This is a genomic window from Pseudoalteromonas sp. TAE56 (assembly GCF_000497955.1).
Lineage (GTDB): Bacteria > Pseudomonadota > Gammaproteobacteria > Enterobacterales > Alteromonadaceae > Pseudoalteromonas.
In genome coordinates this window covers 1-103,346 of sequence record NZ_AUTN01000144.1, presented here as the reverse complement: position 1 = coordinate 103,346, position 103,346 = coordinate 1, and the positions used below count along the sequence as shown (strand labels likewise).

Annotated in this window: 83 protein-coding genes, 1 tRNA gene and 1 pseudogene; 60 read left to right on the top strand and 25 right to left on the bottom strand. The window is 38.7% G+C overall.

All coding sequences use genetic code 11. The features are described 5' to 3' along the window. The 3 genes from L656_RS0118535 to L656_RS0118525 all read right to left on the bottom strand — a co-directional run. Nucleotides 1-1,523, bottom strand: a 1,523-nt coding sequence (locus L656_RS0118535) for a M13 family metallopeptidase (RefSeq protein WP_024600304.1), incomplete at its 3' end; no start/stop codon positions are given. Between the two features lie 240 nt (nt 1,524-1,763). Next, nucleotides 1,764-3,542 (bottom strand): ABCB family ABC transporter ATP-binding protein/permease, encoded by a 1,779-nt coding sequence (locus L656_RS0118530; protein WP_024600303.1) that lies wholly within the window; start codon nt 3,540-3,542, stop codon nt 1,764-1,766. Nucleotides 3,543-3,677: 135 nt separating this feature from the next. Next, nucleotides 3,678-5,741 (bottom strand): HAD family hydrolase, encoded by a 2,064-nt coding sequence (locus L656_RS0118525; protein ID WP_139016070.1) that lies wholly within the window; start codon nt 5,739-5,741, stop codon nt 3,678-3,680. Nucleotides 5,742-6,212: 471 nt separating this feature from the next. Between L656_RS0118525 and L656_RS0118520 the strand changes: the two genes are divergently transcribed. The 7 genes from L656_RS0118520 to L656_RS0118490 all read left to right on the top strand — a co-directional run bounded on the left by L656_RS0118520 (nt 6,213) and on the right by L656_RS0118490 (nt 11,513). Beyond that, nucleotides 6,213-6,674, top strand: a complete 462-nt coding sequence (locus L656_RS0118520) for a hypothetical protein (protein ID WP_024600301.1) — start codon at nt 6,213-6,215, stop codon at nt 6,672-6,674. Between the two features lie 108 nt (nt 6,675-6,782). Continuing rightward, nucleotides 6,783-8,624: a protein translocase subunit SecD gene (gene secD / locus L656_RS0118515; RefSeq protein ID WP_024600300.1), complete on the top strand. Its 1,842-nt coding sequence runs from the start codon at nt 6,783-6,785 to the stop codon at nt 8,622-8,624. Next, nucleotides 8,617-9,561, top strand: a complete 945-nt coding sequence (gene secF, locus L656_RS0118510) for a protein translocase subunit SecF (RefSeq protein ID WP_024600299.1) — start codon at nt 8,617-8,619, stop codon at nt 9,559-9,561. The genes secD and secF overlap by 8 nt, the downstream gene beginning before the upstream one ends. A gap of 181 nt (nt 9,562-9,742) precedes the next feature. Then, nucleotides 9,743-10,219: a GreA/GreB family elongation factor gene (locus L656_RS0118505; protein ID WP_024600298.1), complete on the top strand. Its 477-nt coding sequence runs from the start codon at nt 9,743-9,745 to the stop codon at nt 10,217-10,219. Nucleotides 10,220-10,542: 323 nt separating this feature from the next. Next, nucleotides 10,543-10,800 (top strand): type II toxin-antitoxin system Phd/YefM family antitoxin, encoded by a 258-nt coding sequence (locus L656_RS0118500; RefSeq protein WP_024600297.1) that lies wholly within the window; start codon nt 10,543-10,545, stop codon nt 10,798-10,800. Then, nucleotides 10,788-11,105, top strand: coding sequence for a type II toxin-antitoxin system RelE/ParE family toxin (locus L656_RS0118495; RefSeq protein ID WP_024600296.1), 318 nt, complete (start codon nt 10,788-10,790; stop codon nt 11,103-11,105). The genes L656_RS0118500 and L656_RS0118495 overlap by 13 nt, the downstream gene beginning before the upstream one ends. A gap of 198 nt (nt 11,106-11,303) precedes the next feature. Next, complete coding sequence (locus L656_RS0118490) at nt 11,304-11,513, top strand: zinc ribbon domain-containing protein (protein WP_024600295.1); 210 nt, start codon at nt 11,304-11,306, stop codon at nt 11,511-11,513. Nucleotides 11,514-11,785: 272 nt separating this feature from the next. On the opposite strand, the gene L656_RS0118485 is transcribed toward L656_RS0118490, so the two are convergent. Continuing rightward, nucleotides 11,786-12,124, bottom strand: a complete 339-nt coding sequence (locus L656_RS0118485; protein ID WP_024600294.1) for a zinc ribbon domain-containing protein YjdM — start codon at nt 12,122-12,124, stop codon at nt 11,786-11,788. Between the two features lie 303 nt (nt 12,125-12,427). Here L656_RS0118485 and L656_RS0118480 point away from each other — a divergent pair, with 303 nt between their 5' ends. Genes L656_RS0118480 through L656_RS0118470 form a run of 3 tightly spaced genes read left to right on the top strand, consistent with a single transcriptional unit; the run spans nt 12,428 to nt 15,460 of the window. Then, nucleotides 12,428-13,822 carry a RimK family protein gene (locus L656_RS0118480; protein ID WP_024600293.1) on the top strand — a complete coding sequence of 465 codons (1,395 nt, stop codon included), beginning with the start codon at nt 12,428-12,430 and terminating at the stop codon, nt 13,820-13,822. A 4-nt stretch (nt 13,823-13,826) separates the two neighbouring features. Further along, nucleotides 13,827-14,939 carry a GNAT family N-acetyltransferase/peptidase C39 family protein gene (locus tag L656_RS0118475; RefSeq protein ID WP_024600292.1) on the top strand — a complete coding sequence of 371 codons (1,113 nt, stop codon included), beginning with the start codon at nt 13,827-13,829 and terminating at the stop codon, nt 14,937-14,939. A gap of 8 nt (nt 14,940-14,947) precedes the next feature. Next, nucleotides 14,948-15,460, top strand: coding sequence for an MgtC/SapB family protein (locus L656_RS0118470; RefSeq protein WP_024600291.1), 513 nt, complete (start codon nt 14,948-14,950; stop codon nt 15,458-15,460). 15 nt (nt 15,461-15,475) lie between these two features. On the opposite strand, the gene L656_RS0118465 is transcribed toward L656_RS0118470, so the two are convergent. Both L656_RS0118465 and L656_RS0118460 read right to left on the bottom strand, forming a co-directional pair. Beyond that, entirely contained in the window at nt 15,476-16,702 is a 1,227-nt protein-coding gene (locus L656_RS0118465; RefSeq protein ID WP_024600290.1) for a sensor domain-containing phosphodiesterase, read from the bottom strand. Nucleotides 16,703-16,790: 88 nt separating this feature from the next. Next, a complete protein-coding gene (locus tag L656_RS0118460) occupies nt 16,791-17,801 on the bottom strand; it encodes a GlxA family transcriptional regulator (RefSeq protein ID WP_024600289.1) in 1,011 nt (336 codons plus the stop codon). Nucleotides 17,802-17,927: 126 nt separating this feature from the next. Here L656_RS0118460 and L656_RS0118455 point away from each other — a divergent pair, with 126 nt between their 5' ends. Then, complete coding sequence (locus tag L656_RS0118455; protein ID WP_024600288.1) at nt 17,928-19,835, top strand: beta-ketoacyl synthase; 1,908 nt, start codon at nt 17,928-17,930, stop codon at nt 19,833-19,835. Between the two features lie 191 nt (nt 19,836-20,026). Beyond that, a complete protein-coding gene (locus tag L656_RS0118450) occupies nt 20,027-21,052 on the top strand; it encodes an energy transducer TonB (protein ID WP_024600287.1) in 1,026 nt (341 codons plus the stop codon). Nucleotides 21,053-21,157: 105 nt separating this feature from the next. On the opposite strand, the gene L656_RS0118445 is transcribed toward L656_RS0118450, so the two are convergent. Beyond that, the gene (locus tag L656_RS0118445) at nt 21,158-21,574 is read right to left on the bottom strand and encodes an MgtC/SapB family protein (RefSeq protein ID WP_024600286.1); all 417 of its coding nucleotides are present in this window, start codon (nt 21,572-21,574) and stop codon (nt 21,158-21,160) included. 213 nt (nt 21,575-21,787) lie between these two features. On the opposite strand from L656_RS0118445, the gene L656_RS0118440 reads away from it, so the two are divergent. Both L656_RS0118440 and L656_RS0118435 read left to right on the top strand, forming a co-directional pair. Then, nucleotides 21,788-23,302 (top strand): BCCT family transporter, encoded by a 1,515-nt coding sequence (locus L656_RS0118440; RefSeq protein WP_024600285.1) that lies wholly within the window; start codon nt 21,788-21,790, stop codon nt 23,300-23,302. A gap of 75 nt (nt 23,303-23,377) precedes the next feature. After that, a complete protein-coding gene (locus L656_RS0118435; RefSeq protein ID WP_024600284.1) occupies nt 23,378-23,752 on the top strand; it encodes a hypothetical protein in 375 nt (124 codons plus the stop codon). Here L656_RS0118435 and fghA read toward each other — a convergent pair. Together fghA and L656_RS0118425 are read right to left on the bottom strand one after the other, a co-directional pair. Further along, on the bottom strand, nt 23,706-24,548 hold the full coding sequence (gene fghA, locus L656_RS0118430; protein WP_024600283.1) for an S-formylglutathione hydrolase: 843 nt from the start codon (nt 24,546-24,548) through the stop codon (nt 23,706-23,708). The two genes, L656_RS0118435 and fghA, sit on opposite strands and share 47 nt — an antisense overlap. A 66-nt stretch (nt 24,549-24,614) precedes the next feature. Beyond that, the gene (locus L656_RS0118425) at nt 24,615-25,736 is read right to left on the bottom strand and encodes an S-(hydroxymethyl)glutathione dehydrogenase/class III alcohol dehydrogenase (RefSeq protein ID WP_024600282.1); all 1,122 of its coding nucleotides are present in this window, start codon (nt 25,734-25,736) and stop codon (nt 24,615-24,617) included. Between the two features lie 133 nt (nt 25,737-25,869). Between L656_RS0118425 and L656_RS0118420 the strand changes: the two genes are divergently transcribed. The 7 genes and pseudogenes from L656_RS0118420 to hflX all read left to right on the top strand — a co-directional run bounded on the left by L656_RS0118420 (nt 25,870) and on the right by hflX (nt 33,878). After that, nucleotides 25,870-26,742 carry a LysR family transcriptional regulator gene (locus L656_RS0118420; protein WP_024600281.1) on the top strand — a complete coding sequence of 291 codons (873 nt, stop codon included), beginning with the start codon at nt 25,870-25,872 and terminating at the stop codon, nt 26,740-26,742. Nucleotides 26,743-26,889: 147 nt separating this feature from the next. Then, nucleotides 26,890-28,109, top strand: a pseudogene (locus L656_RS01000000122430) (lipoprotein-releasing ABC transporter permease subunit). Beyond that, the gene (gene lolD, locus L656_RS0118410) at nt 28,102-28,800 is read left to right on the top strand and encodes a lipoprotein-releasing ABC transporter ATP-binding protein LolD (protein ID WP_024600280.1); all 699 of its coding nucleotides are present in this window, start codon (nt 28,102-28,104) and stop codon (nt 28,798-28,800) included. Before L656_RS01000000122430 ends, lolD begins: the two are co-directional and overlap by 8 nt. Beyond that, a complete protein-coding gene (locus tag L656_RS0118405; RefSeq protein WP_024600279.1) occupies nt 28,790-30,034 on the top strand; it encodes a lipoprotein-releasing ABC transporter permease subunit in 1,245 nt (414 codons plus the stop codon). Before lolD ends, L656_RS0118405 begins: the two co-directional genes overlap by 11 nt. 117 nt (nt 30,035-30,151) lie before the next feature. Next, nucleotides 30,152-30,625: a DUF1456 family protein gene (locus L656_RS0118400; protein ID WP_024600278.1), complete on the top strand. Its 474-nt coding sequence runs from the start codon at nt 30,152-30,154 to the stop codon at nt 30,623-30,625. A 372-nt stretch (nt 30,626-30,997) separates the two neighbouring features. After that, nucleotides 30,998-32,350, top strand: coding sequence for an NADP-specific glutamate dehydrogenase (gene gdhA, locus L656_RS0118395; RefSeq protein WP_024600277.1), 1,353 nt, complete (start codon nt 30,998-31,000; stop codon nt 32,348-32,350). Between the two features lie 175 nt (nt 32,351-32,525). Continuing rightward, nucleotides 32,526-33,878, top strand: a complete 1,353-nt coding sequence (hflX, locus tag L656_RS0118390) for a GTPase HflX (protein ID WP_024600276.1) — start codon at nt 32,526-32,528, stop codon at nt 33,876-33,878. Between the two features lie 101 nt (nt 33,879-33,979). Here hflX and L656_RS0118385 read toward each other — a convergent pair whose 3' ends face one another. Together L656_RS0118385 and L656_RS0118380 are read right to left on the bottom strand one after the other, a co-directional pair. Then, nucleotides 33,980-35,746 carry an AMP-binding protein gene (locus L656_RS0118385; RefSeq protein WP_446727584.1) on the bottom strand — a complete coding sequence of 589 codons (1,767 nt, stop codon included), beginning with the start codon at nt 35,744-35,746 and terminating at the stop codon, nt 33,980-33,982. Nucleotides 35,747-35,900: 154 nt separating this feature from the next. Next, nucleotides 35,901-36,347: a DUF3010 family protein gene (locus L656_RS0118380; RefSeq protein ID WP_007582681.1), complete on the bottom strand. Its 447-nt coding sequence runs from the start codon at nt 36,345-36,347 to the stop codon at nt 35,901-35,903. A gap of 355 nt (nt 36,348-36,702) precedes the next feature. Here L656_RS0118380 and thrS point away from each other — a divergent pair, with 355 nt between their 5' ends. The 10 genes from thrS to L656_RS0118330 all read left to right on the top strand — a co-directional run bounded on the left by thrS (nt 36,703) and on the right by L656_RS0118330 (nt 47,405). Continuing rightward, nucleotides 36,703-38,613: a threonine--tRNA ligase gene (gene thrS, locus L656_RS0118375; RefSeq protein WP_007582683.1), complete on the top strand. Its 1,911-nt coding sequence runs from the start codon at nt 36,703-36,705 to the stop codon at nt 38,611-38,613. Nucleotides 38,614-38,672: 59 nt separating this feature from the next. Further along, complete coding sequence (gene infC, locus L656_RS0118370; protein ID WP_002960714.1) at nt 38,673-39,233, top strand: translation initiation factor IF-3; 561 nt, start codon at nt 38,673-38,675, stop codon at nt 39,231-39,233. 212 nt (nt 39,234-39,445) lie between these two features. Next, a complete protein-coding gene (gene rpmI, locus L656_RS0118365) occupies nt 39,446-39,646 on the top strand; it encodes a 50S ribosomal protein L35 (protein WP_002960713.1) in 201 nt (66 codons plus the stop codon). A 15-nt stretch (nt 39,647-39,661) separates the two neighbouring features. Further along, entirely contained in the window at nt 39,662-40,021 is a 360-nt protein-coding gene (gene rplT / locus L656_RS0118360; protein ID WP_002960711.1) for a 50S ribosomal protein L20, read from the top strand. Between the two features lie 528 nt (nt 40,022-40,549). Next, the gene (locus L656_RS0118355) at nt 40,550-42,367 is read left to right on the top strand and encodes a M14 family metallopeptidase (RefSeq protein ID WP_024600274.1); all 1,818 of its coding nucleotides are present in this window, start codon (nt 40,550-40,552) and stop codon (nt 42,365-42,367) included. Between the two features lies 1 nt (nt 42,368). Beyond that, nucleotides 42,369-43,010 carry an MBL fold metallo-hydrolase gene (locus L656_RS0118350; protein WP_024600273.1) on the top strand — a complete coding sequence of 214 codons (642 nt, stop codon included), beginning with the start codon at nt 42,369-42,371 and terminating at the stop codon, nt 43,008-43,010. A gap of 107 nt (nt 43,011-43,117) precedes the next feature. Then, entirely contained in the window at nt 43,118-43,576 is a 459-nt protein-coding gene (locus L656_RS0118345) for an Lrp/AsnC family transcriptional regulator (protein WP_007375323.1), read from the top strand. Nucleotides 43,577-43,703: 127 nt separating this feature from the next. Next, nucleotides 43,704-45,260 carry a SulP family inorganic anion transporter gene (locus L656_RS0118340; protein WP_008169027.1) on the top strand — a complete coding sequence of 519 codons (1,557 nt, stop codon included), beginning with the start codon at nt 43,704-43,706 and terminating at the stop codon, nt 45,258-45,260. Between the two features lie 251 nt (nt 45,261-45,511). Then, nucleotides 45,512-46,588 (top strand): sensor histidine kinase, encoded by a 1,077-nt coding sequence (locus L656_RS0118335; RefSeq protein ID WP_007582687.1) that lies wholly within the window; start codon nt 45,512-45,514, stop codon nt 46,586-46,588. Further along, nucleotides 46,581-47,405, top strand: a complete 825-nt coding sequence (locus L656_RS0118330; protein WP_024600272.1) for a LytR/AlgR family response regulator transcription factor — start codon at nt 46,581-46,583, stop codon at nt 47,403-47,405. Before L656_RS0118335 ends, L656_RS0118330 begins: the two co-directional genes overlap by 8 nt. Before the next feature lie 236 nt (nt 47,406-47,641). On the opposite strand, the gene pyk is transcribed toward L656_RS0118330, so the two are convergent. Continuing rightward, nucleotides 47,642-49,078 (bottom strand): pyruvate kinase, encoded by a 1,437-nt coding sequence (pyk, locus tag L656_RS0118325; RefSeq protein ID WP_007582689.1) that lies wholly within the window; start codon nt 49,076-49,078, stop codon nt 47,642-47,644. 377 nt (nt 49,079-49,455) lie between these two features. On the opposite strand from pyk, the gene gndA reads away from it, so the two are divergent. Continuing rightward, a complete protein-coding gene (gndA, locus tag L656_RS0118320; protein ID WP_010554474.1) occupies nt 49,456-50,829 on the top strand; it encodes an NADP-dependent phosphogluconate dehydrogenase in 1,374 nt (457 codons plus the stop codon). Between the two features lie 68 nt (nt 50,830-50,897). On the opposite strand, the gene ansA is transcribed toward gndA, so the two are convergent. Both ansA and sppA read right to left on the bottom strand, forming a co-directional pair. Further along, a complete protein-coding gene (ansA, locus tag L656_RS0118315) occupies nt 50,898-51,908 on the bottom strand; it encodes an asparaginase (RefSeq protein WP_024600271.1) in 1,011 nt (336 codons plus the stop codon). An 82-nt stretch (nt 51,909-51,990) separates the two neighbouring features. Beyond that, on the bottom strand, nt 51,991-53,856 hold the full coding sequence (sppA, locus tag L656_RS0118310; protein WP_024600270.1) for a signal peptide peptidase SppA: 1,866 nt from the start codon (nt 53,854-53,856) through the stop codon (nt 51,991-51,993). A 219-nt stretch (nt 53,857-54,075) separates the two neighbouring features. Here sppA and L656_RS0118305 point away from each other — a divergent pair, with 219 nt between their 5' ends. From L656_RS0118305 to L656_RS0118275, 7 genes are all read left to right on the top strand, one after another. Next, a complete protein-coding gene (locus L656_RS0118305) occupies nt 54,076-56,037 on the top strand; it encodes an oxidoreductase (protein WP_024600269.1) in 1,962 nt (653 codons plus the stop codon). A gap of 93 nt (nt 56,038-56,130) precedes the next feature. Further along, nucleotides 56,131-56,814 carry an HvfX family Cu-binding RiPP maturation protein gene (locus L656_RS0118300; RefSeq protein WP_024600268.1) on the top strand — a complete coding sequence of 228 codons (684 nt, stop codon included), beginning with the start codon at nt 56,131-56,133 and terminating at the stop codon, nt 56,812-56,814. Between the two features lie 126 nt (nt 56,815-56,940). Continuing rightward, nucleotides 56,941-57,489, top strand: a complete 549-nt coding sequence (locus L656_RS0118295; protein ID WP_024600267.1) for an NAD(P)H nitroreductase — start codon at nt 56,941-56,943, stop codon at nt 57,487-57,489. Between the two features lie 203 nt (nt 57,490-57,692). Continuing rightward, nucleotides 57,693-58,070, top strand: coding sequence for a hypothetical protein (locus L656_RS0118290; RefSeq protein WP_007582705.1), 378 nt, complete (start codon nt 57,693-57,695; stop codon nt 58,068-58,070). A 158-nt stretch (nt 58,071-58,228) separates the two neighbouring features. Then, a tRNA-Ser gene (locus L656_RS0118285) sits at nt 58,229-58,319 on the top strand. Nucleotides 58,320-58,372: 53 nt separating this feature from the next. Next, nucleotides 58,373-58,759 carry a hypothetical protein gene (locus L656_RS0118280; protein ID WP_024600266.1) on the top strand — a complete coding sequence of 129 codons (387 nt, stop codon included), beginning with the start codon at nt 58,373-58,375 and terminating at the stop codon, nt 58,757-58,759. A 69-nt stretch (nt 58,760-58,828) separates the two neighbouring features. Next, a complete protein-coding gene (locus L656_RS0118275) occupies nt 58,829-59,449 on the top strand; it encodes an FKBP-type peptidyl-prolyl cis-trans isomerase (RefSeq protein ID WP_024600265.1) in 621 nt (206 codons plus the stop codon). A gap of 154 nt (nt 59,450-59,603) precedes the next feature. Here the strand turns inward: L656_RS0118275 and L656_RS0118270 are convergent, their stop codons facing one another. Beyond that, entirely contained in the window at nt 59,604-61,988 is a 2,385-nt protein-coding gene (locus L656_RS0118270) for a TonB-dependent receptor (protein WP_024600264.1), read from the bottom strand. Between the two features lie 215 nt (nt 61,989-62,203). Beyond that, nucleotides 62,204-62,593: a YkgJ family cysteine cluster protein gene (locus L656_RS0118265; protein WP_024600263.1), complete on the bottom strand. Its 390-nt coding sequence runs from the start codon at nt 62,591-62,593 to the stop codon at nt 62,204-62,206. Between the two features lie 282 nt (nt 62,594-62,875). Here L656_RS0118265 and L656_RS0118260 point away from each other — a divergent pair, with 282 nt between their 5' ends. Further along, complete coding sequence (locus L656_RS0118260) at nt 62,876-63,055, top strand: hypothetical protein (RefSeq protein ID WP_024600262.1); 180 nt, start codon at nt 62,876-62,878, stop codon at nt 63,053-63,055. A 199-nt stretch (nt 63,056-63,254) separates the two neighbouring features. After that, on the top strand, nt 63,255-63,683 hold the full coding sequence (locus tag L656_RS0118255; RefSeq protein ID WP_024600261.1) for a hypothetical protein: 429 nt from the start codon (nt 63,255-63,257) through the stop codon (nt 63,681-63,683). A gap of 136 nt (nt 63,684-63,819) precedes the next feature. On the opposite strand, the gene L656_RS0118250 is transcribed toward L656_RS0118255, so the two are convergent. Continuing rightward, complete coding sequence (locus L656_RS0118250) at nt 63,820-64,815, bottom strand: alpha/beta fold hydrolase (protein WP_024600260.1); 996 nt, start codon at nt 64,813-64,815, stop codon at nt 63,820-63,822. Between the two features lie 284 nt (nt 64,816-65,099). Between L656_RS0118250 and L656_RS0118245 the strand changes: the two genes are divergently transcribed. From L656_RS0118245 to pbpC, 4 genes are all read left to right on the top strand, one after another. Continuing rightward, on the top strand, nt 65,100-65,573 hold the full coding sequence (locus L656_RS0118245; RefSeq protein ID WP_024592381.1) for a hypothetical protein: 474 nt from the start codon (nt 65,100-65,102) through the stop codon (nt 65,571-65,573). 27 nt (nt 65,574-65,600) lie between these two features. Beyond that, on the top strand, nt 65,601-66,194 hold the full coding sequence (locus L656_RS0118240; protein WP_024600259.1) for a DUF1287 domain-containing protein: 594 nt from the start codon (nt 65,601-65,603) through the stop codon (nt 66,192-66,194). Nucleotides 66,195-66,259: 65 nt separating this feature from the next. Further along, the gene (locus tag L656_RS0118235; RefSeq protein WP_024600258.1) at nt 66,260-72,184 is read left to right on the top strand and encodes an alpha-2-macroglobulin family protein; all 5,925 of its coding nucleotides are present in this window, start codon (nt 66,260-66,262) and stop codon (nt 72,182-72,184) included. A gap of 16 nt (nt 72,185-72,200) precedes the next feature. Further along, nucleotides 72,201-74,546, top strand: a complete 2,346-nt coding sequence (gene pbpC, locus L656_RS0118230; RefSeq protein ID WP_076915781.1) for a penicillin-binding protein 1C — start codon at nt 72,201-72,203, stop codon at nt 74,544-74,546. A 79-nt stretch (nt 74,547-74,625) separates the two neighbouring features. Here the strand turns inward: pbpC and yfaE are convergent, their stop codons facing one another. From yfaE to ubiG, 5 genes are all read right to left on the bottom strand, one after another. Beyond that, the gene (yfaE, locus tag L656_RS0118225; RefSeq protein WP_007583035.1) at nt 74,626-74,898 is read right to left on the bottom strand and encodes a class I ribonucleotide reductase maintenance protein YfaE; all 273 of its coding nucleotides are present in this window, start codon (nt 74,896-74,898) and stop codon (nt 74,626-74,628) included. Further along, the gene (nrdB, locus tag L656_RS0118220) at nt 74,898-76,028 is read right to left on the bottom strand and encodes a class Ia ribonucleoside-diphosphate reductase subunit beta (protein ID WP_002961159.1); all 1,131 of its coding nucleotides are present in this window, start codon (nt 76,026-76,028) and stop codon (nt 74,898-74,900) included. Before nrdB ends, yfaE begins: the two co-directional genes overlap by 1 nt. A 65-nt stretch (nt 76,029-76,093) precedes the next feature. Next, nucleotides 76,094-78,376 (bottom strand): class 1a ribonucleoside-diphosphate reductase subunit alpha, encoded by a 2,283-nt coding sequence (gene nrdA / locus L656_RS0118215; RefSeq protein WP_024600256.1) that lies wholly within the window; start codon nt 78,374-78,376, stop codon nt 76,094-76,096. A gap of 408 nt (nt 78,377-78,784) precedes the next feature. Continuing rightward, nucleotides 78,785-79,465 (bottom strand): HAD family hydrolase, encoded by a 681-nt coding sequence (locus tag L656_RS0118210; protein WP_024600255.1) that lies wholly within the window; start codon nt 79,463-79,465, stop codon nt 78,785-78,787. Next, nucleotides 79,465-80,175, bottom strand: coding sequence for a bifunctional 2-polyprenyl-6-hydroxyphenol methylase/3-demethylubiquinol 3-O-methyltransferase UbiG (ubiG, locus tag L656_RS0118205; protein ID WP_024600254.1), 711 nt, complete (start codon nt 80,173-80,175; stop codon nt 79,465-79,467). The genes L656_RS0118210 and ubiG overlap by 1 nt, the downstream gene beginning before the upstream one ends. A 176-nt stretch (nt 80,176-80,351) precedes the next feature. Here ubiG and gyrA point away from each other — a divergent pair, with 176 nt between their 5' ends. From gyrA to L656_RS0118155, 10 genes are all read left to right on the top strand, one after another. Beyond that, nucleotides 80,352-83,051, top strand: coding sequence for a DNA topoisomerase (ATP-hydrolyzing) subunit A (gene gyrA / locus L656_RS0118200; RefSeq protein WP_024600253.1), 2,700 nt, complete (start codon nt 80,352-80,354; stop codon nt 83,049-83,051). Between the two features lie 158 nt (nt 83,052-83,209). Further along, on the top strand, nt 83,210-84,292 hold the full coding sequence (gene serC / locus L656_RS0118195; RefSeq protein WP_024600252.1) for a 3-phosphoserine/phosphohydroxythreonine transaminase: 1,083 nt from the start codon (nt 83,210-83,212) through the stop codon (nt 84,290-84,292). Then, complete coding sequence (aroA, locus tag L656_RS0118190; RefSeq protein ID WP_024600251.1) at nt 84,292-85,569, top strand: 3-phosphoshikimate 1-carboxyvinyltransferase; 1,278 nt, start codon at nt 84,292-84,294, stop codon at nt 85,567-85,569. Before serC ends, aroA begins: the two co-directional genes overlap by 1 nt. Before the next feature lie 106 nt (nt 85,570-85,675). Next, the gene (gene cmk / locus L656_RS0118185) at nt 85,676-86,386 is read left to right on the top strand and encodes a (d)CMP kinase (protein WP_024600250.1); all 711 of its coding nucleotides are present in this window, start codon (nt 85,676-85,678) and stop codon (nt 86,384-86,386) included. Nucleotides 86,387-86,482: 96 nt separating this feature from the next. Further along, entirely contained in the window at nt 86,483-88,150 is a 1,668-nt protein-coding gene (rpsA, locus tag L656_RS0118180; protein ID WP_002961176.1) for a 30S ribosomal protein S1, read from the top strand. A gap of 67 nt (nt 88,151-88,217) precedes the next feature. Continuing rightward, complete coding sequence (ihfB, locus tag L656_RS0118175; protein WP_007583054.1) at nt 88,218-88,505, top strand: integration host factor subunit beta; 288 nt, start codon at nt 88,218-88,220, stop codon at nt 88,503-88,505. Nucleotides 88,506-88,526: 21 nt separating this feature from the next. Beyond that, on the top strand, nt 88,527-88,808 hold the full coding sequence (locus L656_RS0118170) for a lipopolysaccharide assembly protein LapA domain-containing protein (protein WP_024600249.1): 282 nt from the start codon (nt 88,527-88,529) through the stop codon (nt 88,806-88,808). Between the two features lie 2 nt (nt 88,809-88,810). Next, nucleotides 88,811-89,947, top strand: coding sequence for a lipopolysaccharide assembly protein LapB (lapB, locus tag L656_RS0118165; RefSeq protein WP_024600248.1), 1,137 nt, complete (start codon nt 88,811-88,813; stop codon nt 89,945-89,947). Nucleotides 89,948-90,296: 349 nt separating this feature from the next. Continuing rightward, complete coding sequence (gene pyrF / locus L656_RS0118160) at nt 90,297-91,001, top strand: orotidine-5'-phosphate decarboxylase (RefSeq protein ID WP_024600247.1); 705 nt, start codon at nt 90,297-90,299, stop codon at nt 90,999-91,001. A gap of 95 nt (nt 91,002-91,096) precedes the next feature. Further along, nucleotides 91,097-91,471: a hypothetical protein gene (locus L656_RS0118155; protein WP_024600246.1), complete on the top strand. Its 375-nt coding sequence runs from the start codon at nt 91,097-91,099 to the stop codon at nt 91,469-91,471. 43 nt (nt 91,472-91,514) lie between these two features. On the opposite strand, the gene L656_RS0118150 is transcribed toward L656_RS0118155, so the two are convergent. Next, complete coding sequence (locus L656_RS0118150; protein ID WP_024590152.1) at nt 91,515-92,348, bottom strand: CvfB family protein; 834 nt, start codon at nt 92,346-92,348, stop codon at nt 91,515-91,517. Nucleotides 92,349-92,350: 2 nt separating this feature from the next. Continuing rightward, entirely contained in the window at nt 92,351-93,679 is a 1,329-nt protein-coding gene (locus L656_RS0118145; protein ID WP_024600245.1) for a DEAD/DEAH box helicase, read from the bottom strand. A gap of 209 nt (nt 93,680-93,888) precedes the next feature. On the opposite strand from L656_RS0118145, the gene trhO reads away from it, so the two are divergent. The 5 genes from trhO (at nt 93,889) to L656_RS0118120 (ending at nt 101,961) form a co-directional block, all read left to right on the top strand. Beyond that, nucleotides 93,889-94,896 carry an oxygen-dependent tRNA uridine(34) hydroxylase TrhO gene (gene trhO / locus L656_RS0118140; protein ID WP_024600244.1) on the top strand — a complete coding sequence of 336 codons (1,008 nt, stop codon included), beginning with the start codon at nt 93,889-93,891 and terminating at the stop codon, nt 94,894-94,896. A gap of 213 nt (nt 94,897-95,109) precedes the next feature. Then, complete coding sequence (locus tag L656_RS0118135) at nt 95,110-96,126, top strand: efflux RND transporter periplasmic adaptor subunit (RefSeq protein WP_024600243.1); 1,017 nt, start codon at nt 95,110-95,112, stop codon at nt 96,124-96,126. Between the two features lie 2 nt (nt 96,127-96,128). Continuing rightward, nucleotides 96,129-99,209 (top strand): efflux RND transporter permease subunit, encoded by a 3,081-nt coding sequence (locus tag L656_RS0118130; RefSeq protein ID WP_024600242.1) that lies wholly within the window; start codon nt 96,129-96,131, stop codon nt 99,207-99,209. 142 nt (nt 99,210-99,351) lie between these two features. Further along, on the top strand, nt 99,352-101,247 hold the full coding sequence (locus L656_RS0118125) for a DUF294 nucleotidyltransferase-like domain-containing protein (protein ID WP_024600241.1): 1,896 nt from the start codon (nt 99,352-99,354) through the stop codon (nt 101,245-101,247). Between the two features lie 3 nt (nt 101,248-101,250). Next, nucleotides 101,251-101,961, top strand: coding sequence for a 3'-5' exonuclease (locus L656_RS0118120; RefSeq protein ID WP_024600240.1), 711 nt, complete (start codon nt 101,251-101,253; stop codon nt 101,959-101,961). A gap of 239 nt (nt 101,962-102,200) precedes the next feature. Here the strand turns inward: L656_RS0118120 and L656_RS0118115 are convergent. After that, nucleotides 102,201-103,346, bottom strand: a 1,146-nt coding sequence (locus L656_RS0118115; protein ID WP_024600239.1) for a BCCT family transporter, incomplete at its 5' end; no start/stop codon positions are given.

Below are 103,346 nucleotides of genomic sequence, written 5' to 3'. Positions count from 1 at the left end.
GGTTGTAATATCGCAGCCGGAAATACAATTTCATTAAACGAGCTATTGTAGTAAGCGTTTACGCGTTGTGGCGTCATGCCCCAGCGGTTACGGTCTGTTTTTTGTAGCTCTTTTTCAACACTTTCTGCGTGGAAAAACTCACGCATGTTTTTCACATTACCAATTAAATCGTTTTTAGTAATGCTTAAACCGTCATAAGACTGCCATACATCGGGGTAACCAATTTTTGGTACAAATGCAGCCAGTTTAGCGCGCGCATTTACTTTAGTTTCATCGCCCATCCACTCTAGGTTATCAATACGTTCACCAAGGGCTGTACGAAGGTTTTCAACTAGCTCTGACATTTGTTGTTTTGATGACTCAGGGAAGTAACGCGCTACGTATATTTTACCAATAGCAAAACCAAGCGAACTTGTGCCTGACATTTCACTTATTGCACGTTTCCAACGAGGGCGAGGCTCTTGCTGTCCGTTTAGTTCTTTACCAAAAAAAGCAAAGTTAGTATTAAATACGTCTTCTGATAGTAAACCTGCGTTACCGCTAATAGCGTGATACGTTAGGTAGTCTTTCCATACTGCAATATCTTCTTGATTGATTAGCTCAATCATCGCTTTTATTGGTTCAGGCTGAGATACATTTAACTGAGGTACTTTATAACCTGTTTGCGCAAAATATAAATCCCAGTTAAAGCCAGGATAAGCAGTGCTTAAATCGGCACGTTCAACTTGGTTTAAGGTTAAATCGCGATTACGACGCTTTTCACGTGGCCAGTGACCTTGTGCAATTTTGGTTTCAAGATCAACAATTGCTTGAGCGCGCTCAGCGGTATTTTCGACTCCTGTAAACTCAAGCATGTCAGCAATGTGAGCAACGTAAGCTGCTCGGGTTTTTACAAAGCGCTCAGCGTCTTCAAGGTAGTAAGAGCGATCTGGTAAGCCTAAACCACCAGCACCTAGTGACATTTCATATTTGTTAGGGTCTAGGCGATTAAACCACATACCGCCGCCAAAAGGGGCTTTATTACCGGTTAACCAAGACTTACCAAACATTTCAGCTAAATCGTCAGTCGACGATATATCATTAATTTCACTTAACAATAGCTTAATAGGCGCTACACCTAGTTTATTAAGTGTTTCGGTATCCATATAGGCATTGTAAAAATCAGCAACGAGTTTTTCTTCTGCGTTTAAATCTTTACGTGCGGCTATTTCTTCAATAATAGCTTTAACATCGTCTTCACTGCGCTCAGCTAATCCTGAAAATGCACCGTAGCGGGTTTTATCTGCAGGCATTACGTAGTTGTCATACCACGTGCCACTGGCATACATAAAAAAATCATCGCCTGGTTTAACGGCTTCGTTGCGGGCTGTTAAATCAACACCAAAACTACCTAACTCTGCTTTCTCTGCTACTGCTGCAGTGGCTACTTTAGGTTGTTGCTCGTCTGTTTTTGTTGTTTGCGGCTCTGAACAACCGGTAATAAATGTGGCAGCTAATGCTGCGGCAATTAAACTCTTTTTCATTACTTACTCCTGAGTATCACTGATTGAATTAAAGCAGCAGTGAATCATTTTTATTGTTACGAATATTTAACTTATCGATTGTTATTGATATTAATCAGACAAACAAACCTTTTGAGGTGAATCACCACAGTGCTCGATAAAACTAATATAGAGGAAAAGAGAAAGGCTAATAGGCGCTATAAAAGCTTTATTTAGCTCGAATACTTGAAAGTATCCGAGCTAAGAGGGGTCACACACTATTTATTTTTTATGCTGAAGCTCCCACATACGGGCATATTCTCCGGCGAGTGTAAGTAACTCATCGTGCTTACCTTGCTCAATAATTCGTCCGGCTTTGAGCACAATAATGGTGTCTGCATCGGTAATAGTAGAAAGGCGATGGGCAATAACAATACTCGTATGGTTACTGGCAACTTCACGCATTGCCGCGAGTATTGCTTGCTCAGAATGAGAATCGAGGGCAGATGTTGCTTCATCAAAAATTAAAATAGGGGATTTTTTCAAAATGGCGCGCGCAATAGCAATACGCTGTTTTTCGCCGCCGGATACTTTTAAACCGCGCTCGCCAACCAGTGTTTTATCGCCTTTATCAAGTGTCGCTATAAAGTCTTTTAAATGCGCCATAGCAATGGCTTCATCAATTTCTGTATCGCTTGCTGATGGTCTACCGTAAGCGATATTTTCACGAATAGTGGTGTTAAACAACACGGTGTCTTGCGGGACTATTGCAATGGCTTTTCGTAAACTATTAAGTGTTACTGAGTTTATTGCTTGATTATCGATACTAATTTCACCAGCGCTTACATCATAAAAACGATAAAGCAGTCGCGCTAATGAACTTTTACCTGCACCACTGGCACCAACAATGGCTACTTTGCTGCCAGCTTTAACACTAAAGCTAAGGTTATTAAGGATCGGGCGGTGCGCATCGTAACTAAAACTTACATTGTTAAATGTTATTTCACCTTGGCTAATATTGAGCTCTTTAGCATTAAGTGCATCGGTTATTTGTGGCTTTTTGTTAAGTAGCCCAAGCATGTTTTCAAGATCGGTTAGGGCGCGCCTTATTTCGCGGTACACAAAACCTAAAAAATTGAGCGGTAAAAATAGCTGAATCATATAAGCATTAATCATCACAAGTTCACCAATAGAAAGCGTACCTGCAACTACCTCGGTTGAGCCCAACCACATTAACGCGGTAATAGCACAAGCAATAATAAGTGCTTGGCCTGAATTAAGGGCGAGCAGCGACATTCTATTTTTTAAACGGGCTTTTTCCCAGTTTGCTAAAAAGGTGTCGTACGTTTTTGCTTCAAACTGTTCGTTATTAAAATATTTTACAGTTTCATAATTAAGCAAGCTGTCTATTGCGCGGGTATTACTTTGATTGTCGGCAGCATTTGCTTCTCTAATAAAGCGGTTTCTCCACTGGGTAACCACCACAGTAAAGGTAATATAAATAGCGACTGCCAGTAATGTAATAAGCGCAAACCAAACAGAAAACAACGTGCCAAAAATAATCGCAACGGTCAGTATTTCAAACAAAGTAGGCACAATATTAAACATTAAAAAGCGCATTAAAAAGCTTAACCCGCTCGTACCGCGTTCTATATCGCGGCTAATGCCACCGGTTTGCCTATCTAAATGAAAAGCCAGCTCAAGTGAGTGCAAATGCTTAAATACTTTTAAACCAATATCACGCATGGCGTGCTCGGTTACACGAGAAAATACAGCATCCCTTATCTCACCTAAAAATACACTGGCAAAACGCAGTGCACCGTACATCAATAACAATAAAGCGGGAATAACCAACAGTGGGTTAATCGACTTATCTACCGAGTCTATAATTTCTTTAAGTGCCCAAGGCATTAAAAGCGTGGCACCTTTTGCGCCTATAAGCGCCATAAGTGCAATAAAAACACGGCCTTTAAATTTTGTAAGGTAGGGCCACAGTGTTTTTACACTTTGGCGTAAATTCATGGCGTCTGGTCGTTTTTCACTGCTTTGTCTGGGGCGCATTCAGTATCTCAGAATTGGTATGTGGGTAGATAAAATCACTTATAAGTTAAGTAAACGCAGTAAATTGAAACAAGGGAAGATATTTTTTAGTTTTTTTGAATATTAATTTATAAGCATTAAAATGGAGTTACCAACTTAATGCTTTCTAAAATAGCAGTATATATTTTCCGGTAGAATATATCGCATATAACGTTTTCTGAAACCAGCTTTCCATAATGATTTGCTATAGGTTTGCTTAAACTTAATCGGGTTAAGAAACATTTTTAATGGATCGGACGTTTTAGCAAAATAACTTTCATGGCTATTTGCTCCGACATACTCAGAGTGTTTTAGATTACCAAAGTTTACGGATTCGCTATAAGTAGGGGTTTTTAATAGTCGAGATATAGGTTTTATAGCTGTTTCAGGAGCGATATTTATTTTTTTATAGTCCCTCTCAATAGCCATAAAATCAGAAATAAAGTCCATAGCCCCTTTTTGAAATTCGTTTATTGTATTTAGCTTATCATTAGAAAAGTCATTAGGTTCGAATATAGCTACTATGTCATCATTTTTTTTATCGAATTTAATTACAGAGCCGTGAGGTGCCGAAAAAATAAATTCGAGCATATGCACACCTTCCGATAACACTTGAAAATTATTTTTAGGTTCTGAAAAGTTACACATATAGCCAGACATCGGAAACCCTTTTTCAGAAAACTTCATTGCAGTTTGAAATGTGCCTAGGTAATAACCATGAATATCTATTTCATTATTTTCTAATAGCATTAGCTTATTCAGTGAATTCTGGATTGTCCCTTGCCATCCAATGTCAACAATCGCGACTTTTTTGGTATCCATAAACCCAATTTGATCTAGGTAAGTTAATAGGTTCTCTCTTTCGACCGCTGCATTACTACATATATCATCAACTAATAAATGAAAGAGTTTTGCTAATTTATCCTTATCGCTATCTGTTTCTATTGTATGATTTTGATCAGAAAAGCCTACTTTTTTTATTTTTTCAATATGTTTTTCCGCTTCTATATCAACTCTATCAAGGTAGTTTGCGACGCTCAAATTAGGAACAAAATGACAAAGTACCTTTATCGAATATTCATCGATGCCATTGTATATAGTGGGGATGTTTATAGCTCGCCTTGATGCATACATATATTTACTAACAGGGGTTTTAATTCCTTGATTCATAAGGCTATACACTTTATGCATTATATAGCCGTCGCGCGCAAGGAAAAATATATGTTCTATTTCTTGATGTATTACCTGACTAGTAAGCCAGCGAGTTAAGCCAAAATATATTATTCCACAATAAACATAACCGAAGTCGTACCAAATATTTTCATTGTTATTATTTCTTTGGGTAAACGTTTTGTTGATGATAGTCGCAAAATAAATAGATTCTTCTATAGAGAGTTTTGAAGGATATAGCTCCCTTAGTCTTTTAAATGAATGATGGCTAAGTGCATATTCACTGGTTTTTTTGTAATAATAAGGTTTGATGCCTTCTTTCATCGCATTAATTACATCGGCGAAGTAATAATCGCCAATATGTAATAGCTTAGATGGTTTACAGGATAGTTCTTTAAGTATATGTGGATATAATCCACCTTTAGACTTTGATTTACGGATTACAGAAGATAAAAATAATTGATGGAATTTTGTATAACCATTATCGGAAAGAATTTTTTTTATCACGCATTCTGGTAAGTACATGTCTGAGGTGAAAATTACCTTTTTATCTTTATCAATACAGTATTGATAAAAAGAGTGCATATATTCATTTTTAACACAAAATTTTAATTCTATTTCGATTTCTAGCGCTTTCAATGTATTTATTGTTTTGCTGTCTAGATCTTGTGTTTTTTGTATGTGTGCATATATTTCATCCAAACCTATGGATTGAGTACCATTCAGCTCAGTTAGTATCTTTGTCGCTTCTGGTTCTGCTTTACTTCGGATACTTTTAAAATCTATGTCTAGCTTTTTATGTTCATCATTATATAAATTTTCAACTATTGTAAAAATATCAGCTGGTTCGAGGACTTTTCTGAGGATCACTGTATCGAAAATATCGAAAGAGACTATTTCACTGTTGTCTATTAGCTTTTTTAGGTCAGTGTCATTACTTAGGGTATTTATTAGCTTTAAGCTTTTATTGTAAAATTTTGCGACAATTTTACTAAATATGTTTTTTTTCATAATGACTTTCCCTGCCTTATTTACTATCCATAACATAATTAAGAAAATCAAAATTTAGCTATTTGTTTACATTTAATTATACTAATTTCGTATATCCGCTGCAACTTACGCATTTAATAGTACGAAGCATCATAGGTTACCTGTTATTTTACCAAAAAAAACCACTAAATGAATGTTAAATGAATAATAAAACTGCAAATATTAGATGGTGGGTAAGCCTAAATAATTACTCAATTTTCATTGGATAAGGGGAAGGTATGTTGCCGAAGTAGTAGATTTAAACGTAACATATTTTGTAAATTAGATTTTCAAAAGAAAATTTAAATAATTCGCTCGATCTCAAGTAACTTTAGCGCTCTGAGGCGAAAGTAAAGCTATGGGGAAAGTTAAACTAAATACATAGCAGGCTATTGTATTTAAAATACTAGCCCTTATATACTACGAATCCCTTATTTTAGTTTTAAAACGTGAATGTTTAAATTTAGAGTGTTTTTAACTGCCTTTTTGCTACTTGCTGCACTTTTTAGTGTGCAGAGCAATGCTATGGGCGCCTCACAAAATTTAAATATCAATATTAGTACGCAGGTTTCGCTTACTGATATTGCCGATTTAACTAAAATACAGCCTATTAGTAAGTCTGTAGATACTTCGCAGCATAAAAAAACGCATCAAACCGATTTTGACGCGCACCAACCAAGGTTAACAGCCAATAATTCATCATTGTTTTTGCACACTGTTCAAAGTGAGCCAGAATACGATGTGGTTTTTGAATTTTTTGCTCAAAATCTTGTTAGGCATATATTCTTACGACCAAGAGCGGTTAATCCTATACAGCCTTGGTATACGCTTGTAACTAATAGTAAAAAGTCGCGCTTGAGTGGCTGGAAAGACGTAAACTTACTCTACAGAGCTGTAACTACCTACCACGCTTAATTTTCCTTATTTAATTTTATTAGGTTTTAACTTTTAAAGTTTTAGCCTGCAGATTAATTGTGCTTTTAAAAAGTACGTTGCTAGCTTTGCTGGCAATAAGGATTCAACATGTTAAGTTTTAAAAAAGATAAAAAGCCGTCTACGGCTAAGTTCAAATTAAGCTATATAGCCATGCTAATAGTATTGGTTTTATTAGCTATCAGCGCATTACCAAACCTATATCCAAATAAATCGTGGTTGCACGTAAGTAGTACGCCGCACAGCGAAACGCAATCTTTACCGAGCACTAAAACGCTAGTTACTTTTTTAAATAAACAAGGGCTAGAGGTTGAGCAGGGTTTAGATAAGCAATCGACTATTAATGTACTTTTAAACGAGCCAACTAAAAGCGCTCAGGCGCAAGCGGCTATAAAAGCGCAATACCCAAACATGCAAGTTAAAATTGTTGAGCATGCAACCAGCCCAACATGGTTACAAGATTTTGGTTTATCACCAATAAAGCTGGGCCTTGATTTAAATGGCGGTGTGCTATTTGTACTAGACGTAGATTTAGATAAAGCCGTTGATGAGCAGTTAGTCAGTGCGTATCAACAAGCTAAATCAATTATTATTAAGCAAAAAGCACATGGCGTAAAAGCGCAGCAAACTCAGCAGGGGTTTGAAATAAACGCATTGCCTAATGCAACCGACAAGTTAACCCCAGTTATTGAAGAGCTACAAAGCCGATTTGCTAATTTAGCCGTTGTAACAAGCAATAACGGCAGCGTTAAAACTGCCAAATTTAGTTATTCAGAGCAAGGCCGCAGCAGCTTTGATAAAGAAGTAATGGGGCAAACACTTACAACCCTTCGTTCACGTATTGAAGAGTTAGGTATTACCGAAGCGGTAACACAGCGCCAAGGAAAGCACCGCATTCGTATAGAGCTACCAGGCGTGCAAGATCCAACCGAAGCAAAACGTATTATTGGTGCAACAGCATCGCTTGGTTTTTATCAATTAAAAGAAATTGACGGGCAAACATTTAATATGCAATCGGGCGGAACCATAAAGCTCGATCCTGTGCCAATTTTTACAGGCGATCATATTAATAATGCAAACATAGGCCGCGACGATTGGGGTAAACCACTTGTACAACTAAGCCTAGACGGCCAAGGCGGGGATGCAATGTCGGCGTTTTCAAAAGCCAATATTGGTAAGCCAATGGCGACGGTTTACTCTGAGTATTCTCAAAATGCTAAAGGCGAAGTAGTTAAAAAAAGCGAAGTTATTAACGTTGCCAATATTGCTCAGCATTTAAGTTCGCGTTTTAGTATTACCAATATGAAAAGCCAACAAGCGGCAGNAGCCGATCTGGCATTATTACTACGTGCAGGCTCGCTTACAGCGCCCGTTACAATTGTGCACGAACAAACAATAGGGCCAAGCCTCGGCAGCGAAAATATTAGTAATGGCTTAGCCGCGCTTATGTTAGGCATGGGTATTACGCTTGCATTTATGGCGCTTTGGTATCGCCGTTTAGGCCTTATTGCAAACGTAGCACTTATATTAAATTTAACGTCGCTTGTGGGCTTAATGTCATTATTACCAGGGGTTGTGTTAACGCTGCCGGGTATTGCAGGCCTGGTGCTAACCATAGGTATGGCGGTAGACACCAACGTAATAATATTTGAACGTATTAAAGAAGAACGGCGCCAAGGCCGTGCACCATACCAAGCTATTCAAGAGGGGTATAAACAAGCCGCAAATACAATATTTGATGCCAATATAACCACCATGATCACCGCACTTATTTTATACGGCATAGGCTATGGGCCAGTTAAAGGTTTTGCCATTACACTCGCACTGGGGCTTTTAACATCTGTATTTACAGGTGTGTACGTATCAAAAGTATTAAGCCAAACGTTGTATTTAAAAATGGGTAAAAAAGCAGGAGTAAAAGCACATGCTTAATTATTTTTTGAAAGGTGAAAAGGGTACACGTTTACGTTTTATGGGCATGCTTTTAAGCGCCATCTTAGTGCTGCTATCGGTATTTACGCTTACGCAAAAAGGTCTAAATTTTGGCCTAGATTTTACCGGCGGTTATTTAACTGAGTTTACAACCAGTCAAAGTGTTGAACTAAAAGAGCTTCAATCGTTTATTGCTAAAAATCACAACGGTGAGTTTGAGCTAACCGCGCAAGGTAATAGTCATTTTCAATTAAGAGAAGCGCCAAGTGCATCAACTACATCAACAACAGCTAATAGCCTTGATTGGCAAAGTGCTGTTACACAAAACGATGATATAAACGCACAGGTATTATCGTCAGCTTATATTGGCTCACAAGTGGGCGATGAGTTATTTGATCAAGGCTGTTTAGCAATGTTTGCTGCAATGATTGCGGTAATGATTTACCTTGCAGTGCGTTTTGAATGGCGATTAGCCGTTGGCTCTGTGGTAGCGCTAGTGCACGATTTAATACTCGTACTTGGATTATTTTCACTATTACAAATTGAATTTAACCTAACCGTACTGGCAAGTTTACTGGCTATTATTGGTTACTCACTTAACGACTCAATAATAGTAGGGGATAGAGTACGCGAGCTTTTACGTGTTCAATCAAACAATGTACTTAGCCCAGCGACTATTATTAATAATGCGATTAAAAGTACACTAACACGTACCTTAATAACGTCAGGTACCACACTTGCAACGGTTGCGAGTGTTTGGTTGCTTGCAGGTGCACCACTGCAAGGCTTTGCTATTGCATTATTTACCGGCATTGTAGTGGGTACGTTCTCGTCTATTTGTATAGCGGCAACCTTGCCAGAGCTATTGGGCTTAAGCGCTAAAAACTACGAAGTTAAAGTAGATGCCCACACGCAAACATTATTAGATATGCCATAAGGTTTTTAATAAAGCACAAGCAAAGAGTAGCATCAACCAACCGCTCTTTGCTTGTTTAATGCTAATTTAAGCCCCGCTAGTATTCCCACCAAACTTGCGGGGTTTAAAACAATGGTTTTAAGCCTAGCAAAAATGTTAAACTGACAGCCTTATTTTTACTGCCAGTATTGTATTAATCCCCATGAATAAAACCCACGTTATCGAACATCTTCGTTTTGCGCTAGAAGCACAGCTTACAACAGCAAAAGTAGCGGCAAAAACTGCGCACGACACCGCCACACATGAAGAAAACATAGCCGAAAACAAATACGATACCCTCGGGCTCGAAGCCGCTTATTTAGCACAAGGCCAAGCCCAGCGCGTAAACGATTGCTATAAAAGCATTGAATTGTTCGAACCTGCCTTTAACGAAAAACCAACCGACAAAATAGCTATCGGTTCGCTGGTATGTTTAGAAGATGATAACGCAGCCCAAAAATGGTTTTATTTAGGCCCTGCAGCTGGTGGTTTAACGGTAAACGTTAAACTGCACGCAATTGCTGTTGTAACACCCGGCGCACCAATGGGTAAGCAGTTATTAAATAAACAAATTGACGATGAAATTACGTTAAAAATTGCAAGTAAAGTCCACGAGTATGTGGTGGTAGAGATTTTATAAAGCTTTGGTTTTTAAGAGAAGCGTTTGCTGGCAGAGCTATACTAACGTAATAATCGCTTATTTATATTCATAAATTAATTGTCGGATGGCATGGCTCCGCCATTTATCCAACCTACAGCAATGCTTTTATAGCGTAACGTGGTGTGTACTTCAATTTGTACAAAGGCATATAATGAGAAGTACCTAATAGTTTAAAAGTGAGCAGGGTTGACGTTAGGTGCTCCCTTTTTAATTGATTTTAGTGGTTATACAGCCTCGTTAGTTGTATTTCCCAAGTTGGCTACTCGGTGCTACTATAGTGATACATTTGTTTGGGGATTATTATGAGAGTAGAACTAGTAACAACATTGAAGCGTCAAGCAACGAAGATATTATCTGAACTTCATTCCTCTAAAGAACCTGTGTTGATAACTGAACATGGACAACCATCTGCATACTTAGTAGATGTTGATGATTATGAATTTATGCAAAAGCGTATGCAAATTCTTGAGTCTCTTGCAAAAGCAGAGCAGGCAATAAGTCGTGGTGAAACCATGTCGAATGTTGAAGCTAAAGATAAAATGAATAAATGGCTGAAATAATTTGGACTAATCCAGCTTTGGATGATCTTAACGATATCGCTGAATATATCGCATTAAGCAATTTGCAGTCAGCGAAAACATTGGTTTCCAAAATATTTGAAAAAGTTGAACGTCTCGAACTCTTTCCTGAATCAGGTAAAAAACCAATTGAGTTAGCTAACCTAAATTATCTTGAACTGGTCGTGAATCCTTGTCGTATATTTTACAAAAAAGATAACGATAAAGTATATATTTTGCACGTAATGAGACAAGAACGAGACTTACGAAAATTTTTGTTGCTAACGCAATATACAGCTAACAAGTAGGTAATCCCTGAGTGAAATTAGTATGACCCCCATACTAATTATTATAAAAAGCAATTATTAAAAAGCCATCCAAACATCTATCAAAATTCCAACTTAACCAATATAAGAACTAAATTATGGTTTGTTTATTAAAAAAATTGCTACACACGTTCCTTAAGTGTTTAATATACCGTACATAAATAATATGGAGGTTGAAATATGAGACATAACAATTGGTCTTGCCCTAAGTGTAATAATAACGAATTTGATACCGGTGAAATAAGAGTTTCGGGTGGCTTTTGGTCAAGAATTTTTGATGTTCAAAATAAAAAGTACACCGCTGTGACATGCAGTCGATGTAGTTTTACTGAATTTTATAAAGGTTCATCATCAACACTTGGTAACGTATTTGATTTCTTTACTGGGTAATTAAAGCTTAAAAAGCACCTTAACTGAAATGTAAACTGATCAGTTCATGAGATACCTCCTCATTAAGGTGAGGAGGTTAAATGCTTCAACACCCCTAAGCGATAATTCGCCTTATTAAATGTAGGTGGACCTTTAGATATACACTAACTAATAGCAGTTAAACAAAATCAATTACACGCACTAATAATAGGCTTCAATAATAGACCATAAGGCTTGGATGAATTTATTTTTATGATTTTTCATCTAACATCCTATATTTTAAATATCCAATTTTAGGTAGCTTTTTTCACAAACTTCGCTGTTACCATCATTTCGCCAATACCATCTACTTTACAATCAAGTTCGTGATCTTTTTTATCAAGCACTCTTCTAATGACCGCTTTGGTGCCAATTTTAATTACTTGCGAGCTGCCTTTAATTTTTAAATCTTTAGCTACTGTCACTTTGTCGCCATCATTAAGCACAGTGCCGTTGGCATCTTTAACTAAAATGGCGGCTTCATCGTTTATATTATTTGGGTTCCACTCATGAGCGCACTCAGGGCAAATAAGCAGTTGTTGGTCTTCGTAAACATATTCACATTGGCATTTTGGGCAAGCAGGCAGCGACATTTTTAACTCTCTTAAGGTATTGTTTTGGGTATTTTAATCGGCATTAGTTGGAAAATATAGTTAATCAATATTTTTCATCTTCACGCTAAAAATATCTCGTTTGTGCGTTTTTAAAAAAGGGCATATAAAGCACATGTCGCTTAAGCAATTTAAGCGCTAACTCGTACAGTAGGTACCTGTTAAAGCACCCATCATATTAAGTGATTCGCGCAATGCCCACTTAGTACGATGGGTGTTTCTATTTATAATGCTTAGTATTTTACTAAGCATGCTTTTTATATTTTGACTTAACTAGGAAAAGTCGTGTTTAAAACCTTAATTGTGGTTGATAACAACGAGCAAACGCTTGCTCAATCGTTCGAAAATGTAATTACGTTTAATACCTACTTACGTGATTACCCAAAACAAAATGAACCAAAAACACGCATTATTAATCTGTGCGACTCAAGCCAATACTTGAGCAAAGGTTACTATTGCTCATTACTTGCAGAGGCGCGCAAGCACCAAGTTTTGCCAAGTGTAAAAACAATAAATGCACTTCGTAGTGGTCAAGCCCCTATATTAAATGTGGGCCAAATAGATGGCACACTTTACTTTGGTAATACACAAAACGATTTACAATCAAAAGCGGCAAAGTCGGTATTTAAACAATACCCAACGCCTATTTTATTTGTTGATGAACAAGGCTTATTGCAACAAGGGTCTTTATCGTCTTTAAGCGAGCAGCAGTACAGCGAATTTGTAGCCAAACTAGATAACTTTACTAAAACGCAGTGGCGTATTGGCTCAGTGCAACGTCGTTTTAGATGGGACATGGCAATACTTGTTGATCATAACGAAAAAGTACCGCCGAGTGATAAAGACGCCATTGCACGTTTTATTAAAGCAGCGGCTAAACACGGTATTAATGCACAAGCATTAAGCTTTGACGAAATTGATAACATTGCCCAGTTTGATGCGTTATTTATTCGCCAAACTACAGCGATTGACCATCCAACGTATCGCCTTGCAAGCAAAGCGCAAAGCCTTGGTTTAGTGGTTATTGACGATGCTGAGTCTATTTTACGTTGTTGTAATAAAGTGTATTTACACGATGCGTTTAATTACCAAAAAGTGCCAAGTTTAAAAACGGTTGTAGTGGCTGATCAAGCAAATGAAACGCTTGAGCAATTAGAAGAAGCGTTTACGTATCCGCTTGTTTTAAAAATGCCTGAAGGGTCCTTTTCAAAAGGTGTGTTTAAAGTTTCAAACCGTGATGAGCTTGCCGCTAAGCTTACAGAGCTGTTTGAATATAGCGCATTAGTGCTTGCACAAGAGTACATGTATACCGAATACGATTGGCGAGTGGGTGTGTTAAATGGCCGTGCAATTTATGCATGCCGCTATTTAATGGCGCGTAACCATTGGCAAATTTATAACCACGACGCTAAACGGTTTTTCTCTGGTGGCTTTGAAACCTTGCCAACCTTTGAGTTACCAAAAGCGGTATTAGATGCAGCATTAAAAGCATGTAAAACAGTGGGTAGGGGTTTATATGGCGTAGATGTTAAAGAGCATCAAGGCAAAGCATACGTGCTTGAAGTAAACGATAACCCAAGTATTGATCACAAGGTAGAAGACGGCTATTTAGGCGATGAGCTATACATGATCATTATGGATGAATTTAAACAACGCTTAGAAGCACGAGGTCGTGGGTAATAACATGAGCAACCTTGTTATTCGAAAAGCGCTTAGCAGTGATTTAAATGCACTGATTGACGTTGAAAATGCCTGCTTTAATAATGATAAATTGAGCCCGCGCAGTCTAAAACGCTGGCTTAGTGCAAAACACGGTATTTTACTCGTTGCAGAAAGTGGCGAGCAAATATGCGGCTATGGGCTAGTATGGTGCCATAAAGGGACTCGCTTAGCGCGTTTATATTCGCTTGCTGTAAAACCTACAATGCAAGGTAAAGGCATTGCAAAAGCACTGCTTACTAGTCTAGAAAAAGAAACGTGTGAGCGGGCTCGTATTTACCTTCGTTTAGAAGTGGCTGTAAATAACGAAGGTGCGATTGGGCTTTATCAAAGCTTAGGCTACAGAGTGTTTGGTCAATACAGCGATTATTACGACGACCACAGTGACGCACTACGAATGCAAAAAAACATTCGACAAACAAGTGAGTTAAAAGTGGCGTGTTTAACGCCGTGGTATCAGCAAACTACCGAGTTTACGTGCGGACCTGCTGCACTATTAATGGCAATGGGGGCACTTGAGCCAACTACTGAGCTTAGCCAATCACATGAGCTAGCACTTTGGCGTGAAGGTACCACTATTTTTATGACATCGGGTCATGGTGGTTGCCATCCGTTTGGTTTGGCACTTGCCGCTCATAAGCGTGGTTTTAAAAGCGAAGTAATGGTTAATACCACCGAGCCTTTGTTTTTAGATGGCGTACGCAACGAAAACAAAAAAGTGGTACTTGCCACCGTGCATCAACAATTTGTAGATGGTATTGCACAAGCAAATATACCGCTTACACATAAAGATGTAGAGCTTGAGCATATTGAGCAGTGGTTAAGTAAAGGCTTTAGTGTGCTGTTATTAATTAGCACATATAGTTTTGATGGTAAAAAATCACCACATTGGGTGTGTGTTACGCACCTTGATGAGCATTGCGTGTATGTTCACGATCCGTTTTGTGAGCCCGGTAACGATAAACAGCTCGCAATAGATTGCCAGTATGTACCTATTGCACGAAGTGATTTTAGTAAAATGTCAGCGTTTGGTAGCCAACGTTTAAGAACTGCGGTGGCTATAGCTAATAAAATATAAGGTTAACAGTGACTTTTTTAGATTTAATTGATGTAGCCCCGTATTCGTGGGCAGCTATTGGTACTGCGGCTTTTTGCGGTGCCATTATTGGTATAGAGCGCCAATTGCGCGGCAAACCTGTAGGTATTCGTACATCAGCCCTAATAACCTTGGGTACGTATTTGTTTTTATCCACTGCGTTTAATTTACAAGGGGATGTGATAGATCATTCTCGTGTAGTTGGGCAAATAATTACAGGTATTGGCTTTTTAGGGGCTGGTGTTATGCTCGCAAAAGATGGTGCGGTAGTTGGTGTAACCTCTGCTGCAACCATCTGGGTGCTTGCATCAATAGGCGTTATGATAGCGACTGAAAACCTTGGCGCTGCGATAAAGCTCTCGGTGCTGGTGGTCGGTATTTTATACGGTGTAGACGTACTCGAGGCTAAATTTAAAAGCTTAAGCAAAGGCGTACACACTAAAGTAAAAAACTATCAAAAACGCTATTATCGAAAAGAATTTAACGACTCAGAACGCCACTAAAAGTGGCGTTTTTTATTAAAGCCTGACTGTTTGAAATTGAATAGCGTCTTCAAGCGGGGCAGGGCGGCCTATAAAGTAGCCTTGCACGTTATCAACGCCCAGCTTTCTCAGCGTACTTAATTCTTCTTGATTTTCTATTCCCTCTGCAACTATTGAGCAATTAATTGCTTTGGCAAATCCGCATAGTGCCTTAGCTAATAAAAACTTTCTACGATCTGTATTTATATTTTGAGTAAGGCTTATGTCTAACTTAATGATATCTGCCTCTAATTCTAAAATATGCTGAAAAGATGAAAATCCAGCACCTACATCATCGATAGCGAGTTTTACACCTCGGTTTCTTAATGGTTGAAGTGCGGTTCGCATCGCTTGGTAGTCTAAAATAGGTGAATGTTCAGTCACTTCTAAAATTATTCTATTACAATCGATGCTTTGTAATACTTTGTCTATTGAGCCTGATAAAATATGCTGAGGTGAAGTGTTGATAGTGATATAAGCTTTTTCATCAAATTTATCCAAGCAATGTAATGTATTTTGTATAGCAAGTATCTCTAATGCTTCTCCTAGACCTAGCTTTTCAGCATCTTTAAACCAAATGTCAGGTGTTTTATAGGGTTCAATAAAAAAGCGTGACAGAGACTCATAACCCGAAAGTTGATTGGTTGATAAATTAAATATGGGCTGAAAATAAATCGTAATATCGTTTGTTTTTATAATATTTTCAATAAGCGACTTTGACTCATTATTTAAAATGTTAGATTGGACATTTTTTTCGATTAACTCCGTAGCTATTTCAGAAATTAACCTAAGAAATGACAAATCTTTATCGTTCAAGGTATTATCTAATATGGTTTTATAACAGCAAAAAGTGCCATAAACTTTTCCTGTAGATAACACAATAGGTACACCTATATAAGAGCCAATATTTAGCTTTTCTGTAACTGGCATGTTACGGGTTATAGGGTGCTCAAGAGTATTAGGAATTATTTGTTCTAGCTCGTTATCGGATATTTTTTTACAGTAAGTTTCGCAAATTGGATCTGAATTACCCACGGATACGCAGGTATTTGTAGTTTGGTTATCTACCACTTTAAAAACGCGATCATTATTGGTGAATTCTGAAATAAACGCGACTTCCATGCTCAAATGTTTTCGTACGAGTGAAAGTAACTTTAATAACTTTGATTCAATAGAAGCATCGCTTTGTGGATCAAAAAGGTGCTTACTAAGTTTATCTTTCATGCAGTTACCTTGGTATGGCATAAATTATATTATTGATAAGAGTATAATTTATGTATAAAAAAATGCCAATTTAGAGTGCCGTCGCTGGTTATCCAAATAACTTTCGTCTAACTACTTTTCTGTAACCACTGGGTGTTTGGCTTAATACTTTTTTAAACACGCGTGTTAAATGCCCTTGGTCGTTATATCCCACTTCTAAAGCCACTTCTTGAATTGATAAATTTGATGATGCTAATAACTCTTTCGCACCTTCTACGCGTAATTGTTGCCAATATTCAATAGGACTTTGATTAGTTGCTGCTCTAAAACGGCGGGTAAAAGTACGGTAGCTCAAGCTAAATTGGGCAGCGACTTCTTGCAGGTTTAGCTCGGTGGCTAAATTGGTTTTTAGCCAAAACTGAATTTGCGCAATTAGCTCATCGGGGTGACGGTCTACTGCACCTTCTAAATAGCGTTGATCTTCGTAGGGTTTGCGTATTTCGTGCGAAAAATTACGCTCTACATGTTGAGCGGCTGCTTTTGTATAGTACTGACTAATAATATGTACGATCACATCTGCAAGGGCATTGAGACTCGCTACGGTATACATACGCTCTGATTGGGTTATAAAAAAGTCGGGTTTTAAACGCACTAACGGATAGTCATGGCTAAATTGATTGGCGTAGTGCCAATGTGTGGTAGCAGGGTGCCCATCAAGTAAGCCAGCCTCAGCTAATAAGCAGTTGCCAGTACCTACACCAATTATATTACTGCCTGCGCTAAAGCTTTCGCTTAGCCAATCAACTACGTCTTGATTTGTACGCACTACTGGGCGCGGGTTTCGCCAAATACCCGGGACTATAATTAAATCGCTGTAGGGCGCATTAGTTGTTATGCAATCAGGAATTATCGCAAGGCCTGCGCGAGTAGCTATAGATTCTGCATTTTTAGCCACTAAATTTATAGCAAGCGGTCTAAAATTTTGCTTATTAAGGTGGCCTTTAGCAAAGGCCTCGCCGGCTCTTAGCATCTCAATAGGTAGCGTTAAACTAGTCACTAATAAATGCGGATATACCGCTATAGCAATGTTTAGTGGTGGATTAGTGTTTTTTTCAGTCATGTAAATGCTCCGACCAGTACTTTTTGGCCTTTTGTGCTGAATATTTGGCTATTAAAGCACAATGCATGGTACGTAATCCATTTAAACTGCGTGTTCATCTTATAACACGTTTTTTAAAGGTAAATTATGACTGCATTACCCGTTATAGTAGGCATGGGTGGCATTAACGCCGCTGGCCGTACTTCTTTTCATCAAGGTTATCGCCGTATCGTGTTAGATAGTTTAAACGCTAAAGATCGCAGTGAAACATTTTTAGGCCTCGCCACACTGATGAATCTAGTAAGCGTTGTAAACGGCCAATTACAAGATACACAAGGTAATAATGTTGAGCAAAGCGACATAGAAGCACGCTTTGGTGAGCAAATTATTGCCGGTACACTTATTCGTAAAATTGAAAAAGAACACTTTGATGCAGATGCCACACCGTGGCAGCAAAAAATGACGCTAAACGCATCAAGCGATAACGCAATTGTGTTTGAAACTCGCGCTCGCGACTTACCGGTACCTGTTCCAGCTAGCTGGCAAGTTGAAGAACTTGAAGGCAAAAAAGTAAAAGTAACTATTGCAGCCGATTTAGATATTAAGCATGACTCAACACGTGATAATCCAATTAAATCTGCAGGGCAATTTCCGACTGGGTTTGATCCGTCTGTTATGTATAACAGCCGCTATCAGCCTCGTGGTTTGCAAGCGACTATTTTTGCAGCTACCGATGCGATTAAATCAACAGGGCTTGATTGGCAACACATTATGAATAGCGTTGAGCCAGATAAAATTGGTACTTATTCAGCATCGGTAATTGGCCAAATGGACGACAAAGGCCTAGGCGGTTTAGTTAAAGCACGCCAACAAGGCGACCGTGTTAGCACTAAGCAGTTAGCACTGGGCTTAAATACAATGTCTACCGATTTTATTAACGCGTATGTTACGGGCAATGTGGGAACTACGTTTTCGACCTCGGGCGCCTGTGCTACGTTTTTATACAACTTACGCGCAGCAGTAAACGACATACAAGCAGGGCGTACACGCGTTGCGGTTGTCGCAAGTGTTGAGTGTGCTATTACACCCGAAGTGATTGAAGGCTTTGGTAACATGAGCGCACTTTCAAATGTTGAAGGTTTGCGCCGCTTAGATAACTTATCACATGATGAAGAACCAGATTATCGCAAAAGTAGCCGCCCGTTTGGGGATAACTGCGGCTTTACATTAGGTGAAGGCGCACAAGTTGCTATTTTAATGGACGATGCATTAGCCCTTGAATTAGGCGCTGACATAATGGGCTCTGTGCCGGATGTATTTGTAAATGCAGATGGTATAAAAAAATCAATTACGTCACCTGGTCCTGGTAACTACATTACCATGGCTAAATCGGCTGCTTTAGCAACGAGCCTTTTAGGCAAAGAAGCTTTGCAAGAACGTAGCTTTATTTTAGCGCATGGCTCAAGTACACCGTTAAACCGCGTAACAGAGTCGCTGATATATCACAAAGTGGCACAAACGTTCGCTATTGATAATTGGAAAGTGACAGCGCCTAAAGCCTATGTTGGTCATACTATAGCTCCTGCAAGTGGCGACCAATTAGCGATAGCTCTCGGTGTATTTAGTCACAACATTATGCCGGGCATTACCACAATTGATAAAGTGGCTGATGATGTTTACACCGATCACCTTGATATTCGTAACAGCCATTACGAATGCAGTGAAATGGATATAGCTTTTATAAATTCAAAAGGCTTTGGCGGTAACAATGCAACAGCAATAGTACTTTCACCAAAAGTGACAATGCAAATGCTCGCTAAGCGCCATGGCGATGACGTTATGACTAGTTACGCTCAAAAAAATGTGGCAATTAAAGCCGCTCAACAAACGTATCAAGCTCAAGCTGATTTAGGCCAATATGAGCTTATTTACCGCTTTGGCGACGGACTTATTGATGACAATGACATTGTAATAGACGAGCAAAGTATTAAGTTACCAGGCTTTGAAAAAGCAATTACGTTTAGCACAACAAATTCCTACCAAGATATGTTTTAAGCACACATACTTGTTAGCAAGGCGCTTTTTAAGCGCCTTTTTTAATGCCTAAAATATATGTAGCTATTAGATTATTTTTGTTATCCCCCAAATTTAGCTTATTAATTGAACTTATTTTTTGTGTTTATACTTGCTTTTATGTTGATCGTTTGTTTCTATTATATAAACACTATCTAGGATGGATAAAACCAATGAAAAAACTCATATTAGCGCTTTCTTTAACTTCTGCTTTTACTCAACTCCCTGCTTTTGCAGACGACTTTGTTCCTGCAGAAGTGATTAATAAAAACTACGATCAGCTCACTAATACTTCCTCACGCGCTTCGAGGTTAGAGGGGATTAACTTAAGCAGTTACGTGGTCGATAAAAGCGGGCAGGTTAGTGATATAGAAATTGTTGCTACGGTCGGGCAAAAAAAGTACCAAAGAGAAGTAATGGATTACGTATCTAAACTAAATTACAAAAGCGCAAAATTAAATGGTGAGACTATACCTGTAGCAAAAACTATTACTGTAAGCTCACAAAATTTACATGTTGGGTTTTCAAACGATAAGGCATCGCGTGGCTTTTTTAATGATTATGAGCAAGCTAGTAAATTAATCGATGAAAAGAAATACGATGAAGCTAAAAGCCTCATTGATGAACTAGAAAATGAACATACCAAAAATACGGTTGAAATTGTTTTACTTGCGTGGCTTAAAAGCCAGCACAGTTATTTTGTACAAGATTGGAAGAGCTTTGATCAGCATATCAACGAAGCGTTCTTATTTAGAGGTAACTTACCTGATCAAATTCAAAAACGTGTGATTAAAAATGCTTTACAGTGGTTTATATCAAAGCAAGATTATGTACGAGCCTATGATGCAATAGATGCACTAGGCAATATTGAATCTATAACTTTTACAGATCAAAATAAGGAACAGTTGTTAACCCAAGTGAACGATATTTATAAAAACTCGGGAGATATTGAACAACAATTTAGTTTAGCTTCAGAGCAAGCTGTAATGCCTATGATGTCGAAGTCTGAGGTTAAATTACAATCAGAATTACCACTGAGCAAAGTGCAACTTAGATGCGAAAACAAAGTCGTTGACTATGACACTAATACCATTGATAAAATTGTTATTTCGAAAAATGATTTACGTTGTGGATTATTAATAAAAAGCGCTCAAGCACAAACAATTACACTTAAGCAAAGCGGTGAAAGTTTTTTATAAAAATGTAACTCCCCACATATAAATTATGGGGAGTTATCGTATTAATAAGTATTGGCTATTCAAACAATGCATTGAAATTTTGCTGCAATACTTATTAAAAAACTATCACTTAAACTTTTTTACATACCTAAGCGTTATAAAATTAATAATGGCAAGTAAAATGGCTATTTCGTAACGGCTGTACGCAACAGCAATACCTATTAAGCCCATATTCCAAATACTGGCTGCGGTTGCAGTGCCTGAGGTCGTACGGTTATTTTTTAAAATTGCGCCACCGCCAATAAAACCAATACCAGTAATTATACCTTGCAACATTTTAGATTGAGCTTCTGCACCATCTAAAACCGACATAGCAATAAGTGCATACCCGCATGATGCTACCGCAACAAGCGGAAAGGTTCTAAGCCCTGCGCCATCATGACTACGCTCTCTGTCGTAAGCCATGGGTAGTGCAAGTAGGTAAGCAATACCTAAATGTATTAAATTATCGATGATTTCATTCCACTGTAAATCAATTTCCATTATTGAGCCTGTGCTGGTTAATTTTGTTAATAATAAGCAAACAGCAAGCCATGGTATAAATGGTTAATAATCAATGGCTTATTTTTGATATCTGCATTTAATAAGAATTATTGAAGAAACTTTTACATGTTTTTATTACTATTTTACGCAATAGTTAATTTGATCTGAGTTTTAAAGCCTCGTATTCTTTTATCCAGACTAAAAGACACCTATGTGAATCTCTTGCCTTTAAATAAAACATTAAGCACACCCACTAAGCTTGAAAAAACAGCCTTACTATTTTGCGTTGGGTTATCTGTTATTGCTTTTTTATTTCCTGAATTACTCACAGAGCACTTACAACCCGCTATTAATAAAATTTTAGGTTATTTAGGGTCGCCATTTTTTATATTGGTAAACTTGTTACTTTTTTCTGTGATAGCTATTGCTATAAGCCCATTAGGGCAACGAAAAATAGGAGGATCGCAAGCACTTGTTGAGTTTAGTACCTTTGGTTGGTTTTCTATGTTGTTTGCAGCAGGAATGGGCTCAGGACTAATATTTTGGGGAGTAGCAGAGCCTGCACTACACACGGTTAACTCGCCTTTAAAGCAAAGCTTGTATCCTAACCACCAAACAAGTGGTTTGGCGCTTACCTTAGTTAATTGGGGCGCGCATGCATGGGCGCTCTATGCAGTATTTGGCTTAGTATTAGGTGGGTTTACTCGCAATAGTGGTAAAGCGGGCGATATTAGTGCGCCTGTGATCAGTGCAACTAAGGGCGTTATTAATCGGGCTTGGCAATTACAGCTGAGCTTTAGCATTAAATTAATTGCCATACTTGCAATATTTTTTGGTGTAGTGGGCACAATTGCTAATTCAACTTTATTACTGCGTAAAGGGCTCGAGCTTGAGCTAGGGGTTGAATCGGCTTTATTTTCGGGGTTTATTATTATTTTTTTAATTGCACTACTTTACACCATTTCTGCAAAGCTGGGGCTTAAAAAAGGCATTCAAACTCTTAGTAAGTTTAATATGTTTTTAGCCTTTGCACTTATAGCATGGCTATTAATTTTTGTGCCTATACAGCCAATTATAGACATAGCGATAGGCGGAACATGGGATTACATTCAGCTTATAACCACAGGAACATGGCAGTATGAAAGCGTACTTAATGACCCCGCATGGGCAACAGGTTGGACATACAATTACTATTTTTGGTGGTTAGCTTGGGGCCCGTTTGTTGGTGTTTTTTTGGCAAAAATTAGCCAAGGACGGCCGGTTTGGCAATACATTTTAGGTGTTGTATTTGTACCAACCTTTGTGACTATTATATGGTTTAGTGTGTTTTCGGGCTCTGCAATTTCCTGGGATCAAACGCACAATGCAGGCATTTTAGCGGCTATTAAAGCTGATTATACACAAGGGCTGTTTGTATTTTTCGAGCAATTAGGGTGGCAAGGCGGTCTATTAATTTGGTCAAGTTTATTGCTTTTACTCATTTTTGTAGCCACATCAGCAGACTCTGCTGTTTTGGTAATTCGTGAATTAAGTGGTGCAAGTGAAGCTCAAACATGGAGTTTGTATGCTTGGTCGTTTGCACTAGGGTTATGCGCTTTTGTTTTGTTAGTACAAAACAATGAACCATTAAACAGAAGCGTTGCTATTATTGGCGCGCTTCCTTTTTTGATTATTTTTATTTTACAGCTGGTGGGTTTTACAAAAGAGTTTATAAATGAGTTCAGGTAATTATGCCTACATATTTTTACAGAGTTAAAATAAAAAGCGTATACAATTTAGGTAATATTTTGATTAGGATGAATGATGAGAACGTTTATTGTATTTTTGTCAGTTTTTTACCTTTGTGGCTGCACAGTTGCCGGCGCTATTATTGACGGCCAAGCACAATCTCAGGCGCGTAATGATAAAAATAGTATTAGCCCTGCGCAGTCAACACCTTATAAAAACCCACTAGAGCCAGTACCCTCAGATAAAAACGGATTTAACTTTACTGATATGGGATTAAAGATAGATTCGGCTCTTGTTAGCCTAGTAAAAGGGGAAAGCACTACAACGCAAGTATGTAGGCAGGTCACTAAAAGTCTAAAAGAGTGTGTAGAGGTAGAAAAGTCATCTCTACACACTACTGAGTCTAAGCAGTTAAAAACTGATGATGAAATAATAAGTGTTGGTCAATAAAGCTGCTAATAAAAAAGTAGCTATGATCGTAGCCGGCTTGCATTTCAAGTGTAAGCGGGTAGCCTTTTTTATCAGCAATAGCGACTAGGTTTTGTGGCTTAAGTTGCTCTTGTAAAAAGCCATCAGCATCACCTTGACTCACTAACATGGGTAAGTAATTAACTTGCTCTGCGTTTTTCATTAACTCGCAGCTGTCATATTGTGACCAAAGCGCTTTATCATTTCCTAAATAACCAGTAAATGCTTTTACACCCCAAGGGCATTCAATCGGATTTACAATAGGGCTAAAAGCCGAGGCACTTACAAACGCAGTCGGGTTTTTAAGTGCAACCATTAATGCACCATGCCCGCCCATAGAGTGACCGCTAATTGCTTTTGTGCTTGTTACCGGAAAATGTTGTTCTATAAGTGCTGGTAACTCACTAACAATATAATCGTACATATTAAAATGGGTGTTGTAAGGAGCTTGCGTAGCATTTACGTAAAAGCCAGCACCTTGAGCAAAGTCGTAGCTGTCTTCGTTGGGTACGTTTTCGCCGCGCGGGCTAGTGTCAGGCGCTACAATAGCAATACCCAGCTCGGCAGCTTTTTTAAATGCGCCGGCTTTTTGCATAAAATTTTCGTCAGTACAAGTTAAACCTGATAGCCAATAAAGTACCGGTACTTTGTTGGCTTCACTTGCGCCAGGGGGTAAAAATACGGCAAAGCGCATAGTGCAATGTGTACTTTGCGAGCTGTGAGTATATTGTTTATGCCAACCGCCAGACACTTTTACACTTGAAATATTTTCTAACATACTTAATCCTTAAAGCCGTAAACTTAGAAGTATTACGGCTCATTATTAAACGTATTTAAGCAAATATTAGTAATGAATTACTGTACGAATGCTTTTACCTTCGTGCATTAAATCAAATGCTTCGTTAATATCTTCAAGGCCCATTGTATGGGTAATAAAGTCGTTAAGAGCAAATTCTCCAGCCATATAACGCTCTACTATTTCAGGTAGTTGTGAACGACCCTTAACGCCACCAAATGCACTGCCACGCCATACACGCCCAGTTACCAGTTGAAACGGACGGGTTGATATTTCTTGGCCAGCACCGGCTACACCAATAATTACCGATTCGCCCCAACCTTTATGACAACACTCAAGCGCTGAGCGCATAACATCAACATTACCAATACATTCAAACGAGTAGTCAACGCCACCGTCAGTCATTTCAACAATAACTTCTTGAATTGGCTTGTCGAAATCTTTTGGATTAATTAAATCAGTTGCACCAAGTTTTGTTGCTAAATCGAATTTAGTGGTGTTTATATCAACACCAATAATACGACCCGCACCAGCCATTTTTGCGCCAATAATGGCTGATAAACCAATGCCGCCTAAGCCGAATATAGCAACCGTGTCGCCAGGTTTTACTTTAGCTGTGTTTGTAACTGCGCCCATTCCTGTTGTTACACCACAGCCGAGTAAGCAAATCTCTTCTAAAGAGGCTTCTTTATTTACTTTAGCGAGTGAAATTTCTGGCAATACAGTGTACTCAGAGAACGTTGATGTACCCATGTAGTGGTAAATTGGTTGGCCGTCTTTAAAAAAGCGTGTTGTGCCGTCTGGCATTAGGCCTTTACCTTGTGTTTCGCGTACAGCTGAACATAGATTAGTTTTACCTGAAGTACACATTTTACATACGCCACATTCAGCAGTGTATAGAGGAATAACATGGTCCCCAACTTCAACACTGGTTACGCCTTCGCCAACGGCATAGACAACACCAGCGCCTTCATGGCCTAAAATAGCAGGAAATATGCCTTCAGGATCTTCACCCGATAATGTAAATGCATCGGTATGACATACACCAGTAGCGATAATTTTTACCATTACTTCGCCTTTTTTAGGCATCATTACATCAACTTCCTCAACACTAAGTGGTTGATTAGGACCCCAAGCAATGGCAGCTTTTGATTTAATAAATTCAGACATGTTTTTATTTCCTTTAACTGGCTATTAAAAAATAATTGTAGACCCAATTTGCTTGGGTGATGCGCGTATTGTATTTGTTTCTCAAACAATGATAATCTCTGATTTATTAAAACACTTTTACAGTATGGTAATAATGGCGCGTTGGGATGGGATAGATGAGTTTATAGCGGTAGGTGAAGAGGGCAGCTTTACCGCAGCTGCTAAAACGCTAGGGCTTTCGGTTGCGCATATTAGCCGCCATGTAACATCGCTTGAGCAACGTTTAAATACTCAACTTTTAACCCGTACAACCCGTAAAGTTGTTTTAACTAAAGAAGGTGAAGTGTACCTACATCAAATAAAGCACTTACAACACGCTATGGACGAGGCAACTCAAGGTCTTGCTCAACAACAAAGTACACCAAAGGGTAAAATAAAACTCACCGCCCCTGTTATGTATGGGGAAACGTTCATTATGCCCATAGTGCATAATTTTATGAAGGATCATCCCGAGGTCGAAGTTATTGCCACATTAAGTAACGAGCAAGAAAACTTGTTAGAGGGCGGCTTTGATTTAGCAATAAGGTTAGGGCATCTAAAAGATTCAAGCTTAAAAGCGCGCAGGTTAAGTGCAAGGCGCTTTATTATGTGCGCGGCACCACAGTATTTAACTCGATTTGGTGAGCCGCATACTTTAGGCGAGCTAAACAGCCATGAATGTTTAATTGGTAATAGTAGCTACTGGCGCGTAAACGAAAATGGGCGTGATAAACACATTAAAATAGCGGGGCGGCTACAGTGTAATAGTGGTTGGGCGCTGGTGGATGGCGCAAAAAAGGGGCTTGGTATTGTACAGCTCCCAGACTACTACATTGGCAACGAAATTTCCTCTGGGGTACTGGTCCCTATTCTAACGGCTTATCAACCACAGCAAGAGGGTGTATGGGGCGTGTATCCACCAAGGCAGTTTGTGGCCACAAATGTACGCGTTTTACTCGATTATTTAGTTAAAGGGCTTAAAACTTAACCACGAGTTAATGGTTAAATACATATTGCTTTAAATATAGCCAAGTATCAGATTTTTAAATTATTTCTTACATTTTATGCCATACCCAAAGGCACTTTTTTCGTGCTACTATTGCTCAATACTTTTAGGATAAGTGTTAAAAATAATATGTTTCAACCGGTTAGCTTATTTATTGGGCTTAGATACAGTCGCTCCTCTAAGGGAAATGCGTTTATATCCTTTATATCGTTTTTTTCTATTGCCGGTATCGCTATTGGTTTAATGGCTTTATTTACGGTCAGCAGTGTAATGAATGGCTTTGAAAATAGCTTAAAAACGAACATGCTAGGGCTTATTCCTCACGTTGAAATAAAAGCGGAAGCACATACCGCTACACAAATGAATGACTTAAAAACCGATCTCGAACAATCTCCCTATGTTGACCATGTAAGCTTATATCGCCACGGCGAAGCTATTTTACAAACTAATAAAGATTTACACGGCGTGTTACTGCAAGGCCTTTACGACGATAACGGCTCTTTATATAAAATTACCGACAAAATAGTGCAAGGCGATTGGAAAACCGTACTTAACAAAAACTACAGTATTGCTATAAGCCGTTATTTGAGTCGTAAATTAGGCGTTAGCGTGGGTGATAAGCTACGCGTTATTATGCCTAACGCTTCAACTTATACGCCACTTGGGCGAGTACCTAGCCAGCGTTTATTTAAAGTTGCCGCAATATACGAAACCGGCTCTGAAATCGATATGGCACTTGCGTTTACCAGTGGCGCTTCGCTGCAACGCGTGCTTAAGCTCGATAAAAACACAGCCCCTAATTTAAGTATCTCGTTGCATGAACCGTTCGAACTAGATGAATTTATTGAAGCAAGCCAACGTATTTTAAAAGATCACAATTACAGTGATTGGCGCAGTACCCAAGGTACTTTATTTGCAGCCGTTGCTATGGAAAAGCGCATTATGTCTATGTTGCTTGCACTTATTGTATTGGTGGCTGTATTTAATATTGTATCGGCATTAACCATGATGGTAAGCGAAAAACAAGGCGAGNGGTAGCCATATTGCAAACGTTAGGTTTAACGCCTTCGCAAGTACAAAAAGTATTTATGGTGCAAGGCTTATATAACGGTGTAATAGGTACTGCAATAGGTGCGTTTTTAGGTGTGATATTTAGTTTGTATATAAATGAGTTACTAGCATTAGTAGGTTTAAACTTACTGGCAGGTATAGAGCTTCCGGTAAAATTTGATATTTTAAGTTTAGTAATAATAGCGTTTGCCAGTATTGCTATGAGCTTTTTAGCTACCTTGTATCCTGCGCGTAAAGCCGCAAAAGTAAAACCAGCAGAGGTATTACGTTATGAATGATTTAGTGATTAGTTGTGAAAATTTAAGTAAAATTTATCAAGACGGCAACAACCAAGTTGAAGTATTAAAAGGTGTTGATTTAGCACTTCAGCAGGGCGAAATGCTCGCGATTGTGGGTAGCTCTGGTTCTGGTAAAAGTACGCTTTTACACATACTTGGCACATTAGATACCGCAAGCTCAGGTAGCGCTAAAATCAAAAACCAAGAAGTTGCCAAGCTTTCGCGAACAGAGCAAGCCGCATTTAGAAACCAAAATTTAGGGTTTATCTATCAATTTCATCATTTATTAATGGAGTTTAGCGCGGTAGAAAACGTAGCTATACCATTATTAATTAAAGGTTTAAGTGCAAAAGAGGCCAAAGTACAAGCGCTCGATATGCTCGAAAAAGTAGGCCTTGCACATCGCAGCTCGCATAAACCGTCTGCGCTTTCTGGTGGAGAGCGCCAACGCGTGGCTATTGCCCGTGCACTGGTTACAAAACCTGCGCTTGTGCTTGCTGATGAGCCAACCGGTAATTTAGATAAACAAAATGCGATTAAAATTTACGATTTAATTAACGAGCTAAACCAAAGTTTAAACACGAGTTTTGTAGTGGTTACACACGATTTAGAGCTTGCCGATAAGCTGGGTAAAATAGCGTATTTAGATGATGGAAAACTAGCTATTAAAGAGTCGCAGTATGTTGCTTAGTGCATTTTTAAGTAAACGCTTTAGAGCTTACTCAGGCCATAAAGACGAAAAAAACGGCTTTGTTAGTTTTATCGCTAAAGCATCGACTATTGGTATTTTATTAGGTGTCGCGGTTTTAATTGTGGCGCTGTCTGTAATTAATGGCTTTGAGCAGCAACTAGTACACCGCTTACTAAGTGTTGTACCGCAGGTTGAATATGTAGCACCAAGTAGACCCATCGCGAATTGGTCGCAAAAGGTTGAGGATTTACAAACACAACCGCATGTAACAGGGGCTGCGCCATTTATTGCTGTAAATGGGATGGCGCAATATAAAAGCCAGTTAAAAGCAGTTGAAATTCGTGGTATAGAGCCATCGCTTGAGAGTAATGTATCGGCGGTAAACCAGTTTACCAGTGGTAAATTAGTGAGCCAGTTAGGCTTTGATAACGTTATCTTAGGCAAGCAAATAGTAAAACAGTTAGATGCCAAAGTAGGCGACAACATTACGTTACTTATTCCGCAAATTAGTCAAAAAGGTCAGTCGTTATTAGCGCCGAAACGCGTAACACTTAATCTTGCAGGTGTTATAGAAATGGGCGGGCCGATTGATAGTACCGCTGCGTTTATACATATTAACAAAGCGCAGCAAACATTGGGTTACGACGAGACTCAAGTCACAGGGCTGCGATTAAGTGTTGATGATGTATTTTCAGCGCATCAAATAGCGTTAAAAGTGGGCCAAACTATTGACGACTATGTGTATATTTCTAGTTGGTTCAGAACCCAAGGCAGCCTGTATCAAGATATTCAAATGGTACGTACCATTGTTTATATTGTGGTGTTTTTAATTATTGCAGTAGCTAGTTTTAATATTGTGTCTTCCTTGGTGATGGAAGTGCGCGAAAAACAAGGCAATATTGCTATTTTAAAAACCATGGGCGCGAAAGACAGCACTATTTTAGCCACCTTTGTAATGCAGGGCTTAATGCAAGCATTTGTAGGCGTGGCACTAGGAACACTAATTGGGGTGGTGTTAGCGCTTAATATAAGTGAGCTTTTTACGTGGATAAGCCAATTATTTGGAGCCAATCCGCTTGAAGGTGTTTATTTTATAGAGTTTTTACCAAGTAAATTAGTACTTGAAGACATTGGTATTACAATAATTGTTACGTTTGTGCTTGCGATACTTGCAACTATTTATCCTGCATGGCAAGCAACGCGCGTAGATCCTGCCAAGGTGCTAGGTAACTAGGTATATGAAGCTTAAATAAAAATTAATAGGGTGGTATTAGTAAACCTGTTAAACTAGGTGCTTATTTAAAATTAAGCAATAACTGCTTGGTTGCTATACCTCACTTTGGGATTTACTTTGACTAATAACGATATTTTACGCCGCATTCGCTACACTTTTAACTTAACTGATACTGCTATGGTCAATGTTTTTGCATCAGCAGAGCATGCTGTTACCAAAGAGCAAGTAATTGCATGGTTAACTAAAGAAGGTGAAGAGGCTTTTACCCCAATAAGTGATACTGAGTTTGCTAGCTTTTTAAATGGGTTTATTAATACCCAACGTGGCAAACGCGAAGGTGAGCAGCCAGAGCCTGAGAAAAAGCTAAATAACAATATTATCTTTATGAAGCTACGTATTGCTTTAAACATGAAAGCAGAAGATGTTATAGCAACACTTGCACTTGTTGATTTTGATTTAAGTAAACATGAGTTAAGTGCGTTTTCTCGAAAAGTAGATAACAAACATTACCGTGTTTGTAACGATCAAATATTACGCTTGTTTTTAACCGGCGTACAAAAGCAGCACCGTCCAGAAGAGTCTGCTGAGTAACTGGTTTTAGCTAATTAGCTTTTAGTTAATGGGTTTTTTGCGAGCGCAATGCAGTATAAAGCCCATTAATTGTTATATTTTTAAACAAACCCACACCTAACTAATACTTCTAAAATTCCCTTTTGAAAACATTACAATTTAGCTTGTACGAATACTTACGTACAGCTGTGAATTTAAATTCATCTTTAATAAATAAAAATCAAGATTCCAATCAAAAATAATTCAAGTGCTGCACGTTAAACATCTTAACTTTCCATGCTAAGGTAACAGTTAATTATATTAAATTAAGACCTTAAAGCATGAGTCATAAACTTGATCACGTTTACTTTAACATTTGATAAATACTTTTATTATTTACACGGAAGAATAATTATGAATTATATCCATAGTACAATTGCACAATTAAAAAATAGTAGTCCTGCCCAGTGTGAGTTTTATCAAGCTGTTGAAGAAGTGCTTGAATCACTCGAACCGATCTTAGAAAACTCAGAAAAATACAAAAAAAATGCCATTATTCAACGCTTAGTAGAGCCCGAACGCCAAATTATGTTTAGAGTTCCTTGGGTTGATGACGAAGGCAATATTCAGGTAAATAAAGGCTACAGAATTGAGTTTAACTCTGCACTTGGCCCCTATAAAGGTGGCTTACGTTTTCACCCAAGTGTAAATGCCAGCATAATTAAATTTTTAGGGTTTGAGCAAATATTTAAAAATGCTTTAACAGGTTTACCAATCGGTGGTGGTAAAGGCGGGGCAAACTTTGATCCAAAAGGGCGCTCAGATGCTGAAATAATGCGTTTTTGCCAATCATTTATGAGCGAGCTCTATCGCCATATTGGCCCTACAACCGACGTACCCGCTGGAGACATTGGAGTAGGGGCGAGAGAAATAGGCTACCTGTTTGGTCAATATAAACGTTTAACTGGTCGCTATGAAGGCGTTTTAACAGGTAAAAGCTTATTGTGGGGTGGATCGCTTGTACGAAAAGAAGCCACGGGATACGGCGCTGTTTATTTTGCTGACTACATGCTGCAAGCGCGCGGTGATAGCCTACAAGGTAAGCGCTGCTTAGTCTCGGGCGCAGGTAATGTTGCTATTTATGCTATGGAAAAACTTTATCAAATGGGTGCAACACCAGTAAGTTGCAGCGACTCTCGTGGCACTGTATATCATGAGTCGGGTATAGATTTAAATCTTATTAAATGTTTGAAAGAGCAATCGCGTAATTGCTTAAGCGTATACAAACAAACTCATCCTGATGCTATTTATATTACTGTAAATGACTACCCTAAAGATGGGCATGCTGTTTGGCGCTTTAATGCTGACGCTGCTTTTCCGTGCGCCACACAAAATGAATTAACACAGGCAGACGCTAACGCATTATTATCTGGCGGCTGTTTATTAGTAAGTGAAGGCGCAAACATGCCTTCAACTAAAGAGGCTATTAATAGCTTTATTGCTGCAAAAATTGCGTATGGGCCAGGTAAAGCCGCAAATGCTGGCGGCGTTGCAACAAGCCAATTAGAAATGGCACAAAATGCGAGTATGCAAAGTTGGACCTTTGAAGAGGTTGACGAGAAACTAAAGCAAATTATGAAAAATATATTTGTGACAGCCAACGATACCGCTACAGAATTTGGTGAGCCAGGAAACCTTTTATTGGGTGCTAATATTGCAGGCTTTAGGCGCGTTGCCGATGCAATGATTGAGCAAGGCGTAGTATAAAAAATACGATTGAGTGCCAAATTTAGCCATAAATTTATATCTAATTGTGGCTAGATTTAGTTATAAAAGTGATTAGTTAATTATAACTCTATAAAGCTGAGCTATAACAGCGTAGGATCAACTTACTTTCGAATGAAAAATAGGTTTGCACCTTAGTGCATTAACACAAAAATTTATGCAAACAACTGCAAAAGCATCACTTCCAAACGCCTTACTTATTTCTATTAGCACACCACAGTTTAAAGGAGACGAAGCTACAGAGTCGCTTGCAGAACTTGCGCGCTTGGTGACTACTTTAGGGTTTAAAGTAGTAGGTACTCAATCGCAAAAGCAAAGTTCTACCCAAAAGGTTAATGTACTTGGCTCAGGCAAACTAGCAGAAATAGCGCACCTTACCGGTAATAAAGGGTCTGCTGCAGATGAGCAAGAAGATGAAAATGTTCTTGATGACGATCCATTATCTGACATGCCGTCAGAAATCCCATCAGACGATTTAGATTTTGCGTGTGCCGATGTTGTAGTATTTGATTGCGATTTAACGCCTTCTCAGCTACGTAATGTTGAGAACCAGTTAGGTGTAGAAGTATTTGACCGCACAGGCATAATCATTGAAATATTTAGCCGCCATGCGCGAACTAAAACAGCAAAATTACAAGTTGAAATTGCTCGCCTTAATTATGTCGCGCCTCGTCTTCGTGAAACATCAACAGGTGATAAAGAACGCCAAATGGGTAAAGGGGCGGGTGAAACCACCCTTGAGCTAAATCGCCGTAAGGTGCGCGATCAATTAGCAGAATTAAAGCGTGAGCTTGTTAGTGTTCAAGATGTAATGATGGACAGACGTACGCAGCGCTCTGAGCTATTTTCAGTAGCTTTAATTGGTTATACCAATGCTGGTAAGTCATCAATGATGCGTGCAATTACAGGCAGTGATGTGGAAGGCGAAAACAAACTTTTTGCTACGCTAGATACTACAGTTCGTGCGTTATATCCAATTACACAGCCTCGTATACTCGTATCTGATACAGTTGGTTTTATTAAAAAGTTACCACACGATTTGGTTGCTTCGTTTCACTCAACACTCGCTGAAGCACATGATGCGTCGCTACTTTTGTATGTGGTTGATGCATCAGACCCTTCTTTTCGTTCACAGCTTGAAGTAGTACATAAAGTACTGGCAGAAGTTGGTGTGGAAGGCAGCAAAAAATTATTAGTGCTGAATAAATCAGACCAATTAAGTACTGAGCAGCAGCAATCGCTAATGGATGAGTTTCCTGATGCAATGATGACCTCTACGCGTAACCCTGATGATATTAGTAAACTGCATAAATATATTGTTGATATTGCTCAAGAAGACATGATTGAAGAAGAGATTGTTATACCGTACACAGCCAAAGGTATCGTGGGCGAAATTCGATCGAGTATGAGTGTTGTTAAAGAAGAATATGAATACAGCCATATTAAATTAACAGTACGCTCAAGTGCGATTGATTTAGAGCGTTTAAAAAAGAGAATGTTGGATTTATAATAAATTCAAAACATAAAAAGCACAGCCAATCGGCTGTGCTTTTTAATAGTTGCTTGAGGTAGATTTATTATTCGCAATACAGGTTTTCCATAGAAGAGAAATTAAGAGAAAGCCTTATCGCTTAGCTCTTCTTGCATTTGCTCTCGCATTTTAAATTTTTGCAGTTTACCTGTTACTGTCATTGGGTAGTTTTCTACAAAACGGATATGTCGTGGCATTTTAAAGTAGGCTAGTTTGTCTTTCAAAAACTCACGAACTGCTTGCTCATCCAGCACTGCATCTTCTTTTGGTTGGATCCAAGCGCACACTTCCTCGCCATACTTTTCATCTGTTATACCAAATATGGCTGCATCTTGAATGCCTGGGTAGGTGTAAAGCACTTCTTCTATTTCGCGCGGATAAATGTTTTCGCCGCCGCGAATAATCATATCCTTAATACGCCCGACTATAGTGACAAACCCTTCAGTATCCATAACACCTAAATCACCAGAGTGCAGCCAACCGCTGTCATCTATTGTGGCTTTTGTTTTAGATTCGTCATTCCAATAGCAGCGCATTATACCTGCACCTTTACTACACACTTCGCCAGGTTGACCAATTTGTTGAATGTTACCCAACTCGTCAATAATTTTAACCTCGGTATGTGCAAGCGCACGGCCAACAGTCGTTACTTGGCGCTCTATTGAAGAGTCTGTTTCGGTAATGTTGTTTATGGGGCTGCACTCAGTTTGTCCGTAAGCAATGAGCACTTGATGCATGTTCATTTGTGTTTGTACTTTTCGCATTACTTGCTCAGGGCACGTTGAACCTGCCATTACACCCGTGCGTAAAGTACTTAAGTCATAATCGTTAAAATTACTTAGTTCAAGCTCACTAATAAACATAGTTGGTACCCCATGCAGCGCTGTGCAGCCTTCTTGTTGCACTACATCAAGGGTTGTTTTTGCATCAAACGAATCACCTGGGTAAATTGCTGCAGCACCCTTACTTACACATAATAAGCTACCTAGTACCATAGCAAAGCAATGATACAGCGGGATCGGAATGCATAACTTGTCATTGCTTGTAAAATGCATGGATTCGGCGACGAATAGCGCATTATTTAAAATATTTTTATGAGTGAGCGTTGCGCCTTTTGGGTTGCCTGTTGTGCCTGATGTAAATTGTATATTGATGTCTTGCTCAGCATTTAAGTGTGCACCTATTGCTTTTAATTCACGCTCATGTGCTGCTGTTGGCAAGTTAATAACATCATTAAAAGAATGCATACCAGGAGGTGCTTCATCGCCAATGCGGACTATATTTTTAAGAGTGGGCAGTGCTTTTAAATTAAGTGTGTCTTTATCGCAAGTTGCAAGTTCTGGCGCTAAACAATTAAGCATTTCTATATAATCACTGCCTTTGAAGTTTGATGCTGTAATTAAGGTGGAGCATTCAACACTATTTAAGGCGTATTGTAATTCGTTAGGGCGATATGCAGGGTTAATACACACCATTATTGCGCCAATTTTAGCTGTTGCGAATTGGGTTAAGCACCACTCAATATTATTAGGAGACCAAATACCAACACGTTCGCCTGGTTTCACGCCAAGTGCCAGCAACCCCATAGCGAGTTGATTAACTTCTTTTTGAAATTCCTTATACGTTAAACGAATACCCTGATGATGAACTACAACAGCTAACGCCTCTGGGTTTTTGTCGACAATAAAGTCAAAGTACTCGCCAATGGTTGAATTTGTTAAAGGTGTGCTTTGTATACCTTTAAAATAGCTTTGCGATAACGGTAAGTGATTTATTTGTTCTACTTCTTTTACCGCAATAGTGTGTGTGTGTGCATTGCTCTCTCCATGAAAATGTGTGTGAGTTATGTAAACTACAAAGTTAAAATAAACACATATTGTCGACAAAGAGAAGTGCAGTTAGACTAATGTATTATTAGATTAATAAAAGCTAATACTACTTTTTAGACACAAAAAAACGCGTCTTACAATGTAAGTACGCGTTTTTTAACGAGTAATGAGTTTACATTTCGTCGCTGCGGTATGTTTTTTTCATGATGTAAACGTAAGCGTTTACAAATGCATTTTCTTGGTACTTTTTAAGGCCTGTTTCTTCAAAATCAATAGGGATAGGATTACGCTTTACCTGTTCTTTAATTTCAGTTGTGGTAAACAAACGTACATCTAAATTGTCGATTAATTGAATCGCAGTTTCCATTTTGAATCCCTTCGCGCTGCCAGCAAATTTACCTTTAGGCTGACGCTCACGGATTGCAACAGAATCAATTTGGTAATCTTGCATTAGTTTTGCAAAATCGAATTGAAATTTACGCATTACTTCAGTGTCGTTACCGTTACCTAAGGTAAAGCGTGTTTGGCGCACATCGCGAATATCAAATACGTCATTATCTTTACTTAAAATACAAAGTAGTACATCACTACCGGTAATTTCTACACCACATGTTCTCATGTCTATTCTCTAAAATAACTTAATTACGCAGTATTATACGCAACGCACATTAAAATGCGAGTGTAGGTATAGTTGTAGGTGCGTAATTAGCGCGTTGATGCTTTTATATTTTAACTAAATGATTTTTTTTGCACTAAAAGCTGCATTTAGTGCTCAAAACGGGAGGATTTCACCCCTTTAAACTTGTAATTAAATGCACAGCACGCGACAATATATCCTTGTAGTTGAACAGACTCGTCATCTACATTAATTAGTCAATGCTTATTCGTAAAAGCGTTGTCGAGCCATTCTCATTTAATTTAATAAAAATACACGTGATACATTGTAGGTGTCACCACTGTAGTAAGGATTTATAATGCCAGTTATTACTCTTCCTGACGGAAGTCAACGTAGTTTTGAAAACCCTGTAAGTACGCTTGATGTTGCAAACGATATTGGTCCTGGTTTAGCTAAAGCGACCATTGCAGGTCGTGTTAATGGCGACCGTGTTGATGCATGTGATTTAATTAGTGAAGATTCTCGCCTTGAGATCATCACCGCAAAAGACGATGACGGCCTTGAAATCATTCGTCACTCTTGTGCTCACTTAATTGGTCATGCAGTTAAGCAACTTTTCCCAGACGCAAAAATGGCAATTGGTCCTACCATTGATAACGGTTTTTACTACGATATCGATATGGAACATTCATTATCACAAGATGATCTTGAAGCAATTGAAAAGCGTATGTTGCAACTTGCAAAAACAAACTACGACGTAGTGAAAAAAACAGTAAGCTGGCAAGAAGCACGCGATACTTTTGAAGCGCGTGGCGAAACATACAAAATAGAAATTTTGGACGAAAACATTGCTAAAGATGATCGTCCAGGGTTATATCATCACGAAGAATATGTAGACATGTGTCGTGGACCTCACGTTCCTAACATGAAATTTTGCCAAAACTTCAAAATAATGAAAGTGGCGGGTGCATATTGGCGCGGTGATTCAGAAAACAAAATGCTACAACGCATTTACGGCACAGCGTGGGGCGATAAAAAGCAACTTAAAGCGTATTTAAAACGCCTTGAAGAAGCTGAAAAACGCGATCACCGTCGTATTGGTAAAGCGCTTGATTTATGGCACTGGCAAGAAGAAGCGCCAGGCATGGTATTTTGGCACAACGATGGTTGGAGCATTTACCGCGAGCTTGAAGAGTTTGTACGTGAAAAATTACGTGAATATGAGTACGAAGAAGTAAAAGGTCCAATGATGATGGACCGTTCACTTTGGGAAAAATCAGGCCACTGGGAAAAGTATTCAGAAGCAATGTTTACCACTGAGTCTGAAAAGCGTGAATACGCAATTAAACCAATGAACTGCCCAGGCCATGTGCAAATATTTAACCAAGGTTTAAAATCGTACCGTGATTTACCACTTCGTATGGCTGAATTTGGTTGTTGTCATCGTAATGAACCATCAGGTGCACTACACGGTTTAATGCGTGTACGTGGCTTTACACAAGATGATGCTCACATTTTTTGTACTGAAGAGCAGATAATGGACGAAGTTTCAGCATGTATTAAGATGGTTTATGATACATATGAGACATTCGGATTTGAGAAGATTGTAGTTAAGCTATCTACTCGCCCAGAACAACGCATTGGTGAAGACCATATGTGGGATAAAGCTGAGCTTGCATTAGCCGAAGCACTTAAGCTTAACGATATTGAATTTGATTATCTTCCGGGTGAAGGCGCGTTTTATGGCCCGAAGATTGAATTTACTTTATACGATTGTTTAGACAGAGCGTGGCAGTGTGGTACAGTGCAATTAGACTTTGCATTACCGGGTCGTTTAGGCGCTACTTATGTAGCAGAAAATAACGAACGTCGTACACCTGTAATGATACATCGTGCTATTTTAGGTTCTATTGAACGCTTTATTGGCATTTTAACTGAAGAGTACGCTGGTTTATTCCCAACGTGGCTTGCGCCAAAGCAAGTGGTAATTATGAATATTACCGATAAACAGGCTCCTTATGTTAAAGAAGTTGTACAAAAATTAAATAAACTTGGAATTAGAGCCGCTGCTGACTTGAGAAATGAGAAGATTGGCTTTAAAATCCGTGAGCATACACTGAAGCGTATTCCATACTTACTTGTTGTTGGCGATAAAGAAGTTGAACAACAAGAAGTAGCAGTGCGTACTCGCACAGGTGAAGACCTAGGCAAATTTAATGTTGATGATTTTGTAGCTAAAATTAGCGAAGAAATTAAAAATCGACAGTAAAAATCGAGCGTGTAAGGCATTAACAAACAGCCAATTACACGCTTATATTATTGATATTCTTGGAGGAACGTACTATTAGAGGCGGCAAGAAAGGGCAACAAACAGCTCAAAAAAATCGTATTAACGAAGAAATTACAGCGCAAGAAGTTCGTTTAATTGACATTGAAGGCGAACAAGCTGGAATTCAGTCATTACAAGACGCGCAAACTATGGCCGATGCAGCGGGTGTTGATCTTGTTGAGATCAGTCCAAACGCTGAGCCGCCTGTTTGTAGAATCATGGACTACGGTAAGTTCATCTTTGAAAAAAGCAAAGAACTAAAAGAGCAGAAAAAGAAGCAAAAGCAAATCCAGATTAAAGAAATCAAATTCCGTCCTGGTACGGATGAAGGTGACTATCAGGTTAAGCTTCGCAACTTACGTAAGTTCTTAGAAGCTGGCGATAAAGCTAAGATTACGATCCGCTTCCGTGGCCGTGAAATGGCTCACCAAGAAATTGGTATAGAATTATTAAACCGTATCAAAGCCGATTTAGAAGAACTTGCAGTAGTTGAGTCTTTCCCAAATCGTGTTGAAGGTCGCCAAATGGTTATGATGATGGCGCCTGTTGCTAAAAAATAATTTTTAAGCGATAATACGCACCGAAATTAGCTCAGGTCTGCAAGTAATATGCGAATATTCACCTGAGTTAACCGGTATTAAAGTAAGATTGCGGCATTTATGTTGGGTCTTCACCGGAACATGGCAGTAAGTTAGGCCTAAAAGTGGAGCTATAGAAATATATCTCACGCCTGCTTACTAATTTAAAAGCAATACAATTTGGAGTTATTGCAATGGCTTATAAGCTAAAAAGTCACAGTGGCGCTGCTAAGCGTTTCAAAAAGACTGCTTCTGGCGGTTTCAAGCGTAAACAAGCGCATCTTCGTCATATTCTGACTAAGAAAACTTCTAAGCGTAAGTTACACCTACGTCCTAAGATGATGGTTCATAAAAATGACCATGGTCTAGTTTCACGTATGTTACCGTTCGCTTAATAGGGGTTTTTAGAAATGGCAAGAGTTAAACGCGGCGTTGTCGCACGTGCACGTCACAAAAAAGTTTTAAAACAAGCAAAAGGTTACTACGGAGCACGTTCACGTGTTTACCGCGTAGCTTTCCAGGCTGTTACTAAAGCGGGTCAATACGCTTACCGTGACCGTCGTGCGAAGAAACGTACTTTCCGTCAATTATGGATTGCACGTATCAATGCTGCTTCACGTCAAAATGGTCTGTCTTACAGCCGTTTTATCAATGGTCTTAAAAAGACATCTGTAGAAATCGATCGTAAGATCCTTGCAGATATCGCTGTTTACGACCAAGTTGCATTCGCAGCGCTTGTAGAAAAAGCAAAAGAAGGCCTAGCCGCTTAAGCTTTTTTATATAAGTATTAAAAAGGAGCCTATGGCTCCTTTTTTTGTGCCTGTTATTTAGTAACATACATTTTTTTTGGAATTAAGTTTATAAATAGTAATGTACTGAACTGCCAAAGCGTGTTGAACCTTGGTGGTTGAATTTGCAGTAGTATGCTTGGCTTTTAAGCAAAGCGAATACCAAATATATGCTGCCCTTTGAGCTCGATCTTGGGACGGTTAACCCTTTGTTGCTCGGTTTTTACTTATGCTTAAATGGATGTAACCCAATAGAATAACGTAGGAGCAGTTATCGAGCCCACAGGTACAAACCTCGCACCGCGATTAAACCTCCCCTAGATTGAACAAATTTCAATCCACAAAGAACAATACGCCCTAGACTTAATAAGTTTATAAAGCCCCTAAAGACAGCCGTAAATAGGGGATATGTAATTGGCTGCATTTTTTTGTTGAATCACCGCAGTTTCCTCATTATAAAAAAATTAGTTGATATAATTTATATAATTGAGGCGTTTGTTAGAGAATTTTATGTTTGCAAGTTTACTAGTTTTATCTGCAAGTGTTGCGTATGACGCACACTTACCTCCATTAATTGAGTGGCAGGGGAAAAGCGTAGAGCTTTTACAAAAACAAGGGCCGTTAACTACTGATTTTGAGTTGTCAGCAGGTGAAGCGTCACCCGATTATGCAAATACAATGGCATTTGTAGATAGGTTAGTTGCTGCAAACCCTACTCAGTTTCAATCTCAAACCATCGGCTATAGTAATAGCAAACGTGCAATTAAAATGCTGATTGCCAGTGAGCAAGGCTTTTTTGAAGCAAGGCAAATGGCTAATAGCACTAAGCCAACTATTTTTATTCAGGCAGGGATACACTCTGGTGAAATAGACGGTAAAGATGCCATGTTTATGCTGCTTAGAGATATAGCAACGGGTAAGCGTCGTGACATTTTAAAAAAGGTAAACATATTATTTATTCCTATTTTAAATGTAGATGGGCACGAACGTAGTAGTGCATTCAATCGCATCAATCAACGGGGCCCTGCAAAAATGGGCTTTAGAACAAATGCTAATAACCTTAATTTAAATCGTGATTTTACCAAATTAGATACCCCAGAAGTTAGAAGTGTTTTAAAGGTTATTAACGACTACAACCCAAATTTATATATTGATGTACACGTAACCGATGGCGCAGATTATCAATACGATGTGACTTATGGCTACAACCCGGTTTTTTCAAGCGAGTCGCCTGCGGTATCAGATGCACTAAACCAGTTTTTTAAACCTCTGATTGACGATACGCTCGCTAAGCAAGGGCACATGCCAGGGCCACTTATTTTTGTTATGGATAAGCGCGACTTTAAAAAAGGATTAGCGGGGTGGGTTGCTACACCGCGCTTTTCAAATGGTTGGGGTGATTTAAAGTCATTACCGACTATTTTAGTTGAAAATCATTCATTAAAACCTTACAAGCAACGTGTATTAGGAACTTACGTGTTTTTAGATGGTGCTATTACTGCGCTATCAAAGCATAGTCATGAGTTAGCTAATGCAGTAAAAAAAGAGCAAGAATTTGTTCCTAAACAGTTAATAGTAAAGCGTGGCTATGCCAAGCATGCTGACACGATTGCGCAGTTTAAAGGTATCGAATATTCATCAAGCATGAGTGCACTCTCGGGCCAAAAAGAAGTTAAATATTTAGGTAAAGCACATACATATATCGACTTACCTATTTATTGGCAAAAAGATGTACAACATACAGTTGAAGTACCTAAAGCTTTTTTTATTCCGCCTGTATATCGCAATATTATTAAGAAACTAAAGTTACACGGTGTCTCTATTAATAAACTTGAAGGGGCAAACACACAGCCTTTAAAAGTAGCAAAGGTGGCAGACTACACGTTTGATAAAGCACCATTTGAAGGCCGTTTTAGAGTGTCAGCAAGTTTCGATTATGTCCCCGCTATAAATGTAGATTTAGATGGTTGGTATCAAGTCAATACTCAACAAAAAGCAGGTGAGCTTGCTGTGCATTTATTGCATCCTGAAGCACCCGATTCGTTTTTTGCATGGGGGGAATTTAATACTATTTTCCAGCGTACTGAGTATATGGAAAACTATGCACTAATTCCGTTTGCACGCCAAATGCTAAAAGATAATCCAAAGCTAGCGCTTAAGTTTGATGAAAAGCTTAAAGATAAATTGTTCGCAAGCGACGCTGAAGCGAGATTAAACTGGTTATATGAGCAAAGCCCATTTTATGATCAAGCGTATTTAAAGTACCCAATACTGATGTCATTCGAAGAAGAAGTTGTTATCCCGGATCAAAAAAATAAAGAAATCTAATATGCAAATTATAACCATACCCGTCACTGCATTTGCACAAAATAGTCGTATTATTTGGTGTAGTGAAACTAAACAAGCCGTAGTCATAGACCCAGGTGGTGACCCTGATAAAATAGTAGCAGCCCTTAATGAGCATAAACTAGAGTTAAGTGCTATTTGGTTAACGCACGGGCATTTAGACCATGTGGGTGGGGCTGATATTTTACGTAATCAATTTAACGTACAAATTATTGGCCCACAAAAAGATGAGTACTTCTGGTTTGAAAACTTACCTATGCAAGCACAAATGTTCGGGTTTAAACCTATTGAGCCTTTTTATCCGGATATTTGGCTAAACCATAACGACACCGTGAGCGTAGGTAAACTTAGCTTTTTAGTGAAGCATTGTCCGGGGCATACATCTGGTCATATTGTGTTTTATCAACAAGACTATGAATGCGTTATTGTAGGTGATGTTATTTTTAAAGGCTCAGTAGGGCGAACTGATTTCCCTAAGGGGAACAGCGAACAACTTATAGAGTCGATTAAGACGCATATTCTAACCTTACCTGATAATACTAAAATATTGGCAGGGCATGGGAGCGACACTACGGTTGGATTTGAAAAACAAACAAATCCTTTTGTGAGCGGTAAGTTTGGTTAAGTTACTTATTTTAAGTTTGGCAAACTGCATAAAAATTAAAAATAAGCAGACTGAGTTTTAAAATGGTTGTATAATTTAACCAGTTTATTTGATAAATAAGAAATAAAATGTCTCTAAATCACGTAGATCGCCAAATATTGGCACTTTTACAACAAGATGCTAGTTTATCAACCGCAGAAATTGCAGATAAAGTAGGCTTGTCTCAATCTCCATGCTGGCGTCGAATTGCCAAGCTAGAGCAAGATGGTTATATAAAAAGTAAAGTGGCTCTCTTAGATGAGAAAAAACTTGGCTTTGATATGCTTGTATATGCACATGTACGTTTATCAAACCACGGTAAAAAGAACCTTGCTGAATTTGAAAAACTTATAATGAGTTATGATCAAGTAACAGAGTGTTACACCATGGCCGGAACAATGGACTTTATGCTACGCATAATTTCACAAGGCATAGAAGGTTATGAGCACTTTGTACGCGATAATTTACTAAGCTTAGAATACGTACAAGAAGTACATTCTAATGTAACAATGACATGCGTAAAACGTAGTACATCTCTTCCTTTATAAAAGCACTTCTTTAAAAGCTAAACCTCTTTTAGTTTAGCTTAACCACATAATGACAATTGTTAACTGAGCGCTAATTTGTTAGAATTTAGCGCTTTTTTTATACCCATAACACCATTTGAGGAACTCAATGTTTAACTTACTCAGTAGGGCGCCTAGCTCTGCTAAAAACGATATTCTATCTGGATTAACTGTGGCGCTTGCCCTAGTACCAGAAGCTGTTGCGTTTGCCTTTGTTGCAAATGTAGAACCTTTAGTTGGTCTATATGCCGCGTTTATCGTTGGTTTAATTACGGCTATATTTGGTGGCCGCCCTGGTATGATTTCAGGTGCAACCGGTGCATTAGCTGTTGTTATGGTAAGTTTAGTGCTTGATCATGGAGTTGAGTATTTATTTGCGACCGTATTGCTCATGGGCATACTACAAATACTCGCCGGTGTATTTAAACTCGGTAAGTTTATCCGAATGGTTCCTCATCCGGTAATGCTTGGTTTTGTAAACGGCTTAGCTATTGTTATATTTTTAGCCCAATTAGGACAATTTAAAGTGCCTGATGGTATGGGCGGACAAGAGTGGATGACGGGTAACCCGCTATACATTATGCTTGGTTTAGTGGCTTTAACTATGGCTATTATTCAGTTTTTACCAAAACTAACCACGGCTGTGCCCTCTACATTAGTCGCTATTATTACAGTCACCGCTTTAGTTATTGGTTTGGATTTAGAAGCGCATACTGTAGTTGATTTCTTAAAAGGAATGACAGGCGACGAAGCTGCAACAATTGCTGGCGGTTTACCTGAATTTCATATTCCTATGGTGCCGTTTACTTTCGAAACGCTACAAATTATTTTTCCTTATGCGCTTATTTTAGCGGCTATTGGTTTAATTGAATCTTTATTAACGCTTAGCTTAATTGACGAAATTACAGAAACCCGTGGTCATAGTAATAAAGAGTGTATAGGGCAAGGCGCTGCAAATATTACTTGTGGTATGTTTGGTGCAATGGGTGGTTGTGCAATGATAGGTCAATCAATGATCAATATTAACTCAGGTGGTCGCTCGCGTTTATCGGGTATTAGTGCCGCATTGATGTTGCTTGCATTCATCATATTCGCTTCAAGTTTAATTGAGATGATCCCACTAGCTGCACTTGTTGGTGTTATGTTTATGGTTGTACTAGGTACGTTTGAATGGGCTAGCTTTAAAATGATGAAGCGTGTGCCTCTATCAGACGCGTTCGTAATAGTACTTGTATCGGGTGTGACGGTTATTACCGATTTAGCTATTGCAGTATGTGTAGGTGTTATTGTATCTGCATTAGTATTTGCTTGGCAGCATGCTAAGCACATATACACAACTAACTATATAGATGAAGAAGGCGCTAAAGTATATGAGTTACATGGCCCACTTTTCTTTGGTTCAGTTAAAAACTTTGCAGAGTTATTTGATGTTAAAAATGACCCTAAAAATGTAATTGTTGAATTTAAGCATAGCCGCGTATCTGATCACAGTGCAATTGAAGCAATTGACACACTTGCTGATAAGTACACAAAAGCAGGTAAGCAACTTCACTTACGTCACTTAAGTAAAGACTGTACGCAGTTGCTGCATAAAGCACGCGATTTGGTTGAAGTGAATGTGATTGAAGATCCAACATACAAAGTAGCATCAGACAAACTAGCTTAATTTACACAAAGCTATTTATATTTAAAAAGCGAAAGGTGAATAACCTTTCGCTTTTTTAGTGTCTCTACTATTTGTTTGCGGTAAGACTCTTAAAAAGCAAGGTAGGCTGTAGTGCTATGCAAACTCATAAATCTATATAATAAGATTATCTAATTTTATGAAAATTAGCCCTACATAGGTAAAAATAATAATGAATAACAAGCGCCTATTCTATGGAATTAGTCTTTAACTATACGGAGTAAACATCTATTTTGAACTGGCAATCTTTAGTCGATAACAGACAACGTTTTTTTTGGCTTTTGCAAATTGCAGGCTGGATTGGTTATGCGTTAGTAAATTATATTGGCTCTAAAGTATTTGAAATGCGTGATATATACGTATTTGTTATTTTATTAAATGCTTACGCTGGTTGCTTAATGACAGTACCGCTTAGGTATATTTACCGTAAAATTTGGAATGCCTCGCCTTGGGTATTAATGATTGTAGTATTTGGTGCCTCTTATGTAACGGGTACTTTATGGGCTGTCGTTCAAAAGTTTAATTTGTGGGAAATATACCGCCATGGTTATAGACCCGAAGAGTGGTTTTATTACCTGCAGCAAGGTTTAGATTCTGTTTATATTATTTTATGTTGGAGTGGTCTGTACTTTGGCGTTAAATATTACCAACTATTACAAAGCGAGCGACAAAAAGCGCTCAAAGCCACAACTATGGCACACGAAGCGCAATTAAAAATGCTTAGGTATCAGCTCAATCCCCATTTTTTATTTAATACACTCAACGCTATTTCTACTTTAATTTTGGTTAAAGAAAACAAAGATGCTAACTTAATGGTAGCAAGGTTAAGTGACTTTTTACGTTATACATTAAATACCGATCCAATTAAAAAAGTACCACTAGAGCAAGAGCTACATGCGCTCATGCTTTATTTAGAAATAGAGCGTGTTCGTTTTGATGAGCGATTAAAGGTAAATGTAGATATAAGTGAGCAAGCTAAAGAGGCTTTAGTACCGAGCTTAATTTTGCAACCTATTATAGAGAACGCGATTAAATATGCGATTGCTCATCTAACAGAAGGTGGGGTAATTGATATAAAAGCACAAGTATTTGCGAATGAATTATTACTAGAAGTGGGCGACAACGGCCCAGGTACTGACATACTTGATGGTCAATTAGTTAACGCTCAAGGTGTAGGTGTCGCTAATACTAAAGATAGATTAAAAACGTTGTATGAAAATAATTATTCGTTTGTATTATCACATAATACGCCAAGTGGATTAAAAGTTAATCTGCGAGTACCTTTTGAGAAGGCTGTGAAAAATGACTAAAATAAAAACACTCATTGTTGATGATGAACCGTTAGCAAGAAAGGGTTTAGCGGTAAGGCTTGAAGAATACTCTGATATTGAAGTAATTAAATTGTGTAGTTCAGGCGCTGATGCAATTGAAATGTGCCAAAGTGAGAAAATCGACTTAGTTTTTTTAGATATTCAAATGCCAGGCATGAATGGTTTTGAAGTAGCAAGAGCGCTCAGCGAAAGTACAAAAGCCTTACCTGCGATTGTGTTTGTAACTGCCTTTGATCAGTTTGCCGTAAAAGCGTTTGAAATTCATGCTCTCGATTACATTTTAAAACCCGTTGATGATAACAGACTAAAACAGGCGGTAGAAAAAGTGCATACCTACTTAAAAACGCAGCAAGACAACGCCCATAAGAAAAAACTAGCGAGTTTTGTAGCCGGTATTACTGGTAACAATTGCGAAGAAATACTTAAAAAATTAGCCACTGGCGACACGCTAACAGACAGGCGTTACCCAGAATCACTTGCAGTGAAAGAGCAGGGCGAAATTATTCGTGTGCCAGTAGCGACTATCCAATGGGTTGATGCTGCAGGTGACTACATGTGTTTACACTGTGAAGATGGACAAACGCATATTTTACGCAAAACAATGAAAGAGCTAGAGCAAGAGTTGGACCCTCAGTTGTTTGTACGCGTACACCGAAGTGCAATAGTAAATACAAAGCAAATTAGTAAGTTGGTTACGCAGGTAAGTGGCGAGTATTTATTAGTACTTGAAAACGGACAAGAATTAAAAGTGAGCCGTAGCTATCGAGATAAGGTTAAAGCAGCGTTAGCAAGTTAAAACCAAAACCAACGTTTTTATTACAGACACAAAAAATGCGAGCTAAGCTCGCATTTTTTATATTTGTAATTAATTATACCAATTGCGTTAAATAAGTAATCTATTATAGCGCTAAGTAAATAGCGCTATAATAAGGCGAAAATTATGACATATAGTTGTTCTATATGAATAATTTTCAACGCAGTGAGAGCGCTATTTAATGCGATAGAATAATCATGTTTTTAATAAAATTGGTATTATGCAACGGTTACAATTTTCATTGTGTTAGTTGCACCCACAGTTTCCATTGAGTCACCGTGAGTAATAATTACTGTATCGCCAGACTGTAAAGACCCTTGAGAAACTAAAGTATCAAGCGCGGCTTTTACCATACCGTCTTTTTCAGTTTTTGTAGAATCAAAAAATACTGGGTAAACACCACGATAAAGTGCTGTTTGACCTAATGTACTCGCATGACGTGAAAGCGAGTAGATTGGTAAGCCTGAGCTGATACGCGACATTAATTTAGCCGTACTACCAGATTCAGTAAGTGTGATGATTGCTTTAACCGAATCTAAGTGATTAGCTGCATACATAGCAGAAAGCGCAATTGATTCAGCATTGTTAGAAAAGCGACTATCTAAACGGTGCTTAGAAACGTGCGTTTCTTTTTGCGATTCAGCACCTAAACAAACACGTGCCATAGTTGCAACTGTTTCTTCAGGATAATCACCGGCAGCTGTTTCAGCTGAAAGCATAACTGCATCTGTTCCATCAAGAACAGCATTTGCAACATCCATTACTTCTGCACGTGTAGGCATAGGGTTATCGATCATCGATTCCATCATTTGCGTTGCTGTTACTACAGTACGGTTTAATGAACGAGCACGACGAATAATTAGTTTTTGTTTGCCCATAAGAGCAGCATCACCAATTTCAACACCTAAATCACCACGAGCAACCATTACAGCGTCAGACGCCAAAATGATGTCATCAACAGCTTCTTGCGTTTCAACGGCTTCAGCACGTTCAATTTTAGCAAGTAACTGTGCTTTTGAACCAGCAGCTTCAGCAAGCGAGCGCACGTAGCGCATATCGTCGCCACTACGTGGGAATGATACGGCAATGTAATCTACGTCAATTTCAGCGGCAGTTATTAAATCTTCTTTGTCTTTTTCAGTAAATGCTGGAGCAGTTAAACCACCACCTAAACGGTTAATACCTTTATTGTTAGATAAAACACCGCCAACAGTCACTGTACAATGCACTAAATGCCCAGCTACTTCATCAACACTTAATTGAATAAGGCCATCGTTTAGAAGTAGTAAATCGTTAGGGCTTACATCGTTAGGTAATTCTTTATAATCAATACCTACAGAGTTTATGTCGCCTTCGCCTTTTTCCATTTTTGCATCAAGGGTAAATTTTGCACCCACAGCAAGCGTTACTTTACCTTCTTTAAAAGTAGAAACGCGGATTTTAGGACCTTGAAGGTCAGCAAGGATAGCAATATGCTTGCCTAATCTTTTTGCAATATCGCGTACGGCTTGTGCACGGTCTTTATGATCTTGGGCAACACCATGTGAGAAGTTTAAACGTACTACATTAGCCCCAGCGATAATAATTTTTTCTAAGTTGTTATCTCTATCGGTAGCAGGTCCAAGGGTAGCGACTATTTTCGTGCGTCTTAGCATCAATTTCTCCTGTTTGCTTGGTGAAAGCATGTTGACGTTATTTTGTTGACTTAAAATATCTATATTAGAATAAAATATTTTAGTTATGTGCAAACTTCAAAGGTTTGCCACTATTTTATACAAAACTATTGTGTCATCATTATGACACCGGTGTCAGAATGCGTCAATGATCTTAATTTCAATTAGCTTTGCTTTTAGTCACCCCGAGACCATTGATGTTTGATATAATTACGTAGCTTATTTATCTGTAATAAAAAAGCATGTTGTATTAGCTCATGATTAGTATTTTATGACTGTATGAGTATAATGCACGCGGTATTATTTAATTTATACACTGAATTTTCTAACCAAATAGTTGTTACCGAGGAGGACACTAGATGCAAGTTGCATTAGTAGGGTTAGGCGTTATGGGAAAAAATCTTGCCCTAAACTTGATTGAAAAAGGGATAACGCTAGTCGCTTATGACAAAAACCCACATGCGGGTGAAGAGTTACTAAGTTGTGCTAAATCTCAAGGCATGGCTGATAGGCTTCACATCGTCTCTGATTTAAGAGACATGGTAAGGCGTTTAGAAGCACCTCGTTCTATTTTATTACTTGTTCCTGCGGGTGAGTTAGTTGATACAGTTTGTAATGAACTTGTAGAGGCCGGCGTTAACTGTGACGATATGATAGTCGATTGCGGTAATAGTAATTATAAAGACGGTATAACGCGTAAACTTAAATACCAAAATAAATTTGAATTTGCCACTATGGGAATTTCTGGCGGTGCAGAAGGCGCTCGCCATGGTCCTGCAATGATGGCAAGTGGTTCTGAAGGTGGTTGGGAACGTATTGAGCCATGGTTTGAAAAAGTTGCTGCTAGCTATAATGGCGACTCGTGTTTTGCACGTGTTGGTCAATCAGCAAGTGGTCATTTTGTAAAAATGGTTCATAACGGTATTGAATACGCACTTATGCAACTTATTGCAGAAGTGTACCAATTACTTCGTTTAGGTACTAATCGTTCTCCAAAAGAAGTGGCTGAGATATTTAATGACTGGTCAGAAGGTCAATTAAATAGCTACTTACTGTCTATTTCTAGCCACATATTGTCACTTGAAAATCATAATAATGTACCGCTTGCGGACTTAATTGATAATAAAGTTGGCGCTAAAGGTACTGGTCTTTGGACAGCGCAAAATGCACTAGAACTTGGTATTGCTGTGCCTTCACTTGTTGCTGCTGTACAAGCTCGTCATTTAACTAATGCATGTAATACAACGGCTGCACAAGAGATGACGTACGCATCTAAATCAACTAACAATGTTGAAATTGATTTAGAAGAACTAAAAGAAGCGTTCTTACTTGCAAGCTTACTAGCGTATCGCCAAGGTTTAGCATTAATTAAAGGTGCATCACGTACTCATCAGTGGAAAGTTGATTTATCTAAAACGCTTCAAACATGGCGCGCGGGTTGTATTATTCGTGCTGACTACCTCGATAGCGTTGCACAAGGTGTTGAATTTATTGATACCCTTGAGAAAGAGTCTAACTCTTTGCGTAAAATTACCGGTCAAGCAATAATGACTGGTTTAGCATTCCCTGTATTGGGAGCTACACAAACGTATTTAGCAACATTAACTACACCGAGTAATGGGCATTTAGTTCAAGCCCAGCGTGATTACTTTGGTGAGCACGGCGTTAAAACCCATAGCGGTGAAACATGCCATTTAACTGACCTAGTGGATATAGACGCTAAAGTTAGATAATAAACAGTTGTTTAAAACGATAAAGGCACGCTATTTAGCGTGCCTTTTGTATTTTAGTCCTGCGAAATTTAACGGCTTAATTCACCGCGTAAATTGTCTTGCATTAAATGACGAATAGTTTCGACCTCTAATTTTTGGCTAAATAAATAATGTAATTTAGTTAAGCATGCTTCAAGGGTCATATCGTATCCACTAATAACACCAATATTTAACAGTGCATTACCCGTTGCATAGCCGCCCATATTTACATGGCCTTTTAAGCACTGCGTTAAATTAATAATAACGACGCCACGTTTACTTGCTTCTTCAAGTATTGATAAAAAGTTAGGATCTTGCGGTGCATTACCTACACCAAAACTAAGTAACACCAAGGCTTTAATATTGCCATTGACTAAGCTTTTAACCACTTCTTGACTAATACCAGGGTATAAATAAAGCACCCCAATGGCTTGAGGTGTGATGGGGGTAACTTGAAGCTCATTTTCCACATAAGGACTAAGTTGCCCTTTAATCAATTGAATATTAATACCCGATAACGCTAAAGGATCAAGATTAGGGGAGGCAAATGCATTAAAACCATCAGCATGGGCTTTAGTTGCTCTGTTACCCCTAAACAGTTGGTTATTAAAAAATAGACTCACTTCAGCAATAGGGTAGTTGGCTGCTAAATACATGGCATTGAGTAAGTTGACTTGCCCGTCAGATCGCAACTGAGAAAGTGGTATTTGTGAGCCAGTTACAATCACAGGTTTAGTTAAATTTTCAAACATAAACGATAGCGCTGAGGCTGTATATGCCATAGTATCGGTGCCATGAAGCACAACAAAACCATCATAATCTTGGTATTTGTTTTTAATGTCATCAGCAATAAGTTGCCAATGCTCAGGAGACATATCTGAAGAATCTATAAGCGGGCAATATTCGTGAATATCAAACAAAGGCATTTCATCACGGTTAAACTCTGCGTTATTAACCACTGTTTCTGTTAAAAAACCTTCAGCAGGAATATAACCTCGACTCGATTTTTTCATACCTATAGTACCGCCAGTATAAGCGATATAAATGCGTTTACGTTTCATAAAAAAAGCCCAGTAAAAAAACTGGGCTTAGTATAACGTTAAGTAACTTTAAATACAGCTGATTAGATAAAGCTATGCACTTTTATTGTGCAACGTTACACACTAAACAGCGTGCATATACACCTTGTGGATCGTTGTAATCTTTAAGGTTTTCTACTTCAGTACTTAATTGGTTTATAACGCTTTGCAAGTTAGCTTGCGTTGCCAGCACTGATGTTTTTTGTGTTTGTAAACCAAGCATAGATTTAATAGACGCGTTACCAAAAATGTCTTGAATCATTTTTTCTTGCGGGCTTAAATCTTGTTTGATGGTTTTAACTTCATAATGATTAAGTTTAGCAAGTGCAGCAGCTGCTTTTATAGCATCTTGTTTATCACCAAGTTTGTCTACTAAACCTAGCTCAAGTGCTTGAGATGCAATCCATACGCGGCCTTGGGCAATTTTATCAACTTGCTCAGGCGTCATATTACGTGCATCAGCAACAACATTTAAAAAGCGACCGTATGCTTCTTCAACACTCATTTGAATTACTTCACCCATTTTTTCGTTAAGAGGTCGGGTGATTGAAAAGCCAGCCATTTCGGTTGTTGCAACACCATCTGAATAAACACCAATCTTAGATAAAGTTTTTTCAAATGTCATAAACGTACCAAATACACCAATTGAGCCTGTAATTGTACTTGGTGCTGCCCAAATTTCGTTTGCAGCAGAAGCAATCCAATAACCACCTGATGCAGCTACAGAGCTCATAGAGGCAATAACTGGCTTACCAGCAGCTTTAAGCGCTAATACTTCTGCACGAATAACTTCAGAGGCAAACATACTACCGCCACCTGAATCAATGCGCAGTACAACCGCTTTAACTTTGTCATCTAGACGTGCTTTACGAAGTAGAGCTGCTGTAGAGTCGCCACCAATTTCGCCCGCTTTACGCTCACCATCAACAATCGTACCTTTAGCAATAACAACGGCGACTTTTTCGGTAATAGGGTTATCAAATTCAATAGGTGGTTTAACCAAGCTTAAGTATTCACGAAATGAAACTTGCTTAAATGTTTTGCCATCTTCTTGCGCGCCTACTAAGTCTATTAACTGTTGGCGAACTTGTTGATTTGTTTTTAAAGAATCAACCCACTGGTGGTCAAGTGCATATTTACCTGCATCGCCATCAGCAGCTTTCATTTTTGCAAGATATACGTCCATTGTCTCGTCAAAATTTGACTCATCAAATGGGCGAACCGCAGCAACATCTTGTTTGTATTCGCTCCAAAGAGCACCTAACCAAACACGGTTAGCTTCCTTGGCTGCTTCAGACATGTCGTTACGAATGAAAGGTTCTACTGCTGACTTAAAGGTACCAACACGGAAAATATGCTGCGTTACTTCAAGCTTTTCAAGTGCATCTTTAAAGTAAAGCGGATACATGCCGTAACCTTCAATACCTACGCTACCGTATGGGTGCATAGCTATTTCATCAGCATGTGATGCAATATAGTATTGTGCTTGGGTATAGTAATAACCCGATGCAATCACTTTTTTGCCAGCTTGTTTAAATGCATCAATAGCATTGGTAATTTGCTTAAGTTTGTTTAAATGCGCTTTAGGCATTTCTTGTAAATCAAGCAGTATCACCGTAATGCGATCGTCTTTAGTTGCTTCGTTTATTACTTCAACAATATCATCGAGTAATATTTCGCTTGGCGCTTCAGAACCAGAAGTCGCATCACTAATTGCAGCTTCGACCGGGTCTATGTATGTTTTTTCTTCAACAATAGGGCCATTTAGGTTAAGCCTAAGCACAGAGTCATTTTCAACTATTATTTTATCGTCGTCACTTGAGAGTGACACTAAGAAAACAATTACCAGTAATAAAAACAGAATGTTGAGTATTAAACGACGAGAAAAGTTAATTCCAGCCCAAATACCTTTAAATACCTTTGCTATCAAAATAGCTCCTTAATTTGGTACAGTTAATACATTAGTTCCATCTTAGCCTAGAATAAAAATAAATTTAACTGCTAAATCGTAACGAAGTGTTTATGAGGTGCTATTAATACATGGTTTTACGGCTTTTTTTAATTAAATGAAGGCACATATTGCTTATTGCTTGCCATTAAAGCAGAATTAGCTAAGGTATACAGGTTAGACCAGTTAACGGGGCACAGGATGTTAGAACAACAATTACAATTAAAACACACACAATTACGTAACCGCTTAGTGATGGGCTCAATGCATACAGGCCTTGAAGAGGGCTGGCATAACCGCAAACGCTTACGTGCATTTTATGAAGCACGTGCAAAAGGCGGCACCGCAATGTTAATTACGGGTGGATATAGCCCTAATTTACGTGGTAAATTAACACCTATTTCATCTTCATTTAATAGCTATTACGATGTATTCAAACATCGCGCTTACACAGATGCTGTGCACAAACACGGCGGAAAAATTTGTTTGCAATTATTGCACGCTGGACGTTATGCGTATCATCCATTCAATCAAGCACCAAGTGCAATAAAAGCACCGATTAATCCTTACAAACCTAAAGCGATGTCGCTTGGCTCGATTAAAAAAACAATTAAAGACTTTGCGCATTCTGCCTATATGGCTGAAAAAGCCGGCTACGATGGCGTTGAAGTTATGGGTTCTGAAGGGTATTTGATTAATGAGTTTATGGCGCCGCACACCAATAAACGTGAAGATGAATTTGGTGGCAGCCTAGAAAATAGAATGCGACTTTCGCTTGAAATAGTGAAAGCTGTAAGAGCAAAAGTATCTGAACAATTCTTAATTATTTTTAGATTGTCGGTCATTGATTTAATTCCAAACGGCTCAATGCCAGAGGAAGTTGTCATTCAAGCTTCCGAGCTTGAAAAAGCGGGCGTTGATATTTTTAACACAGGCATTGGTTGGCACGAAGCGCGTGTACCGACTATTGCGAGTATGGTACCTCCGGGTGCATTTAAAGAAGCATCAAAACGTTTAAAAGACGTGGTGAGCGTGCCAGTTATTGCTGTTAACCGAATTAATACTCCAGAAATTGCTAACGATATTTTAAATGCAGGCGAAGCCGATTTAATTTCGATGGCAAGGCCGCTACTTGCCGATCCAGAGTTTTTTAATAAATATGCGAATAATCAATCTAAGCAAATTAATATTTGTATAGGGTGTAACCAAGGTTGTCTAGATCACGTATTTAAAAATAAACGTGCTACGTGTTTAGTTAATCCACAAGCTGCATTTGAGCTAGATTATCCGTTAGAACAAGCAACCAGAGCTAAAAATGTATTAGTAGTCGGTGCAGGCCCTGCTGGTTTATCGGCAAGTTGTTACTTGGCACAAAAAGGTCATAACGTCACGCTAATTGATCAAAAATCGCAAATGGGTGGCCAATTTAATTTAGCGATGCAAATACCGGGTAAAGAAGATTTTAGCCATACTCTTACTTACTTTACTAATGAACTCGAACGATTAAAAGTAACTGTAGAGCTTGGCAAAGCTTATGACGATTCAATGCTTAAAAACTATGACGATATTGTATTTGCAACTGGCGTTCGCCCACGTGAAGCATCAATTAAATGTAGTGATAACAAGCGTGTGTTTGCTTATGACGAAGTTATACGCGGCGAAGTAGAGCTTGGTAAATCAATTGCCATTTTAGGTGCCGGTGGTATAGGTTTTGATATGGTTGCGTTTTTAAGCGAACATAAATCGCAAACTATTAGCGAGTTTAAAACGCAATGGGGTATTGAGTGTGAAGCCCAACCACATAAAGACGAACGCCAATTGTATATGTTAAAACGCAGTGCGGGTCGTTTTGGTAGCGAGCTTGGTAAAACAACGGGTTGGATACATCGCCAAGTTGCTAAGCAGCATGGCGTGAAGCAAATTGCTGATTGCCAATACCAAAGCTTTGATAAAAGCGGACTTACTATTAATGTTGCTGGTGAAACTCAAGTACTGCCAGTAGATACGGTTATTGCCTGTATTGGTCAGGTTTCTAATAACGAAGTGCTAGAAAATTACACAGATAACGCAAAGGTACATGTGATAGGCGGCGCTAAACTAGCTGCTGCTATTGATGCCAAACGCGCTATTTTTGAAGCACTTCAGGTAGCTAGAAGTATTTAAGCTTTGTAAACAAGTTGAAATAGTTTATTAATTCGTGCGGTCTTTGCTGTTTATAGTCTATAACTTAATAAACATTGAACACACAGGATACGCATGAATAAACTAACCAGCCTTTACGATGCAATATTGAGTAAATTATCATTTTTAGATGGTTTACCTGCATTGCTATTTCGCTTAATTTTAGCCCCGGTTATGATCATTGCAGGTTATAACAAACTTGCTATAAGCGGTGAAGCAGAAGGTTTTTTCGATAACTTTTTAGCATCTCCAGATGTAGTTCAATGGTTTGGTAATAATGAATGGGGTTTAGGATTACCGTTTCCAGACTTACTAGCCTTTTTAGCGGGTTGGAGTGAGTTTTTAGGGGGTTGGTTTTTATTACTTGGCCTTTTAACTCGTTTGGTCAGTATTCCGCTTATGTTCACAATGGTCGTTGCTGCAACATCAGTGCATTGGCATAATGGTTGGTTTGCAATTGCGCCAACTAATCCAGAAACAAGTGCTGCACAAGTACTCGATTGGTTATCAATTCCGGGCGCTAAAGAAAGCCTCGAAAACTCATTAGAAGTACAAGAGCGAATAGGAAAAATTCGTGGCTTAGTTGAAGAACACGGCTTTCCTGATTATCTCTACGAAAAAGGCAAACCCTCTATTTTAAATAATGGTATAGAGTTTTCGGCAATATACTTTGCAATGCTCCTTAGCTTATTTTTTATGGGAGGAGGGCGCTTTGTTAGTATTGATTACTGGTTAAAGCGAAATATTTTAAATCAATAGCGCTAAACCTATTTAAAAAGGCCGCATAAATCCATTTTGTGCGGCTGTTTTACGTTTTAGACTCCCAGTATTTATTTATTAAGGTTTTAAATGTTACTCTAGCGTTTTGAATTTTGAGGAATCGTTATGAACGCTATCGAGCTTTTACTTACCCGCCAATCAGACTCTAAACTAACAGAGCCGGGTCCTACGCCTGAGCAGTTCGACATAATTAAGCAAGCAGCATTACGTGTTCCTGATCATGGTTGTATTGCGCCTTGGCAGTTTATTGTTGCTCAAGGTGATGCACGCGATAAACTAGGTGAAATTTACCATCAAAGTGCGGTAGCAGAGCAACAGGCAGAAAAAGTAATTAATCGTGCTAAAGAGCTTCCCCTTCGTGCGCCTATGATTGTAATAGCAATTGCTAAATATCAAGAACACCCAAAAGTTCCTCGAATAGAACAAGTACAAAGCGCAGGTTGCAGCGTACTTGCGATGCAACAAGCTGCATTCGCTCAAGGATTAGGTGGTGTTTGGCGTACAGGCTACTTTGCACAAAGTGCAGCAGTTAAAAAAGCGCTTAACTTACATGAGCAAGATGAAATAGTAGGGTATTTATATATAGGTACACCAGAAGTCGATTGTAAAAAGTCGCCTCGCCATAAGCCAGAACACTATTTTAGTAATTTGTGAAATAGTATGAACTTTGCGCAATTTACATAGTCATAATTCATTAAGGTTACAAAGAGTATTATTCAAAAGTTAATGGCTTGGCTGTAAGAAGCGCTTGGAAGCACTAAATTTACTAAATCTTCTTCAGTTTGTTTTTTAATCGGTTGTTTTTTGATACATTATGGAAAGTCTTAATAAAAATAACGATAAAGAAGACGAAAACTATGGGAAATTTATTTTTACGTGAAAAAGAGAATTGGCTAGCATGGTCAATTTGGGGAATCATTGGTGCTTTTGTAACACTGTATGTTGCAATGAGCACAAACGCATCACATTTCATAGCCGGTTCAGCAATGGGTATGCTTGTGTTGTTAACATGGTGGATGCACCAGTCCAAACGTTTCGACTTCGGGCGTGCATTTAAAGTATGCTGCTACGTTTTATCGCTTAGTGTGCTACCTGCTTTTATGTTTGTTGTAGTACCAAGTGATGATTTAAATCGATTTGATTTAATTTTTCAAGGCGTTACCTTTACTGCACTGAGTATATTGGCTTGTTTAATTTGTTCTTGGATTGCTCGCAGACCAAAACAATATTATTAATGCGTTTCATTTTAGTCCATTAACTAGACTTTCATTAAAGTGAATAGCTTAATAAAATAACAAAGTGGATGCATTTCATCCAATAAATTAATATTTTATATTAATTTATATTTAGCTCTTTACAAGTTACGTATTTAGCCATATTATTCGCGCCGTGCGGAGAGATGGCAGAGTGGTCGAATGCACCGGTCTTGAAAACCGGCATGGGTTTATAGCCCATCTAGGGTTCAAATCCCTATCTCTCCACCATTATTTAAAAAAACCGCCTAATGGGCGGTTTTTTGCTTTGTGGAGTTTAGTAAGTGACAAAAGCAACAAACCTTTCAACCTCGCAGCAATTAATAAAGCATGTTTTATTATGGACTGTGTTTGGTTACTGCTATCAAAGTGCCATTACTTTATTAGTCAAAATGGCGAGTGACGCACAGCTAGAAAATTCTCTTATTACCGCTTTAGTTTATTGTGTGGGCTTTAATATTTTAGCTGCTCATCTAATTACCAAATACGACAAACATTGGCCGGTAATCGGTTCTATTTTTATTGGTTGTGTAGGACTCCTTGGCGTACCTTATTTACTGTTTGGTGAGTCAGCATTGCTAGCAATTCCTTTACTTGCTGGAATTTTATTCAGTTTACCGCTTTGTAGCTACATTGTTGGCCTAATTAAGGTGAAACTCAGCAAAAACTAGCCCCAAACACGGTTTATTTTGTGATAGCATATACGCGTCTTTTAACTAACAAAACGTGAAAAACACATTATGTCAGATAATTTTACTACAGATGCTGAAAAAGCAAGTTACGGTATTGGCTTACAAATGGGTGAGCAACTTAAGTCTAATCCTTTTGAAGGCTTAAACCTAAATTCAGTATTTGAAGGCATGAAAGATGCGTACGCTGGTAGCGCTTTTCAAGTTGAGATCCCTGAGATCCAAGCTGCATTCGAAAAAATTAACGAAGAGATTCAAGCTCGTCGTGAAGAAGAGTCAAAAGTACTTTCTGCGGAAGGTATTGCATTCTTAGAAGAAAACGCAAAACGTCCTGAAATCACAGTAACTGAGTCTGGTCTTCAATATGAAGTATTAGCAACTGGCGAAGGCGAAAAGCCAACAGCTGAGTCTACAGTACGTGTTGATTACCACGGTACACTAGTAAACGGTACTGTTTTTGATAGCTCATACGAGCGTGGTCAACCTGCTGAATTTCCAGTTGGTGGCGTGATCAAAGGTTGGACTGAAGCATTACAAATGATGCCTGTAGGTACTAAATGGCGTATCTACGTTCCTCATGAGCTAGCTTATGGTGAACGTGGCGCAGGTGCTGCAATCGCACCTTTCTCAACGCTTGTATTTGACGTTGAGTTACACGAAATCCTTTCTTAATTTAAATATTAATTAAGAATTTAAAAAGCCGTGTTCAATTTAAACGCGGCTTTTTTGTGTCTGTAATTTAAGAACTTTATGTATGCTAAAAATAAAAAACCGCGTTAATAAAATGCGGTTTTTAAATATATAAAGTAGAGATATTTGTTAGCTATTAAAAATAACCGCGGATACCAAAGCGAAAGTTTCTGCCAGGTAACGGTGCTTTATCTTTAATAAATGAGCTATGTACAAAACCTAACTCGTCGGTAATGTTATCTACATTTATATAAAGTTGTGCATCTACCGCACCTAAATCAAGTTGGTAATTAGCTTGTGCGTCAAATAACGTATAACCATCGGTTTGTGTTTCAAACGCAGTTACATCGTTTTGATCAAAGTAATGAGTACCTGTAAGTGTTAGTTGTAAATCACCTAAATCATATTGCAGCTCCGAGCCTAATTTATTGGCTGGAATACGCGGTAGGTTACCTTCATCATCTTTAAGTTTTGCACGAGTTGAGTCACCAAATACTTTAACCATAGCGCTTGATGTAATTTGATAGTGAGCATCAAATTCAATACCATATAGCTCTGCATCTTTGCTGGTAAACTGATAAACCGCAACGGCATCATCATGTGCACCAATAGCCGATTCTAAACCATCTTCTTCATCGTAAACTAAACCTGTATTTTCTTGGAAGTAGAAGTTTTTAATATCGTTATAGAAAAAGTTAACTGTGTAACCAAAATCACCGCTAAAACGTCTAAAGCTTAAATCTAAGTTAGTTGAAGTTTCTTGCTTAATATTTTCAGGCTCAAAATGCGCTTCATTACCTTCAATGTTGTAACCAAGGCCAAGCTCATACGTACCTGTTGCAATGTGTAAACCATTTGATAAAAGCTCTGCAGAAAGTGGAGCTCGCTCTGAATGAGAAATACTTGTCGCAATACTATGGCCCGGTTTGTACTGCCATATTGCACCCGCTGATACACTTAAATTAGTAAAGCTTTTACTGTAACCAAGCGTTTCTTCGTCGTGTTCTTCTTCAGCTTCGTCATCGTCGTGATCATGACCATGCTCAACTTCCGAAATTTGGCTTTCTATTTTGTAATCTTCGATACGCGCGCCAAGTTCAACGGTTACATCACCAAATTCACGTTCTTCTAATAAATAAAGTGCATTAGTTGTCGTTACACTTGCTGGTGTAAATGCTTCTTCACCAATTGCATCGTAATCAGAGTCGCTGTAGTGATAGCCAACCATGCCATGCCAATCAGCAAATTTATGTTCTATATTTAAGCGTGCTTCAGTGGTTTTATTAGTAAAAGTTGTACCAATAGCACCGTCTTCAATTTCGCTATGCGAGTAATCGGTATAGCCAACACGTAGGTTAATGGTTTCAATCCAATTGTTATGTAGTGCATAGCTTATTAAACCCTGCCAACGGTCTTGCTCTAAATGTGCATAAACGGCTTCTTCAGCCTCTTCATCTTCATGCTCTTCATGTTCTTCTTCAGTTTCGCCTTCGTGATCATGCTCGTGGTGATGTTCATGTCCCGGAATCCCGTAATCGGTATCAATGCTACCGTAAGAAAAACCAACCGTTAGGTGCTCTCCAACATAGCTAGTACCAAAGTTAAGCGTTTCGCTATCAATAAAGGTGTTCTCTACTGAATCTTCTTTTTCGACATCGCCATCATCATCGGTGATAGTAAAGTTTGGTGTTTGGTAATCATCGCCGCTGCGTTTTGTACCATCAAAATGAAAGTTAAAACCCTCATTACCGGTTTCAAGTTTTGCAGCAACTGTATTTGCGTTAGATACAGTATCGTGGCTGTATTCAGCTGCACCTGTAAGCTCGTCGATATTGCTAGTAGGAATACGGTTATCAACCACGTTTACAACGCCACCAATTGCACCAGAGCCATAAAGTAGGGTGCTTGGACCGCGTAATACTTCAATTTGTTCTGCCGCTAGGCTGTCACTTGATGTCGCGTGGTCTGGACCAATACGCGATGCATCGCTGGCATCTAATCCATTTTGTGTGATTTTAACGCGAGGGCCATCTAAACCGCGAATAATCGGGCTTGATGATACTGGGCCAAAGTAACTTGCATTTACGCCGGGTAAACCTTTAAGAGTTTCGCCAAGTGTTGGTTTAGATTTATTTCTTAATTCATCACCTGAGAGCACGCTTACTGGCGATATCATTTCTAAGCTGTTTTTATGAAGTGCAGAGGCATAAACAACCACTGTTTCAACCGATGTTGGTTTAAGTGACACAGACAGATTGTTTGAAGATTCGGTAACAGCAATACGAGAGTCTATATAGTTGTCTTTACTAATATGTAATTGGCTGTTTGCATCGATTTCGATAGCAAACTCGCCTAAATCATTACTTTTAACGCTTTGGTTTTTGCCATGGATATGGATAGAGGCATTTTTAATTGGTTGATTTTTATCATCAATTACTTTACCAGTAACAGTTGCAGCCAAAGCTGATTGAGAACATAAAACAGAAAAAATAGCAGAGGAGATTAATGTTAACTTTGTCATGGATATATTGGTTCGTGGTTATTATGTTGTGATATAATATAACACCGCAAAATTAACGAATCAACAATGTTATAGTATAACTTTGTATTTTGCGATGAATAATCTAAAAATGACGATTAAGCCAATATTATAGAAATTCAAATAATAGGTTTGTGAATAGAAAACTTATCCATATGGCCGAATAACTCATAGCGCTAGCTGGTAAATCTATGTATTTAATAGCGGCTATCTATCATTATCGCATCTAGTTTATGCTGCGCTCTTATCTGGTTTGTTATATCTACAGATTCAATCATTTCGCATTCATCGCGGATCATCTCCGAAATAAGGCTAGGGTAGTGGCGGCAGTCTTCTGGGCGGTCGAGGTAAATGCTGCAGGTATACATGTTTTTAGCGAGAGGATCTTTTTTGGGCGCAATTTCTAAAAATGGGCACACTTGAAGTCTTAAGCCTGTTTTTGGGTCAAACCAAATTTCGTAGTTTTTAACGTATTCATAAATTTCGGGGTTAAAAAGCTCCCATAAATCTATTTCCTCTTTCGTTGCGCTTAAATCGCCGCCGCCATATTTAATACAGCATTTACCACACTGGTTGCATTCTTTCATAATTGGCTAATTTAGTTGGCTGTTGACGAATTTAAGTTAGTTATTAGTGTAGCACCAAATTTATTATTAACGCTCTACTGAATTTACCTATCCTTTAATTTTTGGGTGTTTAAACAATAGTTAGATACAATAATTTGTTAAAACCTCTTGTTACATTTTATATAGTACAGGCTTTATTTAATGGTTTACTCTAAAGGTAGCGAAAAATGTTACTAACCCCGCTTGAGCAATTGTGTGATTGTTAAATGTTGCTGAGCGCAGATACCTAAGCAGGGCGTTATTATGAAAGAGTCTGTCACTAAGTTAAAAACAGAATTTAATGCAAAGTTATTGTACTGGAATAATCTTAAAAGTAGCAAAGCCAAAGCGGCAATCATCTTATTATTTATAGTTGTCATTGCACTCAAAGTGTTTACGACCATCTTTACGTTGGATTGGGTTGCAAGTTTATTCAGTGTGTAAGTTTACCAAGAGTAATTGCGATAAAGTTTAATCACAGAGTGTTTAACGCCTACGCGATGTTCATTATTAATGTATTATTACGCTATACACCAAATTAAATAAATCAGTTGTTTAAATACGTTTTATAATGACTGTAATGATACATTTTAGCTAAATTGAGTGAGTAAATGAGTTTAGCTGCATTAAAGGATAACCAGTGATGATGAACACAAAAGTATATAAAGCGGTACACGACCTTGCAGAAGATTTAATGGCGGCGGCTAACAAAAATAACCGTGAAAAGTTTGAGTCGTTATTTGCAGAGTTAAAAGCTATTTGTATTGAAAATGAAAACACTTCAAAAGATCACCCTGTACAATGGGAAACTTTAGCTGATTTTACCGAAGAGTTAGAAGAGGCAATTACTACTTACGAAAAAGCATTAGAAAAGTCGATTGCGATTAATAACAAAGATCACATGTCGTCGGTTTCTTTTTCAATGGCCACATTACAACTTGAGCTTGGCCAAAAAGATGAAGCCATTAAAAACCTTCAAAATGCTAAAGTCAGCGCCAATAAAATTGAAGACAAAGAGCTTAAAGCTGAAATACACGACCTACTAGAGTCGCTTATTGAAGAAGAAGGTTAAATACATAAAAGCATAACTTATCCATATTGAATGTGATTTTTGTGGATTTAGCTTGAGCTTAATAAAGCGCTGATGGTTTATACCCTCAGCGCTTTTTTATGTTCGCTATAAATACTAAACCAAAAGAAAAGGCTTACTATTGAGCTAGCTTATTCATAAAATCGACAATGTACTTTGCAATTTCTACTGGTTTTTCTTCAACGCTAAAGTGCCCTGAATCGAGTAAATGTAGTTCAGCGTTCGGTACATCTTTTAAGTATGCTTTAGCGCCTGCGGCTATAAACGCAGGGTCGTTTTTACCCCATACAATTAACGTTGGTGGTTGGTACTTGCGTAAATAAGCTTGCCACTTTGGATAGTCGAGAAGGTTGTTGTAGTAATCTTGTAGCAATTGCACTTGAATTACTCTATCGGCTTTGGTTTGTAAAAAGTGAAGATCATGCGTCCAGCTATCTGGGCTCATCACTTCTGGGTTACTTTGTACGTCTCGTAAATACTGCTTATTAATAATGGCTTTATCAGACGTGAACGAATAAATTTTATCACTCTGCGCTTTTGATTTATCCTCATTCGCGGCTTTAAAAAATGCTTGCCTCGCTACGGTTAGCCCCTCTAAATATGCATTACCATTTTGTACAATAAGTGCATCAAGTTTATTAGGGTTATTTAACAACATTCTAAAGCCCACAGGAGCTCCAAAGTCTTGTATATAAAGGCTGTAGCGCTTTACTTTAAGCGTTGTTAGTAACCCTTCAACGTATTGAGCTAGTAATTCAAAAGTATATTTTTGAGTTTTTGGGTTTGGGCGTTCGCTGTATCCTGAGCCTAAATAATCGGGTGCAATTACATGATAACGACCTGATAAAAGCGGGATCAATTCTCGGTAGCTGTGTGAAGACGACGGATAGCCATGTAAAAGCACAATGGTTTGCTTATGCTGGATGCCAGCTTCTCGGTAAAATATCTTTTTACCGTTTACATTTGCATATTTGTAAGTGGTTTTTGAAGGCCATACAGCATCAGCGGCATATACCTGAGCGGTAAGCGTAGACATTGAAACTAGTAAAAACACAATAAATGAGATGATGTGAGCAGGTTTTACTTTAAGGCTTTTTTGTATATCTGGGGGCATAAGTAAACTCGTTATTTTTGGTAATGACGCTTTATTAATTTACCAGACCCGTTATTTACACAATTGCATTCAGTTAATAATTACAAGTTACTACTAATAAGGACACAGTAACAATACCTGTGTTTTTAAAGCACATTACCAAATATATAGTTGATTAGAGGGTAAGTGGTTTTTTAGCAGCTTTTTGTACTTTAAAAAGAGATTCGTTAATTTACTTTTGTTATAATTGAGTTGTTGGCTTACAACATTTATACAATGTTAAGTGAGTATTTTGGAGGAAGGACGTGCTCGAACAAATAGAACAATGGATTGATGCAACAAATATTAAATATAAAACCCAAAGAATTAGCTGTGAGAAATTTGCCAGTGAGTTTGCAGGGTTTTATCCTGTCGAATTTTTAAAAAATGCCTTTTACGTTATTGTCGATGAAATACCCAAACCTAACTTTCCTTTTTTGCGTGAAATGGGATTAGACGATTTTATTGACATGGATGCCGCAGGTACTACATACAAAAACACTTATTACATGCTTCCTTACGTAGCTGATAATTTAGCTGTGCATTTTCATGAACTTGTTCACGTAGCCCAATGGAGTGAACTTGGCGCCGAGGCTTTTATGTTGCGTTACATAACCGAAATTCAGCAGGTTGGTTATGATGCTGCGCCACTTGAAGTCATGGCGTATGGTCTTGATAAGCACTTTACAAATAATGGCAAGAAAATAAACGTGCCTGAACACGTGGTTCAAGCGTTGTAGTTAATTAACATTTTCAAAGGATTGCATATGACACGCTTTACTGTTTTTTTACTGAGCTTACTTAGTGTAAATGCCTATGCGGCATCGTTTGATGACGATATTGTGGCTGCGTTACTTGAAAGAACAACACATAACGTTACCTATGATGGGTCTTATCGCTCTATTACTTATCCGGGTGGCGATGTGCCCGCTAATGTAGGGGTGTGTACCGATGTAGTTATTCGATCATATCGACTTTTAGGTATTGATTTGCAAAAGCTTGTGCATGAGGACATGTTAAAAAGCTTTGAGCTATATCCCTCTAAGCGTATTTGGGGTTTAACCAAACCGGATAAAAATATAGACCACCGCCGTGTGCCAAACTTACAGGCTTACTTTAAAAATCATGGCCAAGTGCTCGCTAAATCAAGTAACGTGAACGACTATAAAACGGGTGACATTGTAACGTGGATGCTGCCAGGTAATGTGCCGCACATTGGTATGGTTGTGAATGAGTTAGCAAAAGACACAGGGAATCCATTAATCGTTCATAATATTGGTCGAGGACCTGAAAAAAGCGACATGCTTTTCGATTTTAAAATTACGGGGCATTACCGTTTCGTCCCACAAGAATATAAATAACCAGATTATAAGTATGAGTTCTCTCATTTATTGATATTGCAGTATAAATAAAAAGGATTTTGAACGTGAATACAAAAACCGATTCAAAAGAGGCTAACCCAAAAGAGGTTAATCTTAAACAAAGTAAACTCGCTCCCAAAATAGCTAGTTTATTTATGAGTATTGCTTTTTCAGCCATAGGAACGGGTTTGTTTAGTTTGGTTGCAAGCTTACTTGGCAACGTGAATGTAACCGAAAAAACAGTTGGCAGTGTGTGGGTTTTACTGACCACATTTTTTGTTATTTTAAATGTATTTGGTGTCATTATTTGGCATAAACCGAAATGGTTAATTACTGCTATAAATAATGTGCTTAGGTTTGCTAAAGAGCGCAAAACAGCATTTTTTAGCGCCGTGCTAATGTTGATATTAATTATAGCAGGCTATTGTTTTTTTCTTTCCTTACCACAGCCAATTAGTTACAAAGCAACTCACTCTACACCTGCTGTTACCACTTTATCTGATGTTTTAAACCCTGAACCGCTTTATATTGATTTTACTCCCGTTTTAGATGATGTAGAAAACACGGATGCAGTGTCTTACTCTGTGGCCAAGCTTGCGCTTGTTGGCAAAGTGATTCCCACAGGTATAAAAGTCACGCCTGAGCTAATTGGACAGTGGTCTTGGAATAGTGAAAGCCAGCTTAAATTTATCCCAAAACAAGATTGGTCAGCAGGGCAAGAATATAAGGTACGTTTTGATTCATCTATTTTTAAAAGTGATATACATCTAAGCGATAATGAGCATGTATTTAAAACTCCCGATTTTGAACTAACGCTTAGCTCACTCGCTTTTTATCAAGATCCTAACGTTAAAAAAAGTCACAAGGTGATTGCAACATTAAAAGCGACTCACCCAACAGATATAAGCACCATAAAAAATAATTTAAAGCTGACTCAATCGCTTGAGCAAGATGGCAAAAACGAACTAGCACAATACAAATTTGATGTTACTTACGACAAGCATCAACGAGAGATTTACGTTACTTCAGAGCAAATACGTATTCAAGATACCGAAAGCTATCTGTATTTTGTTCTTAATAGCGGTGTAAAGCCGGTTATGGGTCCTTCTCAAACAACAGTAGAGATTAAAGACGCCGTGTTGATCCCAAGTGTAAATAGCTTTTTTAGAGTAAATACTGCCAATGTGTTGATGGTAAAAAATACGCAAGGGGAGCCCGAACAAACACTTGTTTTAGACTTCACAGATGATATTTCATCGCAAGATGTGGTTAGTAAAACAGTTGCTTACGTATTACCGACTAAAGATTCAAAAGGTAATTATAAGTACTTCGGTAGTCCACGAGAGGTTACTGATGCAGTGCTTAAGCAATCTCAAAAAGTTAAGTTAAATGCGATTCCTACCGCGCAAGATACCGCTAAGTTACACAGTTTTACGTTTGACGCCCCTCAAAACCAGCAAGTTTATATCGCGATTGATAAGGGATTGAAGTCGACGGGTGAGTTTAGGATGGTGAATAAATACGACACTATTTTAGATACGCCGGCTTATCCGACACAAGTAAATATTATGTCTAAAGGGTCTATATTATCAAAAAATGGCGATCATAAATTGTCATTTTTGACCCGCGGTGTAAACGCACTTCAAGTTAAAGTAGGTAGGGTAGAAGCCAATCAAATTAACCACCTTATAAGTCAAACCAGTGGTGATATTTCTAATCCAGAATTTAATAATTATTACTTTACAGAAGAAAACATAAGTTCAATTTTTACCAGACAAGTTAATTTAAAATCGGAGCACCCTAAAAAAGCTGTCTATTCATCTATTGATTTGAGTAGTAAGTATAATGAGTCAGTTGGTTTAGGCTTATTTTTTATAAATGCTCAAGCGTTAAATACAGAAGATAATTACGTATATGGACCCCAAGAAAAACGACTTATCCTTATTACTGATTTAGGTATTTTGGTAAAAAATAATGCAGATGGATCTCGCGATATATTTGTCCAATCTATTGAAACAGGAAAACCGGTAGCAAAAGCGAAGGTGTCGTTATTGGGTAAAAACGGATTAGTTATTTTAAATGCTAAAACAGATTCTGACGGGCACGCATTTTTCGACAACACAACGTGGTTTACTGATGATCAAACTCCCGTTGCTTTTGTAGTCGAAACTAAAAGTGACATGTCTTTTATTCCTTATAATCGCTATGCTCGAATGGTTAACTACTCTCGGTTTGATACCGGCGGTGTAAGTTCTGGGCTCAGTGGTAGTAATAAAATAGATGCGTTTGTTTTTTCTGACCGTGGAATTTATCGACCAGGCGATAGTGTTAAACTTGCCACGATTGTGAAGCAACAAAACTTTGCAAAACTGGGCGATATACCGCTTGAACTTATAATTACCGATCCTAAAGGGACAACTGTTTATAATAAACGAGTGAGCTTAGATAAGTATGGATTGCTTGATTTTGACTTTAAAACACAAAATAGCGCCAATACCGGAACGTATTATGTATCGGTTCAACTTATTAAAAATAATAATAGCCGCGACCAATTAGGCAGTACTCAGTTTAAAGTTGAAGAGTTTGTACCCGATAGATTGAAAATTAGTAGTCAATTTTCTCAATCATCTGCAAAGGGGTGGGTAAACAGCTCAAAATTTAAAGCATTGGTGAGCCTTCAAAACTTATTTGGTACACCTGCTCAAAATAGACGTGTTACTGCTGATTTACATTTATCTCCAGCTGGTTTTTACTTTAATGAATACAAAGATTATGTGTTTTCTGATCCCCACAGTGAAGGAAAAAATATTAGACACAGTTATGAATCATTAACCGAAACCAAAACTGATGAACAAGGCAAGGCAGAATTTGATATTGACTTAACTCGCTATGAGGCAGGTACTTATCAGTTAAATTTTGCAGTACAAGGGTATGAAGAAGGCGGTGGTAAAAGTGTTCGTGCAAGCAGCTCGGTGCTTGTTTCACCCGTTGAGCAGTTAGTTGGTTATAAAGCCGATGGCGATTTAAGCTACATATCAAAAGAGTCAAAACGTGTTGTAAAATTTATTAATATTAATTCAGAAATTGAGCAAGTAGCTCGTGATGATTTATCGCTAAATTTAATAGAACAACAATATGTATCTACGTTGGTGCAACAAAATAACGGCACTTATAAGTACCAATCGGTTAGAAAAAACAAACAGGTATCAAGCAATCCGTTTTACATTAAACAAGATGGCGCAAACTACGAATTACCCACTGCTGAACCAGGTGATTACTTAATAGAACTCGTTGATGGCAAAGGGAATACCGTTAGTAGGGTATCATTTACGATAACCGGCACGGGTAACTTAGCGGGTAAGCTTGAAAAGAATGCTGAACTGCAAGTTCAATTAAATAAACCGGATTACAAACCGGGCGAAACAATTGAAATAAGTATTGTAGCGCCTTATGTTGGCTCGGGTTTAATTACAATTGAAACTAATAAAGTACACGCTTTTAAATGGTTTGAGAGTAAAACAACAAGTAGCATACAAACCATAACGTTACCTCAAGGGATAGAAGGCAATGCGTATGTTAATGTTTCATTTGTTCGAAGCCTTGAATCGAAAGAAATATTTACAAGCCCATTAAGCTACGCAGTTAAACCATTTGCGATTGGTCGTAGTAAACGCGCAATAGATTTTGACGTAAACATACCTGATAAAGTAAAACCAGGTGACGATTTAGTCATTTCATATAGTGCCAAATCACCTTCACGTGTTCTGTTATTTGCTGTAGATGAAGGTATTTTACAAGTGGCGAATTATCGGACGCCAAAGCCGTTAAATCACTTCTTACAAAAGCGTGCTTTAGAAGTCAGTACCATGCAAATTGTTGATCTTATTTTACCTGAATTTAAACTAGTGCAAGAGCTTGCAGCTGCGGGTGGTGGTTATGCAGAATCAATGGCAATGAACCGCAAGAGCAAGCAACTTAACCCGTTTTCTCGTAAGGTACAAAAACCAGTCGCATTTTGGTCTGGTATTTTATCGGCTGATGCTAAAACGAAAAAACATACGTTTACTATCCCAGATACTTTTGCAGGTCAGGTACGTGTAATTGCTATTGCCGTAAATGACGAGGGTGTTGGTGTTAAAGAAAGTACAACACTTGTGAAAGGGCCCTTTGTATTAACTCCTAATGTATTAACGACAGCAGCACCAGGCGATGAGTTTAATATTGTACTTGGTATTGCTAATGGCGTTGAGGATTCAGGTAAACAACTGCCAATTACGGTAGAAGCGCTTACTTCAAGCAACATTGAAATAATAAGCGATAAAAAATTAACGCTAAATATTGATGAAAAATCAGAAGACACATTAACGTTTAGAGTGAAAGTGCTTGATAAGCTTGGCGCTGCATCAATTACATTTACTGCGTTATCGGGTGACAATGTTAGCCAACGCACAGCAACGTTAAGTGTGCGCCCTGCGGTTGCATTTGTTAGTAGCTTTGAAAGTGGCTTTAGTGAATCAGGTAAAAAAGAAATAGTGGTTTCGAGACAGCTATATCCTAACTTATCACAAAATAATATTACCGCTTCACAAAGCCCGTTAGCGCTTGTTGATGGTCTTATTAGTTATTTAGATAACTTTCCTCATATGTGTACCGAGCAAGTAGTGAGTAGTGTGTTTCCGGTGCTGAGTTATTTAGAACACCCAAGTTATATGGGCAATGTATCTTATAAACATGAGCGTATAAACAACTTAATAGATACCCTTCGTCAACGTCAGTTACCTGATGGCAGATTTATGTTATGGCCGGGTAATTCTAGTGCATCTATTTATTCTTCTCTTTATGTTATGCATTTTTTATTAGATGCAAAAGAAGCGGGCGTAGCAATACCTTATGATATGTGGAACAGTGGTTTTGAAGGTGTGCGCAGTATAGCGAGCCGATCTTTAGAGACGAATGACAGAAACCGAGCTTATGCTATTTATTTGCTAACACGACAAGGTGAGGTAACAACTAATTACTTATCTGATTTAGAAAAAAGTGTAAATGCGAGTAATAGCAAAGTATGGCAACAAGATATAACGTCCGCGTTTATGGGCGCAACTTATCAGCTATTACGTGCAAGCGATAAAGCGCAAGCACTGATCAATAGCTATAAAATTGGGCAAGATACCCAGCACGATAATTGGGGCGCTTACGACTCACGTTTAGCTCACGACGGACAGTATATTTATTTGTTATCAAAACATTTTCCTGCTCGCTTAAAGCAGTTAACTAAAGATGATTTGTTTAATGTCGTTGACCCTATTTTTAAAGGAGACTACAACACGTTGTCGTCTGCTTGGTCTGTACTTGCTATGACGGCATACTCAAAAGTTGCGTTATCACAAGCCCAGCCTGAAGATGTAAAAATAATGGCAACAACGACAATGGCAGAAAAAGAGGCATTAGACATAACCTATACACCTTATCCTAAAGCCTCGTTTTTAAATGACGTTAAAACGCTTGATGTATTAGCGCCACCTCGCTCATTTTACATGATGAGCCAAGCTGGTTTTGATACAAACGTGCCACAAAAGTCATTAAGTAATGGTTTAGAAGTTGTCAGAGAATACCAAGACGATAAAGGTAATGTGATAACCACCGCTGTTCAAGGTCAAGAACTAAACGTTGTATTACGAGTGCGTAGTACAACGGGTAAAAATATTTCGGATGTTGCTGTTATTGATTTACTACCTGGTGGGTTTGAAGTACTCAGAGACAGCGTTCGCAATAGTTATAATCGCTGGACCTCTGATTATAAAGATATACGAGAGGATCGCGTTATATTGTATGGCAGCTTTGGCGATAGCATGACTGAGCTTACTTACAAGATTAAGGCTACTACATCTGGCAGCTTTGTAGTGCCATCGGCTTATGCTGAATCTATGTATGATTTAAGTATTAAAGCGCACTCAAAATCGGGTCGTTTTGATGTTACCGCCGCTAAATAAAAAGTTTAGTTTTATAATGAAAACGGCTTTTTTTACAACAGCACTGCTTGCAGTGCTGTTGTATTTGTTTACTCCAAAGCCTGATATTACCCAGCCCAATGCTTACTCAACGGCTTTTTACGATAGCAGTGATAAATTACTTCGTTTAAATTTAGCCGCAGACGATAGATATAGATTATGGACGCCAATAGATAAAATCCCTTTGAGCGTTCAACAAGCTACTTTATTGTATGAAGACCAAGACTTTTATGAGCATATTGGTATCGATTTTATTGCTTTAATAAATGCGTTTTATACTAGCTATATTAAAAGAAGTCACCGAGTCGGTGCGTCAACAATAACAATGCAAGTAGCCCGGTTGCACTTTGGGATGAACACGCATGTTATTTTTGGAAAAGTAGAACAAATACTTCGAGCGTTACAAATTGAGAGACACTACAGTAAAAACCAAATACTCGAGGCGTATTTTAACTTAGCGCCTTATGGATCAAATATTGAAGGTGTTGGTGCAGCCAGTTTAATTTATTTTAAGAAACCAGCTATTGATCTTAATTTACCTGAGTCATTATTACTTAGCTTAATCCCGCAAAACCCAACCAAACGAAATCCCATTAAAAAATCGGCTAAACTGGTATTGCTAGAAACAAGAAAAAAACTGTTTACTCGTTGGCTTGAAACCCACCCAGACGATAAACATTGGCTAGCAGCTATGCAATTACCGATAAAGGTATATGCCTCTTCAGACTTGCCTTTTGAAGCTCCACATTTTATTGACAATTTACAAAGCGAGTACCCGCACCTAAAGCCTGGAGAATATAAAACGTCGATAGGCCTTAATTTACAAAACTTACTTCAGCGCCATGCAAGAAATTACATTAATCGCAGGCATAGAGACGGGCTCAGTAATACGTCTGCTATTTTACTAAATTATAAAACTATGGAAGTAGTTGCTGAATTAGGCTCTGTGGATTTTTTTAATAATGACATTAGCGGTCAAGTAAATGGTGTAAGAGCTAAACGTTCACCAGGTTCAACCCTTAAACCATTTATTTATGCGCTTGCTATAGACGAAGGGTTAATTCATCCATTAACGCTTGTAAAAGATGCCCCCAAACGCTTTGGAGGATATACACCAGAGAATTACGATCAGCAGTTTTTAGGGCCTATATCGGCTACTGAATCGCTAGTGCTGAGCCGTAATGTGCCTGCTGTTAATTTGATGTATCGCTTACAAAAAGTTGGGCTATACGATTTACTCGTTGCAGCCGATGTTAAAAAGCTTCAGCCCAAAGAGTTTTATGGTTTAGCGCTTGCGCTGGGCGGCAGTGAAGTAACGATGCTAGAGCTCGTTAAGTTATACGCTATGTTAGCTAATTTAGGGGTGTATAAGGATGAAGTTATATTAAAAAAAGACGCCACTGTTATTAACCAAAACAACCCAAATAATCAAAACAATCATATCAAGCAACTCATCAGCCCAGAGGCAGCCTACCTGACTTTACAAATGCTAAGTAAAAATAGTGCAGTTGATGAAATTTCATTTCAAAAAGAAAGAAGACAATCATATCCTGTATATTGGAAAACAGGTACTTCATTTGCTTTTCGCGATGCATGGTCAGTAGGTATTGTTGGTCCGTATGTTTTAGCTACATGGGTCGGTAATTTCTCAGGAGAAGGGCACCCATCTTATATTGGGCGACAAGCAGCCGCGCCTTTATTTTTTGAAATAATACGTTCATTAGATAGTTACGGCTTAATCAAAGGCAATATAAAACCAGGTGGTTTAAATATTACAGAAGTAGATATTTGTTCAACAACAGGTGATTTACCTGATGTGCATTGCCCTAAAACAGAAAAAGGGCTTTTTATTCCAGGTAAGTCGCCAATTAAAGTGTCCGATGTACATCGTGAAATTTATATTGATAAAGTATCGGGATTACGTGCTTGTCAGTATGTTGAATCTACAACTACAAAGGCAGTTTATGAATTTTGGCCATCTGACTTAGTCAGATTATTTAAACAAGCAGGCATTGTTAAACGCCAGCCTCCACCTTATTTAGATTCATGCTTAATTAATGACACGAGTACACGAGGCTCAGCACCGAGTATTACATCCCCGAGTAATTTAATTAGCTACACGATAAGAGCCAGTAAATTGAAGCAAGAAGGCCTGCCTTTTAGCGCAATCACAGATACAGACTCACGTATTTTATATTGGTTTGTAGATAACAGCTTTGTTGGTAAAGTAGAGCGAGATACGCCTTTTTTCTGGCACCCGCAAGTAGGCGAATTTGACGTAAGAGTGGTTGATAATTTAGGGCGTAGCGCATCAGTTTCAATGCGTGTAAAGCTCGTTCAGTGATACGTAAATAAGCTAAAGAGCTAGTTATCGGGTATTAAACAATTAGATTGGCGTTTATAAACTGTATTTAGCGTTTAGACTACTTTAAATTAATACTTACATTGCCATTGGGTTTACAGCAGCACAGGAGTATTTCGCCTTCGCGCACAAACGCAAGTGGCTCTTCGTTATATTCAACACTACCTGACACTAACGTTGCTCTACAGGCGCCGCAGTAACCTTCGCGGCATTGGAATGCAACGTCTATTTTCATGGATTCTAAGCACTGTAGAAGAGAAGGGCAGCCAGCGGTAAATTCTATACACTGGCTGTTTTCTGCAAGCGTTATGCTTGCAGTAGACTTGTCACTCATTATAAATCAAAATCACCAAATTCTGATGCATCAACTTGAGAGTCTATTTGACCAACAAGGTATGAGCTAATTTCTGCTTCTTGAGGCGCTACTTGCACGTTATCAGACACTAACCACGAGTTTATCCATGGGATAGGGTTACTGTTATTTTCAAATTGTGCTGGCAAGCCAATGGCAGTCATACGTGCATTAGTAATGTATTCAACGTACTGACATAAAATATGTTTATTTAAGCCAATCATTGAACCATCTTTAAATAAATACTCAGCCCACTCTTTTTCTTGCTCTGCAGCATCAACAAACATTTTAATCGCTTCGTCGCGGCATTGGGCTGCAACAATCGCCATTTCTGGGTCATCTTTACCGTCTTGCATAATGTTTAAAATATGCTGAGTACCCGAAAGGTGAAGTGCTTCATCGCGTGCAATTAGCTTGATGATTTTAGCGTTACCTTCCATTAGCTCGCGCTCAGCAAACGCAAACGAACATGCAAAGCTTACGTAAAAGCGAATTGCTTCAAGAATATTTACAGACATCATTGCAAGGTAAAGCTTCTTTTTAAGCTCAAATAAATTAATGATAACTGTTTTACCGTTAATCTCGTGTTTGCCTTCACCGTATAAGTTGTAAAGCGAAACAGAGTTAATTAAGTCATCGTAGTATTTAGTTACGGCATCAGCACGTTCGCTAATTTTATCGTTGCTAACAATGTCATCAAAAATAAGCTCAGGTGCTTGTGTTACGTTACGGATAATATGTGTGTATGAGCGGCTGTGAATTGTTTCACTGAACGCCCATGTTTCTATCCATGTTTCAAGCTCTGGTAGCGATACGATTGGAAGTAGAGCCACGTTTGGCGAACGACCTTGTACACTATCAAGCAGTGTTTGGTATTTTAAGTTGCTTAAAAATATATGCTTTTCGTGATCTGGTAATGCTTGAAAGTCTAAACGGTCTTTACTTACATCTACTTCCTCAGGACGCCAAAAGAAAGACAGTTGCTTTTCAATTAACTTTTCAAAAATTGGGTATTTTTGTTGGTCGTAACGAGATACGTTTACAGTTTGGCCAAAAAACATTGGCTCTTGCATTTGGTTATTATGGTTTCGGCTAAAAGTAGTATAAGACATGTTTATCACTCAAAAAACTATCAGAAAAAGCGGGCTAAATGCCCGCTTAAAATAAAAATCAGCAGTTATATTTTACACGCGCCGCCTTCACAATCGTCATCTTCCACTTCTGGAGCATCTTCTTGTGAATCTGAGGCGCCATCGCGAGTATTGTGGTAATACAAGGTTTTAACACCTAGTTTGTACGCGCTTAGTAAGTCTTTTAATAAGACTTGCATAGGTACTTTACCGCCTTCGAACTTGTTTGGATCATAATTTGTATTTGCAGAAATTGTTTGGTCAACAAATTTTTGCATTATGCCAACAAGCTGCAAGTAACCATCGTTTGATGGAATGTCCCATAGTAACTCGTACTGATCTTTTAAACGCTCATACTCAGGAACAACTTGTTTTAAAATACCGTCTTTACTTGCTTTAACGCTAATATGTCCACGTGGTGGCTCGATACCGTTAGTTGCATTAGAGATTTGCGACGATGTTTCTGATGGCATTAATGCACTTAGTGTTGAGTTACGCATACCGTGCTCTTTAATATTTGCACGTAGTGTATCCCAGTCAAGATGAAGTGGCTCATCACAAATTTTATCTAAATCACGTTTGTACGTATCTGTTGGCATAATGCCTTGAGAGTACGTTGTTTCGTTAAACTTAGGACATGCGCCACGCTCTTTAGCAAGCTCGTTTGATGCCTTCATTAAGTAATATTGAATAGCTTCAAAGGTTTTATGTGTTAATGCATTTGCGCTACCATCTGAATAACGCTTACCGTTTTTAGCTAGGTAGTAAGCGTAGTTAATTACGCCTATACCTAACGTTCGACGACCCATAGTTGCATTTTTAGCCGCCGGTACAGGGTAGTCTTGGAAATCAAGTAAGTTATCAAGTGCGCGTACTGCAAGTTCAGCTAGCTCTTCAAGCTCATCAAGTGACTCTATTGCACCTAAGTTAAACGCAGACAGTGTACAAAGGGCAATTTCGCCTTCTTCGTCATTTACGTTGTTAAGTGGCTTAGTTGGCAATGCAATTTCTAAACATAAGTTAGATTGGCGAATTGGCGCAACTTTAGAAATGAATGGGCTGTGTGTATTACAGTGATCAACATTTTGTAAATAAATACGACCTGTACTTGCACGTTCTTGCGCAAACATAGAGAAAAGCTCAATGGCTTTAATACGTTTTTTACGAATAGACTCGTCTTGTTCGTATTTTACGTAAAGTGCGTCAAACTCAGCTTGGTCTTCAAAAAATGCATCGTAAAGGCCAGGCACATCTGATGGGCTAAATAATGTAATGTAGTCATCTTTAATTAAACGAGAATACATTAGTTTATTAAACTGTACGCCGTAATCAAGGTGACGAACGCGGTTGTCGTCTACACCACGGTTATTTTTAAGTACAAGTAGGTTCTCTACTTCTAGATGCCAAAGCGGGTAGAACAAAGTTGCAGCGCCGCCGCGTACACCACCTTGCGAACAACTTTTAACGGCTGTTTGAAAGTGCTTATAAAAAGGAATACAACCTGTATGGTACGCTTCGCCGTTACGAATATGGCTACCTAAAGCACGAATTCGACCAGCGTTAATACCAATACCTGCGCGTTGTGATACGTATTTAACGATTGCAGACGATGTAGCGTTAATTGAATCAAGGCTGTCGCCACATTCAATTAATACACACGAGCTAAACTGGCGAGTAGGCGTACGTACACCTGACATAATTGGCGTTGGTAGAGATATTTTAAATAATGATACCGCGTCGTAAAAACGTTTGATGTAATCAGTACGTGTTTCACGTGGGTAGTCTGAAAATAAGCTTGCTGCTACTAAAATATATAAAAACTGTGCACTTTCGTATATTTCACCCGATACACGGTTTTGAACGAGATACTTGCCTTCAAGCTGTTTTACAGCTGCGTAGCTAAAGTTAAGATCGCGAGAATGATCAAGGTATGCATCAAGCTCGTCTAATTCTTGCTCTGTGTAATCTACTAATAAGTGAGCATCGTAGCGTTTATCGCCAACCATTTTTGTTACGTGGTCAAATAAACGTGGTGGTTCAAATTGACCATACGCTTTTTTACGTAAATGGAATACAGCTAAACGTGCAGCTAAGTATTGATAATCAGGCGATTCTTTTGAAATCTGATCCGCTGCTGCTTTAATGATGGTTTCGTGGATGTCTTTGGTACGAATACCGTCGTAAAACTGAATGTGCGATTTTAATTCAACTTGCGAAACCGAAACGTTGTTTAAACCTTCGGCGGCCCATTCAATAACGCGATGGATCTTATCCAGATCAAGTGGCTCTTTGCGCCCGTCACGTTTGCTTACAGATAACTGTTGGTTCATTTGCCTGTATTCCTTGGGAATTATGTATTTTGACCAATGCTTTATACCTCGCCGAAGCAAGGTACATACTCATTTATTATAGGTTTCACCGTATTGGCGAATTTAATTGAATAACATTTGGCCACAATATCTGGTGTTGTTCAATTTAGAGATCACAAGATAGTGTGGTCTGAGTTGTTTTGCAAGGGACATAATTGCCCCTATTTGTGGATAACTTTGGGATAACGCATTTGTGTTAGTAGACACTCACCTTCGAACAATCATTTAAGTTGAAATATGCAAAAATCAACTAATGATCTGCTAAATTTACGCATTTTAAAAATAAATTTTGACTGCTTTTTTTATCAGCAAGCTTTGTGTGAAAACTAACACAATCACAATATATAGTGTTTAATAATTAACATGACACTATATATGGTTAAAACCGTCAATTGGACTTAGCCAGTTAAAATTGGCTTCCCAAGCTATCGCTTCATCTCTACTTGGGATGTAACCCCAAAGAGCCGTTGCGGTATGCATACCTGCCGCTTTGCCTGCTTGTATGTCTCGCTGCGCATCACCAATGTATAAACAGCGCTTTGGTTCTACTTGCATGAGCTTTGCACAGTGTAGCAGTGGTAAAGGTGATGGCTTAGCTTCAGTTAAGGTGTCGCCACTTATTACTACACTGGCATTTTTCAATGCAGGAATAGCTGCCACTAAAGGATCGGTTAAAAAGCCAGGCTTATTAGTCATGATCCCCCATTTGATCTTTTTCTGATCAAGGGTGATAAGTAACGATTCAACACCGCTGAAGCAATGCGTGTGCTTTGCTATGTTTGCAGCGTACTCGTTAACTAATTGCTTTATAAGCTCGCTTTGGTGTTGTTTGTCCCATAATTCTTTAAAACCAGCCTCTAATAATGCGCCTGCGCCGTTAGATGCCGCGGGACGGTATATATCACTACTAACAGGTTCTATTTCATTGCTAATAAGGACTGCGTTTAAAGCGGCACCTAAATCATCAGCGGTGTCGAGTAGGGTGCCGTCTAAATCAAATAAAAATGCATCGTACTCTATAAGGGGATGAGGGGCTTGAGAGTTAGCCATTAAGCTAACTTCTCAAAATAAAGTATGTAATTTACGCTAACGTCACTATTGAGCGTATATTGCTTTGATAGTGGGTTATAAGAAAGCCCTGTACTTGCACGGACTTTTAAACCGGCTTGCTCTGCCCATGCAATAAGCTGTGCAGGTTTTATAAACTTTTTATGGTCGTGTGTACCTTCAGGTACCATTTTTAAAAGTTTTTCAGCGCCAACAATGGCGTATAAATATGCTTTAGGTGTTTTGTTAAGGGTTGAAAAAAACACATCCGCGCCTGGTTTGGCAAGTGCGGCTACAGCATGAATGATAGAAGCTGGGTCGGGTACGTGCTCAAGCATTTCCATACAGGTTATTACATCAAAGCGCTCTGGGTTTTGCGAAGCAAACTCTTCTGCCGGTATTTTTATGTAATCTACATTTACGCCTGTCTCTAAACTATGCAATTTAGCAACAGTTAACGGCTCTTGACCCATGTCGATACCGGTTACTTTTGCGCCCATGCGTGCCATGCTTTGGCTTAAAATACCGCCACCACAGCCAACGTCGAGTGTTTCTTTATCGAATAAGCCTTGCGTTTTGTTTGCTATAAAGTCTAGTCGTAACGGGTTAATTTCGTGAAGAGGTTTGAATTCTCCGTCTAGGTCCCACCAACGCTCAGCGATGGCTTCAAATTTTGCTATTTCTGCGTGATCTACATTTTGATGTTCGGTCATAAAATACTTCCTCGTCAATCTGAGGCCATTATATAGGGCTAAATTGATAAATCGCAAAGTTTTGCGCCTGTAAATTAAAATTAATTGTGATAGCATGGCTGTTAGAAATAATAACAATACTCTTAATACCCAATACCGGGTTGTTGAGAGCTGATACTGAAGGAATGTGATATCAAATGACTGATCTCGCCAATGAAATTCTGCCAGTCAATATTGAAGACGAGTTAAAAAACTCCTACTTAGATTACGCAATGAGCGTAATCGTAGGACGTGCATTACCAGACGTACGTGACGGCTTAAAACCTGTTCATCGCCGCGTTTTGTTTGCAATGAACGAGCTTAGTAATGACTGGAACAAGCCTTACAAAAAATCGGCCCGTGTGGTCGGTGACGTAATCGGTAAATACCACCCACACGGCGACAGTGCAGTTTATGACACGATAGTTCGTATGGCTCAGCCATTCTCACTGCGTTATATGCTTGTAGATGGCCAAGGTAACTTCGGTTCGGTTGATGGTGATTCAGCAGCGGCAATGCGTTATACAGAAGTACGTATGGCAAAAATGTCGCATGAGTTATTAGCCGATCTTGAAAAAGAAACGGTTGATTTCGTTCCTAACTACGATGGCACAGAGTTCATCCCTGATGTTTTACCTACGAAAGTTCCTAATTTATTAGTGAATGGTTCGTCGGGTATTGCGGTAGGTATGGCTACAAATATACCACCACATAACTTAACTGAAGTTGTAAATGGGTGTTTGGCACTTATTCAAAATCCTGATTTAACTATTTTAGAGTTAATGGATTATATCCCTGGTCCTGATTTCCCAACGGCTGCAATTATCAACGGTAAGAAGGGCATTGAACAAGCCTACTTAACTGGCCGTGGTAAAGTGTACATGCGTGCACGCGCCGACATCGAAACCGATGAAAAAACAGGTCGTGAAACAATTATCGTTCACGAAATTCCTTATCAAGTTAACAAAGCTCGCTTAATTGAAAAAATTGCTGAGCTAGTTAAAGATAAGAAAATTGAAGGTATTAGCGCGCTACGAGATGAATCTGATAAAGACGGTATGCGTATCGTTATTGAGATTAAACGTGGTGACGTAGGCGAAGTTATTTTAAATAACTTGTATTCACAAACTCAGTTACAAACTGTGTTTGGTATGAATATGGTTGCTTTAATTAATAACCAACCTAAGTGTTTTAATTTAAAAGAAATGCTTGAAGAGTTTATTATTCACCGCCGTGAAGTAGTAACTCGTCGTACCGTGTTTGATTTACGCAAAGCGCGTGACCGTGCTCACACGCTTGAAGGTTTAGCGATTGCGCTTGCAAACATTGACCCAATTATCGAACTTATTCGTAAATCCCCTACACCAGCTGAAGCTAAAATTGCCTTAACAGCACGTCCGTGGGAATTAGGTCATGTACAAGGTATGCTTGAGAAAGCAGGCGAAGATAATGTAGCCCGTCCAGATTGGCTTGCTGCTGATTTAGGTATTCGCGACGGTCAATACTATATTTCTGAGCAACAAGCTCAAGCAATTCTAGATTTGCGTTTACACAAGCTTACTGGTCTTGAACACGAAAAAATCTTAACTGAATATCAATCGTTATTAGAGCTAATTGCTGAACTACTTTATATTTTGGCGACTCCTGAGCGTTTAATGGAAGTTATTCGTGATGAGCTAGTTGAAATTAAAGCGCAGTATGGCGATGAACGTCGTACTGAGATTAATGCAGCGGCTCACGATATCAGCCTTGAAGACTTAATTACTGAAGAAAACGTTGTAGTAACGCTTTCTCACGAAGGGTATGTGAAGTATCAGGCATTGTCTGATTACGAAGCACAGCGTCGTGGTGGTAAAGGTAAGTCAGCAACGAAGATGAAAGATGAAGATTTCATCGAACGTCTTTTAGTTGCAAATACACACGACACGATTTTATGTTTCTCTACAGCGGGTCGTTTATATTGGCTTAAAGTGTATCAGTTACCACTAGCAAGTCGTGCAGCGCGCGGTAAGCCAATTGTTAACTTGTTACCACTTGAAGCAGATGAACGTATTACTGCTATATTGCCAGTACGCGAGTACGCTGAAGATAAATACATCTTTATGGCAACTGCATTCGGTACAGTTAAGAAAACACCATTAACGGCTTACAGTCGTCAACGAGCTAGCGGTATCATTGCTGTTAACTTAAATGATGGCGATAGCTTAATTGGTGTTGATATTACCGATGGTAGCAACGAGATTATGTTGTTCACTGATGCTGGTAAAGTAGTACGCTTTAAAGAAGCTGAAGAAACAACCGTTGTTGATGAAAACGGTAACCCAGTACTTGATGAAGAAGGCAACCCTGAGATTCGTTTCAAAGGTGTTCGCCCAATGGGTCGTACGGCTACAGGTGTTCGTGGTATTAAAATGCCAGACGAGCAACGCGTAGTATCGTTAATTGTACCAAAAACTGACGGTGCTATTTTAACGGTAACTGAAAATGGTTACGGTAAGCGTACACAACTTGAAGATTACCCATCTAAGAGCCGTGCAACACAAGGTGTTGTATCTATCAAGGTGAGTGAACGTAACGGTGCTGTTGTTGGTGCTGTTCAAGTTGACGATAACGACGAAATAATGATTATTTCAAATCGTGGTACCTTAGTACGAACTCGCGTTAATGAAGTTTCTACGGTTGGACGTAACACGCAAGGTGTTATTTTGATCAGAACTATTGACGAAGAGCAAGTAGTTGGTTTACAACGTATAGAAGAGATTGAAGTTACAGAAAGTGACTTAATTGATATTGAAGACGTTGAAACAGTAGATACGGTTATTGATGAAGTAGCGGATGATAATCCTCCTTCAGAATAATTGATATTGAAAAAGCGGCCTTGGCCGCTTTTTTTAATGTTGTTGAAAAAAATTAATAGAGTGTGAAATTATATTCATTCATTAAATTTTAAAGGTTTAGCGGATTGGTATTAAATGTTCATACTTAGTAGTTAAATTACTGGAATGAGGCAAAGGTAATGAGTAAATATAATTTTTGTGCGGGGCCAGCTATGCTTCCGCAAGCGGTTATGAAAAAAGCGCAAAAAGAGTTTCTAGATTGGCAAGACCTAGGTGTGTCTGTGATGGAAATTAGCCATCGTAGTAAAGAGTTTTTGGCGCTTACAGCTAAATGTGAAGCCAGCCTTCGCCGTCTAATGAATATTAGTGATGAATTTGAAGTGCTGTTTATGCATGGTGGTGGTCGTGGTCAGTTTAGTGCTGTGCCATTAAATTTACACCAAGAAGGCAAAACAGCGTTTTATTGCGAGAATGGCGTATGGTCGAAAAGCGCCAGAGATGAAGCGAATAAGTTCACTCAAACGTCTTTTACGGATGTCCGTAATGATGCAGATGGTGAGTTTTCAATTAAAGCCGTTGCTGACTGGGAATTACCAGAAGATGCTGCGTACATCCACTATTGCCCTAATGAGACTGTCGATGGCTTAGAGATTTTTGATGTACCTAGCCACCCAACAGCGCCGATTATTGCTGATATGTCTTCAACTATTTTATCGCGTGAGATAGACGTTAATAAATTTGATTTGATTTACGCTGGTGCGCAAAAAAATATCGGTCCATCGGGTATTTCAATTGTTATTGTTCGTAAAACATTACTTGAGCGCGAAGGTTTGCCAAAGCCTGGTATTTTAGATTACGCACTTGAAGCAAAGCAGGGCAGTATGTTTAATACCCCACCTACCTTTGCTTGGTATTTAGCGGCTGAAGTATTTGAATGGCTTGAAAGCAATGGTGGGGTAAAAGCCATGGAAGCACAAAATATTGCTAAAGCAGATTTACTGTATGATTTTATTGATAACTCAGACTTTTATTCAAATATTGTTGCTAAGCATTGTCGTTCACGCATGAATGTCCCATTTTGGTTAAATGATGAAAGCTTAAATAGCAAATTTGTTGCTCAATCAAGCGAGGCCGGTTTACTTGCACTTGAAGGGCACCGAATTGTGGGAGGCATGCGCGCAAGTATCTATAACGCAATGCCACTTGAAGGTGTTCAAGCACTTGTGGACTTTATGGCTGCATTTGCAAAGGAGCACAGCTAATGGAGCAGCTTCGTTTAGAGCCCATTTCACGTGTAAATGGGACTGTTACTCTGCCTGGCTCAAAAAGCTTATCGAACAGAATTTTATTATTAGCAGCACTTGCAAGCGGTACCACCGTTGTAGAGAACTTACTTGATAGTGATGATATTCGTCATATGTTGGGTGCTCTGAAGCTTTTAGGTGTAAATGTAACACTTAATGAAGAACGCACTGTAGCTACTGTAGAGGGTGTTGGTGGTGTGTTTAAAACACCAAGTGAACCATTATTTTTAGGTAATGCAGGTACTGCTTATCGACCTTTGACAGCAGTGCTTGCGGCTGTAAGTGGCGAATATGAGTTAATAGGCGAGCCACGCATGGAAGAGCGTCCGATAGGGCACTTAGTTGATGCTCTACAAACACTTGGTGGCGATGTTACCTATACAAAACATAAAGATTATCCACCTTTAAAAATCGTAGGCGGCCAAATCAATGGCGGTGAAGTTGAAATTGATGGCAGTATTTCAAGTCAGTTTTTAACTGCCTTGTTAATGGCAGCACCTTTATTTAACGGCGATACAAATATAACTATTAAGGGTACTTTAGTATCTAAGCCTTATATTGATATTACGTTAGGTGTTATGGCGCGCTTTGGTATTGATGTTGAGCACAGTGACTATGTAACTTTTAACGTTAAAGGTGGTCAACAGTATCAATCAGTCGAGCGTATTATGGTTGAAGGTGATGCTTCATCGGCTTCTTATTTCGTTGCAGCCGCAGCGATTGCCGGTGGCGAGATAGAAATTAAAGGTGTTGGCGCTAAATCGGTTCAAGGAGATATAGGCTTTGCTAAAGTAATGGAGCAGGTTGGCGCTAAAATTGATTGGTATGATGAGCGCTTAGTTGTTCGCAAAGGCGAGCTTAATGGCGTAGATATAGATGCGAATGCAATTCCTGATGCTGCTATGACCCTTGCAACAGTTGCTTTATTTGCTAAAGGTAAAACTGCTATTCGTAATATTTATAACTGGCGCGTTAAAGAAACAGACCGTTTGTACGCAATGGCAACTGAGCTTAGAAAAGTAGGCGCTGAAGTTGTAGAGGGTGAGGATTTTATAGAAATTACTCCACCTGAACATTTTAATGATGTTGCTATAGATACTTACGACGATCACCGTATAGCTATGTGTTTTGCTATGGTTGCCGTAGGCGGAAAGCCAATAACGATTAATGATCCAAAGTGTACTTATAAAACATTCCCTACATTTTTCAATGTTTTAGCATCAGTCAGTGAATAAGCTATTTAGAAGTAATTACAAAAGTTACACACTAATAGCAGATATATTTTAATAACTGACGTATAATGTCGCGGTTTATTTAGGTGTGCATTGCAGGAGGTTTTAAATGCAGGCGTTATTAATGCCCGTGATCACCGTTGATGGCCCAAGTGGTTCAGGTAAAGGAACTGTTTGTCGCTTGTTAGCCGACAAGTTAGGGTGGGATGTATTAGATAGCGGTGCGATTTATCGCGTTTTATCTTTAGCTGCACTTCATCACCAAATTGCATTAGACAATGAAGAAGGGCTTGTCCCTCTTGCTGCAAATTTAGATGTGCAGTTTTTGGTAGATAGCCAGACTAATGCAGGAAAAGTTATTTTAGAAGGCGAAGATGTAACCACTACTATTCGTAACGAAGAAGTAGGCGCTGCAGCGTCAAAGGTTGCAGCATTACCTCGCGTTCGTGAAGCATTATTACGTCGCCAGCGTGCATTTCGTAGTGAAAATGGCTTAATCGCCGATGGTCGTGATATGGGCACTGTCGTTTTTCAAGATGCTCCGTTAAAAATATATTTAACAGCAAGTGCAGAAGAGCGTGCTCGTAGACGCTTTGTTGAGTTGAATACGCGCGGTCTTGATGTTACACTAAGTGGTCTATTACAGGACATTCAAGCTCGTGATGAGCGCGATATGAATCGTGCCGTTGCTCCGCTTGTACCTGCAGAAGATGCTATTGAGATCGATACTAGCGAACTTAATGCACAGCAAGTGTTTGATAAGGTAATAACTTTATTAGATATTGCAATCTCTGAAGGTAAGCTTCCTAAACGAAGCTAAAACACATTTTATGCGCCAGCAGGATGCCAGTGCTATTTTAACAACCCCATGCAGCATGGTTGCTTATTGGTATAATATATAGAGACGTATATTCGTATGTCAGAAAATTTTGCGCAGTTATTTGAAGAAAGCTTAAAGGGTTTTGAAGCAGAGCAAGGCTCTATCGTTAAAGGTACAGTAATCTCAATCGAGAACAACATTGTACTTGTAGATGCTGGTCTTAAATCAGAAAGTGCTATCCCTGCTGAGCAGTTCAAAAATGCTGCTGGTGAACTTGAAGTTGCTGTTGGCGACGAAGTAGATGTTGCACTAGATGCAATTGAAGACGGTTTCGGTGAAACTATTCTTTCTCGTGAGAAAGCTAAGCGTCACGAAGCATGGATCCGTCTTGAGAAAGCATGTGAAGAGCAAGAGACTGTTACTGGTGTTATCAACGGTAAAGTTAAAGGCGGTTTCACAGTTGAAGTTGATTCAATCCGTGCTTTCCTACCTGGTTCACTTGTTGATGTTCGTCCAGTACGTGACACAACTCACCTTGAAGGCAAAGAGCTTGAATTTAAAGTAATCAAGCTTGACCAAAAACGTAACAACGTTGTTGTTTCACGTCGTGCAGTTATCGAATCTGAAAACTCACAAGAACGTGAAGAGCTTCTTGCTAACCTTGTTGAAGGCCAAGAAGTTAAAGGTATCGTTAAGAACCTTACTGACTACGGTGCATTCGTTGACCTTGGTGGTGTTGATGGTCTACTACACATTACTGATATGGCTTGGAAGCGTGTTAAGCACCCTTCAGAAATCGTTAATGTTGGCGACGAAATCGCAGTTAAAGTTCTTAAATTCGACAAAGATAAAACTCGTGTATCTCTAGGCCTTAAACAGCTTGGTGAAGATCCATGGGCAGCTATCGCTGGTCGTTACCCAGAAGGTTCTAAACTTTCTGGTCGTGTTACTAATCTTACAGATTACGGCTGTTTCGTGGAAATCGAAGAAGGCGTTGAAGGTTTAGTACACGTTTCTGAAATGGATTGGACTAACAAAAATATCCATCCTTCAAAAGTTGTTAGCTTAGGCGACACTGTTGAAGTTATGGTTTTAGAAATTGACGAAGAACGTCGTCGTATTTCTCTTGGTCTTAAGCAATGTATTGCTAATCCTTGGCAGGAATTTGCTCGTCTACAAAACAAAGGCGATCAAGTTACTGGTAAGATCAAATCAATCACTGACTTCGGTATCTTTATCGGTCTTGACGGTGGTATTGACGGTCTTGTACACCTTTCAGACATTTCTTGGAATACACCTGGCGAAGAAGCTGTACGTGAATTCAAGAAAGGCGACGAAATCACTGCTATCGTATTGCAAGTTGACCCAGAGCGTGAACGTATCTCTCTAGGTGTTAAGCAAATCGAAGCTGACCCATTCAATAACTACCTTGATGCAAACAAAAAAGGTGCTATTGTTAAAGGTAAAGTGACTGAAGTTGATGCGAAAGGCGCAACTGTTGAACTTATCGAAGGCGTTGAAGGTTACATCCGTGTAGCTGATATCGCTCAAGAGCGCGTTGAAGATGCAACTACTGTTGTTTCTGTAGGCGACGAGATTGAAGTTAAATACGTTGGTGTTGATCGTAAGAACCGCACTTTAAGCTTATCTGTAAAAGCTCTTTTCGAAGCAGAAGAGAAAGAAGTACTAGAGAAGCTTAAGAAAGAAGAGCCAGTGTTTGAAAACGCAATGGCAGCTGCTTTCGCAAATGCACAAAAAGACTAATATATAATTAGTTTTTAGTTGGAAGGGCATTTTTTGCCCTTCCTATATCTCTTTTTAAGGAAACGCTATGACTAAGTCAGAACTGATAGAAACACTTGCGGAACAACACGCACACGTTCCAGTGAAAGATGTTGAGAATGCTGTAAAAGAAATTCTTGAACAAATGGCCGGCTCATTATCTACTTCAGATCGTATTGAGATCAGAGGTTTTGGTAGTTTCTCTTTGCATTTCCGCGCTCCTCGCACAGGTCGTAATCCTAAGACTGGCGACACAGTTGAGCTTGAAGGAAAGCATGTACCTCATTTTAAACCAGGCAAAGAATTACGCGACCGCGTAAATGAAAGCATTGCCTAGTTAACTTAGTGGAGTAGTTACTTGTTCAAGGTATTAAAAATTATTCTGGTTGCACTATGCCTTATCAGTGCATTTGTATTAGGGTCACAAAACCCACAGTTAGTACAAATAAATTATATTATAGCCAGTAATACATTACCTTTAGCTGTAATAATAAGTATCTGCTTTTTATTAGGTGTTTTAATTGGTTGTTTTATTAGCTTTAAATTGTTTTCGCAATTAAAGTGGCAAAACTACCGCTTAAAAAAGCAATTAGCGCCTGAAAAAGATAAAAAAAAGCTTGCCGCGAATAAAGACACCTAACTATGATTGAGCTTTTGTTTTTACTATTACCTGTTGCCGCTGGTTACGGTTGGATTATGGGTAAAAATAGTGCCAAAAACCAAGCTCATCAACTTAATCGTCAGATCACTTCTGAATACAGCAAAGGCTTAAAGTTTCTACTCGACAGAGAAGAAGACCAAGGCTTAGAGCACTTAATTAATTTGCTTGAAGTTTCAGCTGACTCTGTTGAACACTATTCTACACTTGCTACTATGTTTCGCCGTAGAGGTGAACTAGACCGCGCAATAAAAATCCATGAACTTCTTTTAAAACACCCAAGCTTAAATGAACAACAAGCTGCAACTAGCCGTTTAGAACTTGCCGAAGATTACATAATGGCTGGTCTACTAGATAGTGCAGAAGAGCACTTAGTTTGGTTAGTTAAAGCAGGGCATGTAGAAGCGCTAGATCCTATTATTACTTTATACTCGCAAACCCGTGAATGGGAAAAAGGCATCAACATGTTTGAAGCCCACAGCGAGCTATTTGCAAAAGAACAACAATTTAAAGCGATCGCTAATTTTTATTGTGAGTCGGCTTTAAGTGAAAATACACCTCAACTAATGAGAAAAGCGATTAGCTTAAATTATAAAGCCGTACGTCCGCTTTACGAGTTAGGGTTAGTTGCTTACGCGAAAGAAGATTACGTTAAAGCTATTTATTACTGGCGTGAGCTAGTATCACAATTCACTTTGTTTGCGCCGTTGTTTATTGATGAGCTAGCTCACAGCTATAAACAATTAAATCTAACGCATCAATTTCATGAGTTAGTCAGTGACTTGTTAGAGAAGGGCGGTGTATTAATTAAAATAAAACATTGCCAAGCATTACTTGAGCAAGGACACACTAAACAAGCCTTTGAATTTCTAACTGATAGCTTAAAACGTCAACCTACTATTCGTGGTTTCAGTTTTTTACTGCAATTAATGGGTGACCAAAACAAAAATACTAAAGAAGTACTTAACGAAATTGATAAGCTTGTAACGTCTTATATTGCTACAAAACCTGATTTTCAATGTCAGCACTGTGGTTTTACGAGCTACACCATATATTGGAATTGCCCTTCTTGTAAGCATTGGGAAACCATTGTTCCAAGTCGAGGCTTAGACGGATTTTAATAACCCCTTAAATAATATCGGATTTAACTATGATAATTTTAGCAAATTAAACTGAGAGTTTACTGGGTTGGAATTTTTTGATGTTGTGTCTATATAAATTTCTCTACACCTTCTCTCAAATTACCAGCTAGCACTATTGCATTAAATCTATTTAAACAATTACTTTATATCAATTCGCTTATTAAGTGGTCTGTTTTGAGGTAAGAAAATTGTGTCGATAACAAGGCAAGAATTTCGTTATTTTATTGTTGTATATCAGAAATTTTTAAGCAGTTAGCGTCAAATTTAGTCCTTCAAATTGATTAAGTATTATTGCGGATTGGTATTATAGCCATACATTAGGATAGTCATGTCTTTCGAACACTCAAAAAAAATTCTTATAGCATTAGATTACGATGACCAAGAGGTTGCTTTAAACTTTGTTAAACAACTTTCTCCTGATACATGTCGTCTTAAAATAGGCAAAGAGATGTTTACTTATTTTGGACCTACATTCGTTAAAGAGTTAATTGATTTAGGTTTTGATGTTTTTCTAGATTTAAAGTTTCATGACATCCCTAATACAGTAGCTAAAGCTGTTACTGCTGCGGCTAAAATGGGTGTGTGGATGGTAAATGTTCATGCTTCTGGTGGTTTTGAAATGATGAGCAAAGCTAAATCGGCTCTAGAACAGTTTGGCGATAAAGCGCCATTACTTATCGCTGTTACTGTATTAACAAGCATGGATGAAACAGAATTAAAGCGCTTAGGCGTTGATAAATCAGCTCAAGAGCAAGTTATATATTTAGCTAAGCTTGCAAAGGAAGCTGGGCTTGATGGCGTTGTGTGTTCTGCACAAGAAGCAAAAGCCTTAAAAACAGAGTTAGGTGAGAGTTTTAAGCTTGTTACGCCAGGTATACGTCCTGAAGGGAGTGATGCGGGTGATCAAAAGCGTATCATGACTCCTAAGCAAGCAATTGATGCAGGAAGTGATTATTTAGTTATAGGTCGACCTATTACTCAGGCGGATAATCCCGTAAAAGTGCTTAGTGATGTTAATAAATCCATAGCGTAATTTAACAAAAAGCAGCAATATAGTGCTAAAACCCCTTACTGCATGTGTATTTTATGTTACATTATTAGTATTAATGATGTAGTAGGGGGTTTGCTTTGAAGTTATTATTAGGTTTCATAATTATTATTGTTGCGGGTTTTTCGGTAAATAAGTACGTCTTTTCTAATAAAGCATATGATGATGTTACATCAGTAACAGATATAATTTCGAACTATCCTATTAATATGTTCGATTTTAAACAAACAATGCGAGATTATGCACACCACCTGTGTTACAAAAATGAGGATACACTGATATCTCAGCATATAACGGTAACTGATTGCATATCTAAGCTTGATGATAAAAAAACAGAATGCGAAAAGAAGGTTTTTCGTTTGGCACCGCTTAACCTAGAGTCAAAGGGTGAAGTGCTTGATTATTCAAGGCAATATACGCAATGTACATTGCCTTATAAGTACATTCTAGGTTAATTACAAACAGATAATATTAGTAATTAAAGCCTATTATTTATGATTAAGATCTTAAGCGAATGGATTTCGCTTCAATATCTATTAACTCTTGTTTGAATAATCCACCAATTGCTTTTTTATAGTTAGCTTTACTAGTAGAAAACATCTTTTTAATCGCTTCAGGTTCGGACTTATCGCCTAATGGAATAACTCCACCTTCGTTTTTAAGTTTTTGCATAATAGTTTCACCAAGGTCACTTACTTTACCCATCCCCGGCTTTTCTAGTACAACATCAATTTTTCCGTCTTCACGTACTTTTTGAATGAACCCTTTAAGCTTTTGACCCACAAATAAGCTTTTAAATACCATATTGTAGAAAACAACACCAAAGTGCGATTCTTCAATTAATACCTTGTAGCCAATATCTGTTTTACCAGCAACAATTAAATCCACTTCTTGTAAGTGCGTATACTGCGGCTCATCTTTAGATAGAAAGCGATTAAAGTTGTTTGATGCACAAATACGTTGGCTTGCATTATCAAGGTACAAACGAACTAAATATGAGTGACCTTCTTGCATACGTGGTTTTTGTTCGTTAAATGGGGTTAGTACATCTTTTTCAAGACCCCAATCTAAAAACGCACCAATACTATTAATTTCTTTAACGCGAAGCAGGGCATATTCACCTACTTGTGCGTGTGGCTTTTTAGTTGTGGCAGTTGCTAAGTTAGCGTTGTCTAAGAAGATAAATACACTAATGCTATCGCCCGCTTCAAGCTCATGTTTAATTTCTTGTTTTGGTAAAAACACTTCACCTAAATCATGACCGTCTAAGTAAGCACCTTCGTTACTCACTTCTTTTACAAATAATGTTTGTGTGGTTCCTAGGTAACTCATAATTATTCCTGCTCAGTCTTTTTTTTACGGCGCATTGGTGTGTCGCCATCAATGTTCATTGGTGCTTTAATAGGTGCTGTTGGCTTTTTAGGTTTGGCTTTGCGTTTAAATACAGGTTTTTTAACAGCGGCGGATTTTTCTTTAGATTTATCCCACGTTGCTTCAGGCTTTTTCTCTTTAATACCTTTAAACTTGGCTTTTAAACCTTCGACACTTGCAAATACAAGCTCATCGTTCAAAAACGATTTAATAGCTAAATAGCTTGCCCAGTCTTTAGGTCCAACAAGCGATAAAGCATTACCTTTAAAACCAGCACGGCCTGTACGGCCAATGCGGTGTACATATTCTTCAGCGTGTTTTGGCAAATCAAAGTTAATAACATGCGTTACACTTAGTAAATCTAAACCACGAGATGCAACATCGGTTGTGATTAATATTTTAAAGTTTTCGCGACTAAATGAATCCATTATATCTAAACGTTTATTTTGCGTTAAGTCACCTGCAAGCGCTACAGACTTAAAGCCTTTAGCATTGAGCGCCTCACTCAAACGACTCGTGTCAGAACGCGTTGCCGTGAAAATAATGCACTGCCCAACATCATCTTGATTCAAAAAGTGCTCTAATAGCGCTTCTTTATGATCAAGATGATCGGCAAGGTATAACGTTTGTTTAATATCGCTATGTTGCTCGTTCGCTGCACTTAGCGTAATTTGCTTTGGCTTTTTTAATAGATTACGTGATAGAGCGTCTACTTGCGCATGGTCAAGTGTTGCAGAAAACAATAACGTTTGGCGTAAACGGTGATTAGCTTGCTCGTTAATCATTTTCAATTGCTCAGTAAAGCCTAAATCTAATATACGATCGGCTTCATCAAAAATAAGCAGTTCTAGCCCACTCAATTGTAAAGATCGTTTTGTAATGTGATCGGCTAAACGCCCAGGTGTAGCAACTACAAATTGTGGATCATTTCTAAGTGCTTTTATTTGGTCATTAAAGTTCTCGCCGCCAAGTATTTTTACGGCCTTAATGGCTGTGCCTGCAATTAATAAACGCAGCTGAGTAAATACTTGCGTAGCAAGCTCACGCGTAGGAGCAACAATAAGTACACGAGGATCGCGTTTACTGAGTGCTTTTTGTTTCATAACCCTTTGTACAGCAGGTAATAAAAACGCCAAGGTTTTGCCCGACCCTGTTTTCGACTGAGCGAAAATGTCATGCCCTGCAAGTGCGGTAGGCACTGCATGCGCTTGAATATCGGTGGGCTGGGTGATCCCTTGATGTGCTAACTGTGTTTCAAGGCGTGTATCAATCCCAAGATCAGTAAACTGCAATGTGTGTTTCTCCAAAATAAGCAAATTAAGTCTATAAATTTATCAGCGCATTATAGCTTACACAGATAGGTCGCTAACAGTAAAAACCAATCTATAGCGCTATTTTTTGCAATTAAACTAAAAAAGCGTAAAATACGCGCCCCATATGCGCCGGATTTACGATTCGGTAAATGCCAATTGTGGCAACTAAAAGCAAAATAGGAAATAAGATGACGGCAGTTCATAAAAATGATGTGACAAAGGACCACTTTGTAGTGTGTGCAATGTATAAGTTTGTGGCTTTACCTGAGTATGAAGCCCTTAGAAAGCCATTACTTGAGGTAATGGAAGCAAACGAGGTTCGTGGTACTTTACTTATTGCAGCTGAAGGTATTAACGGTACGGTTTCTGCAAAACGTGAAGGCATAGATAATCTATTAGCCTGGCTTGATGAGCAACCTAATTTAAAAAATATCGTAACAAAAGAATCTTACGATGATGAATGCCCGTTTTACCGTACTAAAGTAAAATTAAAAAAAGAAATTGTAACTATGGGGGTTGAAGGTGTAGACCCTCTAAAAGTTGTAGGTAGTTATGTTAAGCCTAATGAATGGAATGCGTTAATATCAGATCCTGACGTTATACTTATTGATACTCGTAATGATTACGAAATAGAAATAGGTACTTTTCAAAACGCAGTCGATCCAAACACTAAAACATTTCGTGAGTTTCCTCAGTGGGCAAAAGAAAACTTAGACCCTGAAAAACATAAAAAAGTGGCTATGTTTTGTACTGGCGGTATTCGCTGTGAAAAATCAACTGCGTATATGAAAGAGCAAGGCTTTGATGAGGTATATCATCTTGAAGGTGGTATTTTAAAATACCTAGAAGAAGTGCCAAAAGAAGAAACAATGTGGGAAGGCGAGTGTTTTGTATTTGATAATCGTGTAGCGGTTGATCACGACTTACAAAAAGGTTCTTATGATCAATGTCACGCCTGTCGTATGCCAATTACAGAAGAAGAAAAATTAAAGCCTGAATACATGGAAGGTGTATCTTGCCATCATTGTATTGAAGAAGTAACGGATGAACAGCGGACACGCTTTGCTGAACGCCAAAAACAGATTGAGCTCGCGCAAGCGCGTGGTGAAGGCCACATTGGTAGCGAAGCACAGGCAGTTTTACAGCAACGTAAAGAGGCTAAAAAAGCGCAAAAGGATGCTCAGCGCGGTAAATAACATTTATTAATGAATACTTTTATCAGCCCAGCTTATGCTGGGCTTTTTAGTTTTAACTGTCACTTGTATTTTTTGTTAGTTTTACCTAAATTGGTATCACCTACGTAAACTCATCCTATTGTTTTGCTAATTTATCGTTCTAACCTATTTATTGATCAAACAGCTGTTAGACTTCGTACGGTAATGAAAATAATAATTAGTTAGGGTGTAACTTTGAAATCTCGAATTTTATTAATCAGTACATTAAGTGCTTTACTATTTGTAACTTTACCAGCATTAAGCGCTAATGTTGTGGTACAAAAAATAACATTAGAGCGTGCTAAGCAACAAGTACAAGCAGTTGGTAATACAGAGGCGATTCATTCAGTTATGTTATACCCAGCTGTGGGTGATAAGGTGACCGCTGTATACTTTAAACCTGGCGATAAAGTAAAAAAAGGCGATATGTTACTCGAGCTCGACTCTCGCAGGCAAAAAGCCGCGCTTGATGAGGCTAAAATTAAACTTGCCGATACGCAAAGAATATTAGAGCGATTACAGCAAAGCCAGGCTAAAGGAGCTGTGCCTAAAAGTGACGTAGACGACGCTAAAACAGTTGTTGAACTTGCAAAAGTTACTTTAACTCAAGCACAAACAGAGCTTGAAGATAGAAAAGTTATTGCACCTTTAAATGGTATTATGGGGCTAACAGATGTTGAGGTTGGCGATAGAATTTCTGAGCTTACTGAAATAGCGAGTATTGATGACACGAGTGACTTGTATATTAATTTTAATGCGCCAGAATCAGCCATATCTATGCTACGTAATAAAAGTAATATAACAGTATTTCCTTGGCAGTCAGAAAGCCCAATTAACGCTCAAATTGCTTATTTAGATTCTCGAATAAATCCTCAAACTCGTACTCTTCGTGTTAAAGCAAAACTTAACAATGCGAATGAGCAGTTTTTGCCGGGTATGAGCTTTAGAGTTCATATTGAAGTATTAGGTGATAATTACGCTGCAATACCAGAAGCTGCGTTACTGTGGGGAGCAACGGGTCCTTACGTATGGACAAGTGTTGATAATAAAGCCACACGCGTTGATGTAAAAATAGAGCAACGCCTTGCAGGTCGATTACTAGTATCGGGCCCATTAAAAGAGGGTGATATTTTAGTTATTGAGGGCGTCCAACGCCTACGAGCTAAGCAAGAACTAAGCTTTAACGCAATTGATTCAGATTCGCAGGAGTAGGTATGAAACAACAACCTATGATGCAAGATTTACCATCAATGGCTATTCGTCGCCCTGTGCTTATAGTTGTACTCAACTTACTAATTATTATTGCCGGGATTGCAGCTATTGCAGGGATTGAGGTTAGGGAACTCCCCGATGTAGATAGGCCGCGTATTACTGTTTCTGCACCATTTCCGGGTGGCTCACCAGAAACTGTAGACACTGAAGTAACCAGTAAACTAGAAGGCGCAGTAGCACGCGTAAGCGGTGTTAAATCAATACGAGCGCAAAGTGAAGAAGGAAATTCACGAATTGTCGTAGAGTTTAGGCCCGGAATTAATTTAGACGATGCAGCAAACGAAACGCGCGAATCGGTGGCACGTGTTCAACGAGATCTCCCCGAAGAAGTCGAGCGAGTATCCATTATTAAAGCCGATAACGATGCAGAAGCCGTTGTATCGTTAACCGTCTCTAGTGATAGTCTATCGCTTGAAGCACTTACTGAACGTGTTGATGTTGATTTAGCCCCGCAGTTTTTAACCATTCCAGGTGTTGCGGATGTACGCTTAAATGGTGATAGGGAACGAGTATTAAGAGTACGAATTGATCCTCTTAAACTAAGCAGCTTCAATTTAACGATTCCAGATGTTGCACAAGTACTTAGCCAAGCTCCGTTTGACGTGCCAGCAGGAAGTTTAAAATCAAACGATCAACAAATTATCGTACGGGCTGATGCTACATCAATAACACCAGAGCAAGTGGGCGACATTATAATTCAAGGTGATACCCGCATTAGCGATATTGCAGCTGTTTACTTTGGTCCCGCTGATCCACGTTCTATGGTAAGACTCAACGGTAAACCTGTTATAGGCATGGAGATAATTCGTCAAGCCCAATCAAATACGATAGAAATATCTGATGAAGTGTTAAAGCTCATCAACAGCATGCAAACGCGCTTTCCTGAAATGGAATTTACCCTTACGTCTGATGATGCACAGTTTATTAGAAGCTCAGTTGATGAAGTTATTTACTCTTTATTACTTACTGTGTTGTTAGTAATTGTAACGCTTTGGGTTTTTATCGGCTCTTGGCGTGCCACACTTGTACCTGCTTTTGCAATCCCCGTGGCGTTAATTGGCTCATTAGCACTGATTTGGGCACTTGGTTTTTCAATTAACATTTTAACTTTACTAGCCCTTGTACTTGCCACCGGTTTAATTGTAGATGATGCCATTGTAGTTAGTGAGAATATTCAGCGACAACGAGGATTAGGTTTAGGCAGACGTGCAGCTGCGGTAATAGGAACACGAGAAGTGTTTTTTGCGGTAATAGCAACAACTGCAGTACTTGCAGCTGTATTTATACCTATTGCATTTTTACCTTCAACCGCTGGGCGGCTGTTTAGAGAGTTTGGAGGTGTACTTGCAGGCGCCGTTATTATTTCAAGCTTTGTAGCTTTATCATTAGTACCAGCGCTAACTTCAAAGCTAAAACTAAAACAGGGTGGTTTTCATCCATTTGCTAAAGTAGGTCATTGGCTTGGTGGTATTTATACAAAATCAATTCACAAAGTGCTAGACCATGCGTGGGTTACATTTATAGCCTGTGTATTGGTAGCGGCTGGCTCAGGCGCTTTATATACAAGTTTAGATAGTGAATTACTACCAACAGAAGATCGTGGAAAAATACGTATATTTGCACGAGGCCCTGACGGTGTAGGGTTAAACTTTATGGATAGANAAGCCATAAAAATGGAAGATATTTTATTACCTTTTATTGATAGCGGCGAAATAGAATCAATTTATACGGTAGTTGGCCAATGGGATCCAAATATAGTATTTATCACTGTGCCATTAAAGCATTGGGATGAAAGAAATTTTACTCAACAAGAAATAATCAATAAAATTCGTCAGCCCTTGGGTGATATTCCCGGTGCACCAGCATTTCCAGGCGGTGCAAATAGTTTAAATTTACGTGGTCAAGGTGGCGGTGTTGAAATAGCCTTACTAGGTCAAGACTACCTACAAATATTTAAAGCTGCGCAGCAGTTTTCAGCGGCACTTGAAAAAGCAGTGCCTGAAGTTGCCCCTGTTCGTATTTCCTATCAGCCATCGCAACCACAGCTTAGAGTTAATATAGATAGACGGCGTGCGCAAGAGCTGGGTGTAGCGCTGAGCGACATAGCAATTACACTGAGAGCGGCTATTAACGGAGATGATGTTGAAGATTTAAACATAGGCGATCAATCCGTTCCTATAATGTTGCAAGCTCAAAATCAAACCATAAACGATCCGAGCGATTTAGCTAATTTATATATTAGAGCTGGCAATAACAGCTTAGTGCCATTAAGTAGTGTTGCTTATATCTCTGAAGAAGGTGTAGCAGCTGAACTTGAGCGACATGCACAGCGCCGCTCTATTGAGCTCAGTATGGAACTGCCCGAAGGATTAACTATCGCCTCTTTAGTAGATCAAATTAAGCAGGTGTCTGAGCAATCATTAGCGCCTGGTATTGCACTTGCGTTTAAAGGTGAAGCACTGACCTATGAGGAAACATCTAACGAAGTGCTTGTAACCTACGTATTGGCTTTTTTAATTGTATTTTTAGTTCTTGCTGCCCAGTTCGAAAATGTAAATAGTGCTGTCGTGGTTATGATAACCGTACCATTTGGTATTACATCTGCAATTTTAGCGCTTTATTTAACGGGGACATCGTTAAATATATACTCTCAAATCGGCTTAGTTATGCTGATTGGCTTAATCGCTAAAAACGCTATATTACTGGTTGAATTTGCCGACCAATTACGCGACCAAGGTTTATCTGTTAGAAAAGCTGTTGAGCAAGCTGCACTAGTACGTTTAAGACCCATTACAATGACTCTTATATCGACCTTGTTAGGTGCGTTACCATTAATTATGTCTACCGGTGCGGGCGCTGAAGCACGAAATGCAATTGGTTGGGTGGTGTTTGGTGGCCTAGCGCTCGCCGTATTATTTACCCTTTACCTTACACCTGTTATTTACTTAGGTTTAGCTCGCTTTACGACCCCTCGAGGCGATGAATCTAAAGAGCTCGAACAAGAGCTAGAAAAGCTAAATTAAAGTGTAATTAAAGCTAGACTCATTACTCTTTTAGCTTAAAAGAGTAATGAGTCTTAGTTATATCTTGATTGGCTATATTTGTTTGTTAAGATAGCCACCTAAGCATATACATGCCTTACTGTGTGGTCACAAGGAATCCCCTATGCAAGCCGAGCAAGTTGAAATCGCACAATTTTTAGCACAACATCCTCCTTTTGATGACTTACCTCAAAAAGCGCTTAATGAGCTAGCTCAACAAGTTGAAGTTGCTTACTTTAGAGCAAAAACAGATATTTTGAGTTTTGGACAAGATATATCTGATTTGTATGTAATTAGAAGTGGCTCTGTAGAAATGTATCGCCGTAATGGCGAGCTTTATAACCGTTTGGCTACCGCAGGTATATTTGGTCAAATGGGTTTATTGATGAACCGTAAGGTACGTTTTCCTGCAACAGCTCTTGAAGATACATTAGTATACTGCATAAATGTTGAGCTATTTAATCGTTACTGTGATGAGTTTGATGCGTTTGCTGATTACTTTGAAACAGATGGTAATGTGCGTTTACATCAGGCTATTGTTGAACAAGCTGATGGCAATGACCTTACAACTGCGAAAGTGAAATCATTAATTCACCGAGATGTAGTAACCGTAGATGCAACCTCTACAATACAAGATATCGCTAAATTAATGACCGAAGAGGCGGTTTCGTCTGTTTTGGTAACCGACGTAAATAAGCCTATAAACGATGATCCTGAGGAAGATGATGGACAAGTCGTTGGCATAATAACCGATAGGGATTTACGCTCAAAAGTAGTGGCTAAAGGCCTTGCCTTTAACACACAAGCAAAAGATATTATGTCGACTAACTTAGTGCTCTTAGACGCAAATGACTATATTTTTGAAGCAGTACTTGCCATGCTTAGAGATAATTTACATCACTTGCCTGTAGTACAAAAAAAGCGCCCTATAGGGGTTATCTCTCTCTCTGACATTTTACGTTACGAATCGCAAAGTAGTTTATTGCTTGTGCGCGGTATACTTGCTCAACAAACAATTGAGGATTTGGCACATTATGCGCGCCAGTTGCCCAACGTATTTGTTCGTATGGTCAACGAAGATGCAAACTCTCACATGGTTGGCACTGCCATGGCCGTTATCGGTCGTACATTCAAACAAAGATTGCTTGTATTAGCTGAAGAAAAGTTTGGTCCACCTCCCGTTCCTTATTGTTTTATTGCATTGGGCTCAATGGCTCGAGATGAGCAACTTATTGTAACGGATCAAGATAACGCGCTAATTTTAGATGACAGTTATGACGACGAAAAACATAACGAATATTTTCAAAATATCTCAGACTTTGTTTGTGATGGCTTAGCACAATGTGGCTATACGTATTGTGATGGAGAAATAATGGCGTCGTTCAAAAAGTGGCGTAAAACTCGCTCACAGTGGTTTGATCAATTTGCAGATTGGATAGCTCAGCCAAAACCACAAGCTTTACTTAATAGCTCTATATTTTTTGATTTAGACGGAGTATGGGGTAAAACCAAGTGGGCTAATGAACTTAAAATATTTATAGCAAAACAAAGTAAAGTAAATCGTGTGTTTTTGGCTAACATGGCAGCAAATGCGAGAAATAGAACACCACCGCTTGGCTTTTTCAAAGGCTTTGTTATGGAACATAATGGCCAACATAAGCGCTCAATGAACTTAAAACGACGAGGTACTGCACCACTTTCGGATGTTATTCGCGTGCACGCACTAGCTATAGGTTCGCGTAAACAAAACTCGTTTGAGCGTTTAGAAGATATTATTGAAGCAAAACTTTTACCGCAGGGTAAAGCGCAAGATTTACGTGATGCACTAGAGTATATAGCCATGATGCGAATTCGCCATCAAGCGTGGCAAATAGAGAAGGGCGAAGAGCCAGATAATAACTTAGATCCACATTTACTGTCTCCCTTTGAACAGCGAAACTTAAAAGAAGCATTTGCTATTTTAGAAAAAGCACAAAGCTATTTAAAATTTAGCTACACAGCAAACTCTGGTGTGAAGTAGCCTATGAATCCGCGTAATTACAAAGCAGTTGATTGGCAAGCTAGATATAACGAGCTTGCCAACAGCACCGAAAATAAACTCTTAAAACATTTTTATGCTGGTGCTTATAATCAAGACAAAGCCGCAGTAAAAGATGTGCCCTTTGTAGCAATGGACTTTGAAACCACTGGTTTAAATAGCCAAAACGACGATATAGTGAGTGTCGGATTAGTGCCGTTTAGTTTAAAGCGTATCTATTGTAAACACAGCAGGCATTGGGTTGTACAACCTAGACGTAACCTGCATGAAGAGTCTATTTTAATCCATGGGATAACCCATTCTGAGGTAGATGACGCCCCTGACTTTAATCAAATCATTGAACCTTTACTTGAAGCGCTAAGTGGTAAAGTTGTCGTGGTGCATTACGCTGCTATAGAACGTCATTTTTTAAATAATGCGTTACTACTACGGCTTAAAGAAGGTATTGAGTTTGCACTTGTTGATACAATGGAAATAGAAAAAAGAGCACTCAAAGCAAGGCAAGGCTTATTAGGTCGAGTATTTAATACAAAACTTGGCTCGCTCAGATTAACAGATTGTCGTGCGCGTTATTCCCTACCTGCGTATCAAAACCATAATGCGTTAACAGATGCACTTGCTACAGCTGAGCTTTTACAAGCGCAACTGAATCATCATTACCGTGTAGATACTCCAATCTCAGAATTGTGGGGGTAATACTAATACGCAATAATGCTTTAATCATATTGAAGGTTAAACCTGACGTTAGCTACGCTAAAATTTATCATTTAGAGCAACTAAATAACGAATTTTTGCCTTACTATTGAGACGTTTTTTCTGCCACAAAACAGATCACTTTATTAAGCGAATTGATATAACCTTAAATAGTTAAACAAAAAAGCGCCGCAATTATTGCGGCGCTTTCGTTACTAATTAAAGTATTGCTACTTAAGGTATTACTTAACTGGGCGAGGCTCAGTTCGTAAACCTAAAACTAAGCTTAAACACATAAACAACAATACAATAGTGAATGGCAAGCCTGTAGAAACGGCACCTGCCTGTAGTGCTTCAATTGCTTGTGTGCCACCAATCCAAAGTAGAGCTGCTGCAATAGCGCCTTCTACCGATGCCCAAAATATACGTTGTGGAACTGGTGCATCAATTTTACCGCCAGCAGTAATCGAATCAATTACTAGTGAACCAGAGTCAGATGATGTAATAAAAAACACTAGCACTAATACAATCGCAATAAACGATAAAATATTAGATAGAGGTAATTCATCAAGCATCTGGAACATAGCTAAAGGAACTTCAGTTAAACCATTAGTACCTAGAGCACCAACACCGTTAACTACTTGATCAATCGCAATACCGCCGTAAATCGACATCCATAAAACAGTAACTAGCGTAGGGATAAGTAATACCGCAATTAAGAATTCACGAATTGTGCGACCACGTGATACTCGCGCGATAAACATACCTACAAACGGTGACCAGGAAATCCACCAAGCCCAGTAAAACACAGTCCAACCATGCATCCATGTTTCATCTTCGCGGCCATGTGGGTTACTCAATGGAATTATATTTTCAACATAACCCATAATAGTCGTTGGTACGTTACCCATTGCTACAGCAAAGCCAACTAGGCAAACAAACAATAGCAATGAGAAAGCAATTAGCATGTTTACATTACTGAGTAGTTTTACACCACCGTCAATACCACGAACTACAGAAACAATCGCTAAAAGTGTTACACCCGCAATAACCAAAATTTGAGAGCCAATGCCACCTTCTGTACCAAATACATGGTTAATACCTGCAGAAGCTTGCTGCGCACCTAAACCTAAAGACGTTGCAAGGCCAAATAATGTAGCAAGTACAGCTAAGATATCAATGATATGACCAGGCCAACCCCACGCTTTGTCGCCTAATATAGGATAAAAAATAGAACGAATTGAAAGAGGTAAACCTTTGTTGTACGTAAAAAATGCAAGAGATAAACCAACAACAGCGTAAATAGCCCAAGGATGAAGACCCCAATGGAACATAGTCGCGCCCATTGCTAATTTTGCAGCCTCTGGTGTATTAGCGGCTACGTTAAG

Coding starts and splice junctions, on each gene's coding strand:
- L656_RS0118295 (WP_024600267.1), top strand. CDS start 56,941: ATGAACGCTATCGAGCTTTTACTTACCCGCCAATCAGACTCTAAACTA.
- L656_RS0118350 (WP_024600273.1), top strand. CDS start 42,369: ATGCAAATTATAACCATACCCGTCACTGCATTTGCACAAAATAGTCGT.
- L656_RS0118355 (WP_024600274.1), top strand. CDS start 40,550: ATGTTTGCAAGTTTACTAGTTTTATCTGCAAGTGTTGCGTATGACGCA.
- pyk (WP_007582689.1), bottom strand. CDS start 49,078: ATGCTAAGACGCACGAAAATAGTCGCTACCCTTGGACCTGCTACCGAT.
- trhO (WP_024600244.1), top strand. CDS start 93,889: ATGACGGCAGTTCATAAAAATGATGTGACAAAGGACCACTTTGTAGTG.
- gndA (WP_010554474.1), top strand. CDS start 49,456: ATGCAAGTTGCATTAGTAGGGTTAGGCGTTATGGGAAAAAATCTTGCC.
- rplT (WP_002960711.1), top strand. CDS start 39,662: ATGGCAAGAGTTAAACGCGGCGTTGTCGCACGTGCACGTCACAAAAAA.
- L656_RS0118255 (WP_024600261.1), top strand. CDS start 63,255: ATGATGAACACAAAAGTATATAAAGCGGTACACGACCTTGCAGAAGAT.
- secF (WP_024600299.1), top strand. CDS start 8,617: ATGCTTAATTATTTTTTGAAAGGTGAAAAGGGTACACGTTTACGTTTT.
- L656_RS0118250 (WP_024600260.1), bottom strand. CDS start 64,815: ATGCCCCCAGATATACAAAAAAGCCTTAAAGTAAAACCTGCTCACATC.
- L656_RS0118340 (WP_008169027.1), top strand. CDS start 43,704: ATGTTTAACTTACTCAGTAGGGCGCCTAGCTCTGCTAAAAACGATATT.
- aroA (WP_024600251.1), top strand. CDS start 84,292: ATGGAGCAGCTTCGTTTAGAGCCCATTTCACGTGTAAATGGGACTGTT.
- cmk (WP_024600250.1), top strand. CDS start 85,676: ATGCAGGCGTTATTAATGCCCGTGATCACCGTTGATGGCCCAAGTGGT.
- L656_RS0118125 (WP_024600241.1), top strand. CDS start 99,352: ATGCAAGCCGAGCAAGTTGAAATCGCACAATTTTTAGCACAACATCCT.
- hflX (WP_024600276.1), top strand. CDS start 32,526: ATGCAAACAACTGCAAAAGCATCACTTCCAAACGCCTTACTTATTTCT.
- lapB (WP_024600248.1), top strand. CDS start 88,811: ATGATTGAGCTTTTGTTTTTACTATTACCTGTTGCCGCTGGTTACGGT.
- nrdA (WP_024600256.1), bottom strand. CDS start 78,376: ATGAACCAACAGTTATCTGTAAGCAAACGTGACGGGCGCAAAGAGCCA.
- gyrA (WP_024600253.1), top strand. CDS start 80,352: ATGACTGATCTCGCCAATGAAATTCTGCCAGTCAATATTGAAGACGAG.
- serC (WP_024600252.1), top strand. CDS start 83,210: ATGAGTAAATATAATTTTTGTGCGGGGCCAGCTATGCTTCCGCAAGCG.
- L656_RS0118300 (WP_024600268.1), top strand. CDS start 56,131: ATGAATAAACTAACCAGCCTTTACGATGCAATATTGAGTAAATTATCA.
- L656_RS0118435 (WP_024600284.1), top strand. CDS start 23,378: ATGAGAACGTTTATTGTATTTTTGTCAGTTTTTTACCTTTGTGGCTGC.
- L656_RS0118520 (WP_024600301.1), top strand. CDS start 6,213: ATGTTTAAATTTAGAGTGTTTTTAACTGCCTTTTTGCTACTTGCTGCA.
- pyrF (WP_024600247.1), top strand. CDS start 90,297: ATGTCTTTCGAACACTCAAAAAAAATTCTTATAGCATTAGATTACGAT.
- ubiG (WP_024600254.1), bottom strand. CDS start 80,175: ATGACCGAACATCAAAATGTAGATCACGCAGAAATAGCAAAATTTGAA.
- L656_RS0118465 (WP_024600290.1), bottom strand. CDS start 16,702: ATGAAAGATAAACTTAGTAAGCACCTTTTTGATCCACAAAGCGATGCT.
- rpmI (WP_002960713.1), top strand. CDS start 39,446: ATGGCTTATAAGCTAAAAAGTCACAGTGGCGCTGCTAAGCGTTTCAAA.
- L656_RS0118505 (WP_024600298.1), top strand. CDS start 9,743: ATGAATAAAACCCACGTTATCGAACATCTTCGTTTTGCGCTAGAAGCA.
- L656_RS0118425 (WP_024600282.1), bottom strand. CDS start 25,736: ATGTCTGAATTTATTAAATCAAAAGCTGCCATTGCTTGGGGTCCTAAT.
- L656_RS0118345 (WP_007375323.1), top strand. CDS start 43,118: ATGTCTCTAAATCACGTAGATCGCCAAATATTGGCACTTTTACAACAA.
- ihfB (WP_007583054.1), top strand. CDS start 88,218: ATGACTAAGTCAGAACTGATAGAAACACTTGCGGAACAACACGCACAC.
- L656_RS0118150 (WP_024590152.1), bottom strand. CDS start 92,348: ATGAGTTACCTAGGAACCACACAAACATTATTTGTAAAAGAAGTGAGT.
- lolD (WP_024600280.1), top strand. CDS start 28,102: ATGAATGATTTAGTGATTAGTTGTGAAAATTTAAGTAAAATTTATCAA.
- L656_RS0118270 (WP_024600264.1), bottom strand. CDS start 61,988: ATGACAAAGTTAACATTAATCTCCTCTGCTATTTTTTCTGTTTTATGT.
- L656_RS0118265 (WP_024600263.1), bottom strand. CDS start 62,593: ATGAAAGAATGCAACCAGTGTGGTAAATGCTGTATTAAATATGGCGGC.
- rpsA (WP_002961176.1), top strand. CDS start 86,483: ATGTCAGAAAATTTTGCGCAGTTATTTGAAGAAAGCTTAAAGGGTTTT.
- L656_RS0118525 (WP_139016070.1), bottom strand. CDS start 5,741: ATGAAAAAAAACATATTTAGTAAAATTGTCGCAAAATTTTACAATAAA.
- L656_RS0118420 (WP_024600281.1), top strand. CDS start 25,870: ATGGCGCGTTGGGATGGGATAGATGAGTTTATAGCGGTAGGTGAAGAG.
- fghA (WP_024600283.1), bottom strand. CDS start 24,548: ATGTTAGAAAATATTTCAAGTGTAAAAGTGTCTGGCGGTTGGCATAAA.
- L656_RS0118485 (WP_024600294.1), bottom strand. CDS start 12,124: ATGTCGCTGCCTGCTTGCCCAAAATGCCAATGTGAATATGTTTACGAA.
- L656_RS0118500 (WP_024600297.1), top strand. CDS start 10,543: ATGAGAGTAGAACTAGTAACAACATTGAAGCGTCAAGCAACGAAGATA.
- L656_RS0118260 (WP_024600262.1), top strand. CDS start 62,876: ATGAAAGAGTCTGTCACTAAGTTAAAAACAGAATTTAATGCAAAGTTA.
- L656_RS0118290 (WP_007582705.1), top strand. CDS start 57,693: ATGGGAAATTTATTTTTACGTGAAAAAGAGAATTGGCTAGCATGGTCA.
- L656_RS0118495 (WP_024600296.1), top strand. CDS start 10,788: ATGGCTGAAATAATTTGGACTAATCCAGCTTTGGATGATCTTAACGAT.
- L656_RS0118380 (WP_007582681.1), bottom strand. CDS start 36,347: ATGAGAACATGTGGTGTAGAAATTACCGGTAGTGATGTACTACTTTGT.
- L656_RS0118530 (WP_024600303.1), bottom strand. CDS start 3,542: ATGCGCCCCAGACAAAGCAGTGAAAAACGACCAGACGCCATGAATTTA.
- pbpC (WP_076915781.1), top strand. CDS start 72,201: ATGAAAACGGCTTTTTTTACAACAGCACTGCTTGCAGTGCTGTTGTAT.
- L656_RS0118445 (WP_024600286.1), bottom strand. CDS start 21,574: ATGGAAATTGATTTACAGTGGAATGAAATCATCGATAATTTAATACAT.
- gdhA (WP_024600277.1), top strand. CDS start 30,998: ATGAATTATATCCATAGTACAATTGCACAATTAAAAAATAGTAGTCCT.
- L656_RS0118455 (WP_024600288.1), top strand. CDS start 17,928: ATGACTGCATTACCCGTTATAGTAGGCATGGGTGGCATTAACGCCGCT.
- L656_RS0118490 (WP_024600295.1), top strand. CDS start 11,304: ATGAGACATAACAATTGGTCTTGCCCTAAGTGTAATAATAACGAATTT.
- L656_RS0118275 (WP_024600265.1), top strand. CDS start 58,829: ATGTCAGATAATTTTACTACAGATGCTGAAAAAGCAAGTTACGGTATT.
- thrS (WP_007582683.1), top strand. CDS start 36,703: ATGCCAGTTATTACTCTTCCTGACGGAAGTCAACGTAGTTTTGAAAAC.
- L656_RS0118330 (WP_024600272.1), top strand. CDS start 46,581: ATGACTAAAATAAAAACACTCATTGTTGATGATGAACCGTTAGCAAGA.
- L656_RS0118120 (WP_024600240.1), top strand. CDS start 101,251: ATGAATCCGCGTAATTACAAAGCAGTTGATTGGCAAGCTAGATATAAC.
- L656_RS0118210 (WP_024600255.1), bottom strand. CDS start 79,465: ATGGCTAACTCTCAAGCCCCTCATCCCCTTATAGAGTACGATGCATTT.
- L656_RS0118240 (WP_024600259.1), top strand. CDS start 65,601: ATGACACGCTTTACTGTTTTTTTACTGAGCTTACTTAGTGTAAATGCC.
- nrdB (WP_002961159.1), bottom strand. CDS start 76,028: ATGTCTTATACTACTTTTAGCCGAAACCATAATAACCAAATGCAAGAG.
- L656_RS0118450 (WP_024600287.1), top strand. CDS start 20,027: ATGAAAAAACTCATATTAGCGCTTTCTTTAACTTCTGCTTTTACTCAA.
- L656_RS0118405 (WP_024600279.1), top strand. CDS start 28,790: ATGTTGCTTAGTGCATTTTTAAGTAAACGCTTTAGAGCTTACTCAGGC.
- L656_RS0118475 (WP_024600292.1), top strand. CDS start 13,827: ATGAGCAACCTTGTTATTCGAAAAGCGCTTAGCAGTGATTTAAATGCA.
- L656_RS0118305 (WP_024600269.1), top strand. CDS start 54,076: ATGTTAGAACAACAATTACAATTAAAACACACACAATTACGTAACCGC.
- ansA (WP_024600271.1), bottom strand. CDS start 51,908: ATGAAACGTAAACGCATTTATATCGCTTATACTGGCGGTACTATAGGT.
- yfaE (WP_007583035.1), bottom strand. CDS start 74,898: ATGAGTGACAAGTCTACTGCAAGCATAACGCTTGCAGAAAACAGCCAG.
- L656_RS0118460 (WP_024600289.1), bottom strand. CDS start 17,801: ATGACTGAAAAAAACACTAATCCACCACTAAACATTGCTATAGCGGTA.